Below are 115343 nucleotides of genomic sequence, written 5' to 3'. Positions count from 1 at the left end.
AACAGTTAGCGGAAAAATCATGCGCCGCTTATTGAAGGAGATCGTTGTATCAGGAAAGGTTAACGGCGACATTACAGGACTAGAAGATCCAGCGTCCGTTGCACAAATACAAAAAATAGTTGCTGAAAAATCATCAGTTAAATAATCATTAATGAGAGCCAGTCATTTGTCAGGAAAATGATCGGCAATGACTGGTTCTAATATACTAAAATTAGTAGTTAAAGATAAACGTAAGAATATTGCAATAGTAATGATTAGATTTTTACATATCTCCTTAACAATGTTAGAAAGGGTGGAAAGGTATGTTCAAAAAAGTTTTAATTGCAAACCGTGGAGAGATTGCCGGACGAGTGATGCGAACGTGTAAAGCACTGGGGATCCAAACGGTTGCGGTTTACTCGGAAGCAGATAAGGACGCTCTTCATGTGAAGGCAGCGGATGAAGCTTATTTACTTGGAGAAGCAAGGGTATCAGAAAGTTACTTGAATATAGATAAAATCATTGAAATTGCTCGTGAGTCAGGAGCGGAGGCAATCCACCCTGGATATGGACTACTTTCGGAGAATGCTGAATTTGCCAATCGTTGTAAAAAAGAAGGCATCGTCTTTATTGGTCCATCACCTGAAGTTATTTCCAAAATGGGCAGCAAAATTGAGGCAAGGAAATTAATGCAGTTGGCAGGGGTTCCGGTTGTACCGGGCATTACTTCTCCTTTAGCAGATGTTGAGGAAGCAGTGGAAACGGCGAAAAACATTGGCTATCCAGTTATGCTGAAGGCATCAGCTGGTGGCGGCGGCATCGGTATGCAGATTGTTCGGAGCGAGGAAGAAATTAGAAAGGCCTTTGAAGGCAATCAGAAGCGGGCTGTTAGTTTTTTTGGCAATGGAGAAATGTTTATTGAGAAATATGTTGAAAACCCAAGGCATATAGAAATTCAAATTCTCGCGGATGGAAACGGGAATACCGTTTATTTGTGGGAACGGGAATGCTCGATCCAACGGCGTCATCAAAAAGTTGTCGAGGAGGCACCATCTCCATTTTTAGATGAGGTGATCCGCAGCAAAATGGGGGAAGCGGCAGTAAGAGCAGCCCAATCAATCGGTTATAAAAATGCAGGAACCATTGAATTTTTAGTGGATGAGAATAAGAATTTCTACTTTTTAGAAGTAAATACACGCCTGCAGGTGGAACATCCTGTTACGGAGGAAATTACCGGGTTGGACCTTGTAGCCGAACAACTCCGAATCGCCTACGGCGAATCTATACCATTTAAGCAATCGGATATTAAGCGGGATGGGCATGCAATTGAAGTCCGAATTTATGCGGAGGATCCAAAAACTTTCTTTCCTTCTCCAGGGAAAATTACCAAATTTGTTTTACCTGAAGGTCAAGGCATTCGGCATGAATTGGGAGTGAGCGAGCAGTCAGTCGTGACCCCTTTTTATGATCCAATGATTGCCAAACTTGTTGTTAAGGGAAAGGATCGTAATGAGGCCATTGAAATTTTGAAGGATGCCTTATCTCGCTATGAGGTTGAAGGGATTAAAACCAATATTCCGATGCTTCAAAAAGTAGTGGAGCACGATTCTTTCGTTACCGGTGAGACAACCACAAATTTTGTTGAAAAGTATCTGCAGGAAAATAAAAAAACATTCACGAAATAACACAGGAGGGTTTAGAGATGAATAAAATTGTTGCAGTGATGGCAGGAAATGTATGGAAGGTATTAGTTCAACCGGGTGATAAGGTAGAGGAAGGACAGGATGTCGTTATATTGGAATCGATGAAGATGGAGATTCCGATTACCGCTGAATTCAGCGGCACGGTGAAGGACGTAAAAGTTAATGAAGGTGACTTTGTCAATGAGGAAGATCTATTAATCGAAGTTGAATAAACCTTCAAGGGAGATGAGAAAATGAATTGGCCAACGAATGTAACTATTAAGGAAGTTGGACCAAGAGATGGGCTCCAAAACGAGCAGACATTTCTATCCACGGAGGATAAAATCAATTGGATTAATCAATTGTCCCAAACGGGTCTCCAATACATTGAAATTACGTCGTTTGTCAATCCAAAGTGGATTCCAGCCCTAGCCGATTCCTTGGAAGTGGCAAAAGGAATTGAGCGCCTTCCAGGCATAACTTATACAGCTCTCGTGCCAAACCGACGGGGGCTGGAGGCTGCCTTAGAAGGAAATGTGGATGAAATTGCAGTATTTATGTCATCCAGTGAAACACATAATCAAAAAAATATTAACAAAACCATTGCCGAAACCTTCCCTATTCTCGGTGAGGTCGTAAAGGAAGCTCTGGCAGCGGGAAAATCGGTCCGCGGCTATGTTTCAACTGTATTTGGCTGCCCGTATGAAGGTCAGGTGTCAATCGATCAGGTGATTCGGGTGTCAGAACATTTATTTGAGATGGGCATTCAGGAATTATCACTGGGAGATACCATTGGCGTGGCCAACCCTCGTCAAGTTCAAGAGGTATTAAATGCGCTTTTAAAACGCTTCCCGATTGAAAAATTGGCACTGCACTTTCATGATACACACGGGACAGCCATTGCGAATATTTTAGCGGCATTAGACATGGGGATTACCTCCTTTGACGCTTCTACTGGCGGACTAGGCGGATGTCCTTATGCGCCAGGTGCTTCAGGGAATGTGGCAACCGAGGATGTGTTGTACATGCTGAATCAAATGGGAATTGATACAGGAGTCAACTTAGAAAAACTGCTGGGAGCAGGACACTTTATTCAAGAAAAAATAGGAAGAAGTTTACCTAGCCGTAATCTTCAAGCTTGTAAGTCTAATTAAAGGGGTGAAGGATATATGGATCAAGCGGTGCTAGTTTCAACACGTGAGGATGGAATTGTTGTCATTACATTAAATCGCCCCAATGCGGCAAATGCACTTTCAACCCTGCTTCTGGAGAAGCTAAAAAATATTATCAATAACTGTAAATTTGACCCATCTGTACGTTGTTTGATCGTAACAGGTGCAGGAGAAAAAGCATTTTGTGCAGGTGCTGATTTGAAGGAACGGGCCGGAATGGATGCTCAGATGGTGAAGAAAACCGTTTCCTTGATTCGGGAGTGCATAAACAGCCTCGAAAATTTACCTCAGCCAGTGATTGCTGCTGTAAATGGGGCGGCATACGGCGGGGGAACTGAACTGGCTTTGGCCTGTGATATTCGTGTTGCCTCAGAAACAGCAAAATTCGGTTTGACTGAAACCTCACTCGGAATCATCCCGGGGGCAGGCGGTACGCAGCGCCTCTCAAGGCTCGTGGGAAAAGGACGGGCAAAAGAACTGGTTTTTACGGCAAGACGCATCAACGCGAAAGAGGCAATGGATATTGGCTTGGTAGAGTTTGTAGAGCGGCCGGAATCCCTGTTAGATAAGGCACTAGAAATTGCTGGGCAAATTGTCAAGAATGGCCCAATCGCTGTTCGCCAAGCTAAATTTGCCATTGATAAAGGGTATGATGTGGATTTAACGACAGGGCTGGCAATCGAACAAAATGCCTATGAGGTCACAATCCCAACAAAGGACCGTTTGGAAGGCCTTCAGGCTTTTAAAGAAAAGCGGAAACCTGTCTATAAAGGGGAATAACTTTCAGGCTAGAGATGAGAAGGAGGATCACTTCATGACTACAGAAGTTCATTTGGAAAAACAAACATTGCAAGACCGCCTTGAAAAGATTTACAAAGGCGGTGCTCCAAAATACCATGAAAAAAATAGCGAGCAGGGAAAACTCTTTGTCCGTGACCGCTTAAAGCTCTTGTTTGACCAAGATTTTGTTCTGGAAGATGGGGCATTTGCCAATTGTATGTCGGAAGATCTTCCCGCGGATGGTGTCGTAACAGTGATCGGTAAAATAAATGGACAGGTCGTTTGTGTAATGGCGAATGATTCTACCATCAAAGCCGGTTCCTGGGGAGCGCGGACGGTTGAAAAAATCATACGTATTCAAGAAACAGCTGAAAAACTAAGAGTTCCGTTAATTTATCTCGTTGATTCCGCAGGAGCACGGATTACCGATCAGGTAGAAATGTTTCCAGGACGCCGCGGAGCAGGACGGATTTTCTATAATCAGGTGAAATTATCTGGGAAAATTCCACAGGTATGTGTGCTATTTGGACCTTCGGCAGCGGGCGGAGCGTATATCCCGGCATTTTGTGACATCGTGATCATGGTCGACAAAAATGCTTCCATGTACCTTGGTTCTCCGCGGATGGCGGAAATGGTAATCGGTGAAAAAGTAACGCTTGAGGAAATGGGCGGTGCGAGGATGCACTGTTCGATTTCAGGCTGCGGCGATGTTTTGGCGAAAACCGAAGAGGATGCGATTGAAACGGCCCGAAAATACCTCTCTTATTTTCCTGCTAATTTCTCAGAAAAGCCGCCGAGCAAAGAAGCATTGACGCCGAAGTCATTTGAAAAAACAATCGAAGACCTGATTCCAACAAATCAAAATACGCCTTTTAATATGTATGATCTAATCGACCGCCTCATTGATGAAGGATCTTTTTTAGAAATTAAGAAGCTTTTTGCTGCCGAATTAATCACCGGCCTTTCCCGATTGAATGGAAAACCCATCGGTATTATTGCTAATCAGCCGCGTGTGAAGGGCGGAGTTTTGTTCCATGATACGGCCGATAAAGCAGCGAAGTTTATTAATCTATGTGATGCTTACCATATTCCTATTCTTTTCCTCGTGGATGTCCCTGGTTTTATGATTGGAACAAAGGTGGAAAGGGCAGGAATTATCCGTCATGGGGCAAAAATGATTTCGGCGATGGCGGAAGCAACTGTACCCAAGATTTCCGTTATTGTCCGAAAAGCATATGGGGCTGGTCTTTATGCAATGGCAGGTCCTGCATTTGAACCAGATTGCTGCCTTGCTTTACCAACAGCTCAAATCGCCGTAATGGGACCAGAAGCTGCAGTTAATGCTGTCTATTCTAATAAAATTGAACAATTACCAGATCACGAGAAAGCGGAGTTTATTCAGCAAAAACGTGAAGAATACAAGGAAGACATTGATATTTATCGACTTGCTTCTGAAATGATCATTGACGGAATTATCCCAGGTAATTCCTTACGGGCGGAACTGGTCAATCGTTTTGAAGCGTATTCTTCAAAGTATACTCATTTTTCTGAACGGAAACATGCAGTCTATCCGGTATAAATTTTAATAGAAATCTATTTTAAAAGGAGGTTATTTCTTTGAATAAGGGTAAAATTATAGACTCATTTACACAAGCGGTCCAAGATATTCCCGATGGAGCCACCATTATTGTTGGTGGTTTTGGATTGTGCGGCATTCCTGAAAAAGCAATCATGGCTTTACGGGATAAAGGAACAAAGGATTTAACCATCGTCAGCAATAATTGCGGGGTAGATGATTGGGGACTAGGTCTCTTACTGGCAAACAAGCAAATTAAGAAAATGATCTCTTCCTATGTGGGTGAAAACAAGATATTTGAACAGCAGTTTTTAAGCGGGGAACTGGAGGTAGAACTCGTTCCCCAAGGAACATTAGCTGAACGAATCCGTGCAGGCGGCGCAGGAATTCCTGCTTTTTACACAGCGACAGGAGTAGGAACAACCATTGCGGAAGGGAAGGAACACAAGGTTTTTAATGGTAAAACTTATATTTTAGAAGAGGGAATCGTAGGGGATTTTGCGCTTGTAAAAGCATGGAAAGCGGATCCGCTCGGGAATCTGATCTATCAAAAAACAGCACGCAACTTTAATCCGCTTGCTGCAATGGCTGGAAAAGTAACGATAGCAGAAGTAGAGGAAATCGTAGAGTCCGGAGTGTTAAATCCAGATCACATTCATACTCCAGGAATCTATGTCCAAAGGCTCCTACTTGGTAAAAACTATGAAAAGAGAATTGAAAAGCGGACAGTTGTTTATGCATAGGTTAATAGAAGAAAGGAGAGAAAAACGATGAGTAATGCGCGCTCGCTGATTGTAAAAAGAGCTGTACAAGAGATTCAGGACGGAATGAATGTTAATCTGGGAATTGGAATTCCAACCTTGATTGCCAATGAAATACCCCACGATTATAATGTTTTGCTTCAATCAGAGAATGGATTATTAGGGATTGGACCCTATCCGTTTGAAGGCAGTGAAGATCCGGACCTGATTAATGCAGGAAAAGAGACCGTTACGACCGTTAAAGGTGCATCCTTTTTTGATAGTGCTGAATCCTTTGCAATGATACGTGGCGGACACATTGACCTCGCTATCCTGGGAGGTATGGAAGTTTCAGAACAAGGGGATTTAGCCAACTGGATGATTCCAGGGAAGATGATCAAAGGAATGGGCGGCGCCATGGACTTAATAAATGGGGCCAAACGGGTTGTTGTTGTAATGGAACATGTTAATAAAAACGGGGAATCTAAAATTAAAAAAGCCTGTACCCTTCCATTAACAGGAAAACAAGTGGTCCACCGATTAATTACGGATTTGGCTGTTTTTGATTTTACACCGGAAGGAATGGTTCTTGTTGAAACACAGCCGGGCATAACAGTAGAAGACGTTGTCAAAAACACAGAAGCTACTTTTGCTGTAAGTCAGGAATTATTGATTAAATAAGTTGAAGAGTCAGTTCCCGGCAGTTTATAGAGATATTTAGCGGAGGGGAACTGACCCTATGTAACCATTAATAATGAAATCCCTTGTTTATTCCCGTAATGGATAAACAAGGGATTAAGAGAGCAGATTATTCATTCGTTTACCTGCCGTTTCAAAAGGATTTTTATACGAGGATTTTTGTTTCTTCTTCAAGAATGTCTTTCTCGACAATCTCCCACCAATTCTCCAAACTTGCTAATTGTGAATCGGTAACTGCATCAGTCGCTAACTGATTAACTTCCAATTTTCTCAAACTTTTCACTTGATCGGTAGGATCAAAGTTGCAACAAATCTGGTAAATATCATCATAATCAGCCATTGACATGGTTAAGGACCTCCTTTCTTAATAGGTTAGGGCAAAGAATGACTTCACCCTTTAATTTATTTATAATCCCATTTCAATAAAAATAGAAGGGAAGTTAGTGTCAGATTTTTGAATTTTTCAAATAATTATTTTCTGTTAAACTTGCCTGTTGATTTCCGCTTCAATCAATATTGTTAGTAAATCAAACTGACCGTTAACACATCCTGAAATAAAAAAACGAGACTCCTTGTCGGCAGTCTCGTTTTGATTTCATTTTAAAAATTATGCATTTTCGACGATGGTTGCTACGCCTTGTCCGCCGCCAACACAAAGTGTTGCTAAACCATAACGGTTATCTCTTTTCTTCATTTCGTGAATTAAAGTAACAAGGATTCTTGCGCCGCTTGCACCAATTGGGTGTCCAAGGGCAATTGCACCGCCATTTACATTTAATTTTTCTTTATTAAATTGAAGCTCACGGTCTACAGCGATAGACTGTGCAGCAAATGCTTCGTTTGCTTCAATTAAATCGATATCTTCTAATGAAATCGATGCTTTTTCAAGTGCTTTTTTGACAGCTGGTACAGGACCAATCCCCATAATACTTGGGTCCACACCAGCAGTTGCATTGGCTTTTATCGATACTAATGGCTTAAGTCCTAATTCCTCAGCCTTTTTACGGCTCATCACGACGAATGCTGCAGCACCATCATTAATTCCTGATGCATTTCCTGCAGTAACCGTGCCATCTTTTTTGAAGGCAGAGCGAAGTTTTCCTAAGCTTTCTGCTGTTGTACCGAATCGAGGGAACTCATCTTGGCTGAAAACTGTTACTTGACCCTTACGGCCAGGAATTTCTACAGGGACAATCTCATCGGCAAAACGGTTGGATTCGATCGCAGCTTGTGCTTTTTGTTGGCTCGCTGCGGAAAATTCATCTTGTTCTTGACGAGAGATTTCATACTTTTCAGCAAGGTTTTCAGCGGTGATTCCCATATGGTAGTCGTTTGCTGCACACCATAATCCGTCTTGGATCATACTGTCGACAACTTTCTGGTCGCCCATTTTAAATCCTTCGCGGCTGCCTTTTAATAAATATGGAGCTTGACTCATATTTTCCATTCCGCCTGCAACGACAACCTCAGCATCGCCTGCAAGGATTGCTTGTGCTGCCAGATGAACAGCTTTTAAACCAGATCCGCAGACCTTATTAATGGTCATTGCTGGTTTTTCTTGTGGAACGCCTGCTGCAAGGGAAGCTTGTCTAGCCGGGTTTTGGCCAGCTCCTGCTTGTAAAACATTCCCCATCACGACTTCATCCACATCATTTGGAGTAATTCCAGCTTTTTGGATAGCCTCTTTGATCACAGTCGCACCTAGTTGAGTGGCTGGGACATTTTTTAAACCTCCAAGAAAACTTCCAATTGCTGTTCTTACTGCACTTACAATTACAACTTCATTGATTGCCATTTTATTTTCCTCCCTAAAAAAAATTAATTTATGTATTCTCAAGTCCCCCTTACAAATCATACAGTAAAAATCCCATAATTTTTTGAATAATTATTCGACAAATTTAGCGATTTCTTAAAAATGAAGATTCATTCATTTTCCTTAAGGAGGGGGGAGAGGTAACTCTTTATTGAAATTGAATGAGATTTTTGTGTAAAAATGAGCATTGCAGAGTCTTGATGAATTTTGAGAAAAAATGTCGAAAATTGTTGGAATTTTTTAATAAAAGGCTGTATTAAGGTTCAATGGTTGATTTACTAAATAAGTTGATTGGGGCGGAAAGCGAAGCACCTGGGGCACAAATCTACAGACAAGTTTAAAACAGCCTAATCAAAAGACCGGAGAAACATGAAAATGTTCCTCCGGTCTTTTTTTACCTCTATGGGAAGGGATAACGGATTCGCTAGCATTTATTTAGATCACTAGCCCGCCATCCACACTTAAAATGGTTCCATTAATGTAACCTGCTTGATCAGAAGCTAAAAACAAATAGGCAGAAGCAATATCTTCCGGTTTTCCGATTTTCCTAAGAGGAGTTTTTTCTTTCATGAAGTTTAGAACTTTTTCCGGTACTGCTGCCGTCATGCCCGTTTCAATAAATCCCGGGGCAACTGCATTCACCCTAATTCCCTTAGGACCAAATTCTTTTGCCCAGCTCTTTGTTAGGCCAATCACTCCGGCTTTTGTGGCTGCATAGTTTGTTTGACCGATATTCCCGTATAAACCCACTACAGATGAGGCATTCAAGATGACCCCGGATCCCTGGTTGAGCATAATCGAGGCAACGGCCTTTGTGCACTTAAAAACCCCGGATAAGTTCACATTTATCACTTTTTCCCAATCGGTTTCTTTCATTTTTGTAAGAAATCCATCCATCGTAATCCCGGCATTATTAACTAACACATCAATTCGCCCGTGCTTTGCCACTGTGGATTGAACCATATCCTGAATCTGAGAACTGTCTGTTACATCTACTTTAAAAAAGGTAACATTCTCAGACTGAAGTTCTTCAAGAGCATCTTTGCCTGTAGATTCATTGTAATCACAGATGACAACATATGCTCCTTCTTGTAGAAATTGCCTTGCTGTTTCTTTCCCAATCCCCTGTGCGCCTCCAGTAATTAAAACAACTTTCCCAGTAAATTTCAAAATTTCCCCACCTCTAGTTAAAATTCATTTGCTGACAAACGGTTGTTTTTCAAAAAACTCTTGTCAGATAAGGGTTATTAAAAAATATAGGAATAGAGACCGTGGCGAGCCAACACAATTTCAATATTCATACTATTCTCCTAATCAGTAAAAAAGAACAGAGGAAATTCCTCTGTTCTACTATTTCTACTTGAAAAGGGCAAAAGCAGCTTTTGAATTTGTTTCAAAAATATCAAAAAGAACTTTTTGAGATGCCTTAATTTGTTCTGTAATTTCATCGCGGACCTTCTGCTGTTGAGAAATCCCATTTTTAACAGTTTCTTGGAAACGTTCTTGAGACTGATTAAGCAATTTTAAACTTTCTTTATACGGAGTCTCGATTAATTGCAAGGCGCGGTTTGAAGCCTCATCCAATTGAGCATTCCACTGTTCGTAAACTTGACCTGCGGAAGGACCGAAGTTCTTTTGTAAGTTCAGCTTTGCATTTTCTCGTAGTTCATTAAATAATTTCTTTTGTTCTTCTTGAATAAGAGTTACATCGTCTGTCATTTTTTCCAGAGTCGATTTTTGTTTTTCAAGTGATTGCAGAAATAATTCTTCCAATTCCTTTTGTGCATTAGAGACTCTGTCCAAACTATTTACCCATGTGTTAAAAAGTGACTCTCCAAAACGAACTGTTTCTTGTTTTTTTACATTTTGTGCCATGTGAAAAACCTCCATTTTTATATTCATTGCAGTTATACTGCAGTGTTACCAACTTAAATTGTTAGTGAAAAAATCATTAATCTTCTGTATCTTCTTGTTGTTTGAGTGATGGGGGCAGAAGCATATCCATGTAAATGCTAAAAAAGCGATTGATCATGGATTGATACTGCTCAAGTGTTGTAAAGCATGTTTTTAAATAATCTTCGCCGGCTTTTGTAATCGAATAAATCCGTTTTGCCGGTCCTTCCGTTGTTGTATCCCATTCGGAATAAACTAATTGATCTTTTTCAAGCTGCCTTAATGTTCGATACACATTGCCTTGGTCAATGGTGGCAAATCCGAATTGTGCAAGCTCTTGAATTAACTTGTACCCATGTAAATTCATATTTTGCAAACTTAATAGTAGAAAAGGCACCATTAAGTTTTTAGGCATTGTATTCATCGTGCGATCTTGATTCGAAGCAGTTGTATCTTTAGCAGATTCATTTTGATGGATGGTCAAATCATATCACTCCAAAAATATAATCTATATGTGTAATTTACACCTATAGATCCATTTTGTCAAAGATTTCTATAGGTGTAATTTACACTTAGTTAAAAACTTTCTTAAAATATTAAAATGAATAACGATTCATGTAGAATTTTGTCAAAAAATGCAGTAATATTTTTCGATAATTTCTAATATTTTATCTTCAATTCTTGCCGACTTACTAGTATGATTAATATGTCCATAACGAAAGAGGAGGAGAAAACATGAGTTCAGAAACAAATATTTATGAGATGTGGAAGGATTTTTATTCAAAGTCCAGCAGCTTTTTTGACGATAAGGTGAAAGAAGATTTTCCATCAAAGGGAATCGCGCAAGTTTTGGAAATGAATCTAATGTTTAAAAAAATGATTGATGAGAGTACAGAAAAATATTTGGAATTTGTAAATGTTCCTTCTCGTACTGATCTTGCCAATCTATCTTCATTGATTGTGAATGTGGATGCAAAAGTTGATAATTTAGAAGAATTATTGGAAGAAGCGACAGATAAAACAGTTGACCCTGCAAGTTATCAACGCGAATTGGCTGGAATTAAAAAAGATATGAAAAATCTTGATTCGAAGCTTAATCAAGTTCTTGCAGCTCTTAAATTACCGGAAACTTCTTCAAAATAATCCGGTAGTACATAAATACCTAGAAATGTTAAGAAAATACTAAACTAACTTTACATCAGGAGGAAAAGAAAATGACTGAATTAAAAAACAAAGTAGCAATCGTAACAGGCGGAAGCAGAGGAATTGGTGCAGCAATTTCATTGGAATTAGCTAAACAAGGCGTAAATATCGTTCTTAACTATGTAAGCCGTCCGGAATTAGCTGAAAAGATGGTTGCAGAAATCCAAGAATTTGGCGTAGAAGCATTTGCTGTTCAAGCTGATGTTTCTAAAAGTGATGAAGCAGCTCGCCTAGTCCAAGCAGCGGTAGAGAAGTTTGGAAAGTTAGATATTCTTGTGAATAATGCAGGGATTACACGTGACAGCACGTTTAAAAAGCTAAGTGAAGAAGACTGGAGAAAAGTTATCGACGTGAACTTAAATAGTGTATTCAATACAACATCACCTGCCCTTCAGCACTTGCTTGAATCAGATGGCGGCCGTGTAATTAACATCTCATCCATTATTGGTCAGGCTGGCGGATTTGGTCAAACCAACTATGCTGCAGCTAAAGCAGGTTTAATTGGCTACACAAAATCACTTGCTCTTGAATTAGCGAAATCCAATGTAACGGTAAATGCAATTTGCCCAGGATTTATCGGTACTGAAATGGTTCAAGCAATCCCTGAGAAAGTTCTTGATGGAATTGTATCGAAGATTCCACAAAAACGTTTAGGAACTCCAGAAGAAATTGGCCGTGGTGTTGTATTCCTATGTAAAGACGGTGCCTATATTACGGGACAACAATTAAATATTAACGGCGGACTTTACATGTAATTGTCATGAAAGATTTGTCCTGGAGATATATTTTTAAAGACTGAATAAATGAGGTAGGGAGTGAGCAGTCATTAGCATTTTAGTTACAAAAGAATGGGAAGAGTATGCCAAAATGGTTCCCGATGAATACAAGCAGGTAATGAACCGTGTTAAAAGGGCTACTGAAGTGTTAACAACAGAGGCTGAACCGGAAGTAGGGCCAACACCAAAGGAAGTGATTTGGACAAAGAATAAAACAAAGCTTTATCGTTTTATTTCCGATCATCCAAAAAAACATAAAGTTCCACTTCTTATGGTATATGCACTCATCAATAAGCCGTATATTTTGGATTTAACCAAGGGCGGCAGTTTAGTTGAATATTTAGTCAATCAAGGTTTTGATGTCTACATGATTGATTGGGGAACCTTTGGTTATGAAGACCGGAATATGAAAATGGATGATTTCATTATGGATTACATCCCGCGCGCAGTTAAGAAAGTCTTGAGAACATCGAAGGCTGACGAAGTTTCCATCCTTGGTTATTGCATGGGCGGTACAATGACATCTGTTTTTGCAGCCTTGCATCCTGAATTGCCAATCCGTAACCTTGTATTTATGACCAGCCCATTTGATTTTGCAGATTCTGGTCTTTATGGTGCCATGCTTGATGAGCGATACTTTGATATTGATAAAGTAGTAGATACTCTTGGAATTATCCCGCCTGAAATGATTGACTTTGGCAACAAAATGATTAAGCCAATGGCAAATGTATATGGGCCATTTATTAGTCTTGTTGATCGTTCAGATAATGACAGGTTTGTAAAAAGCTTTAAGCTCCTGCAAAAATGGCTGAACGACGGTATTCCGTTCCCAGGTGAGGCCTATCGTCAGTGGATTAGAGACTTTTATCAGAAGAACAGGCTGATTAAAGGGGAGCTTGTTATCCGCGGGCGCAAAGTCGACCTAAAGAATATTAAAGCGAATGTTCTTAACCTGTCCGGGAAGAGCGATCTTATTGCCCAACCGCATATGGTAGAGCCTTTGATGGGTGCAATATCCAGTAAAGATAAACAATATCAGAATCTGCCGGTTGGACATACGTCGATTACCTTTGGCAGTCAAGCGAATAAAATAACTTATCCTACCATCGGCGGCTGGCTTGCCGAACGTTCTAACTAAAAAACAGAGTTAAAGAAAAACGACATGGAGTGTTCCCTTTGAGGACCACTCTTTTTTATATGAAAAAACAACCTATATGTATTAGTAATAATATTATATTTGTTTTTTTCTGACAATTCAAGAGATTTTGAAAGGGTTTTCAAAAATAAAAGGAATAGGCAGAATTGAATGTTTAAGGGGGAGAATCAATGGATTGCAATCCTCCCCATTTTTAAAAGAATTGTAGAAATCTATGCATATCTAGTAAAATACATTAAACTCTTGGATTGATTGTTTTCATTATTTTTGCTCAGGTGGCATTTGGAGTAATATAACGGAATGAGACCGGTGATGATAAAACGATGGAAGTATTGACATTTCCGTAAGGTGTTAGCCGATCAATAAGATTACTTAGATGGTCCATCCCTGACACTGCAGCCTTAAGTAAATAGCTGACAGATCCGGTTAAACGATGACACTCGATGATATCCGGGTCGTTCCTAAGTGAATTTTCGAAATCTGTATAGGAAAGGATCTTCATTTCGCTGACTTGTATGAAAACGATTACGTCTCTACCGACAGCTTTGGGAGAAACCCGCGCACTAAATCCCTCAATGATTTCCCGCTCTTGCAGCCGTTTTAAACGCTCAGTAATACTTGGACGGCTAAGAGATAATTTCTTCGATAATTCACTTAAGGTGATACGTCCATCCATTTGAAGAAGTTCAAGAAGACGAATGTCTAATGGATCCATTGAATGTTCTCCTTTCAAAATGTAGAAAATAATTAAAAAATTTATGCAAATAGAAAACTAACGATTTGAATCTTATACGATTTGTTATGTTTTCCAATAACATTATACCTTAATATTAAGTAGAAACATAATCTTTGTAATATTTAAACTAGTGAAATTTCAACTGAAAAGAGTTCGTCCATGGTAATGTCTATTCAAAATATGTAAACGGTATCAAAAATGGAGCTAAACTGAAAATTTTTCAACACCTGAGAAAGACTTCTGTCTTTTCTCTTTTTTTAGAAACATTTTCTACTATAATCACAGTGATAATGGAGGTAAAACAATGAACATGATAGAAACATCTGTACAAACAACTGAAACCGTGATGGATAAAATGCATGAACATCAGCAAATCGTTTTCTGTAATGATCCGGCATCAGGGTTAAAAGCAATTATCGCAATCCACAATACTACACTCGGTCCTGCATTAGGTGGTTGCCGGATGCGCCCTTATCGAACGATGGATGAGGCATTGGAGGATGTACTTCGTTTATCTAAAGGGATGTCCTACAAATGTGCTGCGGCAGATGTGGATTTTGGAGGAGGAAAAGCGGTTATTATTGGAGACCCGGCAACGGATAAAACACCTGCTTTATTTAGATCGTTTGGTCAGTTTGTTGATTCATTAAACGGTCGTTTTTATACAGGGACAGATATGGGAACCTCGATGGAGGATTTTATCCACGCAGCAAAAGAGACTAATTGTATTGTAGGAATTCCAGAAGCATACGGAGGAGGCGGAGATTCTTCTGTTCCAACTGCTCTTGGCGTTATTTACGGCGTAAAAGCAACCAACAAAGTTGTTTTTGGTTCAGATCATCTCTCAAATAAAACCTATATTATCCAAGGTCTGGGGAAGGTAGGGTTCAAAGTTGCTGAGCAATTGTTAGAAGCCGGCGCGGATTTATATGTAAGCGATATCAATGAAGAAGCAGTCAAGGCTATTCAAGGACGTGCAAAACAATTAGGAGGCATTGCCCGCCTGGTAAGCGGAGACGAAGTATATTCTCAAGACGCGGATGTTTTTGTTCCATGTGCTTTCGGGGGAATTATTCATGATCAAACGATTGATCAGTTAAAGGTTAAGGCAGTTGTAGGATCGGCGAACAATCAGCTTCTTTTGGAAAATCACGGAGAAGCACTAAAACGAAAAGGAATTTTATATGCGCCTGACTACATAGTAAATTCCGGCGGGTTAATTCAAGTAGCAGATGAGCTTTACGGCTACAACCAAGAGCGTGTGCTATCGAAAACAAGCTCGATTTACACATCCTTATTAGAAGTATACAAGCAGGCAGATCTGGATAATATCACAACGATTCAAGCTGCAAACCGGTTTTGTGAAAAACGAATGGAAGACCGCCAAAAGCAAAATAGCTTTTTCTCACATACAAAGCGCCCTAAATGGGATATTTGTAAATAATAATTTCTCTAAAAGAGGTGATCATATGTCAATGTCGAAGGATTTTCCAATTTTTCAAATTGTGAATGAAAACGGGAAATTAATAAATGAACAGTATAAAGACCAATTAACAGAAGACCTTGTCAAACAATTTTACTATCATATGGTTCGGATTCGGACCTTTGATCGAAAAGCCATCAGTTTACAGCGTCAAGGAAGACTTGGAACCTATGCACCGTTTGAAGGGCAGGAAGCTTCTCAAGTTGGAAGTGCACTTGCGCTTGGCAAAGAAGACTGGGTATTTCCTACCTACCGTGATCACGGAGCTACCTTAACTTTCGGTGCCAGCATGGATCGTACATTTTTATATTGGAACGGCCGAGTGGAAGGGTGTGTACCGGAAGAAGGGAAAAAGATTTTCCCCCCTGCCGTACCGATTGCCACACAAATCCCACATGCAGCAGGAGCGGCCATGGCAGAAAAAAGAAAAGGAACAAAGAATGCAGCCATTGCTTATTTTGGTGATGGAGCCACTTCAGAGGGTGATTTCCATGAAGGGTTGAACTTTGCCAGTGTGTTTCAAGCACCGGTCATCTTCTTTAATCAAAATAACGGATTTGCCATTTCAGTTCCGATTGAAAAACAAATGAATTCCAAAACGATTGCCCAAAAGGCACTTGCTTATGATATGCCGGGAGTCCGTGTTGATGGCAACGATATATTTGCCGTCTATTTCCAGACAAAAAAGGGCTTAGATCGTGCTCGCAACGGAGAAGGACCAACTTTAATTGAAGCGCTCACATGGAGGTACGGTGCCCATACCACTGCGGATGATCCAAGGAAATACAGAGACCAGGGAGAAAGCGATGCCATCCGGGAACAGAGAGATCCTCTTCTTCGGGTGGAACGCTATATGCAGTTAAATGGCTTCTGGAATGAGGAATGGGTATTGAAAATCAAAGAAGAAACCGCAAATGAAGTTGAACAGGCAGTAAAAGATATGGAGAGTTTTCCTAAGCCGAATATCAATGATTTATTCGATTATGTGTTTAAGGAGCCGACTTGGACGATTGCGAAACAAAAGGAACAGTATCTTCAATTAATCGGGAGGGAAGCGTGATGGTTATGACTTTGGTGAGACCGTTAGAACAAACTGCCGTAAAAACGAACCAGCTAACACTTGTCCAAGCTGTAACAGATGGATTACGGGTGATGTTAGAAGAAGATGAACGGGTTCTTTTGCTTGGGGAAGATATTGGCAAAAACGGTGGGGTGTTCCGGGCAACAGAGGGTTTGCAGGAACAATTTGGGGAATCACGTGTGATGGATACCCCTCTAAGTGAAGCAGGGATTATCGGTGCTTCAATTGGGATGGCAGTGAATGGATTCAAGCCGGTAGCCGAAATGCAGTTCCTTGGATTTATCTATCCCGCGTTTGAGCAGATTATGACACATGTATCACGCATTCGGATGCGAACAATGGGGCGTTATTCGGTTCCATTGGTGATTCGGGCTCCATATGGTGCAGGTATCCGTGCTCCTGAGGTACATTCAGACAGTATGGAAGCATTGTTTGCGCATATGCCTGGAATAAAGGTTGTTTGTCCTTCTTCGGCATATGATGCAAAGGGTCTGCTGATTGCTGCCATCGAAGACCCGGATCCTGTCTTATTTTTAGAGTCGATGAGAATCTACCGTGCTCAACGTGAAGAGGTTCCTGAAGGAAAATACATCGTTGAAATCGGTAAAGGGAAAAAGCTTAAAGAGGGGAATGACGTAACGGTTATCGCCTGGGGAGCAATGGTGCCGGTAACAATGAAAGCAGTGGAACAGGCAGAAAAACAAGGGATAAGCTGTGATGTGATTGATTTGCGAACCCTTTATCCTATTGATAAAGACATTATTGCGGATTCTGTTCAAAAAACAGGACGTGCCGTGATTGTTCATGAAGCCCATCAAACAGGCGGTGTGGGCAATGATATTGTCTCCATCATTAACGATACATCGTTTCTCTATATGAAATCTCCGGTTGAACGTGTTACAGGTTTTGATGTGCCAGTTCCGCTTTTTGCGCTTGAGGAACATTATTTACCAACACCTAAGCGGGTAGTAAAAGCAATCGAAAAAGTTATGAATTTTTAGGAGGGGAAAGCTTTGGTTGAAGTAAAGCTTCATGATATTGGGGAAGGAATGACGGAGGGAGAGATTATTCATTATTTTGTTAAGGTCGGGGATCAGGTAAAAGTCGATCAACCGCTGGTAGAGGTACAAACAGATAAAATGGTGGCGGAGCTTCCATCCCCAGCATCAGGGAAAGTGAAGGAAATTGTAGTCAATCACGGAAATACCGTATCCGTCGGCACTACGCTTCTTGTGCTGGAAGCAGAGGAGGCAAAAGCTGCAGAACCAGTGATGGAAATGAAATGGGAAGAAACAGCACCGAAAAAAACACCTGTATCCACAACACAACAACAGCCTACAAGACCATCTAAGGAAAAAACAGAAAAAAACTTTATCATAGCCGCACCATATACAAGGAAAATTGCGCGCGAGTTTCAAGTAGATATTAACGAAATTTCAGGTACTGGAACGAATGGACGTATTACTGTGGGAGATATATACAATTTTGTTAAAAAACGTGATTTGATTCAGACTTCCGAGAAAATGAAAGCGATTTCTACAGAAACGATTGGACAAATAACAGAGCCAATCAAAGAGAATCTTGGTCGTGAAGTCCGAAATGAAAAGGAATCAAAAGGGGAAGAGATTCCATTTAGAGGCCGCAGGAAGCAGATTGCAAAGAAAATGACCCAATCTCTATATACCATTCCACATGTGACACATTTTGAGGAAGCAGATTTAACGGAACTGCTTACTTATCGAAATGATTTAAAAGAAATGGGGATCCATGTTTCGGCTGTTGCTTTCTTTATTAAAGCCATTGCGGTAGCATTAAAACAATTCCCTGTATTCAATGCAAAGCTAGATGAAGAAAACGAAGTGATTCGCTTAGAAAAAGAATATAACATTGGAATCGCAACGGATACAGAGGATGGTTTAATTGTCCCTGTCATTCATCATGCCGATCAATTAACGGTTCGCCAAATTCATGACAAACTAAAAGAATTAACAAAAAAAGCACAGGAAAATCAACTGACACCAGCGGATATGAAAGGCGGAACATTTACCATCAGTAATGTTGGTCCATTAGGAAGTATCGGGGCAACACCGATTATTAATTATCCTGAAACGGGGTTAATTGCCTTTCATAAGACGAAAAAAATGCCGGTTGTCGTGGAGAATGATGAAATTGCGATTCGCTCAATCATGACGATGTCAATGGCGTTTGACCACCGCGTGGCTGATGGTGCTACGGCCGTGGCCTTTACAAACCGTTTTAAGCAATTAATCGAAAATCCAAAGCTATGGCCAATTGAATTAGCCTAAAAACCTGCAAATCTAAATCTACGAAACGCCCATAACATGGTATGATAGAATGAATGGATTGAAGCGTTTGATAGAGTGAAGGAGGAATATGTTTGAAATCTGCATCATTGCAAAAAAAATTATTGCCACGCCATATAAGTTTAATGGCAATGGGGGGAGCAATCGGTACCGGGATTTTTAAAGGTAGTGCAGAAACAGTATCTTTAGCGGGACCGGGAGTAATCTTCACATATGTGTTCGCAGGGCTATTGCTGCTTGTTGTGATGGGTGCTATAGCAGAAATGGCTATCGCCTATCCAAATACAAATATAAAAGGCTTTGTTCAGAAAGCCTTCGGTAAGCGTGCTTCTTTTGTAATTGGCTGGATGTATTGTTTTATGTGGCTAGCGGTATGTGTCATTGAAATTGTGGTGGCGGGCAGCTTTTTGCAATATTGGCTTCCTTCGATTCCGCTTTGGGAATTGAGTTTGGGGTGTACTGTATTAGTGATTGGCATTAACATGATGAATGTGAAAAATTATGGCGAATTTGAATTTTGGTTTGCAGGAATTAAAATTACTATGATTATCGTCTTTATCATTTTAGGTGCCTGTATTATATTTGGTATCATCCCAAGCAATCAATCAAACTACCTGCAAAATTTTACGGAACATGGAGGGTTTTTCCCGAAAGGATGGTTGTCCATTTTTTCAGCACTATTAATTGTCATGTTTTCGTATGGAGGTTCAGAACTAATCGGGGTAACGGTAACAGAAGTAAAAGATGCAGAACGTATTTTACCTAAAGTTATAAAAAGTTTTATTTGGCGAATTGTATTATTTTACACCCTGCCTATTTTGGTGATTTGCGGTTTAATTCCTTGGAATGAAATTAGTGACCATTCCAGTCCCTTTGTTCAAGTATTATCCATGGCTGGCCTTCAGGGTTCTGCTCACCTTATGAACTTTATTTTAATTACAGCTGTCTTATCTGCAGCAAATTCAGGGATTTATGGATGTACACGAATGTTGCATTCTTTAGCGGTGGAAGGGGAAGCACCTAAGGCTTTTTCGTTTGTAACCAATAAGGGTGTTCCGTTGTATAGTTTAATGCTTAGTGCAGTCGTTTTAATCGGCGGCTCTATGATTGCCTATTTTGCACAAGATAAAGTATTTTTGTTATTAATGGCAGTACCTGGTTTTGTCGTATCATTGGTTTGGATTGGGATTTGTTTGGCACAGTTAAAACTTAGGAAAACCTATCCTAAAGCTCCCAGCTTTAAATTATGGGGTTTCCCCTACATCACAGCGGTCACAGTGGCGGCGTTAAGCGTAATAACCGTGATATTTGTTTTGAATGAACAAAATCGCGTTAGTATCATCACTTGTCTTGCGGTTCTAGCGGTTTTAGTTGTAATTTCACTTTTTAAATTTAAAAAAACAGCTGATCATGATTCTAAAATTAGAGAAGAGAATGTGGGATGAATTTCATCAAAAAGATAGGTATTTACGTAAAAATAACAGGGACTTTTTAGTCCCTGTTATTTATTTTAAGTAAAGGCTTTGTTAAATGTCATTGTGGATATTGTATTTATCTTGATTGGAACGAAAATTACCACGATTTTTCTAGGTATTCGCCGTCTCGTCTCAAAAATATCAACATATCAATAGGGTATTAATCTATAAAGGAGTAATGCCCCATGTACCCGTATGGAAATTATTCAATTCCGCAGGTTCAGTATGACTATAATCTTTATGAACAACAAAATTTATATGACCCTAATAGACAAATGCCCCAAATTTCTCAGCTGTTGCAACTTCCCCAATGGCAGCAGTTACAACGCAGACTCAATCAGCTTGAAAGGCAAAATGAACGGCAAGATCGTGAAATTGATCAGCTTCAACGCCGACTTCAACGGGTGAACGAGCGGCTTCGAGCATTGGAAAACAAATTCCACGTTCCATTTACATCACATGATGGAGAATATTAAAGAAATGCAAAGGAACCGGGAAATTCCCGGTTCTTTTGTTGAATGTTGGTTGAGGAAATTTTTCTGAAGGTCAAAACTAGCAAGGACCCCTGAAAAAATGTCCTTCATAAGATTGATCAAGACCAAAAGCAGCGAGGACCCCCGAAGAAATGTCCTTCATAAGCTAGCAAAAACAAATCAAAATAAAGCCCTAATCTTCGTTCCCAACAAAAGCCTGACTTTTACGATATACCATTGCTTCCATTGTAGCAATTAGCTCCTTGCCGCTATATACACGAATAGCATACCAGCCAAGTTTATGGTTTTTCTTTATTTCCTCCGCAGTTGCTGTGAGTGTTTCACCTAACCTGCCAGCAGACATGAAATTAACATTGGTTGTTACACCTACAGCTGTTTTTCCATATGAATTGCTAGCTGCGGCAAATACATAATCTGCAAGCGAAAAAATAATTCCCCCATGGACGGTTCCGTGGGCATTTAGCATGTTTTCGTCTGGGGTTAATTCAGCGGCTGCTGTTCCGAGCCCAAGTTTTGTCAGTTTCATGCCAAGGAATCGGCCATAAGGTTCATTTTTCATTAGGTCTACAATCTGTTCATAATGTTTTTCGTGAATCGCTTGTTCTTCGAGATGAGTAGTCATAGAATCCTCCTTAATTAATAATAGACTCTCGGCATTCGCCGAGTCAGATGGTTCAAGGGTTTTCTTAAACCACTTGAATTTAATTCCTCCTACTTTGTATAGGGGGGGTTTTTCTTTTTACAAAAAGGCTCTGTTAAATTTGCCTGTTGATTTCCGCTCCAGGCACTTCGCTTTCCGCGAGCATCCTGGAGCGGAAATCAACCACTTCTCTAAAAGCAACAAAGTTTACGAAAACAGCCTTCACCTAGTCGATTTTTTTTAAAAAGGCTATTTTCGCATAGATTGTTGTTTTTCGTATAAGTTCATCAACCCGTATAACTATATGCTTCGTGGCATCTTTTCGTATGAATATTTGCGAAAATTGCCTACAAACTTAGTAAATGAACCTTATTAAGCTCCAAAAGCAACAAAGTTTACGAAAAGAGCCTTTAAAAATGATAAATGTAGGTTTATTTGGTATGCACATTTTTAAAAATACAATGAAACCGATAATTACGTCAGATATTTCGGACAGAATTCTCAGTAAAATTTTTACAAGCCTCTCTATGAATTGCTTATTTATTCCGAGAGTCTATAATAAAACGTTTTTAAAACGATGTAGTCTATATTTGAAATATAACATTTTAAAAGAATTATTTCAATTTTAGAAATAAGCAGAAAAAGTGGAAAACTGAATGAAATTTGTGATTATTTCAATGGAAACCGCCGTTTATTAATGATTACAGGATGAAAAAAAACTATTTTCTATAATTGAAATTTTCAATTATTAATATTGACACTGTGTTAATATGGTATTAATCTATAACTATATTACATTATTTTTTACTTTCGTATAAATTTTGTTATTTAATCTTTCGCGAATAAGTAAGCAAGGGGGATCCATTAATGCACAATCCGGAAATTGAGACAATGAGCCGCAAAGAGTTGGAAGCACTGCAATTTTTGCGGCTTAAACAAAGCGTGAAAAGGGTTTATGAAAATGTACCATTTTATAGGGGGAAATTTGATGAATTAGGAATTATCCCAGATGATATTCAATCGTTGGAAGATGTAAGATTGCTTCCTTTTACTAAGAAAAAAGATTTACGGGATCAATATCCATTTGGATTGTTTGCAGTTCCGATGGAAGAAGTAAACCGAATTCATGGATCTTCGGGAACAAGCGGTAAACCAACAGTTGTCGGTTATACAAAAAATGATATTAAAAATTGGGCAACAATTGTTGCACGTGCCATTGTTACTGCAGGAGGAAAAAAATCAGATATTTTCCATAATGCCTATGGATATGGTCTATTCACAGGAGGACTTGGTCTTCATTCTGGAGCTGAAGAGTTGGGAGTGGCAGTAGTTCCTATTTCCGGCGGAAACACTGAAAGACAAATAACCGTTATTGAAGATTTTAAACCAAGAGGCATTTGTGGAACTCCATCTTATATTTTAAATATTGTCGAACATATGGAACATATGGGATTGGACCCACGTGAAACAAGTCTTGAATATGGTATTTTTGGAGCCGAGCCTTGGACAGAAGAGATGCGTGCTACACTTGAGAAAAAGCTGAACATTAAAGCCATTGATATTTATGGTTTAAGTGAAGTAATGGGTCCTGGGGTTGCGATTGAGTGTATTGAAGCTCAAAACGGATTGCATATTGCTGAAGATCACTTTTTAATTGAGGTTCTTGATCCTGAAACACTACAGCCAGTAGAAGATGGTCAAGATGGAGAACTTGTATTTACTAGCTTAACTAAGGAAGCGCTGCCAATTATTCGGTACCGGACAGGGGATATTGCTTCGATTACACGTGAAAAATGTAAGTGTGGCAGAACACATACGCGTATGTCCCGCCTAAAGGGTCGAACAGATGATATGCTAATCATTCGCGGTGTTAATGTTTTCCCTTCCGAGGTTGAGCGTGTTCTTTTACAAATCGAGGGGCTTGTTCCAAATTACCAAATTCACTTGATTAAAAAAGGAAGCTTAGACAGTGTGGAATTACATGTAGAACTTGATAAGCAGCTTTATCAGGAAGTTGGAGAAGATTTAGGGCATGCTACGATCCAAAAATTGAAAAAGAATATTCAGCATCAAATGAAATCCAGCTGTTTAGTATCAATGGATACCATTATCAATAAACCAGGAAGCCTTCCTCGTTCAGACGGAAAAGCTAAGAGGGTCTTAGATAAAAGGAATCCGCAACCTATAGTTTAATATAGGTGTAGTAGATAAAGTGAAAACGGATCCACCTATGCTTGCCTCTTCCTTTTGTTCAATCTTGGATTAAGCATAGGTGAGATGATAGAGAATTTACTATTGAAAATGTGAAAATAGAAAAAATATTGCTATTTATATAACAATAAAATATAATAACGTTATATAAACGTTATATCGAGAGGTGGTATAAAGATGAGCATCCTTGAAAGAGATTTAACAGAACATGAACAATTAGAAAAATTCGTCGCACGGATTGAAGCAGGAGACAAAATTGAAGCGGATGACTGGATGCCGGAAGAATACCGGATAGCACTTATAAAATTAATTTCTCAGCACGGAATCAGCGAAATTATGGGAGCGCTTCCTGAAAAGGAATGGGTGCCAAAAGCTCCATCACTAAGAAGAAAATTAGGAATCATGGCCAAAGTTCAGGATGAAATGGGACATGGACAGCTGCTCCTTCGTGTAGCTGAGGATTTATTAAAGCCTTATGGAAAAGATCGCGGCGATTTAATGCAGGACCTCTTTAAGGGAGATTTAAAGTTTCATAATGTCTTCCATATGGCAACAAAAACATGGGCTGATGCCGGAATGATTGGCTGGCTCGTTGATGGTGCAGCCATTATCACACAAACAAACATGCTTGGTGCATCTTACGGTCCATATGCAAGAGCACTGCATCGCATTTGCGCAGAGGAAGTGTTCCATGCTCAGCACGGGGAAGCGATTATCATGGCGCTTGCGGAAGGAACAGACGAACAAAAACAAATGATTCAAGAAGCGTTAAATGACTGGTGGGAAGCTCTTCTCATGTTCTTCGGTCCGGCTAGCAGTTCAACAACAGGTACAAGTAAACAGGATGTAACGATTAAGTATAAAATTCGTACAAGTACAAACGAAGAATTACGACAAAGCTTCTTTACAAAGTATATTCCGCGAATTTTATCATTAGGCTTAACGATTCCGGATCCAACTCTTCATTTCGACGAAGAGCAGCAGCTTTGGGTTTACCAGCAGCCTGATTGGAATAAATTTAAGCAAATTATTAAAAACAATGGTCCACGCTCACAAGCACGCTTGAACTTGCGCAGAGTTTCTTATGAGAACAACGCATGGGTACGCGATGCTCTAAGTGCGGCATTGAATTAAGGAAAGGGGAAGGAAAAAATGGAGCAAAAGAAAACATTTTACCAAGAATTTGAAGTTTTCAGTAAACGGACACCTTCTTCACCCTTTCAGCACCAATTTAGTTTGTTAGCGCCAAATGCTGAAATGGCGATGGTAATGGCTCAAGAAAACTTTATGCGTCGCGACCCGGTTGCAGATATTTGGGTAGTGAACCGTGAACATATCTGTGGTATGTCAAAGGAAGAAAAGCTTACCTTACAACGATTAGATAATAAAGATTACCGTACAACGAAGGGCTACGGCTACTTAAAGAAAAAATGGCGTCATTACGAACAAAAAATGTTTGATGAAAAAGAAATTCTTTCTTGGGCAGGAGGGGACAAAAATGACTGAACAAAATTTAACCCTAACTCCTGAATTTAAGGATGCTGTAGTCAATTTGTTGTTTCAGCTTGCGGATGATGACTTCTTTTATTCCTACAGGGGTTCTGAATGGCTTGGACTTGCACCACATATTGAAGAGGATGTTGCTTCTTCCTCTATCAGCCAGGACAGCATGGGCCATGCCGCTATGTTTTATCAACTATTAGAAGAAATGGGGATTGGCCATTCTGATGCATTAGCCCACCTGCGACCTGCTAATGAAAGAAAGAATAGTATTTTAGTAGAGAGACCAAATGGTGAAGGCTATTACATGGACGTCCCAAAATATGACTGGGCTTACGCAGTCGTTCGGAATTATTTTTACACTGCCGCGAAGAAAGTCAAAATTGACTCATTGAAAAATAGCGCATACGAACCACTGGCAAAAGTTGCGGTTAAAGTAAACATGGAATTGTATTACCACTTGCTTCACTGGAAAACATGGTTTGTTCAACTTCTAAGTTCAACAGATGAAGCGAAGCAAAGAATGCAAGCCGCGATTGAACAAGTCATGAGTGATTTTGGCGATGTCTTTTCACTTGGAAACGACAGTGAGAGAATCGTTGAACTAGGTTTAATTGAAAAAAGCGATGTCCTAATCCAACGTTGGAAACAACAATTGGAGCCTGTTCTACAATCTGTTAGTTTATTAGTTCCGGAAATTCCAGCTAACCCAGGAAGAAACGGCCGTAATTTAGAACATACAGATGATTTAGTGTCAGCGATTGAGACACTTTCAGAGGTTTATCGTTTAGATACAGCTGCATCATGGTAATGTAAACATAGAAATGAGGTGTGATCATGCAAATGTCTATAAAATCACTGGAAAAGCAGGTATTAGATGTATTAAATGATGTTAAAGATCCTGAAATTGATACAGTGAGTATTATTGACTTGGGTATGGTAGAGGAGGTAAAGGCCGAAAACGGTGTGGTTGAGATAAAAATCCTGCCGACCTTTTTGGGGTGTCCGGCCCTTAGCATTATCCAAAAGAATATCGAAAATGCCGTGAAGGCCCTTAAGGATGTAGAAAAGGTGAAGGTAGAATTTATCAACCACCCGCCATGGACGTCAGATCGGATATCTGAAAAAGGCAGAAATGGGCTTAAAGCATTTGGAATTGCTCCTCCACCTCGATTAATGGAAAGTGATGGATCGTGGCATGTTGATTGCCCATATTGCGGTTCAACCTATGTGACCATGGACAACATCTTTGGACCCACAGCCTGCAGAAGTATTTTATACTGTAAAAGCTGTAAAAACCCATTTGAAGCAATGAAACCGATATCAACTTTAATGTAGATAAAGAGAATGTGAGGAGAATCGATGATGGCAAAATTAATAGCTTTATATAAACAACCGGAAGACAAGGCTGCATTTGATGAACACTATTTTAATGTGCATGTGCCGATTACAGAAAAGATTCCAGGTCTTCGTGAAATGAAAGTAACAAAGTTTACAGGAACACCAATGGGTGGAGATGCTCCTTATTATTTAATGTGCGAAATGCGCTATGACAGCCATGAGGATCTGCAAAAAGGTTTGCGTTCAGAGGAAGGCAAAGCATCTGGCAAAGACTTAATGAAATTTGCCGGCAAGCTCGTTACTTTGGTCATTGGGGAAGACGATTAATGAAAGCGTATGAATTTATTGAAGCAACACATCAAGAGGGTGTAGCGCTCATTGAGCTAAATAGACCAGCTCAATATAATGCCTTGAATCGAACAATGGTACACGAAATTGTTGATGCGATGGAAACTTTGGATGGGGATGAGGAAGTTCGGGTTATCGTAATCACGGGGAAAGGGCGGGCGTTTTCAGCCGGTGCAGATATTGATGAAATGGCAGGGGATGATCCAGTTCGACTGGAGCTATTGAATCAATTTGCAGATTGGGACCGTCTATCCTTAATCAAAAAGCCAATCATAGGGGCGGTAAAAGGCTTTGTTTTTGGCGGGGGATTTGAGTTGGCGCTGAGCTGTGATTTACTCATCGCAGCCAGCGGTACGGAATTTTCATTCCCGGAAGTAAACCTTGGGGTCATGCCGGGAGCTGGTGGCACCCAGCGTTTAACAAAAATTGTCGGCAGAACGAAAGCGTTGGAATGGTTATGGAACGGCACTCAAATTACAACAGAGGATGCCCTTCAAAACGGACTAATTAATCGAATTGTTTCTCCTGAATTATTAATGGAAGAAACGATGAAAACTGCCAGACAAATCGCGAACCAAGCACCGCTCTCCATTCGTTTCATTAAAGATGCGGTCAATAAAGCGGTTGATTATTCTCTTTATGAAGGGATGCAATATGAACGGAAAAATTTCTATTTATTATTTGCATCCGAAGATCAAAAAGAAGGTATGAACGCTTTTATTGAAAAGCGGAAACCAGAATTCAAAGGGAGATAACCATATGTACGAAACGATTTTGTATTCTGTTGAAAACGGTGTGGCCCGGATTACGTTAAATCGCCCTACTACATTAAATGCGTTCGTGGCCCAAATGAATAGAGAAATTACGAAAGCCATTAAAACAGCTTCTGCAGCTGAAGAGGTCCGTTGCATCGTGATTACCGGTGAAGGACGTGGTTTCTGCTCTGGTCAAGACCTGTCAGAAGTAGATGAAAATATGGATCATGGGCAAGTATTAAGGGAGAAATACGGGCCGATGATGAAGCAATTTTATCAATGTGAGAAACCGATTATTGCGGCTGTCAACGGGATTGCTGCCGGTGCAGGGTTCAGTCTGGCACTAGCCTGTGATTTTCGTCTTCTTTCAGACCGCGCAAGCTTCCTAAATGCTTTTATTCACATTGGTTTAATACCGGATTCAGGGAATAGTTACTTCCTTACTAGATTAGTAGGAGAAGCGAAAGCATTAGAAATCTCGATTTTAGGTGAAAAAATCCCTGCGGATCAAGCGCTTACATTGGGACTAGCGACCAAGGTGGTTTCTACCGATAACTGGGACGCTGAAGTAACGCAATTTGCGGAGCGAATTGCGACTCTGCCAACAAAAGCAATCGGATTAATCAAACGCACAATCAAATCTGCAGGTGAAAAATCCTTTACTAACTACTTAGAAGAAGAGGCACAAGCCCAAAGAATTGCCGGCCTAACGAAAGACGCTCGTGAAGGTGTGCAGGCCTTTATGGAAAAAAGAAAACCAACCTTTATCGGCAAATAAGAGGAGGAATAACAGATGTCAACACAAGTTACTGAAGCAGTTTCTTTAAAAAGAGATTATTATCATTTAATTATAAACGGTGAAAAAGTAGAAAGCTCAACTGGTCAAACCATTAAAACCTATAATCCTGCTACTGGTGTGCTTCTTGCCGAAGTGGCAAAAGCTTCAAAAGAAGACACAGAAAAAGCAGTACAGGCTGCCCGTGAGGCATTTGATCATGGAAAATGGCGCAAATACCCGATTAACCGCCGTTCACAAGTTTTGAACAAAATTGCTGCGATAATGCGTTCCCGTTTTAATGAAATTGTAGAATTAGAGATTTTAGATACTGGGAAATCATTGGCTGCAGCTCAAGGCCAAGTATCACAAGCGATTGAGGATTTTGAATTTTATGCGGCGGCTATTGTCGGTCATCGCGGTGTTGTGAACAATATGCCTGGTCAATTTCATAATTTTACAGAAAAAGAGCCTGTTGGTGTTTGTGCGCAGATCATTCCTTGGAACTATCCATTGATGATGGCGGCTTGGAAAATTGCTCCAGCCATTGCAGTTGGTTGTTCTGTTATTGTAAAACCAGCAAGCTTAACTCCGCTTACAGCGATTATTTTAGGGGAAATCTGCTTAGAAGCAGGCGTTCCTGCGGGGGTTGTCAACATTGTTCCAGGATCAGGTTCAGAGGTTGGTAACTACCTTGTTGAACATCCAAAAGTAAATAAAGTGGCTTTCACTGGTTCTACACCAATCGGAAAAGATATTATGGGGAAAGCATCTGAAACATTAAAGCGTGTCACTCTTGAATTAGGTGGGAAGTCTCCTAATCTCGTGTTTGAAGATGCGGATATTGATGCTGCAGTAGATGGATCCCTATTCGGTATCTTCTATAACTCAGGACAATCCTGTGAAGCACGTTCCCGTTTATATGTTCATGAAGATATTTACGATGAATTCATCACTAAATTTGTTGAAAAAACAAAGAAGCTTGTCCTTGCTAATCCTTTTGATAAAGGAACGCATATGGGAGCGATTATCGACCAAGGCCAGCTAGATGTCATCGATGGCTATGTAAAATCAGCGATTGAAGAAGGCGCAGAGATTTTAGCAGGAGGAAAGCCTGCTGTTGTTGAAGGATATGAAGATGGATTCTGGTATGAGCCGACTGTCATTGCAAAGGTTAACCACGACATGACAGTTGTAAAAGAAGAAATCTTTGGTCCTGTTGTAGTTGTTATGAAGTTTAAGGATGAAAAAGAAGCCATTAAACTTGCAAACGACACAGAATTCGGATTAGGATCAGCCGTTTGGTCAAAAGATGGTGCGCGTGCAACTCGTGTGGCGAAACAGATTGAAGCAGGAATTGTGATGGTAAACTGCCCATTCTCAGCATTCCCTGGAACACCATTTGGCGGTTATAAGCAATCTGGTTTCGGCCGCGAGCTATGCATTGAAACACTTGACCTTTATACCGAAACAAAGAGCATTGTTTCTTACTTTGGAAGTCGTCCAATAAATCCACTAGGTGTTTAATATCCTACAAGTACGAATGAGACTTCCACGTTTCATTCGTACTTCTTTAATTAGACAAAGGAGAGATTTTTGATGAAAAACATCGTTGTTGTTGGTTCTGGTGTAATGGGTAGAGGGATTGCCTATGTATCTGCACTTGGTGGATTTTCCGTTACATTGGTTGATGTGAATGAAAATGCGCTTAAAAGTGCTGAAGGTGAACTGAATTCAATTTTTGCAAAAGGACGCGAAAGAGGAAAAATTTCTGTTGAACAGGAAGAGCTGGGAAAAGCGAATCTATCCTATGAGAGTGATTTACCAAAGGCTTGTTCCTCCACAGATCTTATTATTGAAGCCGTGCCTGAAAAAGCAGAAATCAAAAAACAGGTTTTTGAAACGATGGAACAATACGCGCCTGAGCATTGTCTTTTTGCAACAAATACTTCCACAATGAGCCCAACTGAAATTGCTTCATATGGAAAACGGGCAGAACAGACCATTGCTATGCACTTTTTCAATCCTGTTCATAAAATGCCGCTTGTTGAAATCGTCCGCGGTCTTGAAACAAGTGATGAAACAGCAGAAACGATTAAAAAAGTAGCCGAACAGATGGGAAAAGAAACCGTTGTAATTAATGAATTCCCTGGTTTTGTCACAAGCCGAATCAGCTGCCTGGTCGGAAATGAAGCTTTTTATATGCTTCAAGAAGGTCTAGGCACCCCAGAGGATATTGATAAAGCGATTAAACTTGGTTTGAATTACCCGATGGGTCCGTTTGAACTGGTTGACCTTGTTGGTTTGGATGCCCGCTTAAATAACTTGAAATATTTACATGAAAAATTAGGTGAAAAATACCGTCCGGCACCATTGCTCGAACAATATGTGGCTGCAGGCCGTCTGGGCCGTAAAACGGGCAAAGGTGTTTATGATTATACGAAAAAAGAAGAGTTGGTGAAAAAATGAAAGAAGTTGTAATTGTAGACGCCGTTAGAACGCCGATTGGAAAATATAAAGGCGCTTTGAAAAGTGTTCGGCCAGATGACCTTGGGGCCATCGTCATCAAGGCTCTTCTTGATCGAAATCCAAATCTTCCACCGGAACAAATTGAAGATGTTATTTTTGGGAACGCCAATCAAGCAGGGGAAGACAATCGAAATGTTGCCAGAATGTCAGCACTGCTTGCTGGACTGCCGATTACTGTAGGCGGAACAACGATTAACCGTCTATGCGGTTCCGGTTTGGACGCCGTGATTTATGCGGCAAGATCGATTGCGGTAGGTGAAGGGGATATTTATATTGCCGGTGGAACGGAGAGCATGACACGGGCTCCTTATGTAATGGGCAAGCCTGAGGTTGATTTTCCTAGAGGTTCCATGGAACTTCAAGATACTACGATTGGCTGGCGGTTTACCAATAAAAAACTAGCAGAGATGTATGGGGAAGAGTCGATGCCCCAAACAGCTGAAAACGTAGCGCAGCGCTGTTCCATTACTAGGGAGGAACAAGATGAATTTGCGCTTCAAAGCCAGCAACGGGCAAAAGCGGCCATGGAGAACGAACGTTTTGCAAATGAAATTGTGCCCGTCACCTTTAAGGATCGAAAAGGAAACGAGGTAATGGTGACAAAGGACGAGCATCCACGCCCAGATAGCTCCTTAGAAAAATTATCAAAGTTAAAGCCGATTTTTGAGGGCGGTACGGTCACAGCAGGAAATGCATCCGGTGTAAATGACGGGGCATCAGCAATATTGTTAATGAGTGCTGAAAAAGCGAAGGAGCTTGGATTAAAGCCGCTTGCAAAATATGTAGTAGGTGCTGTTGCCGGTCTTGAACCATCGGTAATGGGACTTGGACCTATTTATGCGACAAGAAAAGCTCTTACTAGAGCCAATCTATCAGTCGATGACCTTGGTCTAGTTGAATTAAATGAAGCTTTTGCTTCTCAATCAATCGAATGTATGAGACAGCTTCAACTGGATGCGGAGAAAGTAAATGTCAATGGCGGTGCCATTGCCTTTGGACATCCGCTTGGTGCAAGTGGTGCTCGCATTTTGACCACACTTGTCCATGAAATAAAAAAACAAAAGGTTCAATATGGTCTGGCAACCATGTGTATTGGCGTCGGTCAAGGTATTGCCGCCATTATTGAAAACTTTGAAAATTAAGTGTTAAAGCCCTTATATAGTCTGACTAATAAGGGCTATTTTTTCTAGATGAAGGAGCGAAATGGATTTATGGAAAATGTGTTATTTAAAGTAGAAAATCATATTGGCTATGTTACCGTTAATCGACCTGACGTATTAAACTGTTTTAACTATGCTACACTTTCCGGGCTTCAAGAAGTGGTCAATAGCATTGCTCTAAATCCCGATGTTCATGTTGTTATTTTTACTGGTGCTGGAGAAAAAGCGTTTAGTGCAGGTGCGGATTTGAAGGAAAGAAAAACATTAACAGAAACAGAAACAAGAAGGAATGTGAAAGCCATTCGCGATGTATTTAACAGTATTGGATTGCTACCGCAGCCAACCATTGCAGCCGTTAACGGCTACGCACTAGGCGGGGGATTCGAATGGCTGCTATCCTGTGACTTTGCGATTGCCGCAGAAGGAATTTCGTTGGGATTAACAGAAACAAGCTGGGCGATTATCCCGGGAGCAGGCGGAACCCAGCGATTACCAAGGCTGGTTGGTGAGACAAAAGCAAAGGAATTAATATTTACTGCAAAAAAAATGTCTGCAGAAGAAGCGCTTGATTTAGGGATTGTCCTTGAGGTGGTACCTCGAAACCAGCTAATTCCCGCTTGTGAGGAATTTGCGGCAAAAATAATGAGAAATGGACCTGTTGCCATCAGGCAGGCGAAATATGCAATTACAAGAGGGCTCAACACCGATTTACAAACAGGGCTTGAAATTGAGGCAAAAGCTTATGAACTAACGATTCCGACAGAAGATCGTCTTGAAGCCTTAAATGCATTCAGTGAGAAAAGATCCCCTCGTTTTTCAGGGAAATAGCTTGTGTTTTTTAGAAAAATATATAACAATATTAACGCTCGTATAAATTATGTGATATAAAAAGAAATGGGGGGTGAAATGAATGGGTGAAAATACACGCTCCATGATTTTTACAATTTACGGTGATTATATTCATCACTATGGGAATAAAATTTGGATTGGCAGTCTAATTGGACTGTTAAAGGAATTCGGTCATAATGAGCAGGCCGTTCGGGTAGCCGTTTCCCGCATGTTGAAACAAGGGTGGGTCCAATCTGAAAAGATCGAGAATCGCAGCTATTATTTTCTTACCAAACAGGGTGTAGACCGGATTGAAGAAGCAGGAAATCGTATTTTTAAGCTCAATCCAAATGAATGGGATGGAAAATGGCGCGTTCTCATGTACACGATTCCCGAAGAAAAAAGACAGATTCGAGATGAACTTCGACAGGAGTTATTATGGAGCGGCTTTGGCAGCTTTTCAAATGCCTGCTGGATTTCTCCGAATAACTTGGAAAAAGAAGTGAAGCTTCTTATTGATAAATATGACATCAGCGAATATGTCGACTTTTTCGTTTCTGAATATATCGGTCCAAGAGACAATAAAACTTTAGTTGAAAAAAGCTGGCCGTTAGAAGAAGTGGTCGAAAAATATGAAGAATTTATTATCACGTACAGCAAGCTGTTTTTTGCAAATCAAGAGATCATTAATCGCGGAGAAATGACAGATGCACAATGTTTTGTTGAACGGACAAAGCTTGTCCATGAATATCGCAAATTTTTGTTTATCGATCCCGGACTTCCGAAAGAACTATTGCCGGAAAATTGGAACGGAAACCTAGCTGCCACATTATTTAACCAATATTATCAACTTCTTGCGGAACCGGCCAGTCGTTTTTTTGAAAGTATTTTTAAGGAAAACAATGATCTGTGCAAAAAAGACGACTCCTATGATGCCAAATACCATCCGTATATGATTCAGTGACCAGCAAAGCAGCTTTTCGGCAATTATTTAGGAAGAGCTGCTTTGTTGTAAATTGAACCGCGCATTTGCTTTTTATAAGAGAGGGGAATATGTGTGAAATATGTGAATGAACTGCTTTCGATAAAATATCCAATCATTCAGGGCGGGATGGGGAATATCAGTAACGCCCAGTTGACTGCGGCTGTATCGAATGCCGGCGGTCTTGGGACAATCGGTTGCGGAACGATGACCCCAGAGCAAGTTGAAGCAATTATTATAGAAACAAAGGAAAAGACGAACAAACCGTTTGCTATTAATATACCAATTAACGTTAGTCCTTTTACGGAAGAAATGATTCAATTGGTGATTAAACATAAAATACCTGTAGTTTCATTATCTGCAGGCAATCCCGCACCCTATATCGCTACTTTACATGAACATCATATAAAGGTAATTGTCATTGTCGCTGCCGTCAAACATGCGCAAAAGGCAGAAGAAGCTGGTGCCGATGTTTTGGTTGCGGAAGGTTTTGAAGCAGCCGGAATCAATTCCAATCTAGAACTGACCACGTTTACGCTTATCCCACAAATTTGCAAACAGGTTTCTGTTCCTGTTTTAGCTGCAGGGGGAATTGGTGATGGACATGGGTTAGCTGCCGCATTGATGCTGGGGGCATCAGGAGTACAGCTGGGGACACGTTTGATTGCAACGAAGGATGCTCCATTTCATTCAACATATAAAAATAGATTGATTGAGGCTAGCGATCAGGAAACGGTAATTTTGGGTCGTTCAGTTGGACAGGTACGGAGGGTTTTGAAATCGGGTTATGCTAAACAAATTATTGATTTAGAGCGACAGGGTTTGTCGGAAGAACAATATCGCCAGATGACATCGGAAGATTTCCATCTGAATGGTGCGTTACGTGGTGACGGTGAAAATGGTTTTATGAACAGCGGGCAGGTTGCCGGCCTTATTCAGGATATTCCTACTGTAAAGGAATTATTAGATGGCATGATGAAGGAAGCGCGGTCTATCATGGAGGAGTGCTTGGGTCTGTTTCCCTTGTAAGTTGTGTTGAGAGGAGTTTGGTGATGAATAAGGATTTCAATCTCATGAAGGTTGTCACAGAGGGGGCTGTAGCTCCTCCATGTGATCATACGTTACAGCTTGAGGTAACTTCAGCAAATGATGGGGTTGCACAGGGAATATGGAGAGTGGATGAACCGTTTATGAACGGACTTGGTGTTGCGATGGGTGGCTTTGTTTCATCTGCGGCAGACATTATGATGGCATATGCGGTTGCATCTAAGATCACGAAGGGACAAAGCTTTACTTCTATCGATTTGCATACAACGTTTCATCGACCGATTTTAAAGGGAGAGGTTATGGTGGAAGCCCGCGTGGAAAGAATGGGAAGAAAAGTTGCCTACGTGGTAGCGGACCTTTTTCAAAATGGAAAGAAAGCAGCCAGTGTGGTTTCTTCGGTGATGATTATGGGTGAATCATTTTAAGCTATCGGCAAAAGTTCCGATAGCTTTTTTGGACAGTTTTTCTGGGGAGACGGGAGTAGTGTCTATAAAGTTGGGTTTTATAGACAGTTTTTCTGGGTAGACGGGAGTAGTGTCTATAAAGTTGAGTTTTATAGACAGTTCTTCGGGGGAGACGGGAGTAGTGTCTATAAAGTTGAGTTTTATAGACAGTTCTTCCAGGGTAGACGAAAGTAGTGTCTATAAAGTTGAGTTTTATAGACAGTTCTTCGGGGGAGACGGGACTAGTGTCTATAAAGTTGAGTTTTATAGACAGTTCTTCCAGGGTAGCCGAAAGTAGTGTCTATAAAGTTGGGTTTTATAGACAGTTCTTCCAGGGTAGCCGAAAGTAGTGTCTATAAAGTTGAGTTTTATAGACAGTTCTTCTGAAGACACGGAAGTTTTGTCTGTAAAATTAAAAAACTTGCAGACTAATCTAAAATCCAGATTTTGCCTGCAAGCTCTGTTTGGTAGCCGATTTATTTTATTGAATTAAAACTTACCGCTAATTTTGCCCCAACCACTGCATTGTTTTTAACAAGAGCGATATTGGCCTCCAAGCTCTTACCTTCTGTTAGATCCTTAACTTTCCCTAAAAGAAATGGTGTAACCTCTTTACCGCTAATATGTTTTTCTTCTGCCTCTTTTAATGCGGCTTCAATTACGCTATTAATCGTTTTTTCATCCATCGCATGTTCTTCAGGAATTGGGTTGGCAATTACAGCTCCGCCTTTAAGATTTAAATCCCATTTTACTTTTAACGTTGAAGCGATGGTTTCAACATCGTTAGCACGGAAGTTCACTGAGAATTCACTTTTGCGTGTATAGAAGGCTGGTAATAAATCGGTTTGATAACCAATCACCGGTACACCTTTTGTTTCAAGATATTCCATTGTTAATCCTAAATCTAAAATCGATTTAGCACCTGCACAAATTACGGCCACGTTTGTTTGACCAAGTTCTTCTAAATCAGCTGAAATATCCATGGTAGTCTCGGCACCACGGTGAGCACCGCCGATACCACCGGTAACAAAGATATTGATTCCTGCTGCCTCTGCACAAATCATCGTAGCTGCGACTGTCGTGGCTCCTAGTTTTTTTGTAGCAATTAAATATGCTAGATCACGTCTTGATGCTTTTGCTACATCAGAACTTTTCCCAAACATTTCTAACTCTTCATCGGATAAACCGATTTTAATTTTTCCATCCACAATAGCAATGGTAGCAGGTACAGCGCCATTATCACGGATAATTTGTTCTACTTCACGAGCAGTTTGGACATTTTGCGGATAGGGCATACCGTGTGAAATAATGGTTGATTCCAAGGCAACAATCGGTTTTCCCTGTTCCTTTGCTGCACGTACTTCTTCAGATAATTCGATATATTGTTTCATGATGTTTCCTCCATGTCATTTAATAGTTTTTCAGATGATAAATCCTGACGGACCGTATAAGGAGTTTGAAGTGTTTTGGCGGCATTCACATTGCCGGCTTTCGCAATCTCAGGTAATGATTTTCCCTCTAACCAAGTGTAGATAACCGCAGAAGAGAAGGCATCTCCTGCACCTGTTACATCGATGGTTTCCTTTATTTCAATGGAAGGAACATGGAAAATCCCTTCTTCCTTATTCCCTATCATCGATCCTTCTTTACCGTTCGTAATAATCACATTCGAAATTCCGAATGATAACCAATTTTCTAATGCTCTTTTCCAATCTGATTCACTTCTAATTTCAGTATGAAAGTACGTTTCCGATTCATCGCGGTTTGTAATTAACCATGTTACACCTTCTAAATCTTCTGGTAATCGATTCATCTTTGGAGATGAAACGGGTATTAAAACAATCGGAATGTTATGGCTTTTTGCAAAATGACACAAAAATTGAATCGTTTCCTTTGGGCAGTTTAAATCGGTCACGACACATTTTGCTTGGCTTAATAAGACATCGTGTTTAAGAAGTAAATCAGGTGTGATTGCTTCGTACACTTCCATATCTGCCAACGCAATAATTAATTCTCCGTTAGCGTCGAGGACCGCCGTGTAAGATCCAGTGGATTTTTCAGGGAATTTAGTAACCGCTTTCAAATTCATGTATAACGAGGATGCTTCTTCAATAAAAGACCAGTCCTTATCATCACCGCTTGTAGAGATTAGGTCCACTTCCATTCCAAGCCGTCCCAGATTTTCTGCAATATTCCTTGCTACCCCACCTGCATTCTGAGTGGCGTAAATAGGATTGGAAGTACCTAACTGGGCTTTTTCTTTCACGTGGAATTTCCGGTCAATATTCGCTCCACCGATACAAATCACATGTTGTGATTCACTTAAAATATAGGCTCTCCCTAAAATCTTTCCTTTTTTGGTTAAACCGGAAATCATATTGGCGACGGAGGGTCTGGATAATCCTAAAATTTCCGCAAGCTCTTGCTGCGAAATATAGGGATTGTTTCGAATTAAATCCAAAATGAATTGTTCTTTTTCATTCATTTTCTCAGGCACAAAACTCACCTCGTTCCTAAACAGTATTGTTATTTTGGATTAAAGATTTTAATTCTTTCCAAGTTTCACAGCACTAGATTTTTAAAACTAAACATCTGTTTGTTTATTAAACTTATGTTTATATTATACGTCGGCTTTTTTTGTTGGTCAACATCATCCTTTATGGATATAATCTCTTTAAATACATAGTTGAAAAGAGGATTAATGGATGGAAAAAGTTTTGATGGGGAAGCGAATTGCAGTTACTGGATCAAGGAAAATAGAAGAAATCAGCACTCTTATTAAAAAACAAGGGGGGATCTCGGTCGTTCGTCCGTTGCAAGGAACGGTTCTTTTATCGGAAAAGGAAGTGGAGCCGGATTTGCTAAAGTTTATTGATGATGGAGCGGATTGGGTGATTTTTACAACGGGAATGGGTACCACCACTTTATTTGAATTAGCGAAAAAATTAGATGTCGAAAATGAGTTTTTATCAATCATACGTCAAGCCAAAGTGGCTTCAAGAGGCTATAAAACCCTTTTGGCATTAAAAGAACTCGGAGTAAAACCCGTTGCTATTGACGAGGACGGAACAACCAAGGGATTAATCCAATCTCTAGAAAGCTTTGATTTCACGGGTAAAAAAGTGATGGTTCAGCTCCATGGAGAAAAGGCCCCGGCATTGATCAAGTTTCTTGAGGATAGGGGGGCTGAGGTATTACAACTGCTCCCCTATCAGCATATTGCGCCTGAGGCTGAAACCCTTGAAACGATTTGTGATGAGCTACTATCAAATAAATTGGATTCCGTATGTTTTACAACTGCAAACCAAGTTCGTTCCTTATTTGATTTTGCAAACGAAAAGGGCTGTGTTGAGGAAATCTTGACAGCTTTTAAGGATCCGACACTTGCGGTTGCAGTCGGAAAGGTAACGGCAGAGGCTTTAAGGGAAGAAGGGGTAGATCGAGTAATCTCGCCAGAAAATGAAAGAATGGGTGCGATGGTGGTTGAACTGACTCATTACTTTCGTAACTATGTAAATAAGTAAAATAAGACTATTTGGTGCCAAACAATAATTTTAAGGAAAAATACAAAAACGACAGGTGCTCACACCTGTCGTTTTCTAATAATTCCGTTCTATAACGAAATTAGCACGGTCACCACGAAAAATTGTTTTGGAATATTCAATTAATGTTTTCATTCCATTTATACGGATAAACGTGACATTCAACCGGTTAATACAATGAATCATGGTGCTATTAGCGGGATTCCCCATGTTTCTGCCGTTGAAATTAGCTGTGTGATTACGAAAGATGGGCCTAAGCCGGTTGCAGTTGGCGAATTGCCTGTACCGATTAGAGGCCTGATTCAAACCATCAAATCATTTGAATGGGTGGCCATTGAAGCAGTGGTAACAGGAGATTATAATACTGCACTTCTTGCATTAACGATTAATCCACTAGTAGGATCTGATAGAATTGGCAAACATATTCTGGATGAAATGCTTGAAGCCCATAAAGATTACCTGCCGCAATTTTTTAAAAACTAATATCTTAATTTACAAGGCTGCTAGATGCTAGTAGCCTTGTACTAATGGTGAGGGCCAATGATAAAATGGATTGTGAATGCAGATGATTTTGGATATAGTCGTGCCGTTAACTATGGAATTCTTGACAGCCATTTATTGGGGATTGTGAATTCGACTACGATGATGATGAATATGCCTGGTGTGGAACATGCAGTTGAAATTGCGAAACGATTTCCAAGCCTTGGAGTAGGTATCCATTTAGTTCTAACATGTGGAAAACCACTGGTTGGCGATGTCTCTACATTAGTCGGGAATCAAGGGAATTTTAAATCTTTGTCATCGATTGATTTTGACAAGCTATCCTTACAGGAACTTGAACGAGAGTGGACAGAGCAAATAGGGCTCGAACCCACTCACATGGACAGTCATCATCATGTTCATACAAGAAAAGAGCTCCTGCCTATTGTTCAAAAACTAGCCAATCGCTACGAATTGCCTGTGAGAGTTAATGGTATGGAAAAAATACCTGGAGTAAAAATCGTTTACTGATGTTGCGCTATTTGATTTCTATGGAGAAAGAGCAACAGAGCTTGCTCTTATTGAATGTTTAAATAAAATCGAAGACGGAAAAACGGTTGAAATGATGTGACATCCAGCATACGCAGATTCTCAATTGTTACATGGTTCCTCGTATAATACTGCTCGTTTAAAAGAGCTTGAAATTCTAACCAAAATAAAGCTGCCTGCAAATGTGGTATTGTGTTAAAAATTAGTAACAGCTATTCACTTTGGGTAAGGCTGTTCCCTAAGAGCAGTTCCAAAGGAGAGCAGCTCTTTTTATTTAGAAGGGATTGGCGGCATTTTAGGAAGAAAACCGAGGCAGTGTCGCCAAAAGAGGTTATAGGAAACACATTTACGAATCCACCAAATGAGTCGGTCAAGAGATCGGAAAAACATCTTACCAAATGGGAAGCAGAACAACAAATCAAAGTAAGAAATGCGAATCCATCAACTAAATCGGTCAAAAGATCGGAAAGTAGAGTGCCAAAACCACGAAAATGATGTAGGTGAAAAGAATTTTGACGCAATTACATTTCGTTTTATGAACAGTGTTCTGTTTCATTGCGTCAGGATTGCTTTTAGAAAGGAGATCCTATGCAAGGTGTTTTGAAGAAAGGGGCAAAAGTTTCAGGAATATGGGATGGTTACTCATCATTTGCTAACTTATTTCTTTCAAGCGCATAAGCGGGCTGCTCCATCCAACCGTTCTGCTACCATAAGCTTTGCTGCATCATTAACAAATGATGCGAGGTGCAATAATGAAGCTAACACAGATAAAAGTGTTGAACCTAATACTTATGTATATAATACTAAATGGAATCAAAGCTCGATGTTTGCCTCTTATTCTAACCCTGGAGGGGGATCTTGGACTAATCTCCCGTTACTTTACATTTCTTCACAATCTCCCACCAAACATTAACATAAATTTCTGGTTACATTTGGAATTTTCATTCCATTAATGGCCCTTTAATAGAATGATTTTATTAAAGACTTCGGAAATATATACAACAGTTATCTTTGGATTGCTTGCGAGCACTATAGCGGATCTTTATGCAAGCTATCGATTTAAAGCATTGGGATTTTTTGAAGTGGAGAAATTAGAATTTAGTGTAGTGTTAATACTTTTAGGAATCTATCCAGCAGTGACAGTTATGATTATTAACTGGTATCCATACAAATCCACTTGGACGTTAAAGCTTTGTTATCTTATGGGATGGACAGTTTTTTCCACAGTATTCGAATGCCTTGAGGAAAGGGTTCTCTCGGATACAAATGATAAATGTATTTGGAAAATTTGAACTTTTAACATTAATGTTATATATTATAAAGTATAATATATCGCCATCAGATAGTTAATTTATATCTTCAAGAATGTGTAGGTGAACAAATTGTTTCAAGATTCTCTAGAAAAATCTCTAGCTGAACAGATATATCCTAAAATTAGAGAAGATATTACTCGTCAGCGAGTCAAATGTGGGGAGAAAATCAATTTCAGCGAACTAAAAAAAAGGTTTGGTGTTAGCCATACTCCTCTTCGTGAAGCTTTTAAGCGGCTCGAACAAGAAGGTTTAGTACAGTATATTCCTAATATTGGATATAGAGTAATACAGCTAGATCAAAAAGATATCTCAGAAACTATTGATTTAATTTCGATTCTTGATTGCTCCGCTATAAAATTAGCGATGAAGCAAGGGAGAGTCGAAGAACTTGTAAAAGATTTAAAAGTACATTTGGATGGTCAGTCATCAAGTGATTTAGAAAATTGCGAAGAAGAATACCTATTCCATCTACATCAGTTCCATAAGGTTTTTTATAAATATGCCGATAACAGAAAATTAAGCAGTACAGCTTTGCAGATTCAAGGATTACTAGATATTATTACTTCAAAATACCACGAAATAGAAAGTTCAAGACAAAATGGTATTGTTGAGCACAAGCAAATTCTTGAAGCTGTTTCCGAAAACGATATCGGTAAAGCCATTTTAATGATGGAGTATCACTATGCAAACTCCAAAAGCATTTTACTTCAAAATTTTCATTAAAAGTTCATAAAAATAAATTGTAAAAAAAGCTAAAGCTCAAGAAATAGGGCTTTAGCTTTTTTGCGTTCACTCATACTGAGCGAGGATAGTAGGGAGGGGCTAAAACTAAGAAAGTATTAGCGGCTAGTTATATGAAAGAAACGGTGCTAGTTTGCTCTTAGAGTTTTTTTGATCATTGTTATAAACTATTTGCAAAATGTTATAAAATATAATTTACAAAAAATTTAAAATGTTATAACATATAAAATATAATATGCATATTATAGTCTTTGTTTGTATCTTTGCAAGTAAGATGGTATTTGCAAAGATATATTCCTTTCTTGCTTTTATTAGATTGAGTAGATGTTTTAAAAATCAGACGGAGGTTAACAAAATGAGTTCATGGAACTACACGAATTCTTATGAATGGATGAATCGAGTAACAACGTTAGAACCATTGATTGTAACGTGTTGTTGCAATGGAGGGGTTCAGGGGAAGGAGTCGCATCCTGCCATTCCAGAAACACCAGAGGAAATAGCTGAATCTGTGTATAAAGCTTACCAAGAGGGTGCTTCCGTTGTTCATGTGCATGGGAGAAATCCCAACAACTTGGGAGAAACAACGATGGACCCAGAAGTTCTTTTTGAAATTAATGCGTTAATTCGAGAAAAATGTCCCGAGATCATTATTAATAATACGACCGGTGGTGGTCCAACATCCACTATGGAAGAACGCATTCGTTGTTTAGAAGCAAGACCCGAAATGGCTTCGTTAAATATGGGGCCGGATATGTCTAGGTTTAAAATAAAAGAAAGAAAAGAACCAATCGTGCATCCTCATCCAGAGCAAGAATACGATATCTGTGTTCCATTTACTTATGAATTTATTGAACAGCTCGCCAAAGAAATGTTGAACTGGGCTATTATACCTGAAATGGAAATATATAATTCTGGACAGTTTTGGGTTGCGCAAGATCTTATTTCCAAGGGGTTAGTAAAGCAGCCTTATCTTTTTCAATTCGTAATGGGATATCAAACTTCGACATATCCAACACCTGAGAATCTAATCCAACTGGCTAAGGAGTTGCCTAACGGAGCTCATTTTGCTACGGCTGGAATTGGAAAATATCAATGGGCGATGACGACGATGAGTATTTTACTTGGGGGACATGTACGTGTGGGATTAGAGGATAATATCTATATTAAGCGCGGTCAAAAGCTACAAGATAATGCAGAAGGTGTTGCAAAAATAGTTCGCATCTCCAAAGAGTTAAATCGTGAAATCGCAACCCCTGTACAAGCCAGAGAAATGTTGGGTGTGTCTTTAACCCCAAGTAAGTATTAAAAATGAGAGGAATGGTTCAAGTTGGGGGTTTACGAATTTAACGGAAAGATGCCACAAATTTCGGAGCATGTTTTTATCGCGCCGACTGCAGTGATTATAGGTGACGTTATTATTGAAGAAGGAAGTAGCATATGGTTTGGTGCCGTACTAAGAGGAGATGTTGGTCCAATTCGAGTTGGTAAGAATACAAATATTCAAGATAACTGTATCATTCATATGACAGATACGGGAACCTATATTGGTGACAACAATACGATTGGACATGGAGCTATTTTGCATAATTGTACTATTGGAAATCAAAATGTGATTGGCATGAACGCTGTAATTCTTGATGGAGCAGTAATTGAGAATGAATGTGTGGTTGCCGCAGGAAGTGTTATCACAGGAGAAAGTTATTTTCAAAGTTGCCAGTTGATTGCAGGGACACCAGGTAAAGTAAAAAAAGAGTTAACTGGCAAGTCATTATGGTGGATGGAGCATAGTGCACTAGAATACATGAAGTTGGCAAAGAAATATACAACCCTCTAATCAATACCTCATTGATTCGCTTTATGAAAGAAAAAACAACTTGGATCTACATAATATTAACTTTTTTATCCGCTTTTTAGAACCTAACTTTAATGAAGAAAAAATTTTAGCAGAAATTCTTTTTATAGATATTGCAACAAAATGGTCTGTGGGATTGTAAACGAGTGACTCTCGTTATTGTTTATGACCATTTTCTGTTCGCTTCTTGCTTAATTACGTTAGAATCAGGGGAAATCGACTATTGGCACAAATAAAAAGACTATATTCTATATCGTTTCCGTTTCTATAAATATATTTCTGCAATTTCTGAAGAAGCAATTAGTATGGTTTTTGTACGGGGATCTTTTACTGTCATTGTAGGAAAAGGCAGCGGAATATTTGGCCAAGCAACAAATAAAGAATAGCGGTAAATCAAATGCTTTATGTTAACTTTTACTAAAACAAAGTTAACTTACTTATTAAATATTATAAAATATAAAATATAAGATTTAAGGTTTGTTAGGTGGAGCTTTATTAACTAATAATGACAAGAAACGAGGGGGAGGTGTTATCAAAGTAAAAAATGTTTCATGTTAAATCTTTGTCATAAATTTATTGAAAATATAGAAAAAATAAAATGTTGAAAAAGAGGGTGATTTAGATGGGGAAAAATACAATAGCTCCGGATTTAATGGCAATTCTTTCAAGTAAAATCAACAGCATTTCGAAACAAATGTCTTATACGTTACAGCGTAGTGCAAGATCTAGTGTAATGAGCAGTGCTAGGGACTTCTCTACTGCTATTTGCGATGGAGTTGGTGACGTTCTTGCACTACCTAACGGGTTTCCAGTGCACGTAGCGAATATGAGTTTAACATCAAAGTCTATTTTTGAATTTCATAGCGTAGATACGTTAGCTCCGGGAGACGCTATCCTGAATAACTCTCCGTATCATGGAAATACACACATGGGGGATCACACGATTATTGTTCCTGTCTTTCATGAAGGAGAACTGATGTTTCTTTGTACAGTGAGAGGGCACCAGGCGGATATTGGAAATAGCGTTCCGACAACCTATCACGCATTAGCGAAGGATATTTTTGAAGAAGGTGCTCTCTGTTTTCCTTGTGTAAAAATACAAAAGAATTACGAAGATGTTGAAGATCTAATCCGAATGGCCAAGATGAGGATCCGTGTGCCGGATGTTTGGTACGGAGACTATTTGGCTATGATCGGAGCAGCTAGAATTGGTGAGCGAGAACTTACCAAACTAATTGAGAAATACGGAAAAGAAACGGTTAGAACCTTCTGTAAAGAGTGGCAGGATTACGGGAAGAAACGAATGATCGAAGAAATCAAAAAGTTGCCTGAGGGCACCTGGTTTAATGAATCGAGTCATGACCCCATTCCGGGTGTACTGCCAGATGGCGTTACAGTTAAGGTAAAGCTAAGTATTCTTCCTGAAGATGGACTGATTGAGGTTGATTTTACAGATAACATAGATCCAGTGGCATGCGGACTGAACTTGTGTGAAGCAACGGTATTATCAGCCGGGCGAACAGGTGTATTGAATTATTTGCCGGCTGGTCTACCACTTTGTGAAGGAACATTTAGCCGTATCATTGTTAAAATGCGTGATCATAGTGCTATTGGTAGAGTGAGCCATCCATATTCTTCTTCATTAGCAACAACTAACTTGGCTGACCGAGCAATTTTAGCGGTACAATGTGCTTTCAATAAGATCGGCGATAACTTAGGTATGGCAGAGGGAGCCTTCGCCCAACCTCCGTCACTTTCTGTTATTTCCGGGTATGATTCTCGTTACAAAAGACCTTATGTAACCCAATTGATCTCGGGGCACAGCGGTGGAATGGGCGTATACGGACATGATGGATTTGTGACCTATTGTATTTGTAATGGAGCAATGATGGAGTGGAACTCGCTGGAAGTTATTGAACAAAAGTATCCGATTCAGTATATCAAGCAAGAGATTATTACGGACTCTGGTGGTGCCGGTCAGTGGGACGGTGCACCAGCGACTAAAGTCATTATGAAGGCTAGAGAAGATAAAGTAACATCTATGTACGTATGTGATGGGAAGTATAATCCTCCCCGTGGAGCTAAGGGGGGATATAATGGCTCTCCTGCAAAAGCTGCCATGTATGAGGTAGCGAAAGGGGAAGATAATTCCATTGAGCTTCCAATGTTCCATGGACTTGATTTGATGCCTGGCGAAGCGTTAGTTTCTGAAATCAGCTCAGGTGGAGGATATGGTGATCCTTTGAATCGTGATCCAGAAAAAGTGAGACATCGTGTAAGAGAAGGTTGGATTACTGAACAAAAAGCAAAAGAAGTTTACGGAGTCGTGTTGAATACAACTTCGGAATTGTACACGGTTAATTACTCAGCTACAGAGTTATTAAGACAAGTGCTCAAGAAAGGTGGCAAGTATTATGGCATTTAGAATTTGTACAGATATTGGGGGTACATTTACAGATATTGTAGTGGTGGATGAGTATGGAACTGTAAATATTTTCAAATCCCTTACAACTCCAGAAGATCGTGTAAATGGAGTTATAAACGGGCTAACATTAGCCGCTGAGTTTTATGGGAAATCGCTGAATGAGTTTATGAAATTATGTGAATATTTCGGCCATGGTACAACAACAAGTACAAATGCCCTTATTGAAGGGAAAGTTGCTAAAGTCGGACTGATTTGTACAAGCGGATTTAGGGATACGTTATTATTTCGTGAAGCTGGTAAAGAAGATCCATTCGATTGGTATATGGATTATCCTGAACCTTACATTCCTCGCTATCTAACGATACCGGTTTTGGAAAGAGTAAATTCCGAAGGCGAAGTCGAAACACCTTTAGATGAAGAACAAGTAAGGGCGGCAATCCAAGAGTTTAAAAAGTATGACGTTGAGGTTATTGCCATTTCATTGCTTTGGTCTTTTATCAATCCGGTTCACGAATTGAGGATTGGAGAAATTATTGAAGAAGAATGGCCTGGCAAGACCTACACGCTTAGCCATATTGTTAATCCACGAATTAGAGAATATCGAAGAACGGTAAGTACTGTTATTGATGCTTCGTTAAAGCCATTAATTACTCACTATGTTAGTAGATTTGAAAGTCGTCTTCGGGAGATAGGTTTTGAGCGAGAGCTTTCTTTGCTCACTTGTTCAGGAGGAGTTACATCTCCAAAAGAAATGATAGACAGCCCTATTTATAGCTTGGATTCGGGGCCGGCTCTTGCGCCTGTTTCTGGGAAGTTTTATGTGAAGAAAGAACTTAATAAGGATAACATCATTACATGTGACATGGGCGGTACCAGTTTTGATGTAAGTAGAGTAACAAATGGAGTTATTACAATTTCTAATGACAACTTAATACAAAATGAGCGACTAAGCATTCCAAAGGTAGATGTAAAGACCATAGGTGCAGGCGGTGGAAGTATCGCCTGGGTTGACAAAGGGGGACTTATTCGAGTCGGACCCGAAGGAGCAGGGTCAGTTCCAGGTCCTGCTTGCTATATGCGCGGTGGAGAACGGGCAACAGTAACGGATGCAAATCTTGTCCTAGGATATTTAGACGAAAATTATTTCCTTGGTGGAAAAATGAAGGTGAGCAAGGAGTTAGCTAAAAAAGCGATTATGAAATCAGTCGCCGAACCTCTTAACTTAAGCCTTATGGATGCTGCCTATGCCATCTACAATACAGCTAATCACTTAATGACTGAGGCTGTTCGAGACATTACAGTTTTTGAGGGGATCGATCCAAAAGAATACGCGGTCGTAGCAGGGGGTGGAGCTGTAGGTTTACACATTATTCCTCTCGTATCTCAACTCGGGTGTCAAGAGGTTATTGTACCAAAAACCGCATCTACTTTAAGTGCATTCGGAGGAATTGTTGCGGATGTTATTCGGGAGTTTAATCGCAGCTATTTAACGACTTCTAGTGAATTCAATTATCAAGAAGTAAAATTGGTGTTGGATATGATGGTAGAAGACGCTAAGACATTTCTACGAACAGTAGGAGTCCCTGAGGAACATCAAGTTCTCGAATTTGCGGTGGAGGCAAGGTACTTATTCCAAGAACGTGAGTTGGCGGTACCGCTCACAAATACTTCTATTAAGGATAACCATGACCTGGAAAAACTAATTGAGGATTTCCATGTGAAGCATGAATCTACACTGGGCTCCATGGAAAAAGGACAGGCCATCGAATTTGTCTTGTGGAAGGTTGTAGCAAGAGGGGTTACACCAGAAATAAGCCTTGAAGAACAAGATTTAATGGACGAAGTTCCACCCCAATCAGCCCTGAAGATTCCAAGAAATGTGTATTTTAGAGAATTGGGACAGATGATAGAGGTGCCAGTCTATGACGGAAGTATGCTTCAAGCGGGGAACAAAGTAATAGGCCCTGCGATCATCGAGGAGCCTACAACTAGTATTGTTGTTACCCCAGGCAGCATTGTTTATGTGTCGAAATATGGGAATTACATTATCGAGTTGAGAGAATATGCAGGTTCAGAAGAACTCGTAACCTCTGTTCCTATTAATCTAATTTAATCAGGGCATGAGATAACATAATAGATTGCTATCGGCATTCATAACTATTCGTGGTGTTTAGGGATTGCGGAAATAGACGAAAACTAATATGGGCAAGCGGTATTAACATCTTAGAATTCAAAGGGGGACAGTCCTGTACCCCCTGTAGCCTCCTTAGTATTTATTGTATGTTTTATCTGCATTAAGCTAATTTGTTACTCTTAACCATAAAATGAGAGTTTGAGGGGGGCTATAAGATGAAGGGTGAGATCAATTCATTACTTGCGCAATCCGAACCTGCTTTAGGCGTTGAAAAAAAGAATCCAGCTACAGGGATCGTCATTTTCATTTGTTGGTTTGTCATTTTCGCTGAGGGATACGATCTTGGTATATACGGGGCGGTAATTCCAGCATTAATGAAATCGGATTGGGGATTGACTGCCACGCAAGCAGGTTTAATAGGTAGCTATGCGTTAGCTGGTGTCTTGGTAGGAACGATACTTATAGGGGCCATTTCCGATATCATCGGACGCAAGTATACACTGATAAGTTGTTTGATATTGTTCTCTTTATCGATGGTTTTGTCTGCAATGGCATCCTCACCAGAAATGTTTGCCTTATATCGGTTTATCGGAGGGCTTGGAATCGGTGGAGTGGGCCCCTGTGTATCTGCACTAACTATTGAATACTCCGCACCAAATCGACGCTCTTTTAATTACACATTGATGAATACGGGATATGCCCTAGGAGGCGTTGCTGGAGCAATCGTAGCATTGTTCCTGTTAAACGATCAAAACTGGCGCATTTTGTTTTGGATTGGTGTTTTGCCCTTGCTGACAATTCCTATAATTATCAAATATCTACCCGAATCCGTTAGTTTTCTTATGATTCGCGGTAGACGGGGCGAAGCAGAACGCATTGCCAATCGATTCGACATTTCACTAGATTCTCTGCCAGAAGTCGAAAGTAAGGAGATAAAAGCGACTCATAGTTTCAGTGCTTTAAAAAGCCTCCTTATAAAAGAAAATGCTGTAGCGCTTATTCTGTTTTCACTAACTTATTTTATGACGTTTTTGATGGTTTATGGTTTAAACACGTGGTTGCCTAAAATTATGCAGCAAGCAGGCTATCCTATCAAATCAAGCTTTTTGTTTCTTCTTATTTTCAATTTAACTGCTGTAATTGGTTCTTTATTGGCTGGTGCTGCTGCTGACCGTTGGGGATCCAATAGGGTCATTAGCATTTCTTATTTGCTGGGGGGCATATCCATTCTTTTGCTTACCGTGACATCCAACGAAATCGTATTGCATGCCCTTGTAGGCATTGCTGGCTTTGGAGCCTTGGGAACGACAAGTATACTTACGGCATATGTTTCCAAATATTTCATAACAGAAAACCGTTCCAGTGCATTGGGATTTGTAATAGGATTCGGAAGGTTTGGGGCCATTTGCGGACCGATTCTAGGAGGTATACTATTATCGAACAACATTAGTTTGTCTTGGAGCTTCTACGTGTTTGCGTTTGCAGCATTACTGGCAGCACTGTGTTCTTTCCTAGTACCTAGAAAAAGAAATCAACAATCAAACATTTAAGAATGAATTCTGATTTATAAAAAGGATTGGAGGATGAATTTATATGACACAAAGAGCTAAAAATCAGAGTTGGACATTGGATATTGCCATAGCGCTTGGAGGCTTTGATGCTTTACATCCTGAAGCCAAAGCTACCATGGAGCAGTTAGGGCATGATCATACGGATTTTGACAAAGTGTTTGCCCAGGTCAAGAGCGGTGCCATGTTACCAAAAGCATGGGCTTCTGTAGCGGCGCAAGCGGAGGAGCGTGCAGAGCATTATGAGCGTCAAGGGTTTCCGACCACAGCAATGGATTTGTATATTAGAGCCGCTGTGATGTGGGGACGCGCACAATATTCCTATTTTAAAGACGATCCACGCAAACTAGCTTTTCGGGAACAGTGCAATAGCTGTGTAGCAGCTATATCTAGACTTGGTAATAACAAAGTGCAGCGTGTGGAACTAGACTTTGAAGGAAAGAAAATTTATGCGTTGTTGCACCTTCCAGCTGGTGATATTCAAAATGCGCCTGCCGTTATATTGGGACCAGGTATGGATATGATCAAAGAAGATTATATATACATCGCCCAACGATATTATACTTCACAAGGTATTGTTGCACTTTCTATTGAAGGACCTGGTCAGGGAGAAACAGTTTCAAATGGACTTAAGGTTGACCTTTCTAACTACGAGCGCGCTGTGAGTCGTTATGTAGACTTTTTATCGGATCTTCCTCAAGTTGATCCTCAACGAATCGGGTTCTTCGGTTGCAGCATGAGCGGCTATTGGGGTATGCGTGCAGCAGCTCATGATCCACGGTTAGGTGCCATTACTGGATTTATGGGTGTTTATGGCGAATTCGATACGATCTTTAATCGCGCGCAACCAAGCTTTAAAGCCAATTATATGTATATGTCTGGGTATTCAGATGAGTCAAAGTTTGATAGTGAACTTGGTAATCATATGAATCTGTGGGATCTTGCTCCCAAAATAAAATGTCCAGTTTTTATGGGAATCGGTGAATTTGATGAATTGACCCGTTTAGAAGAAGCGCTGGCCTTGTATGAGTTAGTTGAAGCTCCAAAGGAAATGCGTGTTTACGAGAACGAATTCCACCCGCTTGGTGGTGTCGCCGCGGAAATGTTCCGGTTCGGAGCTGAATGGACCATACGAGCTTTGAACGGTGAATACGTTAAGGGCCGTGATGAGCGTTTCTACGTACATCGTGATGGTCGCGTTACAGAGGGTACAGCTGAACCTGTTTGGTGGTTGGGTGCACGGCCTGAGGAAATTACCTCGCGTATGAATATTCTAAAATAATTACTCGACGGAATTAAAAAACAAAGGTAAAAGTTTATTAAATAAAGTCGGTCACTAAATGAAGACAATCCTTTTACAGTGTTTTTCCGGTAAGTCAAATTTTTGGCTGGACGACGTTTGTCATAGTGTGATAGACATTATTATCTTTCGTCGTCCAGCAACAAAATATGTAGAAGCAACCCGGTGATTAATCATTGTCAAGAATATAACCAATGGTGTAGTGGTATTAGCAGTTTGATGATGTCCAGAGAAAAACAACTAAATAATAAAAAAAATATCAGACTAATTAAATATGAAAGGAAAAAAGTACATTATGTCGCCATTTAATATACTAGAAATGAGAAAAAGTATAGAAATAGACCGTGAAAAAATGCTAAAACTCGCAAAAAGGAAAGGTATGGGAAATTTTGAAGTATTACAAATTAGTCAAGATATTGATAAAAAAATATTTTTATTACAAAGGTTTCAAGTTGAAAAAGTGTCTACCAATAATTCTGTTTATGCAAACTAATAACAAGAAAAATAGAATGACAACAAACATTGATGAGGGGTTACTATATCTATGAATAATAGTAGACTCTTGAATAACAAAGCATCCCTAGGGGTGATCACCTTGAATCTTAACGAAGAGCAAGAGATGATGCGTAAAACGGTGTGATATTTCGCCCAAAAAGAAATTGTATCCATTATTGAATTGATGGAAGAGAAGGATGAGTTCCCTATAGAGTTAATCCGTAAGATGGGTGAATACGGAATGGTGGGTATCCCCGTTCCGGAAGAATGGGGTGGGGCCAATACAACAGAATTAATTTTTGAAAACGTAGAAGTTCCCGTAGAAAATCTGTTAGGTCAGGAAGGCGAAGGATTTAAGATCGCCATGGCTAAACGCTTCTCTACTGATATAGCCATGAAGACTGCCACTGAAGCGGTTCAAATCTATGGTGGATATGGCTATACCAGGGAATATCCGGTGGAAAGGCTATTCCAGGATGCAAAAGTGACAAAAATCTATGAAGGAACGAATGAAATTCAGAGACTTGTGATTTCCAAGTATTTCATGCAAGATTAGACTTACACATAGTTATACAATAAAAGGTCTTCGCAAACTGACCGAGCGTTCGCTCATTGAACAAATAATAGATGAACTTAGTTCTACTTTCTTTTAAGAATATAATTATTCGTGTAATATGTAGTTATTGAAATGGATTGATTAATCTAATTAAATTAATCCAAAAATGTAAGCGGTTTTGATAATTTTAAGCAATAAAGATACCTATTATGTAAATTCACTAAAACCACACTGAGAAATAATAGCAGAATGTTTCAGGAAGTTTTCAAATCATTGAATATGACCGAAAAGAAACTATTGAGGAATTGAGAAAAGAGAACAAATTAGATGAAGAAACGGAATACTATGCACGAATTTTTATGGAAGATTAGGCGTTTCTTTCAACTAACAAAGTGTAATACTTGAAGAGCTGGCTGCTATTGCCGGCTTTTTGTTTATTCTACTAAAGGTGCAAGTTAGCATTCCTGTAGATCGTTAAATTTCAGGGTTGAAAAAACCCTCAGTAAGATACGAGTATAGAGACCAATCTAAACTCATTGTCTTAAGGAGGAAGCCCTACTATGAATTTTAAAATGTAAGACAAACAAAATCAACTAATTGAAAGAATTTCCGATCCACACCTTATTGTTGATGTGGATATCGCTCAACAACTACACGTTGCTCGAGCTGTTAACTTCCGTGGAATTGTAGTTGGAGATCCTCTTTCATTTGAAAATAATGAAGAGGGGTTCGTAAAACTATTAAGTTGGATGCAAAACTTAGAAAAACTAAAAAAATTAGATTCAACAATAGTTGGTATGGAGCCCACAGGCCATTACTGGATTAACCTTTCCCAATGGTTATATAACCAAAACATTGAGGTAGTAACAGTCAATCCCCACTTAGTAAAAAGGAATAAAGAGAATCGTGATAATTCCCAATCTAAGAGTGATAAAAAGGATGCGCTGTTAAATCGTTTATAAAAAAGATGAACCAACCGAAATATCTTATCTTAATACAGAAGTGATTTCGGTTTTATGACTAACGGGGTCAGAATGTTAAACAGCTGAATCAATTTGCACATTAAAAATTCAGAAACCTTATACTATATTGAAGGTATATTAGCATTGTATATGAAGACATGTATAAACATAAGGATAGGAGGATTTTATGACGAATACAAAAGTAAACGACCCTAAGTTGCCGAATCCCCAATTACAACAATTGCAAACGCGTTCTTTGGTATGGTCGGGATATGCTGTTTTTATTTGGTCAATAGCCTATATGATCCCTCACCTTTATTGGGCTCTGGGTGGCACTATTGGTATGTCGATCCTAAAGCCATCTGTATCAGAACTATCTCAATGGGAACTGATTAATTGGATTGCATCAGCCATCCTTACGCCAGCATTTTTAGGTTCGAATGTGTTTACGACTTGATCTATATTTTGCACCTGAACAAAGTGGATATAAGGACCATCAATCTTGTACCGGGTGTCAGTAACCATAATGACAGCAGGAAACACTTTTTTATTCTGCGGTTGCCACGGTTCCTGCTGCCATTCGTTACTCATGTAGTATTCTTCATATCGTTCAATTTTCTCTTTTATCACCTTATCAGAATAAACAGAACGCTGGATTTCCACGAAAAACGGTGCTTTCTTCCAGAGCATAAAGGCATCCGGTTCCATCATTCCCTTTCCATATTTCGGTTCAACTATAAATGAACGAGGTTCCTCTTACTTTAGTAAACTTTTATAAAAATCCACTATCCTTAAAAAATGCGGTATTAACCACAAAAAATTTTTCCACAAAGAAAACTACCCAAAATAACGATATAATAAATGGTAGAATTCGCATTTAAGCAAGGGGGAGTCCTGCCTGAACAAAATGAAAATTTCACTTCAGACGAAAATCTTCGGGCTGGTTCTGTCACTGGGATTATTGTTAATCGTGCTGCTGACGGCTTTTTATAGCTATATGCAAAGCAAACAAATCGAAGAAAACCGGGGCAGAATGGCATTGGAAATTTCCAAAACCGTCTCATTTATACCGACCATAATAGAGGCTTTTCAAACAAAAAATCCATCGCAAACTATCGAGCCGATAGCCGAAAAAATTCGCAAAGAAACCGGTGCTGAATTTGTAGTCATAGGAAATAAGGATGGAACGAGATATTCCCACCCGCTAAAAACAATGATCGGGAAGAAGATGAGGGGTGGAGATAACGAAAGAGCGCTTCAAAATGGAAAATATTATGTATCCAAGGCAAAGGGATCACTTGGACCGTCTATCAGAGGAAAGTCACCTATCTTTAATCAAAAAGGTGAAATCATTGGGATTGTTTCTGTAGGATTTTTGCTTGAGGATATCCATCAGCAAATCATGAAAAATGTGACCAAGGTTATGTATGTCGCCCTTTTCGCTCTCATCATCTCGTTAATGGCAAGTATTTTACTAGGAAGAAATATTCGTAAGGACACCATGGGGCTCGAACCATATGAAATTGCCTGGCTTTATAAAGAAAAAAACGCAGTCCTACATGCGGTTAAAGAGGGGATTTTGGCCATTAATCAAGCGGGGTTCATTACAATGATGAATCAACCGGCCAAAAAGCTCCTAAACATTCATGGTTCAGTAAGACATATGAAAGTGGATGGTTTATTTCCATCAGACTATTTATATGAAGTGCTAGAAACGGGAACACCTCAAATCGATAAAGAAATGGTCTGGAAAGATCGAACTGTTATTGTAAACTGCTCGCCCCTCTTCAATCAAAATGAAATTAGTGGTGTGGTTGCATCTTTTCGGGATAAAACCGAAATAGAGCAAATGTTAAATACAATATCGGAGGTAAAAAGCTATTCTGAAGACCTTCGGGCACAAACTCATGAATTCACCAATAAATTATATGTGCTCTTAGGTCTGCTTCAGCTTGGCGAGTATCAACAGGCGATTGAGATGATACAAACGGAAACACAGGCACTGCAATTTCAGAATTCTGTTGTTTTTAATCAGATTAAAGATACAAAAATACAGGCCATTCTATTAGGGAAGTTAGGAAAAGCATCTGAAAAGAAGATCAAGTTTGAAATTGCTGCTGACAGTTATTTGGAACCATTGCCACCCCATATAAAACTATCCAATTTGATTGTAATCCTCGGAAATTTAATTGATAATGCCTTTGAGGCCGTTTATGGGGTAGAATCTCCAACCGTGAAATTTTTCGCAACTGATATCGGAAGTGATATCATCTTTGAAATCTTAGACAATGGGAGTGGAATCAGTGAAACTGAAATACCGATTCTCTTTCAAAAGGGTTTTACCACGAAAGAGGGAACCGAGTCAAGGGGATTTGGCCTTTCGAATGTAGAGGAGGCCGCATTAGAGATGAATGGGATGGTTGAGGTTCAAAGCACTCCAGAAAGTGGAACCGTTTTTACGGTGTATCTTCCTAAAAACACCGAGAGGGGATGAGACATTGAGTAAAATTAAGGTAGTGATTGCAGAAGATGACTTCCGAATTGCAGATATTCATGAAAAATTCCTGCAAAAATTTAAGGAGATTGACGTAGTTGGAAAAGCCTTAAATGGGGAACAAACCATTCAATTACTAAAAACAGAACAGCCTGATTTGCTGCTGCTAGACATTTATATGCCGGATATACTCGGTGCTGAACTCCTACCCAACATTCGCGAGAGCTTCCCCAAGATGGGGATAATCATGATTACAGCTGCAACCGATAAAGCTTTCCTTGAAAAAGCATTAAGCTATGGAGTAGAAAATTATTTAATCAAGCCGGTCAACAGGGAACGATTTGATGAGGTAATCTTGGAATATGTGAAAAAACACTCCCTGCTAACATCTAACCAAGAAGTAAATCAAAGCTATGTTGATCTTTTATTTGGTAAAGGAAAACAGGAAAAAACGGGAAAGAGTGCAGGATTACCTAAGGGTATTGATGATATCACGCTTGGAAAAGTGAAAACGGTTCTTCGGTCCAGAAAAGAAGGACTTTCTGCCGAAGAAGTCGGTCAGGAAATTGGTGCATCAAGGATCACCGCTCGACGGTATTTAGAATATTTATCTTCTATCAAAGAAGTAAAGGCGGAAGTAGTATATGGAATTGTGGGAAGACCGGAAAGAAAATATTATCCCGTTTAAGGAGGAGTGCCAAAAAGGCAGTCCTTTATTTTTTGAAGAAACTCAATCTGGGAAAATCCCCCTCCTGTGAACAATATGTACAAAATACAAATTAATTTACGATATTAACATTATTTTGGAAACGTTTTCACCTCTGAAAATTTCGATTATTATAAATTTACAAACAAAAGGGGTGAAGACAATGTTAGCAATTTTAGGATTTTTAATGATTATTTGTTTCATGGTTTTAATTATGACCAAACGTCTTTCAGCCATGATTGCACTCATGGTAGTGCCAATTATTTTTGCTTTAATCGGCGGGTTTGGCAAGGATATGGGTCCGATGGCATTAGAGGGGATCAAGAGTGTAGCACCAACAGGAATTATGATTCTCTTCGCAATTCTCTTTTTCGGGATCATGATTGATGCCGGAGTATTCGATCCAATTATTCGAACCATCTTGAAGGTAGTAAAAGGAGATCCGGTAAAAATAGCAATTGGTACAGCCGTACTTGCACTATTAATCTCCCTTGATGGAGATGGAACAACCACTTATATGATTACGATTTCCGCGATGCTTCCATTGTATAAACGAATTGGCATGAAGCCATTGGTTTTAGCGGGAATCGCTGTATCAGCATCAGGAGTAATGAACTTGCTACCTTGGGGAGGTCCTACTGCCAGGGTAATGACTGCATTACATCTTGAAATGGGCGATGTATTTACACCGGTCATTCCAAGCATGATTGGCGGAGTGTTGTTTGTATTATTTATGGCATATTGCCTTGGAAGAAAAGAGCGTAAACGGATCGGAGTATTGGAAATTGATTATAGCACAATGGCGCAGATGGCAGCTACAACAGAAGATGCTTACCTCAAACGTCCAAAATTAATTCTAGTAAACTATTTGCTTACGATTTTACTATTAGTTGCTTTAATTCAAGAAGTCCTTCCGACAACTGTATTGTTTATGATTGGTTTTGCCATTGCAATCACCATCAATTACCCGAATTTGAAAGAACAAAAAGAACGAATCATGCACTATGCGGATAATGCGTTATCTGTTGTTTCCATGGTATTTGCAGCCGGTATTTTTACAGGAATTCTTACAGGAACAAAAATGGTGGATGCCATGGCAAGCAGCATGATTTCTCATATTCCTGATGCACTTGGTTCTCATTTTGCAGTTATCACAGCCATTATTAGTGCACCATTTACCTTCTTTATGTCAAATGATGCCTTTTACTACGGAGTTTTACCATTGCTGGCAAAAGCAGCAAGTGGGTTTGGAATTGATCCGGCGATGATTGGACGAGCATCATTATTAGGATTACCAGTCCACCTATTAAGCCCGCTTGTTCCTTCTACTTATTTATTGGTTGGAATGGTTGGTTCAGATTTTGGAGACCTGCAGCGCTCCTTCTTAAAATGGGCTTGCGGTTCAACGGCAGTGATGATTTTAGTAGCCCTCGTTTTAACGATTATTCCATTCTAGGATAAAGAGCTCCTGCTTTTTGGGGCTCTTTTGAACTTTGGAAAATTTAGGAGAGTCATATGTTTATATTTTTTCATATCTTATTGAATGTTGTTTTACCTGTATTCCTTTTAATCGGAGCAGGGGTTTTCCTGCATCGAAAATTTCATTTTGATATGAACACATTATCGAAATTAAATACGTATTTTTTAATGCCTGCTGTCAGTTTTACCAATATTTATCAAAATAATGTTGGTGGAGAAACACTGCTTCATATTCTTGGATTCCTCAGTTTACAAGCAGTTAGCTTGATGATGATCAGTGCATTCATTTCCAAAGTGGCAAAATTTGATAACGGTTTATCATCCACTTTTAAAAATAGCATTGTCTTAAATAATTCCGGGAATTTTGGGCTGCCTGTCAGCCAATTGGTGTTCCACCAGAACCCATTAGGTGCATCCATTCAGATTGTGGTGATGATTTTTCAGAATTTGCTAACGTATACCTATGGTTTGCTAAATTCTGTTTCAGTGGATCACAGTAAAGTGAAAGCATTGAAAGAATTTTTGAAAAATCCGGTGATTTATGCTTTTTTGTTGGGATTGCTGCTCCATACTCTTCAGATAAAAATTCCAGCATTTTTATGGGCGCCTGTTAAAAATACATCCGATGCTTTTCTGGCAGTGGCGCTGATTACACTCGGAGCACAAAGTGCCTTCTTGAAATTTAGCCGATTCTCTTTGCCGTTAGTCTTAAGTTTGCTTGGTCGTCTTGTCCTTTCTCCGATCATTGCATTCATCATTATTTTCACTTTAAAATTGGATGGTACTACAGCACAGGCCTTGTTTATCGCAAGCTCTTTTCCAACGTCAAGAAACAGCGCACTTTTCGCCTTAGAGTATGGAAATCATCCAGAATATGCGGCACAGGTGGTATTAATGTCTACTATATTTAGCATGGTTACTGTAACGACTGTGGTGTATTTATCTTCGATTTTATTTTAGTTTGATGGGACCGTTCAATGAACAGAACGGTCTACTAGTTTCTGAGTGGTTCAGGAAAGGAAAAGGACAGGGTGGTTTTATGCAGCCGGGAAAATCGTGCCATAAATGAAGAAAAAATCGACAGGGGGTTGTGGCCTTGTCGATTTTTTGTTTGGAAGGATAAGACGATGAGACATATGAAAGAACCTAAATAAGGCGTCGATTGTTGTTGAAACCCAAAGAAGTATTAAATTTCCTGTCTAAAAAATATAAAAATAGTGACAATCTTACGTGAAAATTGATTATAATTAATACAAAGTTATTATTTTGTGATTTTTGACCAATTGGCCTGCTACAAAGGAGGTTTTTCATATGAGCATAAGGCAAAAGAGGTATAATTTTTTTCAGCGCATTGGACGTGCGTTTAGGTTGAATTTTTTAAAACTGTTTCGTTCTCCTGGAGGGGCCAAAAAAGTATCATTGGGATTTGCAATTGGCTTTGGTATGGAAATGTTAGTGATTTCATCTGCATCACTTATCTATATATTGTTTATCCCGATTGTCCGTCTGGCCAAAGGCTCATTTCCGGCTGCAATTATCGGAAATGTTATTGGTAAACTAACCTTTCTGCCTGTAATCCTGTTACCTTTTGCAAAAAGAATTGGGAAAGCGGTCTTCCCATTGAAGGTGAAGATTGGGCACAGTACACCATTTTCATTTGATAAACTATTGCATGGCGATTTTAGTGTCTTAATCAATGTCCTGCACGGGGGAGTCCATGTTTTAATTGGAATGACCATTTTTGGTCTAGTTCTTGGCATTCTTTCCTATTTCATTGTCTATTATTTGTATGAAAAGCAAAAAACGAAACGACTCACGAGAATTCGTGATAAACAAGACCTTCGAAAAAATAGCCTGAATAAAAATTTAGTATGATTTTTGATGAATGAACGGTCACCTATTCCTTAACATGGTGACCGTTTTTTTGATCCCCAAATCCATTCCATTTTTCATATGAGTTAAAAAAAAGGGATTGAATCTTTTGTTGAATAAGAATTCGTTATCTATAACTTAACGGGTTCTCTTTAAAGGTGCAAAACAATAAATCGCAATGCAAATAGGGTGTGAAATCGCAATGATTTTCTCATCCTATTTTTTATTGCTATATCATTGTTTTTTGGCAAAATAGCACATAAAGTCACATAGTAAATAACAACTTGCGAATAGATTTTCTCTATCTGATAATTGGATTGTTAAAATAGATGTGAATTACTATGTTAAATTATGTATAAGAAAGTAGTCATAAACAATACATCCCTTTTACCAATGAATCGGATTATCAGATAAGGTTATTTATTTTGGCTCTAATATAACTGAATGTTGATTTCACAGAGTTTGAAAAATAAACGGTAAAATTCCGTCTAAATTGGGAAATACCCATATTTCCCTAAAAATAAAGGAAGTTTTTCCGTTTATATTATCCAAATCTTTGGATTTTGTCTTATTTAGAGCAGTTAATCGGAATATCTCCGCTTATATCTGCTTCTTAAGCCTCCACAATATACATTAGCCGGAAATTCTCCGACTATGAATTCTTATACCTACACGAAAATCAACAATGATGAATAACAGAGCCTTGATTTTAAGGACATTGTTTAAATATCTTAAACACGATAAATTTTTGGGGTTTATATGGGTTTAAAGAAATATAAAAGCATGGTGAATTCCTTTGCGAATTACCATGCTTTTCCGTAAGTTATTTAACCTGTTTCTTCACTTTTTGTACTTCAAAAGAGAACCCGTTAATCTATAACTGGGGAGCTCTTTTTTTAATATCCGCGCTTTCGATCAACGATTCCCAGCAAGGTTTGTTGATTTAAGTACCTTTTTAGATTATCTGCAAAAAATTGGGTCACTCCAGCAACGGTGCTTGGACCGGATAAGTGAGAGGTGACATAAACATTTGGTAATGAATAGAAGTCATGATCCTTTGGCAGCGGTTCTGTCTCAAAAACATCAAGGACTGCTGCTTTTAGGTGCCCATCCTTCAGAACTGCTTGTAAATCATTTTCAGCAATCAATGCACCGCGGCCAACATTCACAAGACAGCTTTCAGGCTTCATCGCGTAAAGGATATCACGATTGATAACATGGTAAGTTTCATTTGTTAAAGGAAGTGTGAGGATAAGAAAATCAAGATCCTTCACAAAATCCCTCCATTGGTTGGACGTGAAGTGATGGTCCACGATTTTGGCATTTTTTCCACTAAAACTTAATCCGTGAACCTTCAAGTCAAATGCTCTTGCTTTCCGAACGATTTCAACTCCGATTGATCCAAGCCCGGCGACCCCGATCGTTTTTGCGGCGAGGGTGTCAGATAGAAAGGAATCCCATTTCCGTCCTGTTTGAGCTTGTCTCATTCGGGGTACGTCTTTGACGATATGCAAAAGATAGGCAAATACATATTCAGAAATATACGTGCCAAATTGGTCGACAATTCGGGTGAGGAGAATGTCTTCAGGGATGGATGAATCGGTCACTAAATCATTCACGCCAGCCCCCATTGACTGAAACCAGCGGACAGATGAGGCATTCGGCGAACTCAAGAGTTCAGTGGGGAATTTCCAGCCTAAAATAACCTCGGTACCGGGTAAAAACTTTTCTGCTTCCTCGTAAGTTGTTGCGGCCCTTGCAGCAGTGAAACCACTTTCCCGTACACTTTCGGCATATTCTTCAGCATGGTTAGGGTCATATACCAATATATTAGGCTGTGATAATTTCATAAATAACACTCCTTTATAATCCACAAAAAATAGGTACCGAACAAAAAATAAAATTATAGCGCTAAACCCATTCAACTATAAAACAAATATTGTGAATTATCAATTAGGTATCCCTCAACACTACTCATCTAAGAATATTAGCAAAAACTTACCTTTGATGAAGGCAAAATTAATCTATATAATAAAAACAGAGCTGGCATCCTGCACAGCTCTGTTTTACTTTCAGTAAGTTTTTTCACAGAAAGCTTTTTAAATACATAAGATACTTTAAAATAATGGTTAGAACGGGAGGAAATTGCAGTGCCTTCAGTGATTAATTTAGGAATCATGAATATAAATTCTCCCCAGCCTAATGCAGCCGTTTTTGTTGGTGAATCCATTGTTACAGGAATGGACGGTAATCGAAAATATAATTTAGGATTTGGCGGTCTTTATGGTTGCTTTAATGTTAGTGCCGGTAATTTAAGTAATAATGTAGATAGCTTTGAAATGATTGATGGAGTAATCTTTGACCAGGATTTTAAACCAAATGTTGGTTCGAATTTATAGGTCGGCTGGATTCTTTTTCATAGGGTCAGGCTCATAGTTCGTTAAGGAGGAGCCCGTATGATCAAACGTGTTTCCATCTCCATGGATGTTTCCTAATCCCTGGTTATGTTTTTTACTGTTTTTAAAGTCTTCAATAAAATTGTTTCCGATGCTAAAACAGGAAGCTCCTTCAATGGTGCCAATTTTAATTGTACCAATATGAAAGGTTGGCGATAAAATTGGAGCAGACACGAATTATTCCTCCCATGTTTTTTTATTTTTAATCCAATAATTTTCGATTAGCTTATTTTTATCTCCTGCAAATGTTCCACCTGCTTCATTTTTAATACTCTCATATCGGAATTGCTTTAGTGTATTTTTTTTGCCTAGAAAAATACCTGAAACATTTTTCATTTTTTCTACCGATATATTTCCTAAATGAAGATGAATCATTTTTAACACTCCCACTCTTTTGTTAGATTAGTCTATTCAACTTCTGGGCGAATGTCACAATCTTTCAGGATTTGTTAGGCATTCATCACAAACTGGATTACGTAAACATAAACTTAGGTCAAGGAATGTTTTATAGATGAGAAATAAATCATACGTAGGGAACGATTTGGGATGAAAACGTCAAATTTTCATTTTACTGGTGATATAAATGTTAAAACTATGCAGAGACAATCCGGAATTTTTATTGGAGACCGAAATAATGCCGTTGGCTGGAGCGCACATGGAAAAGATAATAGTGTGATTGGAAGTATTGGCGGAACATCTAATTATCTTTTTCATAATATTTTAATCCTGAATGACCCTGATTATATTGATACGCCCATCGATGACCGAGATATTCATTTTTCATTTGAAAATTACGGGGAAGAAGAGCATACAACGAATTTGGACCTTGAGAGTTTAAATGTGAATACGATGTATCAGAATAGCTCGGTATTCGTTGGAAAAGGGCATATAACGGGGGTAGATGGAAATGAAAAAGCTAATTATTCACAGGGCGGTTTATTTGGGGACCATAATCATCTGTTGAATAATGTGAATCTGAATAATGATCAGGATGTGGTCGATGCCATTATGAATGATCAAGATATTAAAATTGCCAATATCAATAAGGGATGATACGAGGAGTAGATTGTTAGAATTCATTTCGGAACCGAAAACCCTTTGCTGTTTTTGTCATCTTTGCGTCATCACTTGATTCGGATTCAGTCATGGCTTCTTGTTTTGCATTTTCTTTCTTTATTTTTTGAATGAGTGGCTTGGTCAGTTCCTCGGAGCCTGTAATGTTGTTGCCAATAATCAATTTTCCGCTTAATTCGTCAATTTCAATATTATCTAATCGAAAGACGATGTTCTCTAAATGGTCAACTTGTACATGATCAAAATGGATATTCTTGCTTTTATGATCGTTTTGTTGTTTTTCTAACAATTCAATAATTCGATCTAATTTTGTCATAATCAGAGGGGATAGTTGATTTTCTCTTTTTTCTTGTTTTTTTCTAAAAGAAAAGAAGTTAAACATAAATTCCCTCCGTTACGCTTGCTGTAGCGACCTCTTTTAAAAATTTTATGCAAAGGGGATAGGACTTAGTAGTAAAATAACCAGCTGCCTCATCCCTTTCCTAATAATGGCGAAAAAACACTTTGCTTATGGAGCAAGTGTTTTTTTATGTTGCATTTTTCCATACCCTAATATTTCGGGAATGAAAATAACTGATGTGTGTGTTATGATGGCAATATCAAACAGATAGGATGGATAGTGGATTACATCTTTGTCATTCTAAGGAAATAGTGGGAGAGCGATTAGAATGGAAACGTGGAAACGGAATTTATGGGTACTTTGGATTGGTTGTTTTTTTACATCAGCCAGTTTTTCGATGGTCATCCCTTTTTTACCCCTTTTTCTCTTACAAATTGGAGTGCATCAGCATACGGAAATGTGGTCAGGGCTGCTATTTAGTTCGGCATTTTTTGCAGGGGCAATTGCCTCTCCTCTCTGGGGAAGGGTAGCGGACCGGTACGGAAGAAAGCCGATGATTATTCGGGCTGGTTTTGTTCTGTTTGTCATTTACACGTTAATGGCCTTCGTGACGAACCCTTATGAGATCTTAGCATTAAGAATTATGCAGGGGCTATTGAGCGGATTTATTCCTGGTTCTATCGCATTAATTGGGACGAATACACCAAATGAAAAGATCGGCTACGCACTTTCCCTCATCTCGACCGCAACGGCATCAGGGGGGATTGTTGGACCATTACTGGGAGGAGGAATTGCTCATCTCGTTGGAAACCGATTAGCCTTTGCTAGTGCAGGAATCTTTGTCTTCATTGCTACATTCCTGATAATTTTCTGGGTAAAAGAAGAAAACTTCACTCCAAGCAAAGAGAAAGGCTCTGTTAAAAATGATTTCAAGGTGGCTTGGACCAATCGGACTTTAATGATGGTACTTACTTTAACCGTCGTAACAAGCTGCTCGATCATGACGATTGAACCGGTGCTCCCATTATATATTGTTAAATTGGGGAGTTCTTCTGAGGATGCGTCCTTACTAGCCGGTATCGTATTCTCGCTTCCGGGAATTGCCAGTGCCTTGTTTGCTCCCTATTGGGGAAGATGGGCGGACAAAGTGGGCTTTCAAAGAGTGCTGGTCATTGGGCTGTTAGGCGGCGGAGTTGGAACATTGGCGCAAATTCTTTTCGGTGAAATTTGGGGATTTTCGCTCATCCGTTTTGTTTATGGTGTGTTTTTCTGTGCCGTCTATCCCGCATTAAATGGGCTCGTTGTAAAATCCACACCGGATGCTTTCCGTGGAAGAGCCTTTGGATTGAGTCAAACCGCCAATCAAATTGGTGGAATGATTGGTCCGATGATCGGCGGTTTTATTGGCGGGATTTTTCCGGTACAAATTGTATTTGTGGTAACCGGCTTATTACTTTTAACCGCGATGGGATTGGCTTATAGGAAAGGGAATGTTTTAAACAAACCTTTAAAGAGAAAAGTAGCAGTTGGAAAATAATTAGTTTTAACGTCACTCAAGAAGTGGCGTTTTTTTTGGTCACATTTTTATGAAAGCGCATACATTTATAACAAGGGGGTGATTATATGCTGTATCCGTATGGAAATGATTATATTAAATATTTAAACAGTGAAAGCTCTTACGGTATGACTTATGATCAATGGAAGGACAAGAATTCGAAAATGAATTCAGAGAAATTTAATCAATTGGGGGACAATAAAAGTATAATAAATAAATATTCGAATTTTAAATAATGGCGCCTTGATGGTGCTTTTTTTTCAGGCCGGAAGTTTGATAACAAACGTCGATGTCTGGTACGGTAAAAATGGGGTGCGTAGTCCACCTCGCTTTTTAAAAATAATAATGATAATTACATGAAAAGGAACGATATTGATGAAATTTGTTTTGGCACCTGATTCCTTTAAGGAAAGTATCACGGCTAAAGATGCTGCCCTTGCAATGAAGGATGGGATTCTAAAGGTTTTTCCGGATGCTGAGTGCATGATTGTTCCGATGGCGGATGGGGGTGAGGGAACAGTTGATTCCCTTGTCAGCTACGAAAACGGAAGCCTTCTCAAAATGGAAGTGACAGGTCCGCTTGGAAGGAAAGTAAAAGCTGAATATGGATTACTTGGGGATGGGAAAACGGCAGTCATTGAAATGGCCAGTGCCAGCGGGATTCATTTAGTGGGAAAAGAGGAGCGAAATCCGTTACTTACAACGACCTATGGCACAGGTGAACTCATTAAATATGCCCTCGACCAAGGGGTTACCCGGATTTTATTGGGAATTGGCGGAAGTGCGACAAACGATGGCGGCATCGGGATGCTTCAAGCCCTTGGTGCTTCATTCAAAGATGCAAAAGGGGAAGAGCTCCCGTTTGGCGGCGGGGGATTAGGACATCTTCATACCATTGATTTAAGCGGTTTAGATAAGCGAATTAAAAACGTAAAAATAGATGTAGCCTGTGATGTCAACAATCCTTTAACAGGTGAGCTTGGTGCATCCTATATATTTGGACCGCAAAAAGGCGCGACCCCAGAAATGGTCAAATATTTGGATCAAAATCTGAAACACTATGCAGACAAGATTAAAGCACTATTGGGAATTGATATTGACATCGTCGAAGGGGCCGGTGCTGCCGGCGGGCTTGGTGCTGGATTAATGGCATTTCTTCGGGCCGAGTTAAAAAAAGGTGTAGACCTGGTGATTGAATATACCAGACTTGAGGAAAAGATTAAGGATGCCGATTTTGTTTTCACCGGTGAAGGCAGTATTGATGGACAGACCTTATTTGGCAAGACTCCATATGGTGTAGCCGCAACCGCAAAAAAATATCAAGTTCCGGTTATTGCTTTTGCCGGAAAAATAGGAGATGGGGTTGAGGTACTATATGAGCATGGATTTACCTCGATTGTAGGGATTTTAAAGGGAGTAACAAGCTTAGAAAAAGCCTTAGATGCTGGTTACGATAATTTGGCTCATGCAGCAGAGAGTGTTTGTAGAATTTTGGCTATAGGTAAAAAGTAAACGTACTGAAAACCATGTTGCGTAATAATTAGGAAGGACAAATCCAAAGGATTACCGCTGGTTTGTCCTTCATGACTTTGATTAAGAACATTTTCAATTTGAATTCCCCATAATTTACCCCTTCATTGCTCCAATTAAGATAAAACAAACCCCGAGGAATATCCATGCTATTTTATAAAGTGAAATGCTTCCAACCAACCCTAAAACGCCAATGGTGGTGGTTAGGATTAAAATAATGGGTCCTACAAGGGCAAGAGAGCTATTCACCATTAGGGCTTTTTCGACGGAGTTAAATTTGATCATTAAAATGGCGGCAGAAATTTCAATGCAACCTGACAGAATTCTTAATAATGCCATTCCCAATACCGCTTTTTCAATAAAAATAAACATTTTTGCCTCCCGAAGAAAAAATATATCTAGAAGAGTATATGTTATATTTTTCAAAAGAAGGACAGGTTAAAAAAATGTTTTTATTTCAAGGGTGTTTTAAAGGTCAATGTTGATTTCCTAACTGTGTTGATTGAAGCGGAAATCAACAGGCCCATTTCAAAAGAATAACGGCTAGATGCAGCCGTGTTTTTTAAATTAACTTAAATCCACTAAATAAGATAATTAATGCCATTATCGTTCGTAATGGTTTTGCGGGGAATTTTGAGGATAGGGTACTTCCTATTAGGACTCCTGGGATGGAGCCAAGCAAAAGATTAAACATTAGGGAGTAGTTAACGTTGCCAAGCCCTGCATGCATAATCCCGGCAGCAGTGACCAATAAAAATGCGTGGGCAATATCCGTTCCGACTAATTCAGAGGGAGACATTTTATACAAATAAAGCATTGCCAAGGCAAATAATGAGCCCGACCCAATTGAGGTTAACCCGACAATAAACCCCAGGATTGCCCCGATTGCAATGGTCAAAGCACGTTTTTCCTCCAGCGGTTTTATTTGAAAGGGATTCCATTCGAATTTTTCTTTGATAAAGGTTTTAATCAGTGTGGTTAGTGCGACCAATATTAACACATAACCTAAAGCATGTTTAATGACAAGTTCTTGATTATGAAAAAAGGTATCGAACAGATGGAGAGTCCCAACTGCAAGGATTGTACTTGGAATACTGCCAATTGCGAGATACTTCACAAGTTTTAGATTGATCGTCTTTTGCCGCCAATGCTGAACAGAGCCGAAAAATTTCGTTATGGAATTATAGGCAAGGTCCGTTCCAACTGCTATTGCTGGATTGATCCCTAATAAAACAAGGACGGGGGTGAGTAATGCGGCGCCGCCTACCCCTGTAAGCCCGACTAAAATGCCGATAAAAAGCCCCATTACAATAATACCAATACTCATAAGGCATACACTCCAGATAATTTAAATCTATATTTATCCTTAAATTATGAAGTGGTTATATGCCTTGTTACAAACCTTAGCGGGAAAATAAAAAGAGGGATCATTCCTAGTTTTTACTCATTTTACCGGTTCAATTTTTTTCCTCTTCATTTAGCTTTATCTTTTTACATCCGACGTACAAGCAAGAGAAAATATCCAAACCATGCTTCGCTTTGGCCAATCCTTTTAAATAAGGTGTAACTAAATCCTTGAAGTCTGCGGCAACTCCTTCTTCCTCCAGAATCCCATAAACATAAAGTTTTTTTTCATCAAATAAAAAGGCCACATTTCCGACAGCTTTATTTGTGGAATCAACCACATTTAATACCTGAAATTGCGGAGTAACTACTTCAGGTGAAAAATAAATTTGCATTCTAATCTCCTCCTTTCCTATCGCTTATCATGTAAAGTATAAATTTTTTGACTTCGAGAATTGTCCAGCTCCAGCGCCTAGCCCCTCGAGGGAAAAAATGAACTGCTTTTTTCCTAGGTTGCTTCGGCCCTGCCGATGAAGTCAAAGAGCGACTTCACCGTCAGGTCCTCCAGCACTTGTCGGGGCTGGACAAGGCGCTTCCGCTTTTCTATGTAAACTGCAACTTTTCAAAAAGTGTGTCACTTTCTTTTGATGGCCCTTTCTTCGCTACATGAATTAACAACATGCAAAGTAATGCACAGAATAAGGTTAATCCGGCGGTGATCAAAAACATTCCTGTCCTTGACCAGGCCATCAGAGTACTAAAAATCGGGGGACCAATGGCAACGCCTAAAAATCTGACGGAACCATATAACGAGGTGACAAAGCCTCTCCGGTCAGTTGGAACCGACCCTGTTATAAAGCTGTTAATACAAGGGAGAACCAGTCCTGTTCCAATACTGCTAATCACTAAAACAGCAAAGAAAGGAATTAATTTTTTAAAGAAAATCAGCGATGCGAAAGAAGAAGTCATTAACAAAAGTCCTAAAATAATTAAGGTTTTCATTAATTTCATTTTTTTCCCGATTTTACTGCCCGTTATGTATGAAGTTGCCGTCATAAATAAAAGTGGGATTGCGAGTATCCCTCCTTTTAAGACACCATCGATGTGATGATCTTTTTCAAGGATATCGGAAATGTAAAATAATATTCCAAATAAGGTAAATAAGCAAACAGCCCCGGTTAGATAGGCAGCAAACAGCCATCGCCCCTCCGTTTTGAATACAGAAATAAGCCCTTTTACATATTTGCCAACAGGAGGAGGCTCTTTTTCCTTTTTCTTTTCTTTAATAAAAAAGATGGTCAAGAGAACAGAAATGAGACAAAAAACCGGAAAGGCAAAAAATGCAGCATACCAAAATAGAAGGGCTAAGAGAGAACCAATAATTGGACTTATCACTTTTCCAAGCCCATTGGAGGCCTCTACTAATCCAAGCACCTTACTTTGTTCACTGCCTTTAAACAAATCTCCTGTTAAGGCCATTGCGATTGGAGCGGTTCCAGCTGCACCCATCCCCTGCATAATTCTTCCCGCCATTATCCAGATATAAGCATTTGAAAACCAGACCGCTGCAGCACCCGCAAGCAATCCTCCACTTCCATATAAAATAAGGGATGGAATAATGATCGCTTTTCGCGTAAACCGATCCGATAAATAGCCCAAAACAGGAATCGAGATGGCTGCAGCAATCGAAAAAGCGGAAATAATTAAACTTACCTTAAATTGTGTTATATCGAGAACAGACTTCATTTTTGGAAGAATCGGAATCAACATCGAATTACCTAAAACCAAGACAAGCGGGATTGAACCAATTGCAAATATTGTCATGCCCTTATGTTTTTGCTTTGGCAATGGTTGTACACTCCTAACTGTTAAATTGAAGCTATTTTATTGTTTGAAAGGAGTCATAGGTTTATTCAGATGACAAATGCCTATATTTCGAGTAAATAAGCCCATTAATTACACATTCACCCAGTTAGTGAATAATCTATCCTAGGAAAAAGAGGAGGCGTTTGCCCTATGGATTTTCTATCCTTGCCAAAAAGGACATCCGGGATTCGAACCTTTGGTTTGACGTCAGTTGTCGATTTTGGAACCCCACTAGGAGAATTAAAAAATATTTTGGCTGATTACAGTCACATTATAGATATCGCAAAACTGGGGATTGGTTCAGCTTATGTAACGCCTAATATAAATAAGAAAGTGAAGCTTTATCAGGAGTACAATATAAAGCCCTATTGCGGGGGGACATTATTTGAAAAAAGTTACTTTCAAAATAAAATTCCTGAATATCTTTCGTACTTACGCAAACTGGGAATTGAATGGATCGAGGTATCGAATGGCATCTTTGAGATCCCGCTTTACGAACGCCTCCAAATCATCTCGGAATTAAAAGAAGAATTTCAGGTAATCGCAGAGGTGGGGTCAAAAGATGCGGATAAGGAAATGCCGGTTTCCCAGTGGAGAGAAGAAATCAATCTTTTATTAGACGCTGGCTGCCAATATGTCATTACGGAAGGAAGGGATTCAGGGACCTCTGGTATTTATCAAAAATGCGGGACAATCAAATCCGACCTCATTCAAGAATTACTACATGATATAGATCCGAACAGAATTATTTTTGAAGCACCTTCTCCGAAACACCAAATGTATTTTATTAAGGAAATTGGACCAAATGTTAATTTAGGAAATGTAAAAATAAATGATGTCCTAATCCTAGAGGCACAGCGGTGTGGCTTAAGGAGTGAAACCTTCTATATGGAGGATATTGAATGCAACTTACTTTAATCAGACATTTACCTACGGAGTGGAATAAAAAAACATGGTTGCAAGGAAGAAGGGATATTGAAATCTCGCAAGTAACGGAGGAATTTCAAAAAGGTATTGCTGAAAATCAACGGCTTTTAAAAAACCTTGCACCATTTGATCTCGTATTGGCAAGTACATTGAAACGGACACATCAAACTGCACATCTTTACGGTTTTCTGCCTGAAACAGAAGTCTTACTCGATGAATTAGATTTCGGTTCCTTTGAAGGATTGCCAAAGGAAAAACTGATGGAACACAAAAACCGTCTCTGGATTGAAAACCCAAGTGGACTCGTTTTAGGCGAAAGTTTAAAAAGCCTTGAAGAACGGATTGTTTTGTTTCTAGATAAATACCAAGATTTTCATAATCTTTTATTGTTTGGTCACGGTTCTTGGATTCGCGCGCTTCTTTCCTATAAAAAATACGGTCATATCAATAATATGAATAAAATTACTGTAGGAAATAACTCCTGTATAACCCTATCAATATAAAGCGAAAAGGAGGAGTGATCAATGACTGAAACTTTAACATATGAAAATTGGAATAATCATAAACTCGAAGTCTTTTTAGAAACACAGCCAGATTATTTTGATGTTTTAAAGTGGGCCTATCAAGAATATGGGAACAAAATCGTTTATGCTTGCAGTTTTGGAGCGGAAGGAATCGTGTTAATTGATTTAATTCATAAGATAAACAAAAAAGCAAAAGTTATTTTCCTCGATACCGGACTTCATTTTCCGGAAACCTATGAATTAATCGAACGAATAAAAAACCGCTACCCTACTTTGGACATCGAAATGGTGAAACCACAGCTTTCTTTGGAAGAACAAGCAAAAGATTATGGAGATGAACTCTGGAGTCATAACCCTAATCTTTGCTGCCACATCCGAAAAGTCCTCCCTCTAAAAGAAGCGTTAAAGGGTGTACCGGCATGGATCTCCGGACTAAGACAGGATCAGTCCCCTACAAGAAGCCATACTCAGTACATTAATAAGGATGAAAAGTTTAATAATATCAAAATTTGCCCTCTTATTCATTGGAAGTGGGAGGATGTTTTAACCTATATCAGGCTAAATAATCTTCCCTTTAACCCCTTACATGATCAAGGTTATCCAAGTATTGGCTGCTTTCCTTGTACACAGCCTGTAACGGGCTCTAGTGATTCCCGGTTCGGTCGCTGGACAGGAACCTCGAAAACCGAATGCGGACTGCATCAAACTTGAGGGTGTAAAGATTGATTCGCAAATAAACGGTTTGAATCCGCAAATAAATGGTATCGATTCGCAAATAGACGGTCTGAATCAGCAAATAAAATGTAGCGATTCGTAAATAAACGGTCTTATTCGTAAATAAACCATTCAATTTCGTGAAATAAACCAATTGGATTTACGAATAACTAGTTTTTATCGGCTACTAAAACTGGGGAGGGAAAATAAGTGGTTGAAAGTGTGCCGCACGGCGGTAAATTGATAAATCGAATCGAACTGGATAAACCAATCGATTTTTCCAATCATTTTGTTGAACTGGATAATAGGGCATTAAGTGATTTGGAGTTGATTGCAAATGGAGCCTACAGTCCACTCGAAGGTTTTATGGTAAAAGCCGACTATGACACGGTCGTTCAAAATATGAGACTGGCAAACGGACTCCCATGGTCCTTGCCGATTACATTGGCAATTGATCGTTATAAAGCAATGGAACTGGATATTGGAGAAACGATTAATTTAATTCATCATAGTACTATCTTTGGCGTGATGGAGATAAAGGAAATCTATTTTCCCGACAAAAGAGTAGAGGCGGAGAAGGTCTACCGGACAACAGAAAATGTACATCCAGGAGTGAAAAAACTTCTTGAGCGGCCGGAAGTATATATAGGAGGTCCTATCAAACTTACGAAAAGACCCAAAAACATTCAGTTTGAAAATTTCTACCTAGATCCGATTCAAACAAGACAAATGTTTCAGGAATTGGGCTGGAAAACTGTTGTGGGGTTCCAAACACGAAATCCAGTCCACCGGGCACATGAATACATTCAAAAATCTGCTTTAGAAATCGTGGATGGTCTTTTCTTAAATCCGCTAGTAGGTGAAACGAAGTCAGATGACATACTGGGAGAAATCCGGATGAAAAGCTATCAGGTATTACTTGAAAATTATTATCCGAAAGAAAGAGTCTTTTTATCCGTATTCCCTGCGGCCATGCGCTATGCCGGTCCAAGAGAAGCCATTTTTCACGCCATCGTCCGGAAAAATTTTGGCTGTACCCACTTTATTGTTGGCAGAGACCATGCAGGGGTTGGCAATTATTATGGAACATATGATTCACAAAAAATATTCAGCCATTTTAGCACGGAAGAACTGGGAATCAAGCCGCTCTTTTTCGAACATAGCTTTTATTGTAAAAAGTGCGAAAACATGGCATCTGAAAAAACATGTCCACATGACCGGGAGCATCATGTGATTTTATCCGGAACAAAGGTTAGAGGAATGTTAAAAAACGGGGAGCAGCCACCAAAAGAGTTTAGCCGGCCAGAAGTGGTACATATTCTAATCCAGGGAATGAAAGAAGTCTTTACAGAAAAATAAAGGGTGTAGGGAATGGAGAAAAATATTATTTGGCATGATTATGCTGTCACGAAAACTGACCGGCATCAACTATATGGACATAAAAGCTGTGTGCTTTGGTTTACCGGATTATCAGGTTAAGGGAAATCGACATTGGCAAATGTGGTCGATTCCACATTATTTCAACAGGGGATTAAAAGTTATGTTTTAGACGGAGACAATGTCCGACATGGATTGAATCGTGATTTAACCTTCCGAGATAAGGACCGAAAGGAAAATATCCGCAGAGTGGGAGAGGTCTCTAAGCTTTTTGTTGATAGCGGTCACATCGTTTCTTCCGCATTTATTTCTCCCTTTCGTCATGAACGGGAACTTGTACGCAGCATGTTTGAGGAAGGGGAGTTTATTGAAATATTTTTAAATTGCCCGATCCAAGTCTGTGAAAGTAGGGATCCCAAAGGTTTATATAAAAAGGCAAGAAAAGGTGAGATTTCTGATTTTACGGGAATTTCTTCACCTTACGAAAGTCCAAATCATCCATAAATATTAATTGAAACAAATCGGTATACGATTCAGGAATCAGTAAACAAAATTCTTTACTATTTAAAAGAGAGGAAGATCCTTTAATCCCGGATCTTCTTATTTTTTTCGCCAATTTGCCGTGAAGATATTTATTTTTTGCAGCTTAAACGTATAAATATAGTCGATAATGTTAGTCGAGAAAAATTGACAAATAATTGCGTAAAGAACGATTTTATAATCAATCACAAGGGCAGTTAAGATAAAAATTACCAAGTTAATCCCCATCATCACTTTTCCCGGGCTCCATTTCTTGTAGTTGGCAATCATTAGAGCCGGGATAACCATTCCTCCGCTCGATGCCCCCGCCCGGATGAGCAGTCCAACGCCAATTCCAAAAAAAATACTCCCTGCTGCAAGATCAAAGACAATATTGATATGGGGAAGCAAAAATTTAGAAGTTAGGATGCCCACAGTTGTCGAAGTGGTTGCCACAGCCAGAATGGTACGCAAAGTCCAGGTATAACCAAAATAGTTTAAAGCAAAAAGTAAAAAAACAATATTTGCCAGCCATAAAGAAAAACCAAGGGACAAATGAAACCAGTGATTCATCAAGATGGCCAGGCCTGCAGCACCTCCGGAGGGGATGGAGTGCGGAAATAAAAACAAGGACATGGACATTCCCTGAAGGGTGGCCCCCACAAGTAAACAGAAAAGGGTTAGGAGTTTTTTCTTCATGATTGATGGAAAAATGTTTTGTTATGTAGTTTGATTGCCGTCACTTTACATTCCTCCCCTTCCTTGTCCATTTTATGAGGAATAAAAATAGAATATGAAGTAATCTTTTCAGAAGAAAAAGGGAAGGTCATACATCATCCAATGGATCACATGATATTTTCCAATTAATCTAAAGCATTTTTCAACAGCGGAAAGTTAACTCTATTCATAAAGACCCACTAGTATAAATCGTAAGGAAAGGATTTGAGTAGATGTCTCAATCATTTCAACCCGGTCAAATTGTTTATGTGATTATTAGAAACCCACACGCGCAGGATGTGGCCAATGTCCAAGAAGCAGCTGTTGTACAAAATCCCGAATCACCTGATGAACTGGCGCTTTTTTTATATGAAACCTATTATCCTCTAACCAAAGAAGTGGCTGCTTATCATACTGTAAATGAAGCGGAGATGGCCTATCGGGAAGCTTTTGGGTTCTCGGAAGAAATGGAGAATTATTTTGGTTAAGCCCTTTGTTCCCCAACTCGTCTATGTGGAACCTGGCGCACAAGAATACCCGCTTGGGAAAGAATTAGTTGCAAAATTTGAGAATATGGGAATCGAAATCAGACAAACCACTTCACATAATCAAATTCGGAACCTGCCTGGGGAAAATGATTTTCAAAGGTATCGGATGGCCAAATCGACATTAGTGATTGGAGTTCGAAAAACGTTAAAATTTGATACATCGAAACCATCTGCCGAATATGCGATTCCATTTGTAACGGGGTGTATGGGTCATTGCCATTATTGTTATTTGCAAACGACGATGGGCAGTAAACCATATATCCGAACCTATGTAAATGTAGAGGACATTTTTGAAGCCGCAGAAAATTATATGAAAGAACGGGCACCCGAACCAACCCGATTTGAAGCTTCGTGTACCTCTGATATTGTTGGAGTGGACCATTTAACCCACACATTAAAAAAAGCGATTGAATTTTTTGGTGAATCGGAATATGGGAAACTTCGCTTTGTGACCAAATTTGCCCATGTGGACCATCTGCTCGATGTCAAGCATAATGGCCGGACTCGCTTCCGCTTTAGTATAAATGATGATTATATCATTAAAAATTTTGAGCCGGGAACCTCGAGATTGCCCGAAAGAATTGAGGCGGCGAAAAAGATAGCGGGTGCAGACTATCCCTTGGGTTTCATCATTGCCCCCATCTATCTGCATGAAGGCTGGAAAGAGGGCTATAAAGAAATGCTTGAAAAACTGGAATCAGAGCTGCCGGAAAAAGCTAAAAAGGATTTAACCTTTGAAATGATTCAGCATCGTTTTACAAAGCCGGCTAAAAATGTCATTCAAAAAAATTATCCGATGACAAAATTGGAGCTTGATGAATCCAAGCGGAAATGGAAATGGGGCCGATATGGGATTGGTAAGTATGTTTATACCAATCAAGAGCAAGAGGATATTAAAGATACACTTGGCAGCTATATTAACACCTATTTTCCGGAAGCAAAAATTGAATATTTTACTTAAAGAAGGAATCCTGAGACGGTTCCTTTTTTTTGTTGAGTAAAGATAGTTGACGAACCTAGAAATATATGTTATTAAAATAATGTGTTAGCACTCCTGATGATAGAGTGCTAAAATAATGATATAATCGACAATATACACCAGAAAGGGGCATTTTGATGGAAACCAAACAGTTTCAAGCTGAATCGAAAAGATTATTGGACATGATGATTCATTCTATCTATACGCAAAAAGAAATCTTTTTAAGAGAGTTGATTTCCAATTCCAGTGATGCGATTGACAAAATTTATTATAGAGCATTAACGGATGAAAACTTAACTTTTGATAAGGACCGCTACTACATAAAAGTAGCCGCTGATAAGGAAAATAGAGTGCTCAAAATTACGGACACGGGTATTGGAATGACAGCGGAAGAGCTTGAAAATAATCTCGGAACGATTGCAAAAAGCGGCTCATTAGCCTTTAAAACGGAAAATGAATCAAAAGATGGCCATGATATCATTGGACAATTTGGTGTTGGCTTCTATGCAGCCTTTATGGTTGCGGATGTTGTAACGGTGATTAGTAAGGCATTAGGCAGTGAACAGGCTTATGAATGGGAGTCAAAAGGCGCCGAAGGCTACACGATCGTTCCTTTCGAAAAAGATGAAGTTGGAACCGAAATTATTTTAAAAATCAAAGAAAATAACGAAGATGAAAACTATGATGAATTTTTAGAAGAGTACCGTCTAAAATCCATTATTAAAAAATATTCCGATTTCATCCGCTACCCAATTAAAATGGATGTGACCTCAAGAAGGTTAAAAGAAGACAGTGAAGATGAATACGAGGATGTTATAGAAGAACAAGTCATCAACAGCATGGTACCAATTTGGCGTAAAAATAAAAGTCAGTTGACGGATGAGGATTATCAGAATTTTTATTCCGAAAAACATTACGGCTTTGACAAACCTCTTAAACACATCCATATCAGTGTGGATGGGGCTGTAAGATACAATGCAATTTTATATATTCCGGAGAAAACTCCATTTGATTTTTACTCACCGGAATATGAAAAGGGCTTAGAGCTTTACTCCAATGGCGTATTAATCATGAATAAATGTGCCGATTTGCTCCCAGATTATTTTAGTTTTGTAAAAGGAATGGTTGACTCTGAGGATTTATCGCTTAACATCTCAAGAGAAATGCTTCAGCACGATCGTCAGCTTAAGCTAATTGCAAAAAATATTAATAAGAAAATTAAGAGTGAGCTCCAAAGCTTATTAAAGAATGAACGTGAAAAATATGAAGAATTCTATAAGTCCTTTGGCAGACAAATAAAATTTGGTGTATATAGTGATTACGGCATGCACAAAGAAGAATTGCAGGATTTATTATTATTCTACTCTTCCAAAGAGAAGAAAATGGTTACTTTAGATGAGTATGTATCTAGAATGCCTGAGGATCAAAAATATATTTATTATGCATCCGGTGAAACCATTGATAGAATTGAAAAGTTGCCGCAAACCGAGTTAGTTGCTGATAAAGGCTATGAAATTCTTTACTTTACTGATGATATCGACGAATTTTCCATCAAGATGTTAATGGCTTACAAGGAGAAAGAATTCAAATCGGTTTCTAGTGGTGATTTAGGAATTGAATCTGATGAGGATAAAAATAACACCGAAACAGAGGAAAAGGAAAATAAAGAGCTATTTGAAGCGATGAAAAAAATCTTAGCCGACAAGGTGAAAGATGTTCGGATATCAAAACGGTTGAAGAGCCATCCTGTTTGCATCACAAGCGACGGGGAAATTACCTTGGAAATGGAAAAAATTCTAAAATCGATGCCTGGTAACCAAAATGTAAAGGCTGACAGAATTTTAGAAATCAATGTTCAACATGAGGTATTTACTTCACTTAAAGAAGCTTTTGAAAAAGATCAAGAGAAACTATCGCTATATACCAATCTTTTGTACAATCAAGCATTGCTCATTGAAGGGCTGCAGGTTCCTGATCCTGTAGAATTTACAAATAATATTTGCAAAATTATGGTATAAATAGAGGAGAGCTGTCATGATGGCAGCTCTTTTTTTAGCATTCTTACATTTCCTGTTGCATGATAGTGAAAATAATTAAAGATCTCCAGTTGATAGCCTGTACCATTTGGAACCGTAAAAGTATAGTTGAATTCTTCCCCGCCTGAGTCCCCATAGAAAGTAACACTATCAAAATATTCAATGGAAGTACCCAGCTTACTTATCTTAACGATTGAATATTTAACGGGTGAGCTCTCATCATGAGTGGTTTGAATACCATGAATCGTAATAGTTTCATGATCGATGGCAAACTTTGAACTGAAGAAAAACGGAACAGCTATCCCAAGCCCCCATTTTAATTCCCCATCTTCTTTCTTGTGCTTTTTTAATCCCCCCTTGAAAAGCTTGTATAATCTGCGAAAGTACGACCCTTCCTCTCCCATTGGTCTCTCTCCCTGATTGAAATTAAAGCTATTATATTATTTGCTTTCCATAAGCGAAAAGGAACGGCATCCTCCCAAGCCCGTCCAAAATTTTTTGAATCCTGCCCATTTTTAGACAAGCCACTTCCGTTTAATTGAAACAAGCATATGATGTGTAGTGCAAAAACTATTTGAATCGGAGCGTTTTAAATATTCTATGAAAAGAGGCTGACAGTATTTATGGAGGGAGAAAAATGTTTACAATCGAACAAATACAGGTAAGCCATTTTTTGTTCGCAATGGGCTGCCTGCTCGCGTTAGCGCATATACTGGGCTACCTTTGTGAACGGATTTATATACCTAGGGTAATTGGGGAAGTGGGAGCGGGAATTATCCTAGGACCAAGTTTATTAGGTTATTTTTATCCTGATATATTTAAATGGATGTTCCATGGGTTTCCATTGGAGGATCAATTATTTGGGCTCATTTATCAAATCGGTTTAATTCTTTTGATGTTCGTGTCAGGTTTAAAATTTCATACTGAATTTAAGAAGGATGATTTAAAAATCACCTCTGCTATTACGATTGGTTCAAGTGTTCTACCGTTTATTATTGGATGGGTGGTTACAAATTTTATCGATATGTCCAAATTTGTCGGAACAGCTAATGATTTGCTGGCACTTAAATTAGTGGTATGTATTTCGATTGCAGTCACTTCAATTCCCGTTATTTCTAAAATTTTTATCGACTTGGGAATCATGAAAACAAGGTTTGCCAAACTCGTTGTCATTATTGCCGGACTTCACGATATCCTTCTTTGGGTGGTCCTAGGTGTAGCGACAAATCTTGTTGCGCATCATAGTAACCAATTATCCTATAGTGATGTATTTTTAAGTATTGGAACCACTTGTTTGTTTTTAGTGGGAATTCTCTTTGTGTTAAGAGTTTTGTTTAAACATTTAACGATGAATGACAGTAATATATTTTTTCGCTCTTCGAATTTAGGTTATGTATTAGTGATTTTATTTATCGCGTGTGTACTGGCCTATTTTTTCCATGTCGAAACCATATTTGGAGCCTTGCTGGTCGGAATTGCAGCAAAACTTTATCTTCCGGAAACGGTATCAGTGAAGATAGAAGAAGGCGTTTCAAATTTATCCTTCTCCTGGTTTGTGCCTGTATATTTTGCGACGGTTGGACTCCAATTGGATTTAGCCAATTCGTTTGATATCTATTTCTTTATCGAATACTTGTTAATTGCAACCTTTATTCAAATGACGATCGTTTACTTTACCTGCCGCTTAATTAAGCTTAATTCTCTAACAAGTTTAAACTTTGGCTTCGCAATGAATGCCAGGGGAGGCCCGGGTATTGTTTTATCAACAGTGGCTTTTATGTCGGGGATAATTAATCAGGAGTTTTTTGCGATACTAGTGATGCTCGCCCTTGTCACTTCCTGGATGACTGGAACATGGCTCAGATTTGTAATTAAAAACAAATGGGATTTAATGTGAAATGAATAAATTTCATACTCTTACACAAGATATAAAAAAATAAAGGAGTGTGAGAGTATGAAAAAAATAGTTCTCTTATTGGTTTTACTATTCCCAATCAGTTTTAGTAGTTATTTTCAGTTGACCCATGCGAAAGGAATGGGGGACCTGCAAGCTGAAAACAAAGTGATCTCTGAAAAAGAAGCAGGGGATATTGCTTTAACAAAAGTTAAAGGTGAAATTGTCAAGGTTGTCCTAGAAAAGGATGATGGAAGATCCGTTTACGAGGTAAAAATTAAAAGCGCAGGCATTTTTTACGAAGTTGAAATCGATGCTAAGACAGGAAAAGTTTTAGAGGTGGAAAAAGAGGGTTCTTCTAACGGTGATGATGACCGTCATGGTGACGATGATCATGAACATGGTGATGACGACGGTCACGGTGACGATGACCATGGAGATGACTAATTATATTCTTAAAAAAGCTGCACGTCATTTTTGATGTGCCGTTTTTTATATGAAGTAACTATTTCGAGGAGAAAATCAATGATTAAAAAATATGTGATTCTTATATTTTTTCTCTTTAGCTTTTTAGCAACAGGGTACCATTCCTTTGCGGAAACTGAAAAGGTGGAAAAGAATAAAGAAGTGGAGAAAATTAAACATGCTCCTAAAAAAGAGAAGCTAAAGAAATCAGAGGAAATTTACGATTCAGAAAAGGAATCAGAAGAAAATGGCGATTCGGAAAAGGAATCCGAAGGTGAAAAAAATGATAGCGAAAAATGGGATTCGGATTTAACCTGCACGAGAGATATTAAGTATACATTAGCGCAAAAGCAGCGTCTTGATCAAATCTATCACCGTATTTATATGGATTATATCAGCCTGATTGAAACATATGCCTGGGCAGGTGCCCTCACCCAAGATGAAAAAACACTGCGCTATAACATGTTAAAAAACTACATACTTACCTTCCAAAAAAGAAACTACAAATGGTGCAGTGAATTCGAGGAAGATGAATGGGAAGAGGAATGGTTTAACAGTGATAATGATTAAATAACTATTTCGGGACAATTCAAAATAGGAATTGTCCCTTTTATTAGAGCAACATTTTTGACATCGCAGCCTATTTTTACGTAAGCTTAATGAGTTGTAACATACAACTAAATTGTTGTAAAGGGAGGAAAAAGAAATGAAAGTAGTAGCAATCATTGGAAGTATTCGGAAGGAATCTTATAACCTGAAGCTCGCAAAATATGTTCAAAAAACCTACAAGGACCGTTTTGATCTTGAAATTTTGAATATTCGCGATCTTCCTCATTATGACCAAGATATCGAGTTAAACCCGCCGCAGGTGGTTTCTGATTTTAAGAAAAAAGTAGCCGATGCAGATGCCGTTCTTTGGGTGACACCGGAATACAATTATTCCATTCCGGGTGTATTAAAGAATGCAATGGATTGGTTATCCCGTGTGGATAAAGTCATGATTGGCAAACCATCATGGATCATGGGTGCATCAATGGGGACGCTAGGAACCGTTCGTGCTCAGCAGCATTTGCGTGATATTCTCTTCTGCCCAGGGATTGGTTCGATACTTATTCCAGGTAATGAAGTTTACGTTGCTCAAGTTCATGAAAAAATGGATCAAGATGGAAACCTTACCCACGAACCAACCATTAAGTTTTTGGATCAGGTCGTGAATAACTTTATCCAATGGTTTAACCAACAAAAACAGCTTTGTTCCACAAAATAGCCATCAAAACCAACACCGTAAAAAATTAGAACGGTGTTGGTTTTTTATTTTTGGCAGTGTTAAAGATTGACAAGTGTAGTTTTTCAAAATAATGGAAAATGAATAATTTGTCCTATTTTTGATTTTGATCCATATACATATAGAGGGCTTGTTTTTATTAAAAAAATAGGGGGGTCAACATTGAAGTTCAAGAAATCTTTAGCGTTATTGTTAACAGGAGGGTTGGCGGCAAGTCTATTTTTAGCGGGCTGCAGCTCAAAGTCAGGGGACGGGGGAAAAAGTAGTTCAAATGTGATCAAAATTGCGACACAAACGCCACTTTCCGGTGGCAGCGCGACTATTGGGGAAGCCATTAAGCTAGGTGCTCAGCTTAAATTGGACGAAGAAAAAGCAAAGTTTAAAGAATTAGGCTTCAACCTGCAACTGGTTCCTTTCGATGATCAAGGGGATCCAAAAAAAGGGGTGGCGAATGCCCAATTAATTGGTGCCGATAAATCAATCCTGGCAGTGGTCGGTCACTTTAACTCAGGAGTAGCCATTCCTTCATCAGAGGTCTATGAAAAATATGCAATCCCTATGGTTTCACCAGCCAACTCTGCAGTAGAAGTAACATCAAGGGGATTAAAAACAGTCAACCGGATTGTTGCCCGTGACGATTTCCAAGGGCCTGCCGGTGCAGAATATGCGGTTAATACCTTACATGCGAAGAAAATCTTTATTGTTCAAGATAAAACAGCTTACGGGACCGGTCTAGCAGAAGCTTTCAAGAAAGCAGCGGAAGAAAAGGGCGCTCAAATTCTTGGATTTGAAGGAATTACCGTTGGCGAAAAAGACTTTAATGGAGTTCTTAACCAAGTTGTCTCCAAAAAACCTGATCTCGTTTATTTTGGCGGAATCTATGCTGAAGGTGGTTTGTTAATCAAACAAGCTCGTGAAAAAGGGATCAACGTCCCATTCCTGGGCGGAGATGGATTGGATGCGTCCACCCTTGTTGAAATTGCCGGAGATGCGATTAAAAATACCTATATTACTTCGCTAGCCGGGGATTCAACGAAATCAGCAGAAGGTCAAAAGTTTATCGAAACCTATAAAGCCAAATTCAATAAAAATACAGAGTCCTATTCGGTTTATGGGTATGATACGATGGGCGTTGTTTTAAAAGGAATTGAGGATGCGGTTAAAGGCAATAACAACAAAATGCCTACTCGTCAACAAGTAAGAGATGCCGTTCGTGGTGTTCAGAATTACCAAGGGGTATTAACGAAGGTAAGCTTTGACGATATCGGGGACAACAAATATGCAAAAGTATATATATATAGCTTTAAAGAAGCGAAATATCCGGCAGAATTTGTTGGTGAAGTCAATAAATAGGGGTTAAAAGGTAGAAAAGGGTACACTTTAGGAGGTGAATACCCTTTTCTATTATTATATTATGGGACAAGGAGGTTTACTATGCTGAATGAAATGGTCCAGACAATTCCGCAGGTGCTGATTGATGGGCTGACATTAGGGGCAGTCTATGCCGTTATTGCATTAGGTTACACAATGGTTTATGGGATATTGGAATTAATTAATTTTGCACACGGGGAAATTTTCATGTCCGGAGCTTTCATGGGAACAGCGATTTTACTCGTATTAACAGGAATGGGTTGGACGTCCGCCGTACCAGCCATTGTTATGCTGATTACGGCCCTTCTCTTAACCGCACTCTTAACAGGATTACTAGGAATGGGAATTGAAAGAGTCGCCTACCGGCCATTGCGGAACGCACCACGGTTAATCCCTCTGATCACCGCAATCGGGATTTCCTTTTTATTACAGGATATTGTGAGATTCATAGCTGAATTGAAAAAGGGAAACTATATTGTAACGGGTCCAAGCATGTTTACCCACCAGCTGTCCATCAAAGCTTCGTCGATTAGTTCTGTGTTTAATGATGCGAATATTAAAACTTCTTTTGTGATTGTCCTTGTCACGGCAGTGATCATGATGATTGGACTTGACATATTTGTCAATCGGACAAAATGGGGGATGGCGATGAGGGCAGTGGCACAAGACCGTGAAACCGCTTCCTTAATGACTATCAATGTTAATAAGGTGATTTCGATGACCTTTTTTATCGGTTCTGCGCTTGGTGGGGCGACGGGCGTCCTATTTGCTGTTCAATATGGGACGATTGACCCTTATATTGGCTTTATCCTTGGCTTAAAAGCCTTTACCGCTGCGGTATTGGGCGGAATCGGAAATATCCGCGGTGCGATGCTCGGCGGTTTATTGCTGGGGTTACTAGAAATGTTTGCATCTGCCAATTTAACGCTGCTTTCCGGTGGTGTCTTCGGGGCTGAATATAAGGATGTGTTTGCGTTTATTATTTTAATTATCGTATTGCTGTTTAAGCCTGAAGGTCTATTAGGCAAACCGGTCACTGAGAAAGTGTAGGTGAGAAGATGAAATCTTTATGGAACCACTATAAAAATAACAAACTTTTTCAGGGGATTTTTCTTCTTATTTACATTGGGATTACTTCCTTAAGTTTATTTTTAGCACAGAAGTCTGTTATTGCGTTCTTACTTTTATTAGCTTCTCTATTACTCTTATATTTTACAAATTTTAAGAATCTCACAAAATGGTTGATTGCAGGAGTGGTATTGGTATTTCTGCTCCCCTTTACCGCTAGTAACGGCGATGCGTATCAATCTTATATGGAAGTTGCCACCCTTGTTGGAATCTATATTTCAATGGCGCTTGGATTAAATATTGTCGTCGGAATGGCGGGGCTGCTAGATTTAGGGTTTATCGCCTTTTTCGCGGTTGGCGCCTACACGTATGGTATTTTTTCCACTGCGCAGGCTAACAATTTTATGCCATTTGGTCATTTCCCGCTTTCAGGTGAAAGTTTTTGGTTCTTTATTATCATAGGCTGTTTGGTGGCGGCATTGTTTGGGGTTTTGCTCGGGATCCCGGTTCTTCGTGTAAAAGGTGATTATTTAGCGATCGTTACCCTTGGGTTTGGAGAGATTATCAGAATTATATTTAATAATCTGGATCGCCCGATCAATATCACAAATGGTGCGATGGGGATCGCATCTGTAACCCCGCCGCGCCTGTTTGGAATTGATTTTATCTATCCAAGTCAATTTTATTATGTGGTTCTCGTCATCTTGTTGTTTACGATTTTTACCGTCCGCCGTTTTGAACACTCAAAAATAGGCCGTTCATGGAAGGCAGTTCGGGAAAATGAAATTGCGGCACAGGCAATGGGGGTTCCGTTAGTCAGGACGAAACTGATGGCCTTTGCGATTGGCGCTTCTTTCTCGGGAATGATGGGGGTTGTTTTTGCCGCGAAACAAGCCTTTGTCGATCCGACGAGCTTTACTTTGCTTGAGTCGATTACGATTTTAGTAATGGTGATTTTAGGTGGGATGGGAAGTGTTCCAGGAGTTATTCTAGGCGCTGCTGTTATGACCATCCTGAACCTGCAGGTATTAACGGAATTGACTAATTGGTTAAATCAGTTAAGCTCCACGGGGGTTCTCTCGATTCCGGATGCCCTATCACCATCAAAAATGCAAAGGTTAATTTTTGGATTGCTGTTAATCCTCTTTGCCTTATATCGACCCAAAGGGCTCTTGCCTGCGAAAAATCGTAAATATGATGAAAAAGAATTACAAGATGGAAGTTCCGATGCCAAAAGTGAGATAACTCCTGATTCATCGCAGCTTGAGAAAGTTCAGGAGGTGTAGGGAATGATAATTTTAGAAGTGAAAAATTTAACGAAGAAATTTGGCGGTTTGACTGCCAATCAGGATGTATCAATGACCGTGGAAAAAAACTTGATTACAGCCGTAATCGGTCCGAATGGTGCTGGGAAAACCACCTTTTTTAATATGATTACAGGCGTATATCAGCCAACATCTGGTTCGATTTTGCTTGAAAATCAATCATTAGTTGGATTAAAGCCACATGAGGTGTGCCAAAAAGGGATTGCCCGAACCTTCCAAAATATCCGCTTGTTTAATGAGATGGCTGTCCTTGAAAATGTTCTGGTCGGAATGCATACCCATTTAAGGTCAGGTCTTTTTGGAATTTTATTCAATTTGCCAAGGACTCGGAAAGAAGAGAAGATTTCAGAAATAAAGGCCTATCAATTATTGGAATATGTAGGTCTTGCCGACCAACTTAATGAAAAAGCCTGCAATTTAAGCTACGGAGCGCAAAGGAGATTGGAAATCGCAAGAGCGCTGGCTGCAGGTCCAAAGGTTCTATTATTAGATGAACCGGCAGCAGGGATGAATCCAAAGGAAACGAACGAACTGACCCAACTGATCAAGAAAATGAGAGATGAATTTAATCTTACTGTGATTTTAATCGAGCATGATATGAAGCTTGTTATGGAAATCTCTGAGCATATTGTGGTGCTCGACCATGGGGAAAAAATTGCGGAAGGAAAGCCTGAGGATATTCGGAATAATCCAAAGGTCATCGAGGCCTACCTTGGGTCAGGGGCTGTTCATGCTGGATAGGGGGAAAAGAATGCTTCAATTAAAAAATGTTGAAACGTTTTATGGCGGGATTCAGGCGTTAAAGGGAATTGATGTTTCAGTAGATAAGGGAGAAATCGTCACGCTGATTGGCAGTAATGGGGCCGGAAAATCAACGACATTAAAATCAATCAGCGGGCTGGCGAAAGTAAAGGCAGGCAGTATTGTTTACAATGGAAAGGATATTTCGAACAGACCCGCACATGAAACAACCTTTCTAGGGATTGCCCATGTCCCTGAGGGCAGAAGAATTTTTCCGAGACTTTCAGTAAAGGAAAATCTGTTAATGGGTGCCTTCTCTGTAAAAAATAAAAAGGTGATCGAGCAAAGAATGGAAAGGGTCTTTCATTATTTTCCGAAATTAAAGGACCGTCTAGAGCAAAAGGGCGGTACCATGAGCGGCGGTGAACAGCAAATGCTCGCCATTGGCAGAGCCCTAATGATGAAACCAGACTTGCTCATGCTAGACGAGCCTTCCATGGGTCTTGCTCCCATCATCGTCGAACAAATCTTCGAAATCATCAAGGAACTCAACGAAGAAGGCATCACCATCCTGCTCGTCGAACAAAACGCCTACCAAGCCCTGCAGGTCGCCCACCGAGGCTACGTCATCCAAACCGGCGAAATCAAACTCCAAGGTAATGGTTACGAATTGATAACCAACGAAGAAGTGCGTGAAGCGTACCTAGCTTAAAAAATATTCGACAAAATCCGCGCGAAGCCTGGCACCACCCGAATTTTGTCGTTTCTAACCAAACAGTGCATGTTGCTGTTTGGTTTTTGTTTTTAGAAAATTGCAGACTTTCATTATATTTTTTCTTTAATTCGCTATTGTTTTACCACTTTACTCAACTAAAATATCGTAGTATAATTTTCACGTAATCAATTAGATGAGGTGATTTATTATGATGATAACCATTAAATATGATTTCCAATCGATTAAGCACCATCATCGTTATCATCATTCTTGTTAATCTTTAACTCTATGACCATAAATGAAACTGCAAAATAAATTTAAGAGTAAACTTACAAGAGAGGAATTACCATCATGGAAAATAAAAAATGGGGATTATGGATTTTAACAACATTTGTTGTTGGGAATATGGTTGGCGGAGGCATTTTTATGCTTCCCAGTAATATGGCTCAAGTGGCAAGCCCTTTTGGCTCCATGGCCGCTTGGGGGATTACGGGTTTAGGAGTATTATTTATCGCACTTGTTTTTGGAAATTTGTCTACTCGAAAACCGGAACTGAAAGCTGGTCCGCAAAGCTATGCGCAAGCGATGTTTTCATCGCCGAAAGCGGGGCGGGTTGCCGGTTACAGCATGGCATGGGGATACTGGGCAGCAAACTGGGCGGCAACGGCTTCTGTGATCATTACATTTGCCGGATATTTATCCACTTTCTTCCCGATTATGCAAAGTACAAAAGTTATTTTTACAGCCGGGTCATTTTCTTTGGAAATGGGGAAATTCATTTCTTTTATGGTTTGTACGATTATGCTTTGGGGGATTCAAGCGATTTTATCCAAAAGTTTTAATGACGGTGGCAAATTGAATTTTATTACAACCGCTGCAAAGGTGATTGGGTTTGCTCTATTTATCGTTGCGACTCTGTTTATCTTTGATGCCGCAAATATCGGGGATGGTACGGAGTTTGTTGATAAAGCAGGTAAATCTGTTATATTTGGCAGCCAAATCAATTCTGCAGCGATTTTAACTTTATGGGCGTTTATTGGGGTTGAATCAGCGGTTATGTTATCGAATCGTGCAAAGTCCCAAAGAGATGTTAAAATGGCGACGATTATCGGTCTGATCATTTCGCTCGTAATTTATATTGGAATTACTATTTTAACGATGGGGGCTCTGCCTGCTGAAGCATTACAATCTTCACAGAAACCATTAGTGGACGCATTAGGACAAGTAGTTGGTTCCGGAGGCGGAAAAATCATGGCCTTGCTTGCACTTGTTTCCTTATTTGGTTCAACTATAGGCTGGATTGTCGTTAGTTCGGAGGTTCCTTATCAGGCGGCTAAGGATCAGTTATTCCCAGCGTTTTTTGCGAAAACAAATCGGAAGGGAAGTCCGATTCATTCATTAACATTAACCAATATCATGACACAAATCTTTTTGTTTTCGACGATTTCCGGTACGATTTCAGAGGCCTATAATTTTGTCATTGTAGTCGCAACACTTGCTTACCTGATTCCGTATTTGGTATCGGCACTCTATCAAATGAAATTGGTCATTACCGGTGAAACCTATGACATAATTAAAGGTTCCAGGGTACTGGATGGTATGATTACAGTATTAGCTTTAGTTTATTCTCTTTGGGTAATCAAAACCGGAACAGCAGACATGAAAACTTTCTTTTTAGGAATTGGGTTGTTTGTACTGGGTTTGGTTATATATCCAGTTGTGATGAGGAAGCGAAATGTGGTTAATAAAGTAAAAGAAACAAAAGCAGCTTAATATTAATTTTCGAAACAGGATGCTCTGAATTGGGGCATCCTGTTTCTTTGTTAAGTTCATTTTATAGACAGTTTTCCCCATCTAAGAAATTAAGTTCTTTCCTCTTCATATACAAGCTCCACCCACTTACATTTTTGGAATCATAACCATAGCATGGCTTCCTAATGCTTTGTAGCTAGAGAAAAACTTCTTAGCATCATATTTAACATGCCCTTTTAATGGGTTCATGACGTAAACATATTTTTCGTCGTATCCATTTAAGACGACGGCATGTAAATTCACCGGGGCACGATAGTATTTGTTAGTTCCACTAAGATACCAGCCATAATTGATTTTAGGTATACTCAAATCCAATGTCACCCAGATGACAACAAGAACTCCTTTATTTAATTGGTCCATTATCACATCTGTTTTTCTTCCACTTAAATCCTTTGCAATGTATTTTCCCTTTACTTTTTTCATATAACTGTTCGCTGCTTTTACAATTGGTGGAGCATATGTAAAAAAGCCGTGGCGGGATCTTGGGTTTCCGGCAAAATATTTGTATGGATCAGGACCATAACGTTTTCCCTTTTTGAAATAAAAAGGCTTTTGGGGCAAATATTGATCCGACATTTTCGTTTTTGAGACATTGTTATGGTGATAATTTAATACAGCTGTAAGCGAAGTAATTGCACAGCCATTCAGTAATTGGGGTTTTTGCATAAGAGATTTTACAGGAATATAAACCTTTTGGATATCATAGCTTCCATTTGATAAATACTTATATTTTTTTACATAAGAGAATACACGATTGGTCTGACGGATTTCACTATTGGCTGTTTTTACCTCTACTAAAAACTCTTTACTGCTCACTTGAAAGGGAAGCATGACGGTTTTTTATTTTAGATTATATTTGGAACCAATCGGCAGGGGGTTTGATACGCCTTTTCCCTGACTGTTTGTTGAGATGACTTGGACTACTTTTTTCGTCTTTGCATCCAGCAGTTGGTATTGGGTATTTTTAATCGGTTTCTTTGTGCCGGCGTCTGTATTTATCATCGTGATTGTTCCTAAGGAAACTACATTGGGTTGATTGGGAGGTGTCTCTGCATAAACCCGATTAAATGAAAAACATAGGATAACTGGAAATACCAAAAAGACTAATAGAATCTTCGTTATTGCTTTTCTCATTACTAAAATACCTCACTACTAGTTTAAAGTGTTGAATAATTCCTTCGTTCTCCTAATTATTCCATATTTATCTTCTAAACTCAAAAACTTCATTTCTATAAATTTCGTTTTTTTTTAAATCCTACATATTTTTATTGATTGAGGCATTACCTAAAAAAAGGGGGTGCTTACATTGAAAAAACAATTAGGGAACTATCCGCCATTTGTAATTACAAATTCCCGTGTCGACGGCTATTCGAGGACGAAAAAATTAGTGGTTGGCTCGATTCTGGCGGCATTTGCCACCATTTTTCAATCAGCCGGGATTTTTGTCGGGATTGGATATGCTTTTAGTATTTTAGCCACAATGCCCATCGTTCTTTCCGCGATGATTTCAATCCATCTCGGTATTATGTCGTATTTCTTAACCATATTGCTGCTGCTCATCATTCAACCAAGTGAAATATTCGTTTTTCCATTCACCACGGGTCTATTAGGGCTGTCCTTAGGGATCGCCTTCAGATGGTGGAAAAGTCGGATTGCCATTACCTTTTTTGGAGGCATCATATTGGCAGCTGGGATTCTGTTCTTACTATATATCGTGAAATTTCCTGTTTTAGGTCCTTCCGTTTCCCATACTTTTCATGTCCGGGTCGTTTTCGTTATCTTAATGTTTTCCTTATTTTACAGCATGGTTTGGATGGGGCTGAGCAGAAAGGTTTTTGAACTACTGTTTAAAATCTCAAATAAACGAGCAAATCATTAAAAAAGGAGAAATGGAAATGTCTCGATTACTAGAATTTCGAACAATTTTTCAATCGATAAGACAGGCTTGGGAGCAGAAAGAAAAGCCGGCAATTATTATGTTAATAGGGGTGAACGGTTCCGCTTATCGACTCCCCGGTACAAAAATGATGATGACAGCCGACGGTGAAATGAACGGCACGATAAGCGGAGGATGTTTGGAAAACGATATTTTTGTCTATGCAGAACAAGCCTTGAAAGAAAATACTCCGCTAATTAAAAATTATGATTTAAGTGAAAATGAAATATGGAGTCTAGGAATTGGCTGTAAAGGTTCATTAGAAATTCTGATTCTTCCGGTTCAAGAGAATGATCCATTTTGGAATGCAACTGAGCGGTTCTTACAAAATGATGAGGAATTTTCCTTTATCCTTGAGGTTCCAACGGGTGTAAAAGCAATAATAGTGAAAAATGGAGAATTGTTCGAATCCAATGGTTCGCTGCCTTCTAAAGTTTACGAACGGGCACTAACAAATATGGAATCACAAAGACGGGCTGAAATAATGGTAGTGGAAGGCCGCCGATTTGTCATCGATATCATTCGTTCAAGTCAGCCGCTAATTATCGCGGGTGCAGGAAAAGATGCTATTCCGGTTGCAGACCTGGCAGCAAAAACCGGGTTTTCCGTTACTGTATTAGATCCACGTAGTGAATTTAATAACAAGCGATATTTTCCTAATGCCTTACATCTTATTCAAGATCCTGAATCCCTAAATCCGGCAGATGTAAGTGACGCCTGTTGGGTGATTATGAATCATCTGCAAAATCGCGATGAAGCCGCACTTGGGCTGGCATTAAAAAGTCATCCAACATATGTAGGGGTTTTGGGTCCAATTTTAAGAACGAAGAAAATGCTAGAAAACTTAGGAGAAGATCTTTCAGTATTTAAAAAAATTCATTCCCCAATTGGTTTAGATATTGGAGCTGAAACAATGGAAGAAGTGGCAGTCAGCATAGTTTCTGAACTCATGATGGTACGGTCAATGAAATCAGGTACATCATTGAAAGGAAAAAGGAAAATTCATGACTAAAATAGGAGCCATTATTCTTGCTGCTGGAATGTCCAGTAGGATGGGCGAGCCCAAGCTATTATTGCTATTAAAGGAAAAACCGCTATTTCGGTATTCTGTTGAGCTTGCTATAAGGCTTCAGCTTGATCCAATCGTATTGATCGGCGGGGAATATATGGATGTTTTTCAATCACTCACAGCCGAGATAGACGGAATAGAATTTATCAAAAATAAAGATTACATGGATGGAATGTCTTCTTCTCTAAAATTAGGAATCGAAAAAATTAAGAACCGTGTGGATGCCGTTGTTATTTTTTTAGCCGACCAGCCCTTTGTTCCGGATTTCGTTGTTCAATCATTAATCCAAGATTATAAAATGGAAAGGCAAAAAGGAATCCATATTATCCGGCCTCAATATAACGTGAATCTTGGTCACCCTATCCTGATTGATCGTAGCTTATTTTCTGAATTTCTTAATTTAGAAGGGGACCAAGGTGGGAAAGAAATTATCAAAAAATATAAAGCGAAAACAAAGATTCGGGTTTTTGAGCCGTCCTTTTGGGGGATGGATATTGATACAGCAGAGGATTACAAAAAAGCAAACACGATCGTTAATGGAAAACAAAGATTGTTCTAAAAGGTGAATCAAGGTTCATTTTTATGTATAGTATGATATCATTATAAGCGAGGACTTGAAGAGTTTAAAAAAAGGACCTGCCACCTATGGCAGATCCTCCTATCATATCAATAGACTCTCGACATTCACCGAGTCAGATGGTTCAAGGGTTTTCATAAACCCCTTATATTTAATTCCTCCTACTTTGTATAGGGGGGATTTTTCTTTTTACAAAAAGGCTCTGTTAAATTTGCCTGTTGATTCCCGCTCCAGGCACTTCGCTTTCCGCGGGCGGTCGGGGAGCCTCCTCGTCGCTTTGCTCCTGCGGGGTCTCCCCTGACACGCTTCTCCCGCAGGAGTCTTCGTGCCTTCAGCTCCAATCAACATCGTTCAAAAATTAACATTATCCTTTAACAGAGCCTATAAATTGGAAATTCTATATTGATTTTTTTTGGCTAACCTGGCCGAAAATACTTGACTTTTTAAAAACACCCCAATAATCACCGGCGGAGGGGTTCATTTCCTTACTTACTGTGATTGAGGTGTTACTCATGAATCCTATCAAACATTCCTTATAGAACAGCTTCAGAAGCATTATTCTGGCGGTGTTCTTACACTAGTAAGCAAAGATTGGCCCGTAATTTAAACGTTCAAATAAAAGAAAAAAGATCGATTACTACTTAGAAGCTGGGAGACATCGCTCCACAAAGATGTGGTACCTTCGACTTTACGCAATTATGATGTGCCAACACATCGATGCTTGGTACAGTAGTCAGAATGAGACACTAAACGTTCAAGATATCATCTTTCCATAGGGCTCTTTTCTAAAGATTGTTGTTTTTATCAATGGATTTTGTGAAAGTAAACCATTGATAAGAACGTTGATTGGAGCGTAAGGTGCGAGACTCCTGCGGGAGCAGTGGGACAGGTGAGACCCCACAGGCGCTTAAGCGCCGAGGAGGCTCACCGCCCACCCCGCGGAAAGCGAGCATCCTGGAGCGGAAATCAACCACTTCTCTAAAAGCAACAAAATTTATGAAAACAGCCTTCAACTAGTCGATTTTTTTAAAAAATGATAGATGTAGGTTTATTTGCAATGAAACCGATAATTACTTCAGATATTTCGGATAGAATCCTAGTAAAATTTTTACAATCCTCTCGATAAATTGCTTATATATTCCAAGAGTCTATATTAATGACCAACTTCAGCGTTATCAACATGTTTTATATGATTTTGATTAAGTGCAATAAAGATAACGGATAATAAAACAAACGCTGCTCCAACATAAAATGGTACACTCGGGTTATACCATTCAGCCAATTTTCCGGCAAAATATGGAGCAATCGCACCACCGATGAAACGTAAGAAGCTGTATGCAGCAGACGCAGTAGAGCGTTCAACAGGAGCAGAGTTCATTACTGCAGTTGTAATGAGCGTGTTGTTATTTCCTAATAATGCCCCGGCAATAACAACGGCTGCAATAATGACCCATTGTGTAGATGTCCAGATTCCCATGATAGCTAACACAACTGCGAACAAGGTTAACATGACACACATGGATTTTACGGTTCCAAACCGTTTTTGAAGAATTGGTGCCATAAAAACAGAGGTAACAGCAAGTAAAATTCCCCATCCAAGGAAAACAAAACCGATTCCATGTTCATCCAGCCCCATAACAAACGGAGCGAAAGCAAGCAATGTAAAGAAACCAAAATTATATAATGCAGCTGCTATACCAAAAACTAATAAAGAACGGTGTTTTAAGGCTTTGAATGGATCTTTCAGAGATGTTTTAGTTTGTGAGATATTTTGCGGTTTTGTATTTGGCATTAAGGTAATAAGTCCAATAAATGCAATGACCATTAAGGAAGCTACACCTAAAAAAGGACCTCTCCAGGACATAGCGCCAAGCCAGCCGCCGAGTAGTGGACCAACTGAAATCCCAAGCCCAATCGCTGCTTCGTACAAAATAATGGCTTTTGCTGTACCACTAGTAGATAGAGAGACAATTGCAGCCAAGGCAGTGGCAACAAATAGTGCATTTCCCAGTCCCCAGCCGCCGCGAAGGCCGACAAGTGCCCAAATATTATTTGATAACCCGCCTAGTAGTGAGAATACTGCAATGATAATAATCCCGGTGAGCAGTGTCCATTTAATTCCAAGCCTTGAAGAAACCAAACCGGTAATTAACATGGCAACAGCCATGACAGCATTGTAACTTGTAAATAAAAGAGACGTTTGACTTGGTGTAGCATGGAGTTTTTCACTGATGGTTACAAGAATCGGGTCAACAAGGCCTAAACCCATGAAGGCTATAATACAAGCAAAAAAGACAGCCCATACTGCCCGCGGTTGCCCTTTTTTAACTGTCCCTATCGAAGTCGAATCTGCCTGTGAAGAAGCAACAGATTGTGGTGTTGATGACATATACATTTCCCCTTTGTTTGTATCTATTTTTTTAAAATTAAAGAAGTCCTTTAAATGAATTTCGGATGACATCCCCGCGGCTAATGATTCCAACCAAGACACCGTTTCGTTCAACCGGAACCTTTTTAATTTGTTTCTTCCCTAAAATTGCCGCAATTTTTTCCATTTCCTCATCCCATGAAACTTTATAAACCTTGGTTTTAGCGATTTCCATGACGTTTAACGACAATATCCTTTGTTCTCTTTCCTCAAATTCCTCATTATCCCCTTTAATGACGAATGCATAGTAGAAAGAGTCGACGATACGGTCTTCATGTTTCCCGATATAACGGAGAATATCTCCGTCACTTACATAACCGACGAGTGCATTTCTATCGTTTACAATGGGAAGGCCGCTAATTCCGTGTTCAATAAATTTTTCAATCACAGAGCGGACTGTATCGGTTTCCTTCACTTTGTGGACTTGGTTAATCATAATTTCATGCGCTTGCATATAATTCCCTCCTTTTGTATATAAAAAGCCAGAATAAAAAGTTGTATAATAAAAGTATATAATTGTATTATACAACCATTTTTGTTCTTGTCAATAGTGTATTCTGAATTATGGAGAATATTTACAATTTCTTTTTGACTATATTAATTTATTCCAAAAAAAATTTCTGTATGGTACGATGTTGATAGAGAATCGATAAAGCGAGGTGGATATATATGGGGGATATTTCAGTGGAAACCATTGATCTTGAGCTGGCAATCCTAATTCGCCGAATTACATCGGCTAATAGAAAAATTGGGCATCTTGATCGGTCCGCCTATCTTTTATTACATCGGATTATTGCAAAAGGGCCTGCAGGAGCAAAGGTCCTTGCGGATGAATTCCAGTTGGATATTTCTACGGTAAGCAGGCAGACAGCTGCCCTTGAACAAAAAGGATATGTATACCGAATCCCGGATCCGCTGGATGGCAGGGCCTATACCCTTCAAATAACAGAATTAGGGAAAACAGAATTTTTTGAACATAAGGAAGCACGGATTGAAAGAATTAGTGAAGTTTTAGAAGAATGGTCGGATGAAGAACGAAAATTATTTGGACAGCTTTTACGAAAATACAATCGTTCTTCTATTAAAAAATAAACCAAACAGTGCGTGGCATTGTTTGGTTTTTATTTTTAGAAAGAAAAAAGGAAGCTTTTCCAAGCTTCCTACCAAGATTGCACTGCCGCTGCAAATTGATTGATCGTTGTTGAGTTTGAAATCCGCACCCGTTTCATGAGCAGCATTTCGTCCGGCTCACCTGTTTCAATAAATTCTCCAGGCTGCGTAGTTGTTGCATATTGATAGTATTTCTTTGTCTCTTCGACAACGGCAGGATCAACATGACCAAACGGATAGGCAATGGCTATTACAGGTCTTCCGGTAACCTGTTCAATTTTTTCCTTTGAGCTTTCAAGTTCTTCTTCAAAATTCGTCACTTTAGGCAGATCTGCATGTGACATTGTATGAGATTGGATCGAAAAGATACCGGAATCCACCATTTCCTTTATATCAGCTGATGATAGCTGTGAAGGACTATTGTCGATTGACCCGGCAATCACATATTCAGTCGCAGCTGGATGGAAGGTTTCATCCTGTAATTTTTGCAAAATCCAAAAAGCGTTTAGATTGTTTTTCATGCCGTCATCAAAGGTAACAAGCACGGGCTTATTTACTTTATTAATCTCACCCCAGCGTTCAAATGTCAGGAACGTATAGCCATGATCCTTTAAATAGCGCATCTGTTCTTCAAAGTTAGCAGGAGAGACAAACAACTCCCGCAGTCCGAGGCCATTATACTCATCGATAGCATGATACATCAGGATTGGGACATGCTGTTGGAAGGTTAAGGTGGATTTTGCCAAAAGCTTTTCCAGACCATCCTCTTGAACGGCATAAGCCTCCACTTGGTACTCCCCACGTTTTCTGGAAAATTCATTCGTATCAAACAGGAATGAAAAATCATTTGCGGGGTCAGTCGATGAGAACGTTTTTATACTTTCCGGACCATCCGCTTTACGCCAGATATGATAGCGGATTTCTGAAACATTTTCCTTAAGTTCTTCAGTTGTAATCGATGCATTTGTAGATTGAAATGTAATGGGACTTATAGAAATAGTGGCTTTTGGTTGAAAAATAGGCCGATTGTCCACTTCCGGTAACGAATCGTCTTTGATTATTGCCAGCGTTTTCTTAGAATGGGTAAACTGCTTATTCTCCTTACTCATTTTGGCGTTAGCCTCTTTTAAGCTGCAGCCTACAAGAATTGTAGAGGAAATAAGAGCGAAGATGATTAGCTTGTTCATGTAATCCATCCTTGTAATATAGTAATCTCGGTGATAATCATATCATTTTGCTAGTAGGAGGGATGTATCGAAAAATCGTTTTTGTATAGGTAATATGGTCCAGTTCCATATTCGTTCCGGGATCTGGACCGATTTTTTACTCTTTCCCATCATTTAAGGACCGAAAGATTTGGGTATACATACTTCCTTGAACAACATTTTCTAAAAAGAACTCGCTAATTAATTTTAAGTATTCCTCATCATCAAACATTTTTTTGTTCTGTAGTTCCATTTCTGCCAACCCCTCATAGGTGGATAAAAAGGAATATGTATGATCTTTTCCTGAAATCGGTGTTAAGATTTCTACCTTATGATTATAATTTTCATTCCGAAACTTTTTCATCTCTTTTAAATTTTCAATGGCTTCTTTAAATTTGTCCTGTTTTATTTCGAACGTTTGGTAAACAAACACAGACATTGTTTAACCCCCTAGAAAATGATGAACAGACATAGGTTTAACGTTTCCAAACCCCTTTTTATTATGCGACAAAAATTTTTGTATGTTCAGTTGTGCCATGGTAAAAAATCTCCAACACTATGTTGTGGATTTTTTTCAAGCAAAAAGCCCTTTCGTGTGAAAGGGTTTTCAAATGTTTTTAGGCTATCTCGTTTCCTCCCAATCTGTATACGTACCGCTGCCTTGACAGCCAGGGCATTCAAAGGAATTGAAATAAGCAAATTCATTATAAGGATAAACGGTGTAGCCTCTGCCTTGGCAATCAGGACATTTGCCTTGGTCTTTCATATTGGAGACAAAATTTTGGTATTTGTTTTCTCTCCATTGATTATAGGAGTTGAGTAATCCCATTTCCATCACCTCAGTTTTTCATTATTATGAGTAAAAAATGGAATTTTTATGCTGGTATTTTTCCTTTAAAAAACAGAATCCATTAGAATAATTAGATCCCATTGCAGAGAATTTTACTTAATTGCTATAATGAGTCATGTCTTGAAAAGTAATACTCTTATCTATAGTTTATGTAATTCCAATCAAGTTTGTGAAATGAAATTCGACAAAATTCGGGTGGTGCCAGGCGCAATGAAAACTATTATTAATTTTGCTAAAATATTCGAAGAAAAAAATATCTCTTATCAGTTTGTTGGTCCAACTGCCTTAGCAATACAAGGAATTCATATGGATGTTTCGGACTCGATTTTTATTGATATACAATGGGATTCACTTGAACAGGTGTATGATTTGTTTTTGGATAAATTACCTTCTGAGATAATAAAAGATGTTAAAAGTGCTTCGTTCTCTTTTGGATACAATGAAAATAAGGTACATATTCATTGTGAATATAATACAACGATCCGAACCAACCCGTATCGTATTGCAGTAGAAATGGAGGATGCAATAGTTTGGTGTGTATCGTTTTATACATATTTGTATAACCCAAAAGCAGATCCGATGCTGGCTGAAAAGGTTCATTCCTATCTGTTAAATAAACAAAACAAAATGACAGAAGCCAATCAAAGAGCATGGAATCAGAATAATTACCAAGCTTTAATCAACCGTTACGGAGATCCCGCAAATGCTGCGGCAAAAATAAAAGAGAATCCTGAGTGGCGTCTCCATCCATTTTTAAACTATATGGGGGATTTACAAGATAAAAAAATCCTTCATTTAATGGGATCGAATGGAGTTAAGGGCGTGGCGCTTTCCTTATTGGGTGCAAAAGTGACGATTGTTGATTTTTCCGCAGAAAATGAACGTTTTGCTAAAGAAGTGGCCAGAGAGGCGGGGGTATCATTAGAGTATGTAGTCTCAGATGTCTTAAACCTACCTGATCTAATTCAAAGCGAGGCGTATGATATGGTCTTAATGGAATTAGGGGTATTACATTATTTTATAGATTTACAACCATTATTTTCGACCATCCACTCCAAGTTGTCTAAGGGTGGAATCTTTCTTCTGCATGAATTTCATCCCATCTCTACAAAGCTCATTACCTCAAGTGGGAAAAAACATAAAGTGACTGGGAATTATTTTGATCCGTCATTAGAAGAAGTCAATGTCGCTTTTTCAAAGCATATGGGTTCTGAACAACAAACAGAATTAACGAAGTCATTACAGCGAAAATGGACGATAGGGGAAGTGGTTACTTCGGTTGGGCAAAACGGTTTCCGTATTACCGTGTTAGAAGAAGAACCTAATCATAAAATCCATGATATCGGCTTGCCGAAAACCTATACACTGGTAGCAGCTAAATAAAAGAAGCGGATTGCAATCAACAATGCAATCCGCTTCTTTTATTAGAAGATAAGAAATTTTGACTTTGAGAATTGTTCAGCTCCAGCGCCCTAGCGGCTAGTGTCCTTCGCTCTCCGCCCTACGATAAGTCAACATCGAATCGCCTCCGGCTCTTCGTGTTTCCTTTATCTCAGTTGGAGCGCTCCAGGCCATACGCCGCTGAACAGGGCGCTTCCGCTTTTCTTATTCAATATTCAATTTCTTCATCCGATACTGCAGGCTTTGCCGGCTTAGCCCGAGTAGTTTTGCCGTTCTGGAGATATTGTTATCATTCTTTTTCAAAACATGCTCAATATAAGATTTTTCAAATAACTCCATTTGTTCCTTCAATGGCACGGAAACATCCTCATTCCGGTTAATAAAGGTTTCAACAGATGAAATCGGAATCATCCGCTCCTTCAACTGCATTTTATTTCGATATTGATAGGGAAGGTGAATATAGCGGATTAACTCCTCATCCATCATATTGTTCATCGCCGCTTCAATGACATGCTCAAGCTCGCGTACATTTCCATACCAGTCATATTCGAGAAAGGATTCTTTTACTTCTTCATGCAATCCTTTTACACTCATATGGAATCGTTTATTATATTTTTGAATAAAATGCCCGACGAGCAATGGAATATCATCTTTCCGTTCCCTTAATGGCGGGATAAATACGGTTACGACCCCAAGGCGGTAATAAAGGTCTTTTCGCAAATGATTATTGGCAACAGCATCAATTGGATCTTCATTGATATTAGCGATAACACGAACATCTACAGGCGTATCCTTTGTATCCCCAATCCTTCGTATTGTTTTTTCCTGGAGAACGCGCAATAATTTTGCCTGCAGATTCATATTTAATGAATTGATTTCATCCAGTAGAAGGGTCCCGCCATTTGCTTGTTCAAATAATCCCGGAGTATCCAGTGCACCAGTAAACGCCCCGCGTTTTGTGCCGAAAAGCAAACTTTCGATTAAATTATCTGGTAGAGCCGCACAGTTTTGGGATATAAACGGACCTGATAGACGATTGCTGCCATTATGGATGCTTTGAGCAAAAAGCTCTTTCCCTGTACCGGTTTCACCGACAATTAACACATAGGAAGAAGTGCGTGTTGCCCGCTTAGCACTTTCAATAACCTCTCTAATCGCCGGACTTTCTCCAATAATGCTATCAAAGGTAAAGCTTGGTGCACCTTTTCCATTCATATTTCCCTTCATCAGGCGCTCAAGCTTTGTAACATCATTAGCAATTTCCACTGCACCTTGAATTTCTCCATCATTATAAATCGGAATGGTGTTATTGATTGTTGAAATCTCTCGTCCTTTATTATTAAAGTACGTTTGTTTTACATTATTGGTTTCCTTTCCTTCTTGTAACGCTTTTACGAGTGTACTAGATTGATTGTCTTTAAACCTGAAAACGTCTAATAAATTTTTATGAATGACATCCTGGATATCCATTGATTCCATTTGCATCATTTTTTTGTTATAGATAATGGTTTTTCCAGAACCGTCTACGGCGTGCACACCAACATCGACTTCATCCAAAATCCTTTTATACATCTGATTGATATATTCCAAGTATTGAATTGATTTTTTTGTATTCTCCATTGTAATTCCCCTTGCTTGTTTCGCTTATGAACCCATTTTAACGAAAAACCCCTTTTAATGCAAAATATTTTTGCGTTGAAGTGATTAAAAAATTAATTTATGCAAAATAATATGGCGCTCAAAAAGCTGAAAACCTTTTCAAACTGCAAAAATGTAAGTTGGCACGAAACTTGCATATTAGTTTAATGCAACGAAATGAAAGGGGAAATTTTACATGACAGCAGCAACAACTTCAAAATCATCTAACATTATTGAACAAACACAAAAATTTGGTGCCAATAACTATCATCCACTGCCAATCGTTATTTCAAAGGCAGAAGGAGTTTGGGTGGAAAACCCAGAAGGTAAACGATACATGGATATGCTTAGTGCCTATTCTGCAGTCAATCAAGGACATCGTCATCCAAAAATCATCCAAGCGTTAAAAGATCAAGCAGACCGTGTAACACTAACATCACGTGCATTCCACAGTGATCAACTTGGTCCTTGGTATGAAAAAGTAAGTAAATTAACTGGTAAAAACATGGTATTACCAATGAACACCGGTGCAGAAGCAGTGGAAACAGCTTTAAAAACTGCTCGCCGTTGGGGTTATGATGTAAAAGGAATTGCAGAAGATCAAGCAGAAATTATTGCCTGTATCGGCAACTTCCACGGACGTACAATGGGTGCTGTAAGTATGTCTTCTGATGAAGAATACAAGCGCGGATTCGGACCAATGCTTCCAGGAATTAAATTAGTTCCTTATGGTGAGCTTGAAGCATTAAAAGCTGCCATTACTCCAAATACAGCAGCATTTATCATTGAGCCAATTCAAGGGGAAGCAGGAATCAAAATTCCAGCTCAAGGCTTCTTAAAAGCAGCATCTGAATTATGTAAAGAAAACAATGTGTTATTTATTGCAGATGAAATTCAAGCAGGTTTAGCACGTACTGGTAAAATGTTTGCAGTCGAATGGGAAGATGTAACTCCTGACATGTTAATCTTAGGAAAAGCACTTGGCGGCGGAGTATTCCCAATCTCTTGTGTGGTGGCTAACTCAGACATTTTAGGTGTATTCAACCCAGGTTCACACGGTTCAACATTCGGAGGAAATCCGTTAGCCTGTGCGGTTTCCATTGCTGCATTAGAAGTGCTTGAAGATGAGAAATTAGCTGAACGTTCTTTAGAACTAGGTAACTACTTCATTGAAAAATTAAAAACCATCGACAACCCAATGATTAAAGAAGTTAGAGGAAGAGGCTTATTCATTGGAGTTGAACTTACTGAAGAGGCAAGACCCTATTGTGAACAATTAAAAGAAGAAGGTCTCCTTTGTAAAGAAACTCATGATACAGTAATTCGCTTTGCACCACCGCTCATTATTTCTAAAGAAGAAATCGACTGGGCATTTGAAAAAATCGAAAAAGTATTATCTAAATAATTAAATCAAAATATAAATTTTTATAGAGGTGTCAACCATGACCGCAAATACTGTGATAGATCAAATGACAAAAGAACAACAACAAGAAGAAGAATCATTGAATTTGTTCTACTCAACCCAAACAGTTATTCAAAAAGCATTATCAAAATTAGGATATACAAACGAGATGTTCGAATTATTAAAAGAACCAATCCGTTTGTTAACAGTGCGCATCCCTGTAAGAATGGATGATGGAACTGTCCAAATTTTTACCGGTTACCGCTCCCAGCACAATGATGCAGTGGGCCCAACCAAAGGCGGCGTGCGTTTCCACCCAGAGGTAAATGAAGAAGAAGTAAAAGCCCTATCGATTTGGATGAGTTTAAAATGTGGAATCACCAACCTTCCATATGGAGGCGGTAAAGGCGGTATCATTTGTGATCCGAAAAAAATGTCCTTTAGAGAGCTTGAACGCCTAAGCCGCGGCTATGTTCGCGCAATCAGCCAGGTAGTAGGACCAACAAAAGATATTCCAGCACCAGACGTATACACAAACTCACAAATCATGGCATGGATGATGGATGAATACAGCCGCTTACGCGAGTTTGACTCTCCTGGATTTATCACTGGTAAGCCATTAGTGCTTGGTGGATCACAAGGGCGCGAAACAGCAACAGCAACAGGTGTAACTATGTGTATCAAAGAAGCAGTGAAGAAAAAAGGTATTCAATTACAAGGAGCACGTGTAGTGATTCAAGGCTTTGGAAATGCCGGAAGCTATCTTGCAAAATTCATGCATGATGCAGGTGCAAAAGTAGTTGGCGTTTCAGACGTATATGGCGCCCTTCATGATCCAAACGGTCTTGACATTAATTCCCTTTTAGATAGAAGAGATAGTTTCGGAACATTTTCTCAGCTATTTAAAAATACGATTACCAATGAAGAATTACTCGAATTAGACTGCGATATTCTTGTACCAGCAGCGATTTCAAACCAAATTACTGCACATAATGCAGATAAAATTAAAGCTTCAATCATTGTAGAAGCAGCGAACGGCCCAACTACGCTTGAAGCAACAAAAATTTTAACTGAGCGCGGTGTTCTTCTTGTTCCAGATATTCTTGCCAGTGCCGGTGGTGTAACGGTATCTTATTTTGAATGGGTACAAAATAATCAAGGATATTATTGGACAGAAGAAGAAGTAGAGCAAAAACTTGAAAAAGTTATGGTCGATTCTTTTGAAAATATTTATCAAACTGCTCAATCTCATCAAGTAGATATGCGATTGGCAGCCTATATGGTAGGTATTCGAAAAGTAGCAGAAGCATCACGTTTCCGGGGCTGGGTATAAGAAAAGCGGAAGTGCCTCTCTAAGAAATATAAGATGCTTTTTCCTATTTTGGGAAAAAGCATTTTTTTTGCAGTATATGTGCAAAATTATTAATGTACACGCAAAGAAATTTGGCGCATATTGTCGAAAAATGTTCATAAATCAAATAAATAACGGTTGGCATGGAACTTGCATATTAAAAGGGAAAATAGTGATAGACTAACAAGAATTAGCTGTTGCACATTTATAAAATTTAGCTTATTCTACTCTTTGCTAGTAGGGATAATGAAAGCGTTCCCTATTGCATAGAATTGTCGCTATTTTCAATATTTTTATCATATTGTAAGCGAATTCACATCGGGGGATGAAAGGAGAAATTCAATGAATTTTCCAGAAAACAACAATCATGAATTACAAAGGACGATGAAGGCAAGACATATTTTTATGATCTCCCTAGGGGGAGTCATCGGTTCAGGTCTATTCCTCGGATCCGGGTATACGATTAGCCAGGCAGGACCAACCGGTGCCATCCTTTCCTATATCGTAGGCGGATTTATAATGTTCTTAACAATGCTTTGCCTTGGAGAACTATCTGTTGCCATGCCGGTTTCCGGTTCGTTTCAAACCTATACCACTAAATTTATCGGTCCTGGAACAGGGTTTGCCCTTGGGTGGTTATATTGGTTAGGCTGGGCAGTAACTGTTGCATTGGAGTTACTATCCGCTGGTCAGATGATGCAAAGATGGTTTGCTGATTCACCAGTATGGATTTGGAGTGCTGTTTTTGCAATCATTTTATTCGCTCTAAACGCACTGTCTGCCCGTGCATTTGCTGAAGCTGAATTTTGGTTTGCTAGCATTAAAATTGCCGCAATTGTATTATTTATTGTATTAGGTGGAGCCGCGATGTTTGGTTTAATCCATTTGAAAGGCGGGCAGCCTGCACCATTTTTATCTAATTTCACTGCCCATGGACTCCTGCCACATGGTCTTACAGCATTGCTTATTACTATGATTACTGTTAACTTCTCGTTCCAGGGTACAGAGCTAATCGGGATTGCTGCTGGTGAAAGTGAAGAACCTGAAAAGACAATTCCAAAATCTATTAAACAAACAGTATGGCGTACACTTTTCTTCTTTGTATTAGCAATTTTTGTTGTCGCTGGTCTTATCCCAATGAATAAAGCAGGGGTAGTAGAAAGTCCATTCGTAGTGGTTTTTGATAGCATCGGAATTCCATATGCCGCAGACATTATGAACTTCGTTATCCTGACTGCATTACTATCTGTTGCAAACTCAGGCCTTTACGCAGCAACTCGGATGTTGTTTGCAATGTCAAAAGAGAAAATGACTAGCCCGGCTCTTACTAAAGTTTCTAAACGAGGCGTTCCAGTTAACGCACTAATAATAACGATGGTAATTGCATTATTATCATTATTATCAGGATTTTTTGCAGAAGAAACTGTATTTTTATGGCTGCTTTCAGTAGCAGGGTTAGGTGCCCAGGTAGGCTGGATCTCGATTACAGCTTCACAAATAGCTTTCCGGAGAAAGTTTATCCGCGAGGGTGGTAAAGTGGAGGACCTAAAATTCAGAACACCGCTTTTCCCACTTTTACCAATCCTTGGCTTAACATTAAACATTATCGTCCTTGCAAGTTTAGCTTTCGATAAGGATCAACGCTTGGCGCTATACCTTGGTGTACCGTTCGTTATTGCCTGCTACTTAATTTATCATTTCAAAATTAAAAAGAATCGTGAGCAGGATGGAACAGGGGATCAAGAACTACAGTTAAAAGAAAATAAAAAAATGGTTATATAGGATGATCCAAAAAACGCTTGTTTTCAAGCGTTTTTTGTTTTTTATCATAAATGAATGAAAAAAATCAATACTAATCTTGAGGTGATTTTAATGGCAAAATGGAATGAACAGGCAGCACCCAATAATAATTTACCACCGCAAACGATTCGTTCATCTAAAATGCTTTTAGGGAACAAAGCAAATCACGAGTTTTCCGAAGAGCTTTCAGATGGCGCTGAGAGGGACCAAAATATCCAAATCCTCGAAAATAGTCCAAAGAATCCAACTAGATAATTTTTTTAAAAGTGACGAGCTAAAAAGCGTCACTTTTTTAAATCTAAGGCTTTACAAATAATTTCCTCCATTGTAGAATTTCTATATACCTAATAAATCTAGGTAGGTGATAAAGTGTTTAATCGTGAATTAGTAAAGGGAAGTACTTCCTTAATCATGCTCCAGCTATTAAATGAGCGTGACATGTATGGGTATGAATTGGTAAAAGAACTTGAAAAACGCAGTGACAACGGGCTTAGTGTGAAGGAAGGAACCTTGTATCCAGCACTGCATAAGCTTGAGAAGCAGGAGTATATTGACTGCTATTGGCGCGAACAGGAAAAAGGACCGGCACGGAAATATTATCGAATCACAGAAGCAGGGAAAGAAGTTTTACAAGAGAAAACCCGTGAATGGCAAGACTTTGTTAAGGTGATGAACAAGGTAATGGGGAGATCAAAGCATGGAACGGCAGAAGAATAAATTTCTTGAAGAACTGTCTGAACGACTCGGCAACCACCAAGAAAAGGAGAATATTCTCCGCGAATATGAAGCCCATATTGATGAAATTCTGATTGAATCTTTTCAATGTAAGGAAGAGGATCTCATCTTGGAGCAGATTGTTTCACGGCTTGGGAGTCCAAAAGAAATTGCGGAGATGTGGAAAGAAGAATTATCTGTTACCCCAAGTAACATGAAATGGTTGTTTATTTTCATGAATATCCTTTTTTTTGGGGGAGGGAGCTTGTTAACATTAACCCATAATTTATATAACTGGGAATGGCTTTCATTCATTTGGAGCCACTTAACGGCGATTCCATTCATCATTGCTTTCATTTATTTATTTTTTTGGGCTTTGCTGGGTTACGAAATTGGCAGAGGCTTCGGACATGGCGGCAGAAACCTGTTGAAAAAAACATTTTTGCTGTCGATTATTCCGAACCTGCTTTTAATGGTTTTAACCCTTCTTGAAATTATTCCCCATTCCTGGTTTGCACCGCTATTAACCAAGACATTTATTATTGCTTGTATCCTATTTACAATCATTCTTTATCCGATTAGCTGGATTGGCTACCGATGGGGAAAGAAGGCTTCGGTATAAGCAATTTTTTTTGCACAATTACATAGAAAAACTATGTATATAGAAATTCTTTATAAAAGAGGGATAAAAGATGGATGTAAAAATTGGGAAAATGGATGGGATCTTTTTAGTTTTATGCTTATTGCTTGGTATTTTGGGGGAAGAGGCTTTTTTTCGGAGTGAAATCGGCATTTCCTATATCTTGTTTATCGTTGCTTTCTATCTTGTGTTTTTTTGGCGCTTTCGTGGGTTCCCTTTTTCACATCAGCGATTTGGATACCTGATTCTTAGTTGTATTTGGCTCTTAGCTGCAAGTTTTTTCCTTTATGATAACATGTTTTTTCACCTATTAAATATCATGGTCATCCCAGTTCTTGTGATCTTTCACCTTGTGTTGGTAACAGGTCCGAAAAAAATGTACTGGAATCAATGGACTTTTATTCCTTATTTGTTTTCCCGACTTTTAGCGGCAATGAAGTATAATGTATCGATCATGGGGTTATTTAGTAAAGGAATAAAAGGCGGAGTGGATGATAGTAAATATTTAGTTTGGAAAAAAATACTCATCGGGATTTTAATTTCCTTACCTGTCCTATTTGTTGTCTTGAATTTGCTGATGGCAGCCGATTCACAGTTTAGCCGGATTATTGGCGGAATTCCGCAGTGGTTTCATAAAGTTGATGCTGAGACGGTTATGAGGTTCATCATCACCTTCGTTTATACGTTTGCATTTTTCGGCTTGATGCAGGTCCTCTTCCATAAACAAATAAAGGCAATCAAACAACAATGGAACATTCAGACACCGCAAATGGATGCAGTGATTGCCATTACGGTTCTCGTTTTATTCAATTTGGTTTATTTGCTTTTTGCACTCGTGCAATTCAAATATTTATTCAGCGGTACGTTAAAAGGTGATTTCACCTATGCCCAATACGCTCGCAAAGGATTCTTTGAACTGCTGTTTGTTTCATTAATTAATCTTTCAATCACTATTATGGTGGTAAATTTTGTTCACCGGGCCACGGTTGTAACAAAGCGGCTCACACAATTTCTGCAGACCATTCTGATTCTCTCAAGCGGGGTGATGCTAGCCTCGGCATCCATGAGGTTAAGTATGTATGAGGAAGCTTACGGGTTTTCATTTATTCGGGTATTGTCCCATACCTTTATGATTTTTCTAGCGGTCATTTTCCTTTATACGTTAATCAAAATTTGGGTGGAAAAATTATCTTTGTTTCATTTTTACTTTATCAGTGCTCTGATTTACTATACAGCGATTAACATCATTAATTTGAACCAAATTGTTGTGAAGCAAAACATTACCCGTTATGAGCAAACCGGAAAAATTGATGTTCACTATTTAAATAGTCTCTCGTCAACAGGTGTGCTCGGGTTAATCGAACTTTATGAAAAAGACCAATATATTGGTGACTTACGAAAAGTTTTGGTGGAAAGGAAAAATGAAATGATTCAAGACAATACACCATGGCAAGCTTACAATTTAAAAAAGAAAGAGGTGGAAAACAAGCTGAAAGGACTCAATTTATAAAATTGGCCCAACTCAGGGTAGAATTTTTGGCTATGATGATCCGCCAAAGAATGGAAAATTCCTTTTTTAGACTCACAATAGCTGAGCTGAAACAATCGAAGGAGCAGGTGGCAAGTAGAGAGAATATCTATTATGACTTGTCATAGAAAAAAGTGAACATTTATTGAAAAAACAAATGCTCACCTATAATTATATTTTTAATTAGAATGCAGCTGTTAATATAGAAACAACGTCATCTAGTGATGCTTTTTTCGGGTTAAATAATGCACATGGGTCTTTCATAGATAGTTCAGCTAACATTAGAATATCTTCTTCTTTTACGCCAATTTCAGATAATCCATTAGGAATCCCAACATCCTGACCAAGCTTTTTAATTGCTGATACCGCTTTTTCTGCTGATTCCATTGGCGATAAATCAGTAACATTTTCTCCTAGTGCAACTGCTATCTCAACCGCTTTTTTAGGTTTTGCATCCAAGTTAAACTTTACGATATGAGGTAAAAGAATTGCATTGCACAGACCATGAGGCAAATTATAAATTCCTCCAAGTTGATGAGCAATCGCATGTGCATAACCAAGAAGTGCGTTGTTGAAGGCCATTCCAGCTAAAAATTGGGCGTTTGTCATCCCTTCACGAGCAACTAAATCTTCACCATTTTTCACTGCGTTTCTTAGATGTTGGCCAACTAATCGAATAGCTTGTATGGCACATGCATCTGTTACAGGGGTCGCCAAAATTGACATAAATGCTTCAACTGCATGTGTTAATGCATCCATTCCAGTTCCTGCTGTTAAATCGGCTGGTAACTTTTCTGTAAGTTGTGGGTCATTAATAGAAAGATTAGGTGTAATATGCTTATCTACAATGACCATTTTCTGCGAGCTTTTCGTATTGGTAATAACAGCTATTCTTGTCATTTCACTAGCTGTTCCCGCTGTTGTATTAACTGTGATTAGAGGAACCATAGGTGATGAAGATAAGTCGATTCCAGCATAGTCATGGATGGTTCCTCCATTTGCGGCGACTAAACAAATTGCTTTTGCGCAATCAAGTGAACTCCCCCCACCGATTGCTACAACCAAGTCACAGTTCTCCTTTTTTAGGAAGTTAACCCCATCTTCCACATTTTTATCTGTTGGATTTGGTTCTACATCCGAAAAAAGGCTTACAGGTATGTGTTCTTTTTGAATGGATTCAGCGATTGATTGGGTGAAATCCAATTTTTCAACCACTTTTCCTGTTATAATCAATACATTTGTTCCACCAAGTTCTTTTACTTTTTGACTAATTTGTTTTGCTGCTCCAATGCCAATTAAATTTTCCTTTGGCATAAAAAAACCGTATACTTGAGATTCCAATTGTAAACACTCCTAAATTCTTAAATTATAAAATACTAATTTAATTATATTTACAATTGGAACTAACTAGAGTGATTAAAATCATATAAACTATGTGGTTATATTCATAACAGTAAACGTCGGTTTTATTTAGATATCTTAGTCTCTAAGCTTATCCAAATTGCCACAGGAATTAAAAACGGTTCGATCCTTTGAATTTGTGGAACAAGCAGAATCATCCTATCATTGACGAAAAAAAGCAGGACCAAATCTGGTCCTGCTTTCTAATTAATCTCCATTAAACATATCAAAAATCCCTCTGGCAATGCTGCCCTCATCTTTTGCGCCGCCTCGGGAAGGAGCTGCAGCAAACACACGGCTGGCTAAACGGCTAAATGGCAATGATTGAATCCAAACAGAACCTGGTCCGCGCAATGTCGCAAAGAATAAACCTTCACCGCCAAATAACGCTGTCTTAACTCCTTTTACAAATTCAATTTCATATTGAACATTACTCGTCATCGCCACTAAGCACCCGGTATCAACCCGCAGGCTTTGACCAGGAAGAAGTTCTTTACGGATAATCGTACCGCCGGCGTGAACAAACGCTAGACCATCTCCTTCAAGCTTTTGCATGATAAAGCCTTCTCCACCAAAGAATCCGACACCAATTTTACGTTGAAACTCGATTCCTACGGTAACCCCTTTTGCTGCGGCTAAGAATGCATCCTTTTGGCAAATAATTTTACCGCCTAACTCGCTAAGGTCCATCGGAATCACTTTTCCGGGATACGGGGCTGCAAAGGAAACATGCTTCTTGCCGGCGCCTTGATTCGTAAAGGTAGTCATAAATAGACTTTCACCAGTCAGCATCCGTTTTCCGGCGCTGAATAATTTACCCATTAGGCCACCACCACCGCCGCTTCCATCACCAAAAATTGTCTCCATATGTATGTCATCTTCCATCATCATAAAGCTTCCAGCTTCAGCAATGACTGTTTCTTGTGGATCCAATTCCACCTCAACAAACTGCATGTCATCCCCATAAATTTTATAATCAATTTCGTGGTTATTCATCTCTATCCCTCCACTTTTAAAATCAAACTTACATCTTTATTGTAAAAGATTTAGGAAAAAAGTGCTAATAGAAGTTGAAAAAATGGAACAAAAAAAGACGCCTTTCATAGAAGGCGTCTTCTCGCGTATTGAGGCGAAGAACCACACTCCACATAGTGTGTTCCGTAAAGGAATGTTCTTCGGCTTACACAACTCAGCTCATCGCTCTATTATTATACCACCATAAAAATTTGAAAACAAGTGAATTTTTTTTGAAAAAAGTATTGCTTAAATTATGGTATTATCATATATTCAAATAATCAGATATACAAAATAAGAATAGATAAGAAGGGTTCCTATGTTGATTGATAAAAGATTCCATCAGTATTCCTTACGCAGTGTTCCAAAAGATCTCATCTCAGGATTAATTGTTGGTGTTATCGCGATTCCTTTAGGAATGGCATTCGCCATCGCTTCCGGGGTGAAACCAGAGTATGGAATCTATACGACGATTGTTGCAGGGATCCTTATCTCCTTATTGGGCGGATCAAAGTATCAAATTGGCGGTCCAACCGGGGCATTCATTCCAATCCTTTTTGGCATAGTTATGACCTATGGCTATGAAAACCTGTTAATCGCCGGATTTTTAGCGGGAATCATGTTGACTTTGATGGGGGTATTTAAGCTCGGGTCGCTTATCAAGTACATTCCTCGTCCAGTCACGATTGGTTTCACAACCGGAATTGCCGTAACCATTTTTACGGGGCAGGTGGCAAGTTTTTTAGGACTTTCAGGAATCAAAAAACATGAAGAGTTTATCCTTAATCTAAAGGAAATTTTTGTTCATCTGGGTACAGTCAATCTTTACAGTATTTTAACAGCCGGACTTTGCCTAATTACGATTATCTTGACTCCAAAGGTCGCACCAAGGGTACCGGGGCCGTTGATTGGTTTAGTCGTATCCACCCTTGCAGCAACGTTTTTTTATCCTGGTCAAGTAGCGACAATTGGAACAGCCTATGGGGAAATTCCTGGTACCTTGCCGCATATTCATCTTCCGCATTTAAGCGTGGAAATGATGATCAAAATGTTAAAACCGGCTTTTGTCATTGCGATGCTTGGGGGAATTGAGTCGCTGCTCTCCGCTGTTGTAGCAGACGGAATGACGGGTAGCCGTCATAACAGCAATAAGGAACTGATTGGGCAGGGCATAGCCAATATGATTACTCCGTTATTTGGTGGAATTCCAGCAACAGGCGCATTAGCCCGGACAGCAACCAATATTAAAAATGGGGCAGTGTCACCTTTTTCCGGGATTATTCATGGGGTCGTGGTTTTACTGGTGCTGCTATTTTTTGCACCCAATGCATCCTATATCCCGCTTGCAAGTATGGCGCCGATTTTGATGGTGGTAGCCTGGAATATGAGTGAAAGGAAAGTGTTTTCCCATATACTTAAAACAAAGACGATGGATTCCTTGACCATGTTAGTCACTTTTTTATTAACGGTTTTTGTCAATTTGACGACCGCGGTTGAAGTAGGTCTTGTGATGTCAGCGCTTATCTTTGTGAAGCGGATGAGTGATGTAACGATTACGGCCAAGGCATTACCAAATCGCGAGCATAAGCATGAAAAAGTGGAAACAAATATGGTCACGGACACACATGACTGTCCGCAAATAAGCATTTTCAATGTAGAAGGACCATTGTTTTTCGGGGCAGCACAGACATTTGAAAAAACCATCATGAGTACGATTAACTACCGGCCGGGTATCCTTTTATTGCGGATGGGGCGTGTACCGTTTATGGATACATCGGGGGAGGCAATTTTAGCAAGTATTGTCCGTCATTTTTCAAAAAGTGGTATAGTTATCATATCAGGTTTGAATGCACAGCCGGAAAGTGTTCTACAGAAGACCGGCCTCTATCAAATGATTGGTGAGGAACATTTCTTTGAGCATACGGGCGAAGCAATTCAGTATGCCCTCGATCAGATTAACCAAAACAAATGTTTAGGTTGTAAACATTTTGCCTTTAGGGAGTGTCAAAAGTTATCTGCTTCTGGGGCTATAGAAGGTAGGAAGAAGTTATCGGCTACCTTCTAGAAAGGAGTGGAAAATTTGAATTTAGAAATGCAGCAATTTAAAGCGGAGTTTTTCAAGGCGCTTGCCCATCCATTACGAATTCGTATTTTGGAACTGCTTGCTGAGGGTGATAAGAATGTCAATGAAATTCAAACTCTTGTCGGGAGTGAAGGATCAGCTGTTTCCCAGCAACTGCAGGTATTACGGGCAAAGAATATTGTCTCAGGGACAAAAGAAGGAAATAAAGTGATTTATAATCTTAAGGATCCAATGATCATTGAATTATTAGCAGTTGCTCGTCAAATATTTAATAACCATCTTGTTGATACCATCTCCATTTTAGATAAGTTTAAAGATGGGGAAGAAGAGGTAACCGCCATGCCGAAGAATTAAGTTTCTTCGGCATCTTTTTAGCCTAAATATTTTTCGACAAAATTGAAGGGATAACCTGAGGTGGAGCTCATTATTCCGTTCATTAGCATGGTGGGTTTTCCAATCGTTGTGACACTGTGTTTACTTTATCGAATTGATGCAAAACTTGTGATGGTGGTCCAGTAGAATCAAGGCCTGCCGGTCTGTTTGTGTAGGATATTGTAGATTTATGTCAACTGTTCTTTTCTTGACAATTTGCCTAATAAATGTTAAATTTTAATCAGCCGTTGCACGAGATTAGATTTATGCAAAAGCTTGTTCAAAGTTTTAATCGAAGTTTGGATAAGAAAGTGAAAGTAAAGCTATCACGTTGTAATTTGGTGAATTTTACACATGGTTTCTTCGGAGGCCAATAGGAGGAAATTTTTACATGAAAAACGGTAAAGTAAAATGGTTTAACTCTGAAAAAGGTTTTGGATTCATCGAAGCTGAAGACGGAAACGACGTATTCGTTCACTATTCTGCAATCCAATCTGAAGGTTTCAAAACTTTAGAAGAAGGTCAAGAAGTTTCTTTCGAAGTAGTTGAAGGAGCTCGTGGACCACAAGCTGCTAACGTAACTAAAAAATAATTTAACGAAACTCATTCAAACAGTCTGGTAGATTTACTGGGCTGTTTTTTATTGTTTATAATAGATTTTGTCTATAAAACTGTATTTTTTATAGACAGTACTTCTGGAGCAAGGTTCTATGCGACCGAAACCAGTGAAGAATCCCGTTGATGGTAGCGTAGCAAGGTTCTATGTGACCGAATCCAGTGAGGAATTCCGTTCACTGTAGCGTAGTCGTGTTCTATGCGACTGAATCCAGTGAGGAATCTCGTTCATGGTAGCGTAGCCGTGTTCTATGCGACCGAAACCAGTGAAGAATCCCGTTGATGGTAGCGTAGCAAGGTTCTATGCGACCAAATAAATCCAGGCAAGAATCCCGTTCGTGGTAGTGTAGTCGTGTTCTATGCGACCGAAACCAGTGAAGAATCCCGTTGATGGTAGCGTAGCAAGGTTCTATGTGACCGAATCTGTGGAAGAGTCCCGTCCGCGGAAGCGTAGCCGTGTCCTATGCGACCGAATCCAGTGAAGAATCCCGTTGATGGTAGCGTAGCAAGGTTCTATGTGACCGAATCCAGTGGGGAATCTCGTTCACGGTAGCGTAGCCGTGTCCTATGCGACCGAATCCAGTGAAGAATCCCGTTGATGGTAGCGTAGCAAGGTTCTATGCGTCTGAATCCAGTGAAGAATCCCGTTCATGGTAGCGTAGCAAGGTTCTATGTGACCGAATCCAGTGGGGAATTCCGTTCACGGTAGCGTAGTCGTGTTCTATGCGACCGAAACCAGTGAAGAATCCCGTCCGCGGTAGCGTAGTCGTGTTCTATGCGACCGAATCCAGTGAGGAATCTTGTTCACGGTAGCGTAGCCGTGTTCTATGCGACCGAATCCAGTGAAGAATCCCGTTGATGGTAGCGTAGCAAGGTTCTATGTGACCGAATCCAGTGGGGAATCTCGTTCACGGTAGCGTAGCCGTGTCCTATGCGAC

Annotated in this window: 114 protein-coding genes and 6 pseudogenes (1 of these 120 running past the window's edge); 90 read left to right on the top strand and 30 right to left on the bottom strand. The window is 39.3% G+C overall.

Going from position 1 to position 115343, the window contains the following annotated elements:
• The 8 genes from J2Y67_RS00595 to J2Y67_RS00560 all read left to right on the top strand — a co-directional run.
• A protein-coding gene (locus J2Y67_RS00595; protein WP_310169557.1) for an acetate--CoA ligase crosses the window boundary here: on the top strand, positions 1 to 145 show its end. Its footprint begins 1823 nt before the window's first position; 145 of the gene's 1968 nt are visible here — the last part of the coding sequence; the start codon falls outside the window, past its left edge; it ends in the stop codon at positions 143 to 145.
• Between the two features lie 157 nt (positions 146 to 302).
• The gene (accC, locus tag J2Y67_RS00590; protein ID WP_310169556.1) at positions 303 to 1664 is read left to right on the top strand and encodes an acetyl-CoA carboxylase biotin carboxylase subunit; all 1362 of its coding nucleotides are present in this window, start codon (positions 303 to 305) and stop codon (positions 1662 to 1664) included.
• Positions 1665 to 1681: 17 nt separating this feature from the next.
• Entirely contained in the window at positions 1682 to 1894 is a 213-nt protein-coding gene (locus tag J2Y67_RS00585) for an acetyl-CoA carboxylase biotin carboxyl carrier protein subunit (protein ID WP_310169555.1), read from the top strand.
• 21 nt (positions 1895 to 1915) lie between these two features.
• A complete protein-coding gene (locus tag J2Y67_RS00580) occupies positions 1916 to 2815 on the top strand; it encodes a hydroxymethylglutaryl-CoA lyase (protein ID WP_310169554.1) in 900 nt (299 codons plus the stop codon).
• A 15-nt stretch (positions 2816 to 2830) separates the two neighbouring features.
• Positions 2831 to 3613 (top strand): enoyl-CoA hydratase, encoded by a 783-nt coding sequence (locus J2Y67_RS00575; RefSeq protein ID WP_310169553.1) that lies wholly within the window; start codon positions 2831 to 2833, stop codon positions 3611 to 3613.
• Positions 3614 to 3647: 34 nt separating this feature from the next.
• Complete coding sequence (locus tag J2Y67_RS00570; RefSeq protein WP_310169552.1) at positions 3648 to 5192, top strand: acyl-CoA carboxylase subunit beta; 1545 nt, start codon at positions 3648 to 3650, stop codon at positions 5190 to 5192.
• A 53-nt stretch (positions 5193 to 5245) separates the two neighbouring features.
• Positions 5246 to 5932, top strand: a complete 687-nt coding sequence (locus J2Y67_RS00565) for a CoA transferase subunit A (RefSeq protein WP_396954026.1) — start codon at positions 5246 to 5248, stop codon at positions 5930 to 5932.
• A 27-nt stretch (positions 5933 to 5959) separates the two neighbouring features.
• Positions 5960 to 6610 carry a 3-oxoacid CoA-transferase subunit B gene (locus tag J2Y67_RS00560; RefSeq protein ID WP_310169550.1) on the top strand — a complete coding sequence of 217 codons (651 nt, stop codon included), beginning with the start codon at positions 5960 to 5962 and terminating at the stop codon, positions 6608 to 6610.
• Positions 6611 to 6773: 163 nt separating this feature from the next.
• Here J2Y67_RS00560 and J2Y67_RS00555 read toward each other — a convergent pair whose 3' ends face one another.
• From J2Y67_RS00555 to phaQ, 5 genes are all read right to left on the bottom strand, one after another.
• Positions 6774 to 6974: a hypothetical protein gene (locus J2Y67_RS00555; protein ID WP_310169549.1), complete on the bottom strand. Its 201-nt coding sequence runs from the start codon at positions 6972 to 6974 to the stop codon at positions 6774 to 6776.
• Positions 6975 to 7235: 261 nt separating this feature from the next.
• A complete protein-coding gene (locus J2Y67_RS00550; RefSeq protein WP_310169548.1) occupies positions 7236 to 8423 on the bottom strand; it encodes an acetyl-CoA C-acetyltransferase in 1188 nt (395 codons plus the stop codon).
• 453 nt (positions 8424 to 8876) lie between these two features.
• A complete protein-coding gene (fabG, locus tag J2Y67_RS00545; protein WP_310169546.1) occupies positions 8877 to 9611 on the bottom strand; it encodes a 3-oxoacyl-ACP reductase FabG in 735 nt (244 codons plus the stop codon).
• 186 nt (positions 9612 to 9797) lie between these two features.
• Complete coding sequence (locus tag J2Y67_RS00540; protein WP_310169544.1) at positions 9798 to 10316, bottom strand: hypothetical protein; 519 nt, start codon at positions 10314 to 10316, stop codon at positions 9798 to 9800.
• 76 nt (positions 10317 to 10392) lie between these two features.
• Positions 10393 to 10812 carry a poly-beta-hydroxybutyrate-responsive repressor gene (gene phaQ / locus J2Y67_RS00535; RefSeq protein ID WP_396954025.1) on the bottom strand — a complete coding sequence of 140 codons (420 nt, stop codon included), beginning with the start codon at positions 10810 to 10812 and terminating at the stop codon, positions 10393 to 10395.
• A 257-nt stretch (positions 10813 to 11069) separates the two neighbouring features.
• On the opposite strand from phaQ, the gene J2Y67_RS00530 reads away from it, so the two are divergent.
• From J2Y67_RS00530 to phaC, 3 genes are all read left to right on the top strand, one after another.
• A complete protein-coding gene (locus tag J2Y67_RS00530) occupies positions 11070 to 11477 on the top strand; it encodes a hypothetical protein (RefSeq protein ID WP_310169542.1) in 408 nt (135 codons plus the stop codon).
• A gap of 71 nt (positions 11478 to 11548) precedes the next feature.
• Positions 11549 to 12292, top strand: coding sequence for an acetoacetyl-CoA reductase (phbB, locus tag J2Y67_RS00525; RefSeq protein ID WP_310169541.1), 744 nt, complete (start codon positions 11549 to 11551; stop codon positions 12290 to 12292).
• Between the two features lie 70 nt (positions 12293 to 12362).
• Positions 12363 to 13451, top strand: a complete 1089-nt coding sequence (gene phaC / locus J2Y67_RS00520) for a class III poly(R)-hydroxyalkanoic acid synthase subunit PhaC (RefSeq protein ID WP_310170229.1) — start codon at positions 12363 to 12365, stop codon at positions 13449 to 13451.
• Between the two features lie 289 nt (positions 13452 to 13740).
• Here the strand turns inward: phaC and J2Y67_RS00515 are convergent, their stop codons facing one another.
• The gene (locus tag J2Y67_RS00515) at positions 13741 to 14184 is read right to left on the bottom strand and encodes an Lrp/AsnC family transcriptional regulator (protein ID WP_310169539.1); all 444 of its coding nucleotides are present in this window, start codon (positions 14182 to 14184) and stop codon (positions 13741 to 13743) included.
• A gap of 325 nt (positions 14185 to 14509) precedes the next feature.
• Between J2Y67_RS00515 and J2Y67_RS00510 the strand changes: the two genes are divergently transcribed.
• The 6 genes from J2Y67_RS00510 to J2Y67_RS00485 all read left to right on the top strand — a co-directional run bounded on the left by J2Y67_RS00510 (position 14510) and on the right by J2Y67_RS00485 (position 21044).
• A complete protein-coding gene (locus J2Y67_RS00510) occupies positions 14510 to 15649 on the top strand; it encodes a Leu/Phe/Val dehydrogenase (RefSeq protein ID WP_310169537.1) in 1140 nt (379 codons plus the stop codon).
• A gap of 31 nt (positions 15650 to 15680) precedes the next feature.
• Positions 15681 to 16748 (top strand): pyruvate dehydrogenase (acetyl-transferring) E1 component subunit alpha, encoded by a 1068-nt coding sequence (gene pdhA / locus J2Y67_RS00505; protein ID WP_310170226.1) that lies wholly within the window; start codon positions 15681 to 15683, stop codon positions 16746 to 16748.
• A 5-nt stretch (positions 16749 to 16753) separates the two neighbouring features.
• The gene (locus J2Y67_RS00500; RefSeq protein ID WP_310170223.1) at positions 16754 to 17770 is read left to right on the top strand and encodes an alpha-ketoacid dehydrogenase subunit beta; all 1017 of its coding nucleotides are present in this window, start codon (positions 16754 to 16756) and stop codon (positions 17768 to 17770) included.
• Positions 17771 to 17782: 12 nt separating this feature from the next.
• Complete coding sequence (locus J2Y67_RS00495) at positions 17783 to 19075, top strand: dihydrolipoamide acetyltransferase family protein (protein WP_310169535.1); 1293 nt, start codon at positions 17783 to 17785, stop codon at positions 19073 to 19075.
• A gap of 143 nt (positions 19076 to 19218) precedes the next feature.
• The gene (locus tag J2Y67_RS00490; protein ID WP_396954024.1) at positions 19219 to 20538 is read left to right on the top strand and encodes an amino acid permease; all 1320 of its coding nucleotides are present in this window, start codon (positions 19219 to 19221) and stop codon (positions 20536 to 20538) included.
• 215 nt (positions 20539 to 20753) lie between these two features.
• Positions 20754 to 21044 carry a hypothetical protein gene (locus J2Y67_RS00485; protein ID WP_310169532.1) on the top strand — a complete coding sequence of 97 codons (291 nt, stop codon included), beginning with the start codon at positions 20754 to 20756 and terminating at the stop codon, positions 21042 to 21044.
• 190 nt (positions 21045 to 21234) lie between these two features.
• Here J2Y67_RS00485 and J2Y67_RS00480 read toward each other — a convergent pair whose 3' ends face one another.
• Complete coding sequence (locus tag J2Y67_RS00480; protein ID WP_310169531.1) at positions 21235 to 21684, bottom strand: PaaI family thioesterase; 450 nt, start codon at positions 21682 to 21684, stop codon at positions 21235 to 21237.
• 885 nt (positions 21685 to 22569) lie between these two features.
• On the opposite strand from J2Y67_RS00480, the gene paaK reads away from it, so the two are divergent.
• From paaK to J2Y67_RS00405, 15 genes are all read left to right on the top strand, one after another.
• Positions 22570 to 23895 (top strand): phenylacetate--CoA ligase PaaK, encoded by a 1326-nt coding sequence (gene paaK, locus J2Y67_RS00475; protein WP_310169530.1) that lies wholly within the window; start codon positions 22570 to 22572, stop codon positions 23893 to 23895.
• A gap of 195 nt (positions 23896 to 24090) precedes the next feature.
• A complete protein-coding gene (paaA, locus tag J2Y67_RS00470; protein WP_310169528.1) occupies positions 24091 to 25047 on the top strand; it encodes a 1,2-phenylacetyl-CoA epoxidase subunit PaaA in 957 nt (318 codons plus the stop codon).
• An 18-nt stretch (positions 25048 to 25065) separates the two neighbouring features.
• Positions 25066 to 25419: a 1,2-phenylacetyl-CoA epoxidase subunit PaaB gene (gene paaB, locus J2Y67_RS00465; protein WP_310169527.1), complete on the top strand. Its 354-nt coding sequence runs from the start codon at positions 25066 to 25068 to the stop codon at positions 25417 to 25419.
• Positions 25412 to 26224, top strand: coding sequence for a 1,2-phenylacetyl-CoA epoxidase subunit PaaC (gene paaC, locus J2Y67_RS00460; RefSeq protein WP_310169525.1), 813 nt, complete (start codon positions 25412 to 25414; stop codon positions 26222 to 26224). The genes paaB and paaC overlap by 8 nt, the downstream gene beginning before the upstream one ends.
• A 32-nt stretch (positions 26225 to 26256) precedes the next feature.
• On the top strand, positions 26257 to 26751 hold the full coding sequence (gene paaD / locus J2Y67_RS00455; RefSeq protein ID WP_396954017.1) for a 1,2-phenylacetyl-CoA epoxidase subunit PaaD: 495 nt from the start codon (positions 26257 to 26259) through the stop codon (positions 26749 to 26751).
• A gap of 27 nt (positions 26752 to 26778) precedes the next feature.
• Positions 26779 to 27081: an EthD family reductase gene (locus tag J2Y67_RS00450; protein WP_310169523.1), complete on the top strand. Its 303-nt coding sequence runs from the start codon at positions 26779 to 26781 to the stop codon at positions 27079 to 27081.
• Positions 27081 to 27857: an enoyl-CoA hydratase/isomerase family protein gene (locus tag J2Y67_RS00445; protein WP_310169522.1), complete on the top strand. Its 777-nt coding sequence runs from the start codon at positions 27081 to 27083 to the stop codon at positions 27855 to 27857. The genes J2Y67_RS00450 and J2Y67_RS00445 overlap by 1 nt, the downstream gene beginning before the upstream one ends.
• Before the next feature lie 4 nt (positions 27858 to 27861).
• Complete coding sequence (locus J2Y67_RS00440) at positions 27862 to 28635, top strand: enoyl-CoA hydratase-related protein (protein ID WP_310169520.1); 774 nt, start codon at positions 27862 to 27864, stop codon at positions 28633 to 28635.
• A gap of 15 nt (positions 28636 to 28650) precedes the next feature.
• Entirely contained in the window at positions 28651 to 30159 is a 1509-nt protein-coding gene (locus tag J2Y67_RS00435) for an aldehyde dehydrogenase family protein (RefSeq protein WP_310169519.1), read from the top strand.
• Between the two features lie 69 nt (positions 30160 to 30228).
• Positions 30229 to 31101 carry a 3-hydroxyacyl-CoA dehydrogenase gene (locus tag J2Y67_RS00430; RefSeq protein WP_310169518.1) on the top strand — a complete coding sequence of 291 codons (873 nt, stop codon included), beginning with the start codon at positions 30229 to 30231 and terminating at the stop codon, positions 31099 to 31101.
• A complete protein-coding gene (locus J2Y67_RS00425; protein ID WP_310169517.1) occupies positions 31098 to 32303 on the top strand; it encodes an acetyl-CoA C-acyltransferase in 1206 nt (401 codons plus the stop codon). Before J2Y67_RS00430 ends, J2Y67_RS00425 begins: the two co-directional genes overlap by 4 nt.
• A 69-nt stretch (positions 32304 to 32372) precedes the next feature.
• On the top strand, positions 32373 to 33149 hold the full coding sequence (locus J2Y67_RS00420; RefSeq protein WP_310169516.1) for an enoyl-CoA hydratase-related protein: 777 nt from the start codon (positions 32373 to 32375) through the stop codon (positions 33147 to 33149).
• Positions 33150 to 33231: 82 nt separating this feature from the next.
• Complete coding sequence (gene paaX, locus J2Y67_RS00415) at positions 33232 to 34113, top strand: phenylacetic acid degradation operon negative regulatory protein PaaX (protein WP_310169515.1); 882 nt, start codon at positions 33232 to 33234, stop codon at positions 34111 to 34113.
• 93 nt (positions 34114 to 34206) lie between these two features.
• Entirely contained in the window at positions 34207 to 35160 is a 954-nt protein-coding gene (locus J2Y67_RS00410; RefSeq protein ID WP_310169514.1) for an NAD(P)H-dependent flavin oxidoreductase, read from the top strand.
• 23 nt (positions 35161 to 35183) lie between these two features.
• Entirely contained in the window at positions 35184 to 35603 is a 420-nt protein-coding gene (locus J2Y67_RS00405; protein WP_310169513.1) for a PaaI family thioesterase, read from the top strand.
• A 494-nt stretch (positions 35604 to 36097) separates the two neighbouring features.
• Here J2Y67_RS00405 and J2Y67_RS00400 read toward each other — a convergent pair whose 3' ends face one another.
• Both J2Y67_RS00400 and J2Y67_RS00395 read right to left on the bottom strand, forming a co-directional pair.
• Positions 36098 to 37012 (bottom strand): pseudouridine-5'-phosphate glycosidase, encoded by a 915-nt coding sequence (locus J2Y67_RS00400; protein WP_310169512.1) that lies wholly within the window; start codon positions 37010 to 37012, stop codon positions 36098 to 36100.
• Entirely contained in the window at positions 37009 to 38106 is a 1098-nt protein-coding gene (locus tag J2Y67_RS00395) for a carbohydrate kinase (protein ID WP_310170220.1), read from the bottom strand. The genes J2Y67_RS00400 and J2Y67_RS00395 overlap by 4 nt, the downstream gene beginning before the upstream one ends.
• Before the next feature lie 220 nt (positions 38107 to 38326).
• Between J2Y67_RS00395 and J2Y67_RS00390 the strand changes: the two genes are divergently transcribed.
• The 15 genes and pseudogenes from J2Y67_RS00390 to J2Y67_RS00325 form a co-directional block, all read left to right on the top strand.
• A complete protein-coding gene (locus tag J2Y67_RS00390) occupies positions 38327 to 39145 on the top strand; it encodes a uroporphyrinogen-III synthase (protein WP_310169511.1) in 819 nt (272 codons plus the stop codon).
• Between the two features lie 153 nt (positions 39146 to 39298).
• Positions 39299 to 39646: pseudogene (locus J2Y67_RS00385) on the top strand (family 4 glycosyl hydrolase); the annotation flags it as partial.
• 57 nt (positions 39647 to 39703) lie between these two features.
• Positions 39704 to 40391, top strand: a pseudogene (gene chbG, locus J2Y67_RS00380) (chitin disaccharide deacetylase).
• Positions 40392 to 41160: 769 nt separating this feature from the next.
• On the top strand, positions 41161 to 41484 hold the full coding sequence (locus J2Y67_RS00375) for a hypothetical protein (protein WP_310169510.1): 324 nt from the start codon (positions 41161 to 41163) through the stop codon (positions 41482 to 41484).
• Between the two features lie 90 nt (positions 41485 to 41574).
• A complete protein-coding gene (locus J2Y67_RS00370; protein ID WP_310169509.1) occupies positions 41575 to 42228 on the top strand; it encodes a GntR family transcriptional regulator in 654 nt (217 codons plus the stop codon).
• 373 nt (positions 42229 to 42601) lie between these two features.
• A complete protein-coding gene (locus tag J2Y67_RS00365) occupies positions 42602 to 43552 on the top strand; it encodes a beta-keto acid cleavage family enzyme (RefSeq protein WP_310169508.1) in 951 nt (316 codons plus the stop codon).
• Between the two features lie 48 nt (positions 43553 to 43600).
• The gene (locus tag J2Y67_RS00360; RefSeq protein WP_310169507.1) at positions 43601 to 44080 is read left to right on the top strand and encodes a gamma carbonic anhydrase family protein; all 480 of its coding nucleotides are present in this window, start codon (positions 43601 to 43603) and stop codon (positions 44078 to 44080) included.
• A gap of 640 nt (positions 44081 to 44720) precedes the next feature.
• Positions 44721 to 46523 (top strand): hydantoinase B/oxoprolinase family protein, encoded by a 1803-nt coding sequence (locus J2Y67_RS00355; RefSeq protein ID WP_310169506.1) that lies wholly within the window; start codon positions 44721 to 44723, stop codon positions 46521 to 46523.
• Entirely contained in the window at positions 46513 to 48636 is a 2124-nt protein-coding gene (locus J2Y67_RS00350) for a hydantoinase/oxoprolinase family protein (protein WP_310169505.1), read from the top strand. The genes J2Y67_RS00355 and J2Y67_RS00350 overlap by 11 nt, the downstream gene beginning before the upstream one ends.
• A gap of 236 nt (positions 48637 to 48872) precedes the next feature.
• The gene (locus tag J2Y67_RS00345) at positions 48873 to 50207 is read left to right on the top strand and encodes an MFS transporter (RefSeq protein ID WP_310169504.1); all 1335 of its coding nucleotides are present in this window, start codon (positions 48873 to 48875) and stop codon (positions 50205 to 50207) included.
• Between the two features lie 43 nt (positions 50208 to 50250).
• Positions 50251 to 51507 carry an alpha/beta hydrolase gene (locus J2Y67_RS00340; protein WP_310169503.1) on the top strand — a complete coding sequence of 419 codons (1257 nt, stop codon included), beginning with the start codon at positions 50251 to 50253 and terminating at the stop codon, positions 51505 to 51507.
• A gap of 337 nt (positions 51508 to 51844) precedes the next feature.
• Positions 51845 to 52018 (top strand): aspartyl-phosphate phosphatase Spo0E family protein, encoded by a 174-nt coding sequence (locus tag J2Y67_RS00335; RefSeq protein ID WP_310169502.1) that lies wholly within the window; start codon positions 51845 to 51847, stop codon positions 52016 to 52018.
• Positions 52019 to 52180: 162 nt separating this feature from the next.
• A pseudogene (locus J2Y67_RS28170) lies at positions 52181 to 52294 on the top strand (acyl-CoA dehydrogenase family protein); the annotation flags it as partial.
• 75 nt (positions 52295 to 52369) lie between these two features.
• Positions 52370 to 52576 (top strand): annotated as a pseudogene (locus J2Y67_RS28165) (acyl-CoA dehydrogenase family protein); the annotation flags it as partial.
• Positions 52577 to 53172: 596 nt separating this feature from the next.
• Positions 53173 to 53526 (top strand): annotated as a pseudogene (locus J2Y67_RS00325) (IS110 family transposase); the annotation flags it as partial.
• A 390-nt stretch (positions 53527 to 53916) separates the two neighbouring features.
• On the opposite strand, the gene J2Y67_RS00320 reads toward J2Y67_RS00325, so the two are convergent.
• Positions 53917 to 54249 (bottom strand): replication-relaxation family protein, encoded by a 333-nt coding sequence (locus J2Y67_RS00320; protein WP_310169501.1) that lies wholly within the window; start codon positions 54247 to 54249, stop codon positions 53917 to 53919.
• Between the two features lie 196 nt (positions 54250 to 54445).
• Here J2Y67_RS00320 and J2Y67_RS00315 point away from each other — a divergent pair, with 196 nt between their 5' ends.
• From J2Y67_RS00315 to J2Y67_RS00295, 5 genes are all read left to right on the top strand, one after another.
• On the top strand, positions 54446 to 56032 hold the full coding sequence (locus J2Y67_RS00315) for a sensor histidine kinase (protein ID WP_310169500.1): 1587 nt from the start codon (positions 54446 to 54448) through the stop codon (positions 56030 to 56032).
• 4 nt (positions 56033 to 56036) lie between these two features.
• Positions 56037 to 56720 (top strand): response regulator, encoded by a 684-nt coding sequence (locus J2Y67_RS00310; RefSeq protein ID WP_310169499.1) that lies wholly within the window; start codon positions 56037 to 56039, stop codon positions 56718 to 56720.
• 139 nt (positions 56721 to 56859) lie between these two features.
• Positions 56860 to 58194, top strand: a complete 1335-nt coding sequence (locus J2Y67_RS00305; protein ID WP_396954023.1) for a CitMHS family transporter — start codon at positions 56860 to 56862, stop codon at positions 58192 to 58194.
• A 59-nt stretch (positions 58195 to 58253) separates the two neighbouring features.
• On the top strand, positions 58254 to 59177 hold the full coding sequence (locus tag J2Y67_RS00300; protein ID WP_310169497.1) for an AEC family transporter: 924 nt from the start codon (positions 58254 to 58256) through the stop codon (positions 59175 to 59177).
• Between the two features lie 351 nt (positions 59178 to 59528).
• Positions 59529 to 60092 carry a DUF2062 domain-containing protein gene (locus tag J2Y67_RS00295; protein WP_310169496.1) on the top strand — a complete coding sequence of 188 codons (564 nt, stop codon included), beginning with the start codon at positions 59529 to 59531 and terminating at the stop codon, positions 60090 to 60092.
• Between the two features lie 893 nt (positions 60093 to 60985).
• Here the strand turns inward: J2Y67_RS00295 and J2Y67_RS00290 are convergent.
• Positions 60986 to 61939 carry a D-2-hydroxyacid dehydrogenase gene (locus tag J2Y67_RS00290; protein ID WP_310169494.1) on the bottom strand — a complete coding sequence of 318 codons (954 nt, stop codon included), beginning with the start codon at positions 61937 to 61939 and terminating at the stop codon, positions 60986 to 60988.
• A gap of 300 nt (positions 61940 to 62239) precedes the next feature.
• Here J2Y67_RS00290 and J2Y67_RS00285 point away from each other — a divergent pair, with 300 nt between their 5' ends.
• Positions 62240 to 62488, top strand: coding sequence for a hypothetical protein (locus tag J2Y67_RS00285; RefSeq protein WP_310169493.1), 249 nt, complete (start codon positions 62240 to 62242; stop codon positions 62486 to 62488).
• Here J2Y67_RS00285 and J2Y67_RS00280 read toward each other — a convergent pair.
• On the bottom strand, positions 62483 to 62719 hold the full coding sequence (locus J2Y67_RS00280) for a hypothetical protein (protein ID WP_310169491.1): 237 nt from the start codon (positions 62717 to 62719) through the stop codon (positions 62483 to 62485). The two genes, J2Y67_RS00285 and J2Y67_RS00280, sit on opposite strands and share 6 nt — an antisense overlap.
• A gap of 3 nt (positions 62720 to 62722) precedes the next feature.
• The gene (locus J2Y67_RS00275) at positions 62723 to 62920 is read right to left on the bottom strand and encodes a hypothetical protein (protein ID WP_310169489.1); all 198 of its coding nucleotides are present in this window, start codon (positions 62918 to 62920) and stop codon (positions 62723 to 62725) included.
• 171 nt (positions 62921 to 63091) lie between these two features.
• Between J2Y67_RS00275 and J2Y67_RS00270 the strand changes: the two genes are divergently transcribed.
• On the top strand, positions 63092 to 63598 hold the full coding sequence (locus tag J2Y67_RS00270; protein WP_310169488.1) for a hypothetical protein: 507 nt from the start codon (positions 63092 to 63094) through the stop codon (positions 63596 to 63598).
• A 16-nt stretch (positions 63599 to 63614) separates the two neighbouring features.
• Here the strand turns inward: J2Y67_RS00270 and J2Y67_RS00265 are convergent, their stop codons facing one another.
• Positions 63615 to 63935: a hypothetical protein gene (locus J2Y67_RS00265; RefSeq protein WP_310169487.1), complete on the bottom strand. Its 321-nt coding sequence runs from the start codon at positions 63933 to 63935 to the stop codon at positions 63615 to 63617.
• A gap of 352 nt (positions 63936 to 64287) precedes the next feature.
• Between J2Y67_RS00265 and J2Y67_RS00260 the strand changes: the two genes are divergently transcribed.
• Together J2Y67_RS00260 and J2Y67_RS00255 are read left to right on the top strand one after the other, a co-directional pair.
• A complete protein-coding gene (locus J2Y67_RS00260; RefSeq protein WP_310169486.1) occupies positions 64288 to 65496 on the top strand; it encodes an MFS transporter in 1209 nt (402 codons plus the stop codon).
• Positions 65497 to 65889: 393 nt separating this feature from the next.
• Positions 65890 to 67026, top strand: a complete 1137-nt coding sequence (locus J2Y67_RS00255; RefSeq protein ID WP_310169485.1) for a glycerate kinase — start codon at positions 65890 to 65892, stop codon at positions 67024 to 67026.
• A gap of 114 nt (positions 67027 to 67140) precedes the next feature.
• Here J2Y67_RS00255 and J2Y67_RS00250 read toward each other — a convergent pair whose 3' ends face one another.
• The 4 genes from J2Y67_RS00250 to J2Y67_RS00235 all read right to left on the bottom strand — a co-directional run bounded on the left by J2Y67_RS00250 (position 67141) and on the right by J2Y67_RS00235 (position 70212).
• Positions 67141 to 67416 carry a YqhV family protein gene (locus J2Y67_RS00250; protein WP_310169484.1) on the bottom strand — a complete coding sequence of 92 codons (276 nt, stop codon included), beginning with the start codon at positions 67414 to 67416 and terminating at the stop codon, positions 67141 to 67143.
• 190 nt (positions 67417 to 67606) lie between these two features.
• Positions 67607 to 68371 carry a sulfite exporter TauE/SafE family protein gene (locus J2Y67_RS00245; RefSeq protein WP_310169482.1) on the bottom strand — a complete coding sequence of 255 codons (765 nt, stop codon included), beginning with the start codon at positions 68369 to 68371 and terminating at the stop codon, positions 67607 to 67609.
• A 130-nt stretch (positions 68372 to 68501) separates the two neighbouring features.
• The gene (locus tag J2Y67_RS00240) at positions 68502 to 68783 is read right to left on the bottom strand and encodes a hypothetical protein (RefSeq protein ID WP_310169481.1); all 282 of its coding nucleotides are present in this window, start codon (positions 68781 to 68783) and stop codon (positions 68502 to 68504) included.
• A 208-nt stretch (positions 68784 to 68991) separates the two neighbouring features.
• Positions 68992 to 70212: an MFS transporter gene (locus J2Y67_RS00235; RefSeq protein WP_310170218.1), complete on the bottom strand. Its 1221-nt coding sequence runs from the start codon at positions 70210 to 70212 to the stop codon at positions 68992 to 68994.
• 192 nt (positions 70213 to 70404) lie between these two features.
• On the opposite strand from J2Y67_RS00235, the gene J2Y67_RS00230 reads away from it, so the two are divergent.
• The 5 genes and pseudogenes from J2Y67_RS00230 (at position 70405) to cysC (ending at position 74384) form a co-directional block, all read left to right on the top strand.
• On the top strand, positions 70405 to 71172 hold the full coding sequence (locus J2Y67_RS00230; protein ID WP_310169479.1) for a phosphosulfolactate synthase: 768 nt from the start codon (positions 70405 to 70407) through the stop codon (positions 71170 to 71172).
• Positions 71157 to 71684: a histidine phosphatase family protein gene (locus tag J2Y67_RS00225; protein WP_310169477.1), complete on the top strand. Its 528-nt coding sequence runs from the start codon at positions 71157 to 71159 to the stop codon at positions 71682 to 71684. The genes J2Y67_RS00230 and J2Y67_RS00225 overlap by 16 nt, the downstream gene beginning before the upstream one ends.
• 21 nt (positions 71685 to 71705) lie before the next feature.
• Positions 71706 to 72416, top strand: a complete 711-nt coding sequence (locus tag J2Y67_RS00220; RefSeq protein WP_310169475.1) for a phosphoadenylyl-sulfate reductase — start codon at positions 71706 to 71708, stop codon at positions 72414 to 72416.
• A gap of 213 nt (positions 72417 to 72629) precedes the next feature.
• Entirely contained in the window at positions 72630 to 73778 is a 1149-nt protein-coding gene (sat, locus tag J2Y67_RS00215) for a sulfate adenylyltransferase (RefSeq protein ID WP_310169474.1), read from the top strand.
• 12 nt (positions 73779 to 73790) lie between these two features.
• Positions 73791 to 74384, top strand: a pseudogene (gene cysC / locus J2Y67_RS00210) (adenylyl-sulfate kinase).
• A gap of 12 nt (positions 74385 to 74396) precedes the next feature.
• Here cysC and J2Y67_RS00205 read toward each other — a convergent pair.
• The gene (locus J2Y67_RS00205) at positions 74397 to 75014 is read right to left on the bottom strand and encodes a YitT family protein (protein WP_310169473.1); all 618 of its coding nucleotides are present in this window, start codon (positions 75012 to 75014) and stop codon (positions 74397 to 74399) included.
• Positions 75015 to 75265: 251 nt separating this feature from the next.
• Here J2Y67_RS00205 and J2Y67_RS00200 point away from each other — a divergent pair, with 251 nt between their 5' ends.
• From J2Y67_RS00200 to htpG, 3 genes are all read left to right on the top strand, one after another.
• A complete protein-coding gene (locus J2Y67_RS00200) occupies positions 75266 to 75520 on the top strand; it encodes a transcriptional regulator SplA domain-containing protein (RefSeq protein WP_310169471.1) in 255 nt (84 codons plus the stop codon).
• Entirely contained in the window at positions 75513 to 76541 is a 1029-nt protein-coding gene (gene splB, locus J2Y67_RS00195; protein WP_310169470.1) for a spore photoproduct lyase, read from the top strand. Before J2Y67_RS00200 ends, splB begins: the two co-directional genes overlap by 8 nt.
• A 155-nt stretch (positions 76542 to 76696) precedes the next feature.
• Entirely contained in the window at positions 76697 to 78577 is a 1881-nt protein-coding gene (gene htpG / locus J2Y67_RS00190) for a molecular chaperone HtpG (RefSeq protein ID WP_310169468.1), read from the top strand.
• Between the two features lie 14 nt (positions 78578 to 78591).
• Here the strand turns inward: htpG and J2Y67_RS00185 are convergent, their stop codons facing one another.
• Positions 78592 to 78999 (bottom strand): hypothetical protein, encoded by a 408-nt coding sequence (locus tag J2Y67_RS00185; RefSeq protein WP_310169467.1) that lies wholly within the window; start codon positions 78997 to 78999, stop codon positions 78592 to 78594.
• Positions 79000 to 79232: 233 nt separating this feature from the next.
• Here J2Y67_RS00185 and J2Y67_RS00180 point away from each other — a divergent pair, with 233 nt between their 5' ends.
• The 10 genes from J2Y67_RS00180 (at position 79233) to J2Y67_RS00135 (ending at position 89232) form a co-directional block, all read left to right on the top strand.
• Positions 79233 to 80492: a cation:proton antiporter gene (locus tag J2Y67_RS00180; protein ID WP_310169465.1), complete on the top strand. Its 1260-nt coding sequence runs from the start codon at positions 79233 to 79235 to the stop codon at positions 80490 to 80492.
• Positions 80493 to 80549: 57 nt separating this feature from the next.
• The gene (locus J2Y67_RS00175; RefSeq protein WP_310169464.1) at positions 80550 to 80936 is read left to right on the top strand and encodes a PepSY domain-containing protein; all 387 of its coding nucleotides are present in this window, start codon (positions 80550 to 80552) and stop codon (positions 80934 to 80936) included.
• Positions 80937 to 81014: 78 nt separating this feature from the next.
• Positions 81015 to 81524 carry a DUF2680 domain-containing protein gene (locus J2Y67_RS00170; RefSeq protein ID WP_310169463.1) on the top strand — a complete coding sequence of 170 codons (510 nt, stop codon included), beginning with the start codon at positions 81015 to 81017 and terminating at the stop codon, positions 81522 to 81524.
• Positions 81525 to 81660: 136 nt separating this feature from the next.
• Positions 81661 to 82221, top strand: a complete 561-nt coding sequence (locus tag J2Y67_RS00165; protein ID WP_310169462.1) for an NADPH-dependent FMN reductase — start codon at positions 81661 to 81663, stop codon at positions 82219 to 82221.
• Positions 82222 to 82401: 180 nt separating this feature from the next.
• On the top strand, positions 82402 to 83592 hold the full coding sequence (locus tag J2Y67_RS00160) for a branched-chain amino acid ABC transporter substrate-binding protein (RefSeq protein WP_310169461.1): 1191 nt from the start codon (positions 82402 to 82404) through the stop codon (positions 83590 to 83592).
• 81 nt (positions 83593 to 83673) lie between these two features.
• Positions 83674 to 84660 carry a branched-chain amino acid ABC transporter permease gene (locus tag J2Y67_RS00155; protein ID WP_310169460.1) on the top strand — a complete coding sequence of 329 codons (987 nt, stop codon included), beginning with the start codon at positions 83674 to 83676 and terminating at the stop codon, positions 84658 to 84660.
• Positions 84661 to 84668: 8 nt separating this feature from the next.
• The gene (locus J2Y67_RS00150) at positions 84669 to 85964 is read left to right on the top strand and encodes a branched-chain amino acid ABC transporter permease (RefSeq protein ID WP_310169459.1); all 1296 of its coding nucleotides are present in this window, start codon (positions 84669 to 84671) and stop codon (positions 85962 to 85964) included.
• Between the two features lie 3 nt (positions 85965 to 85967).
• Positions 85968 to 86744: an ABC transporter ATP-binding protein gene (locus tag J2Y67_RS00145; RefSeq protein ID WP_310169458.1), complete on the top strand. Its 777-nt coding sequence runs from the start codon at positions 85968 to 85970 to the stop codon at positions 86742 to 86744.
• A 10-nt stretch (positions 86745 to 86754) separates the two neighbouring features.
• Complete coding sequence (locus J2Y67_RS00140; protein WP_310169457.1) at positions 86755 to 87456, top strand: ABC transporter ATP-binding protein; 702 nt, start codon at positions 86755 to 86757, stop codon at positions 87454 to 87456.
• A 354-nt stretch (positions 87457 to 87810) separates the two neighbouring features.
• Positions 87811 to 89232, top strand: coding sequence for an amino acid permease (locus J2Y67_RS00135; RefSeq protein ID WP_310169456.1), 1422 nt, complete (start codon positions 87811 to 87813; stop codon positions 89230 to 89232).
• A gap of 126 nt (positions 89233 to 89358) precedes the next feature.
• On the opposite strand, the gene J2Y67_RS00130 is transcribed toward J2Y67_RS00135, so the two are convergent.
• Both J2Y67_RS00130 and J2Y67_RS00125 read right to left on the bottom strand, forming a co-directional pair.
• Positions 89359 to 90087 (bottom strand): C39 family peptidase, encoded by a 729-nt coding sequence (locus J2Y67_RS00130; RefSeq protein ID WP_310169454.1) that lies wholly within the window; start codon positions 90085 to 90087, stop codon positions 89359 to 89361.
• Between the two features lie 24 nt (positions 90088 to 90111).
• The gene (locus J2Y67_RS00125) at positions 90112 to 90405 is read right to left on the bottom strand and encodes a SpaA isopeptide-forming pilin-related protein (RefSeq protein WP_310169452.1); all 294 of its coding nucleotides are present in this window, start codon (positions 90403 to 90405) and stop codon (positions 90112 to 90114) included.
• A gap of 172 nt (positions 90406 to 90577) precedes the next feature.
• Between J2Y67_RS00125 and J2Y67_RS00120 the strand changes: the two genes are divergently transcribed.
• The 3 genes from J2Y67_RS00120 to J2Y67_RS00110 are packed head-to-tail and all read left to right on the top strand — an operon-like array spanning position 90578 to position 92835.
• Positions 90578 to 91150: a hypothetical protein gene (locus J2Y67_RS00120; RefSeq protein ID WP_310169451.1), complete on the top strand. Its 573-nt coding sequence runs from the start codon at positions 90578 to 90580 to the stop codon at positions 91148 to 91150.
• Positions 91151 to 91166: 16 nt separating this feature from the next.
• A complete protein-coding gene (locus J2Y67_RS00115) occupies positions 91167 to 92219 on the top strand; it encodes an XdhC family protein (RefSeq protein ID WP_310169450.1) in 1053 nt (350 codons plus the stop codon).
• The gene (locus J2Y67_RS00110; protein ID WP_310169449.1) at positions 92212 to 92835 is read left to right on the top strand and encodes a nucleotidyltransferase family protein; all 624 of its coding nucleotides are present in this window, start codon (positions 92212 to 92214) and stop codon (positions 92833 to 92835) included. The genes J2Y67_RS00115 and J2Y67_RS00110 overlap by 8 nt, the downstream gene beginning before the upstream one ends.
• A 1171-nt stretch (positions 92836 to 94006) precedes the next feature.
• On the opposite strand, the gene J2Y67_RS00105 is transcribed toward J2Y67_RS00110, so the two are convergent.
• The gene (locus J2Y67_RS00105; RefSeq protein ID WP_310169448.1) at positions 94007 to 95242 is read right to left on the bottom strand and encodes an MFS transporter; all 1236 of its coding nucleotides are present in this window, start codon (positions 95240 to 95242) and stop codon (positions 94007 to 94009) included.
• 37 nt (positions 95243 to 95279) lie between these two features.
• A complete protein-coding gene (locus tag J2Y67_RS00100) occupies positions 95280 to 95735 on the bottom strand; it encodes a CBS domain-containing protein (protein WP_310169447.1) in 456 nt (151 codons plus the stop codon).
• A gap of 215 nt (positions 95736 to 95950) precedes the next feature.
• On the opposite strand from J2Y67_RS00100, the gene J2Y67_RS00095 reads away from it, so the two are divergent.
• Positions 95951 to 96373, top strand: a complete 423-nt coding sequence (locus J2Y67_RS00095) for a MarR family winged helix-turn-helix transcriptional regulator (RefSeq protein ID WP_310169446.1) — start codon at positions 95951 to 95953, stop codon at positions 96371 to 96373.
• Positions 96374 to 96441: 68 nt separating this feature from the next.
• Here J2Y67_RS00095 and J2Y67_RS00090 read toward each other — a convergent pair whose 3' ends face one another.
• The 3 genes from J2Y67_RS00090 to J2Y67_RS00080 all read right to left on the bottom strand — a co-directional run bounded on the left by J2Y67_RS00090 (position 96442) and on the right by J2Y67_RS00080 (position 98425).
• Positions 96442 to 97578 (bottom strand): polysaccharide deacetylase family protein, encoded by a 1137-nt coding sequence (locus J2Y67_RS00090; protein ID WP_396954016.1) that lies wholly within the window; start codon positions 97576 to 97578, stop codon positions 96442 to 96444.
• A gap of 136 nt (positions 97579 to 97714) precedes the next feature.
• Positions 97715 to 98035: a hypothetical protein gene (locus J2Y67_RS00085; RefSeq protein ID WP_310169442.1), complete on the bottom strand. Its 321-nt coding sequence runs from the start codon at positions 98033 to 98035 to the stop codon at positions 97715 to 97717.
• A gap of 183 nt (positions 98036 to 98218) precedes the next feature.
• Positions 98219 to 98425 carry a DnaJ-like cysteine-rich domain-containing protein gene (locus tag J2Y67_RS00080; RefSeq protein ID WP_026575151.1) on the bottom strand — a complete coding sequence of 69 codons (207 nt, stop codon included), beginning with the start codon at positions 98423 to 98425 and terminating at the stop codon, positions 98219 to 98221.
• 231 nt (positions 98426 to 98656) lie between these two features.
• On the opposite strand from J2Y67_RS00080, the gene J2Y67_RS00075 reads away from it, so the two are divergent.
• Positions 98657 to 99829 carry a class I SAM-dependent methyltransferase gene (locus J2Y67_RS00075; protein WP_310169441.1) on the top strand — a complete coding sequence of 391 codons (1173 nt, stop codon included), beginning with the start codon at positions 98657 to 98659 and terminating at the stop codon, positions 99827 to 99829.
• Between the two features lie 222 nt (positions 99830 to 100051).
• On the opposite strand, the gene J2Y67_RS00070 is transcribed toward J2Y67_RS00075, so the two are convergent.
• Positions 100052 to 101467, bottom strand: coding sequence for a sigma-54 interaction domain-containing protein (locus J2Y67_RS00070; RefSeq protein ID WP_310169440.1), 1416 nt, complete (start codon positions 101465 to 101467; stop codon positions 100052 to 100054).
• Positions 101468 to 101681: 214 nt separating this feature from the next.
• On the opposite strand from J2Y67_RS00070, the gene J2Y67_RS00065 reads away from it, so the two are divergent.
• The 7 genes from J2Y67_RS00065 to J2Y67_RS00035 all read left to right on the top strand — a co-directional run bounded on the left by J2Y67_RS00065 (position 101682) and on the right by J2Y67_RS00035 (position 108902).
• A complete protein-coding gene (locus J2Y67_RS00065) occupies positions 101682 to 102890 on the top strand; it encodes an ornithine--oxo-acid transaminase (protein WP_310169439.1) in 1209 nt (402 codons plus the stop codon).
• 64 nt (positions 102891 to 102954) lie between these two features.
• The gene (locus J2Y67_RS00060; RefSeq protein ID WP_396954022.1) at positions 102955 to 104220 is read left to right on the top strand and encodes a Glu/Leu/Phe/Val dehydrogenase; all 1266 of its coding nucleotides are present in this window, start codon (positions 102955 to 102957) and stop codon (positions 104218 to 104220) included.
• 360 nt (positions 104221 to 104580) lie between these two features.
• On the top strand, positions 104581 to 106020 hold the full coding sequence (locus J2Y67_RS00055; RefSeq protein WP_310169437.1) for an amino acid permease: 1440 nt from the start codon (positions 104581 to 104583) through the stop codon (positions 106018 to 106020).
• 54 nt (positions 106021 to 106074) lie between these two features.
• A complete protein-coding gene (locus J2Y67_RS00050) occupies positions 106075 to 106293 on the top strand; it encodes a hypothetical protein (RefSeq protein ID WP_310169436.1) in 219 nt (72 codons plus the stop codon).
• Positions 106294 to 106407: 114 nt separating this feature from the next.
• On the top strand, positions 106408 to 106755 hold the full coding sequence (locus tag J2Y67_RS00045) for a PadR family transcriptional regulator (RefSeq protein ID WP_310169435.1): 348 nt from the start codon (positions 106408 to 106410) through the stop codon (positions 106753 to 106755).
• Positions 106736 to 107374: an HAAS signaling domain-containing protein gene (locus tag J2Y67_RS00040; RefSeq protein WP_310169434.1), complete on the top strand. Its 639-nt coding sequence runs from the start codon at positions 106736 to 106738 to the stop codon at positions 107372 to 107374. The genes J2Y67_RS00045 and J2Y67_RS00040 overlap by 20 nt, the downstream gene beginning before the upstream one ends.
• A 70-nt stretch (positions 107375 to 107444) precedes the next feature.
• Positions 107445 to 108902, top strand: coding sequence for a DUF4153 domain-containing protein (locus tag J2Y67_RS00035; RefSeq protein ID WP_310169433.1), 1458 nt, complete (start codon positions 107445 to 107447; stop codon positions 108900 to 108902).
• A 201-nt stretch (positions 108903 to 109103) separates the two neighbouring features.
• Here the strand turns inward: J2Y67_RS00035 and J2Y67_RS00030 are convergent, their stop codons facing one another.
• Entirely contained in the window at positions 109104 to 110261 is a 1158-nt protein-coding gene (locus J2Y67_RS00030; RefSeq protein WP_310169432.1) for an iron-containing alcohol dehydrogenase, read from the bottom strand.
• Between the two features lie 267 nt (positions 110262 to 110528).
• The gene (locus tag J2Y67_RS00025; protein ID WP_310169431.1) at positions 110529 to 111317 is read right to left on the bottom strand and encodes a TIGR00266 family protein; all 789 of its coding nucleotides are present in this window, start codon (positions 111315 to 111317) and stop codon (positions 110529 to 110531) included.
• A 337-nt stretch (positions 111318 to 111654) separates the two neighbouring features.
• On the opposite strand from J2Y67_RS00025, the gene J2Y67_RS00020 reads away from it, so the two are divergent.
• From J2Y67_RS00020 to J2Y67_RS00005, 4 genes are all read left to right on the top strand, one after another.
• Entirely contained in the window at positions 111655 to 113400 is a 1746-nt protein-coding gene (locus J2Y67_RS00020; RefSeq protein WP_310169430.1) for a SulP family inorganic anion transporter, read from the top strand.
• 15 nt (positions 113401 to 113415) lie between these two features.
• The gene (locus J2Y67_RS00015; RefSeq protein WP_310169429.1) at positions 113416 to 113772 is read left to right on the top strand and encodes an ArsR/SmtB family transcription factor; all 357 of its coding nucleotides are present in this window, start codon (positions 113416 to 113418) and stop codon (positions 113770 to 113772) included.
• Between the two features lie 87 nt (positions 113773 to 113859).
• Positions 113860 to 113937, top strand: coding sequence for a YvrJ family protein (locus tag J2Y67_RS00010; RefSeq protein ID WP_310170216.1), 78 nt, complete (start codon positions 113860 to 113862; stop codon positions 113935 to 113937).
• 244 nt (positions 113938 to 114181) lie between these two features.
• On the top strand, positions 114182 to 114382 hold the full coding sequence (locus J2Y67_RS00005; RefSeq protein WP_026575162.1) for a cold-shock protein: 201 nt from the start codon (positions 114182 to 114184) through the stop codon (positions 114380 to 114382).
• The last annotated feature ends 961 nt before the right edge of the window (positions 114383 to 115343 follow it).

It is taken from the genome of Neobacillus niacini (genome assembly GCF_031456445.1).
GTDB lineage: Bacteria > Bacillota > Bacilli > Bacillales > Cytobacillaceae > Neobacillus > Neobacillus niacini_I.
This window is presented reverse-complemented; position numbering and strand designations above follow the sequence as displayed.

Bases quoted from the DNA above. Each gene is read 5' to 3' on its own strand.
- J2Y67_RS00405 (WP_310169513.1), top strand. From the start codon at position 35,184: ATGAATAAGGATTTCAATCTCATGAAGGTTGTCACAGAGGGGGCTGTA.
- J2Y67_RS00155 (WP_310169460.1), top strand. From the start codon at position 83,674: ATGCTGAATGAAATGGTCCAGACAATTCCGCAGGTGCTGATTGATGGG.
- J2Y67_RS00265 (WP_310169487.1), bottom strand. From the start codon at position 63,935: ATGACAAAATTAGATCGAATTATTGAATTGTTAGAAAAACAACAAAAC.
- J2Y67_RS00485 (WP_310169532.1), top strand. From the start codon at position 20,754: ATGTACCCGTATGGAAATTATTCAATTCCGCAGGTTCAGTATGACTAT.
- J2Y67_RS00055 (WP_310169437.1), top strand. From the start codon at position 104,581: ATGAATTTTCCAGAAAACAACAATCATGAATTACAAAGGACGATGAAG.
- phbB (WP_310169541.1), top strand. From the start codon at position 11,549: ATGACTGAATTAAAAAACAAAGTAGCAATCGTAACAGGCGGAAGCAGA.
- J2Y67_RS00225 (WP_310169477.1), top strand. From the start codon at position 71,157: ATGCAACTTACTTTAATCAGACATTTACCTACGGAGTGGAATAAAAAA.
- J2Y67_RS00040 (WP_310169434.1), top strand. From the start codon at position 106,736: ATGGAACGGCAGAAGAATAAATTTCTTGAAGAACTGTCTGAACGACTC.
- J2Y67_RS00345 (WP_310169504.1), top strand. From the start codon at position 48,873: ATGAAGGGTGAGATCAATTCATTACTTGCGCAATCCGAACCTGCTTTA.
- J2Y67_RS00275 (WP_310169489.1), bottom strand. From the start codon at position 62,920: ATGATTCATCTTCATTTAGGAAATATATCGGTAGAAAAAATGAAAAAT.
- paaD (WP_396954017.1), top strand. From the start codon at position 26,257: ATGTCTATAAAATCACTGGAAAAGCAGGTATTAGATGTATTAAATGAT.
- J2Y67_RS00560 (WP_310169550.1), top strand. From the start codon at position 5,960: ATGAGTAATGCGCGCTCGCTGATTGTAAAAAGAGCTGTACAAGAGATT.
- J2Y67_RS00580 (WP_310169554.1), top strand. From the start codon at position 1,916: ATGAATTGGCCAACGAATGTAACTATTAAGGAAGTTGGACCAAGAGAT.
- J2Y67_RS00260 (WP_310169486.1), top strand. From the start codon at position 64,288: ATGGAAACGTGGAAACGGAATTTATGGGTACTTTGGATTGGTTGTTTT.
- J2Y67_RS00400 (WP_310169512.1), bottom strand. From the start codon at position 37,012: ATGAAACAATATATCGAATTATCTGAAGAAGTACGTGCAGCAAAGGAA.
- J2Y67_RS00480 (WP_310169531.1), bottom strand. From the start codon at position 21,684: ATGACTACTCATCTCGAAGAACAAGCGATTCACGAAAAACATTATGAA.
- J2Y67_RS00270 (WP_310169488.1), top strand. From the start codon at position 63,092: ATGAAAACGTCAAATTTTCATTTTACTGGTGATATAAATGTTAAAACT.
- J2Y67_RS00425 (WP_310169517.1), top strand. From the start codon at position 31,098: ATGAAAGAAGTTGTAATTGTAGACGCCGTTAGAACGCCGATTGGAAAA.
- J2Y67_RS00510 (WP_310169537.1), top strand. From the start codon at position 14,510: ATGAACATGATAGAAACATCTGTACAAACAACTGAAACCGTGATGGAT.
- J2Y67_RS00005 (WP_026575162.1), top strand. From the start codon at position 114,182: ATGAAAAACGGTAAAGTAAAATGGTTTAACTCTGAAAAAGGTTTTGGA.
- J2Y67_RS00075 (WP_310169441.1), top strand. From the start codon at position 98,657: ATGAAAACTATTATTAATTTTGCTAAAATATTCGAAGAAAAAAATATC.
- J2Y67_RS00115 (WP_310169450.1), top strand. From the start codon at position 91,167: ATGTCTCGATTACTAGAATTTCGAACAATTTTTCAATCGATAAGACAG.
- J2Y67_RS00575 (WP_310169553.1), top strand. From the start codon at position 2,831: ATGGATCAAGCGGTGCTAGTTTCAACACGTGAGGATGGAATTGTTGTC.
- J2Y67_RS00585 (WP_310169555.1), top strand. From the start codon at position 1,682: ATGAATAAAATTGTTGCAGTGATGGCAGGAAATGTATGGAAGGTATTA.
- J2Y67_RS00540 (WP_310169544.1), bottom strand. From the start codon at position 10,316: ATGGCACAAAATGTAAAAAAACAAGAAACAGTTCGTTTTGGAGAGTCA.
- paaX (WP_310169515.1), top strand. From the start codon at position 33,232: ATGGGTGAAAATACACGCTCCATGATTTTTACAATTTACGGTGATTAT.
- J2Y67_RS00085 (WP_310169442.1), bottom strand. From the start codon at position 98,035: ATGTCTGTGTTTGTTTACCAAACGTTCGAAATAAAACAGGACAAATTT.
- J2Y67_RS00450 (WP_310169523.1), top strand. From the start codon at position 26,779: ATGGCAAAATTAATAGCTTTATATAAACAACCGGAAGACAAGGCTGCA.
- J2Y67_RS00095 (WP_310169446.1), top strand. From the start codon at position 95,951: ATGGGGGATATTTCAGTGGAAACCATTGATCTTGAGCTGGCAATCCTA.
- paaK (WP_310169530.1), top strand. From the start codon at position 22,570: ATGCACAATCCGGAAATTGAGACAATGAGCCGCAAAGAGTTGGAAGCA.
- J2Y67_RS00175 (WP_310169464.1), top strand. From the start codon at position 80,550: ATGAAAAAAATAGTTCTCTTATTGGTTTTACTATTCCCAATCAGTTTT.
- J2Y67_RS00555 (WP_310169549.1), bottom strand. From the start codon at position 6,974: ATGTCAATGGCTGATTATGATGATATTTACCAGATTTGTTGCAACTTT.
- J2Y67_RS00355 (WP_310169506.1), top strand. From the start codon at position 44,721: ATGGGGAAAAATACAATAGCTCCGGATTTAATGGCAATTCTTTCAAGT.
- J2Y67_RS00020 (WP_310169430.1), top strand. From the start codon at position 111,655: ATGTTGATTGATAAAAGATTCCATCAGTATTCCTTACGCAGTGTTCCA.
- paaB (WP_310169527.1), top strand. From the start codon at position 25,066: ATGGAGCAAAAGAAAACATTTTACCAAGAATTTGAAGTTTTCAGTAAA.
- J2Y67_RS00365 (WP_310169508.1), top strand. From the start codon at position 42,602: ATGAGTTCATGGAACTACACGAATTCTTATGAATGGATGAATCGAGTA.
- J2Y67_RS00060 (WP_396954022.1), top strand. From the start codon at position 102,955: ATGACAAAAGAACAACAACAAGAAGAAGAATCATTGAATTTGTTCTAC.
- J2Y67_RS00165 (WP_310169462.1), top strand. From the start codon at position 81,661: ATGAAAGTAGTAGCAATCATTGGAAGTATTCGGAAGGAATCTTATAAC.
- J2Y67_RS00250 (WP_310169484.1), bottom strand. From the start codon at position 67,416: ATGTTTATTTTTATTGAAAAAGCGGTATTGGGAATGGCATTATTAAGA.
- J2Y67_RS00295 (WP_310169496.1), top strand. From the start codon at position 59,529: ATGAGCATAAGGCAAAAGAGGTATAATTTTTTTCAGCGCATTGGACGT.
- J2Y67_RS00170 (WP_310169463.1), top strand. From the start codon at position 81,015: ATGATTAAAAAATATGTGATTCTTATATTTTTTCTCTTTAGCTTTTTA.
- J2Y67_RS00515 (WP_310169539.1), bottom strand. From the start codon at position 14,184: ATGGATCCATTAGACATTCGTCTTCTTGAACTTCTTCAAATGGATGGA.
- J2Y67_RS00350 (WP_310169505.1), top strand. From the start codon at position 46,513: ATGGCATTTAGAATTTGTACAGATATTGGGGGTACATTTACAGATATT.
- J2Y67_RS00135 (WP_310169456.1), top strand. From the start codon at position 87,811: ATGGAAAATAAAAAATGGGGATTATGGATTTTAACAACATTTGTTGTT.
- J2Y67_RS00300 (WP_310169497.1), top strand. From the start codon at position 58,254: ATGTTTATATTTTTTCATATCTTATTGAATGTTGTTTTACCTGTATTC.
- J2Y67_RS00180 (WP_310169465.1), top strand. From the start codon at position 79,233: ATGTTTACAATCGAACAAATACAGGTAAGCCATTTTTTGTTCGCAATG.
- J2Y67_RS00440 (WP_310169520.1), top strand. From the start codon at position 27,862: ATGTACGAAACGATTTTGTATTCTGTTGAAAACGGTGTGGCCCGGATT.
- J2Y67_RS00315 (WP_310169500.1), top strand. From the start codon at position 54,446: ATGAAAATTTCACTTCAGACGAAAATCTTCGGGCTGGTTCTGTCACTG.
- J2Y67_RS00435 (WP_310169519.1), top strand. From the start codon at position 28,651: ATGTCAACACAAGTTACTGAAGCAGTTTCTTTAAAAAGAGATTATTAT.
- J2Y67_RS00335 (WP_310169502.1), top strand. From the start codon at position 51,845: ATGAGAAAAAGTATAGAAATAGACCGTGAAAAAATGCTAAAACTCGCA.
- J2Y67_RS00140 (WP_310169457.1), top strand. From the start codon at position 86,755: ATGCTTCAATTAAAAAATGTTGAAACGTTTTATGGCGGGATTCAGGCG.
- pdhA (WP_310170226.1), top strand. From the start codon at position 15,681: ATGTCGAAGGATTTTCCAATTTTTCAAATTGTGAATGAAAACGGGAAA.
- J2Y67_RS00025 (WP_310169431.1), bottom strand. From the start codon at position 111,317: ATGAATAACCACGAAATTGATTATAAAATTTATGGGGATGACATGCAG.
- J2Y67_RS00290 (WP_310169494.1), bottom strand. From the start codon at position 61,939: ATGAAATTATCACAGCCTAATATATTGGTATATGACCCTAACCATGCT.
- paaA (WP_310169528.1), top strand. From the start codon at position 24,091: ATGAGCATCCTTGAAAGAGATTTAACAGAACATGAACAATTAGAAAAA.
- J2Y67_RS00070 (WP_310169440.1), bottom strand. From the start codon at position 101,467: ATGGAGAATACAAAAAAATCAATTCAATACTTGGAATATATCAATCAG.
- J2Y67_RS00360 (WP_310169507.1), top strand. From the start codon at position 43,601: ATGCCACAAATTTCGGAGCATGTTTTTATCGCGCCGACTGCAGTGATT.
- J2Y67_RS00050 (WP_310169436.1), top strand. From the start codon at position 106,075: ATGAAAAAAATCAATACTAATCTTGAGGTGATTTTAATGGCAAAATGG.
- J2Y67_RS00340 (WP_310169503.1), top strand. From the start codon at position 50,251: ATGACACAAAGAGCTAAAAATCAGAGTTGGACATTGGATATTGCCATA.
- J2Y67_RS00080 (WP_026575151.1), bottom strand. From the start codon at position 98,425: ATGGGATTACTCAACTCCTATAATCAATGGAGAGAAAACAAATACCAA.
- htpG (WP_310169468.1), top strand. From the start codon at position 76,697: ATGGAAACCAAACAGTTTCAAGCTGAATCGAAAAGATTATTGGACATG.
- paaC (WP_310169525.1), top strand. From the start codon at position 25,412: ATGACTGAACAAAATTTAACCCTAACTCCTGAATTTAAGGATGCTGTA.
- J2Y67_RS00100 (WP_310169447.1), bottom strand. From the start codon at position 95,735: ATGCAAGCGCATGAAATTATGATTAACCAAGTCCACAAAGTGAAGGAA.
- J2Y67_RS00035 (WP_310169433.1), top strand. From the start codon at position 107,445: ATGGATGTAAAAATTGGGAAAATGGATGGGATCTTTTTAGTTTTATGC.
- J2Y67_RS00245 (WP_310169482.1), bottom strand. From the start codon at position 68,371: ATGAGTATTGGTATTATTGTAATGGGGCTTTTTATCGGCATTTTAGTC.
- J2Y67_RS00395 (WP_310170220.1), bottom strand. From the start codon at position 38,106: ATGAATGAAAAAGAACAATTCATTTTGGATTTAATTCGAAACAATCCC.
- J2Y67_RS00445 (WP_310169522.1), top strand. From the start codon at position 27,081: ATGAAAGCGTATGAATTTATTGAAGCAACACATCAAGAGGGTGTAGCG.
- J2Y67_RS00420 (WP_310169516.1), top strand. From the start codon at position 32,373: ATGGAAAATGTGTTATTTAAAGTAGAAAATCATATTGGCTATGTTACC.
- J2Y67_RS00240 (WP_310169481.1), bottom strand. From the start codon at position 68,783: ATGCAAATTTATTTTTCACCTGAAGTAGTTACTCCGCAATTTCAGGTA.
- J2Y67_RS00550 (WP_310169548.1), bottom strand. From the start codon at position 8,423: ATGGCAATCAATGAAGTTGTAATTGTAAGTGCAGTAAGAACAGCAATT.
- J2Y67_RS00090 (WP_396954016.1), bottom strand. From the start codon at position 97,578: ATGAACAAGCTAATCATCTTCGCTCTTATTTCCTCTACAATTCTTGTA.
- J2Y67_RS00010 (WP_310170216.1), top strand. From the start codon at position 113,860: ATGGTGGGTTTTCCAATCGTTGTGACACTGTGTTTACTTTATCGAATT.
- J2Y67_RS00230 (WP_310169479.1), top strand. From the start codon at position 70,405: ATGGATTTTCTATCCTTGCCAAAAAGGACATCCGGGATTCGAACCTTT.
- J2Y67_RS00125 (WP_310169452.1), bottom strand. From the start codon at position 90,405: ATGAGAAAAGCAATAACGAAGATTCTATTAGTCTTTTTGGTATTTCCA.
- J2Y67_RS00200 (WP_310169471.1), top strand. From the start codon at position 75,266: ATGTCTCAATCATTTCAACCCGGTCAAATTGTTTATGTGATTATTAGA.
- J2Y67_RS00500 (WP_310170223.1), top strand. From the start codon at position 16,754: ATGACTTTGGTGAGACCGTTAGAACAAACTGCCGTAAAAACGAACCAG.
- J2Y67_RS00145 (WP_310169458.1), top strand. From the start codon at position 85,968: ATGATAATTTTAGAAGTGAAAAATTTAACGAAGAAATTTGGCGGTTTG.
- J2Y67_RS00490 (WP_396954024.1), top strand. From the start codon at position 19,219: ATGGCAATGGGGGGAGCAATCGGTACCGGGATTTTTAAAGGTAGTGCA.
- J2Y67_RS00220 (WP_310169475.1), top strand. From the start codon at position 71,706: ATGACTGAAACTTTAACATATGAAAATTGGAATAATCATAAACTCGAA.
- J2Y67_RS00570 (WP_310169552.1), top strand. From the start codon at position 3,648: ATGACTACAGAAGTTCATTTGGAAAAACAAACATTGCAAGACCGCCTT.
- J2Y67_RS00375 (WP_310169510.1), top strand. From the start codon at position 41,161: ATGATTTTATTAAAGACTTCGGAAATATATACAACAGTTATCTTTGGA.
- J2Y67_RS00320 (WP_310169501.1), bottom strand. From the start codon at position 54,249: ATGATGGAACCGGATGCCTTTATGCTCTGGAAGAAAGCACCGTTTTTC.
- J2Y67_RS00530 (WP_310169542.1), top strand. From the start codon at position 11,070: ATGAGTTCAGAAACAAATATTTATGAGATGTGGAAGGATTTTTATTCA.
- J2Y67_RS00205 (WP_310169473.1), bottom strand. From the start codon at position 75,014: ATGAAGAAAAAACTCCTAACCCTTTTCTGTTTACTTGTGGGGGCCACC.
- J2Y67_RS00185 (WP_310169467.1), bottom strand. From the start codon at position 78,999: ATGGGAGAGGAAGGGTCGTACTTTCGCAGATTATACAAGCTTTTCAAG.
- J2Y67_RS00065 (WP_310169439.1), top strand. From the start codon at position 101,682: ATGACAGCAGCAACAACTTCAAAATCATCTAACATTATTGAACAAACA.
- J2Y67_RS00150 (WP_310169459.1), top strand. From the start codon at position 84,669: ATGAAATCTTTATGGAACCACTATAAAAATAACAAACTTTTTCAGGGG.
- accC (WP_310169556.1), top strand. From the start codon at position 303: ATGTTCAAAAAAGTTTTAATTGCAAACCGTGGAGAGATTGCCGGACGA.
- J2Y67_RS00110 (WP_310169449.1), top strand. From the start codon at position 92,212: ATGACTAAAATAGGAGCCATTATTCTTGCTGCTGGAATGTCCAGTAGG.
- J2Y67_RS00390 (WP_310169511.1), top strand. From the start codon at position 38,327: ATGGAAAAAGTTTTGATGGGGAAGCGAATTGCAGTTACTGGATCAAGG.
- J2Y67_RS00255 (WP_310169485.1), top strand. From the start codon at position 65,890: ATGAAATTTGTTTTGGCACCTGATTCCTTTAAGGAAAGTATCACGGCT.
- J2Y67_RS00235 (WP_310170218.1), bottom strand. From the start codon at position 70,212: ATGACAATATTTGCAATTGGTTCAATCCCGCTTGTCTTGGTTTTAGGT.
- J2Y67_RS00105 (WP_310169448.1), bottom strand. From the start codon at position 95,242: ATGTCATCAACACCACAATCTGTTGCTTCTTCACAGGCAGATTCGACT.